Source organism: Mangrovicella endophytica (genome assembly GCF_002893625.1).
GTDB classification, from domain to species: domain Bacteria; phylum Pseudomonadota; class Alphaproteobacteria; order Rhizobiales; family Rhizobiaceae; genus Mangrovicella; species Mangrovicella endophytica.
Genome location: NZ_PKMZ01000009.1, coordinates 1 through 115,343 on the forward strand (window position 1 = coordinate 1; position 115,343 = coordinate 115,343).

Genomic DNA, 115,343 nt, shown 5'->3' on the forward strand with positions numbered 1-115,343 from the left:
CGACCTACTCGATCACCGTCAAGGCCAAGCCGGCTATCGTCTCGCCGGCGGCCGGGCGTCTGTCCGACGCCAAGGTGGGCGAGGCCTACAGCCAGAGCTTCAGCGTCGCCGACGGCACCATCGTCTCGACCAGCACGCTGCCCGATGGCCTCGTAATGGACTTCGCCACCGGCATGCTCTCCGGCACGCCGACCCAGGCCGGCATGACGGCCTTCGACCTCACCGTGCAGGACGCGAGCGGGCAGACCGTCGTCGTGAGCTACTCGCTCTACATCAAGCCTGCCGCGGTGGTCTTCTCGCCGGCCGCCGGCGAACTGCCGACGGCCAAGGTCGGCGAGCCCTACAGCCAGACCATCACCGTCACCGGCGGCACCATCGTCGGCACCAGCAACCTGCCCGACGGCCTGTCCATCGATCTCACGACCGGCATCATCTCGGGTACGCCGACGAAGGCCGGCAGCGGCGAATTCAAGGTCAGCGCCGTTGACAGTGAGAAGGAGCCTGCCTCGGCGACCTACTCGATCACCGTCAAGGCCAAGCCGGCAGCCACCTTCACCTTCAGCCCGGCGGCCGGTTCTCTCCCGAGCGCCATGGCTGGCGAGGCCTATAGCCAGTCGATCACCGTGACTGGCGGCAGCGGCGCCAAGCTCTTCCGCGTCACAGCGGGCAGCCTGCCGGCCGGTCTCGTCCTCAACGTCTCGACCGGCGCGCTCAACGGGCCGCTCGAGCCGAGCACGGAGGGCGACTACCACTTCACCGTCGAGGTGACCGATGGCGAGGGCAATACCGGCAGCGCCGCCTACGCGCTGACCGTCGAGAAGCAGACGATTGCCGTCCCCGACAAGACGGTGACCGCAGCGCCCGGCGAGGCTCCTGCCAATGTCTACCTCAATGCCGGGGCCACCGGTGGCCCCTTCACCGGTGCTGCCGTCGCCTTCGTCGAGCCGAGCCAGGCCGGCACGGCGCTGATCGTCGAAGGCGAGGTCGCCGCTCTCGGTGCCGTAACCCCGAAGGGCTTCTACCTGAAGTTCACACCGAACCCGCAGTTCTCTGGTACCGCTCGCGTCGGCTACACGCTGGTCAGCGCAGTCGGGACGTCGAACACCGGCACGGTCACCTACGTGATCGCGCTGGATGAGGCCGCAGTGGCCGAGACGGCGGACCGTGCCGTGCGCGACTTCGTCAGCGCCCGGCAGAGCCTGCTCGCCAACCATGTCGAGACTCCGGGTCTGGTGGAACGACGGGCGATGGCGACGGGCAATGCGCCGGGAACGCTGGACCTCAATCCGGACGAGAATGGCGGCCTCACGGCAGGCTTTGCCACCAGCACAGCGCAGATCGAGGCGGCCCGCCGGGCCGCCCTCGGCGAGACGTCCGACACCGTGCCGCTGCCGCGGTTCAACCTCTGGACCAAGGGTACATTCCTTCTCCACAAGGAGGGCAATGACGACGACGACCTGAACGACGACGGAAGCGAAGACGGCGACTGGGGCGAGTTCTCGCTCTTCTCGATCGGCGCCGACTACCTCGTCACCGACAGGCTGCTTCTCGGTGTCGCCCTGCATGCCGACCACACCACCGACCCGAGCGACGAGGCCGATGTCGACGGCACCGGCTTCCTGGTCGGCCCCTATGCCTCGCTGGCGCTGACGCCGAGCCTCTATCTCGACGCCAGCCTCTACTACGGGCGCAGCTGGAACACCGTCGATACGGGGACCTTCGAGGGCGACTTCGATACGACCCGCATCATGGCAACGGCCAAACTCGAAGGCGTTCTTGGCACGGGCGCGCTGACGCTGCGGCCAAACCTGAAGCTCAGCTACATCAACGAGGAGGTCGACGACTACTCGGTCGAGAACGGGGCAACCGGCGTCGACGTCTCCGGCTTCACCGAAGACGACCTGCGCTTCAGTGCCGGCGCCAAGCTCGGCTACACGATGCTGCTGGACAATGGCTGGCGGTTCACGCCGACGATCGGCGGCAGCATCGGAATCTCGTCGGCCAATGACGACGGCTCGGTCGCCGACGGTCTCTTCGGCACGGTCGAGGCCGGCTTCGGACTGGCTGGCCGTGACGGCTGGTCGGTCGAGATGACCGGCACAGTGGACCTCGGGAGCGAGGACAACACCGCCGTCGGCGGCCGGATCGGAGTGACCATTCCGTTCTAATGCCGGGGCGCAATGCCCGCTGATCGACACCATGCCGAAGGCCGCCGCTCCCCGAGTGGCGGCCTTTCTCATTTGCTCACCGCGATGCCCTTCCTGCGCGCCGCCGATCCGGTCGCGGGAACAGGTCGGCTCGGTTCGCGTTCTCTCAGCAAGGTCGCTCCGCGGCCAAGACAAGGAGAATGACAATGGTTGACAAGAACGAGATCAAGGGCGGCGCCAAGGAACTCGGCGGTCACATCAAGGAAGCCGCCGGTCGTGCGGTCGGCAACGAGCGCCTCGAAGCCGAAGGCGTCGTCGACCAGGCCGAGGGCAAGACCCAGAAGAACTACGGCAAGGTCAAGGACGCGGTAAAGGATCAGCTCAGCTGATCAAACGCTCCATGAGCTGAAACGGCAAAGGGCCACCCGTCGGGTGGCCCTTTCGTTAGGAGCGCCGCAACCGCGGCGGTGGATGGAGGGGTTGGTCCGACACGGCTTTGATCGGGACGGCTCAGCTGTCGACGAGCCAGAGAAGTGATCCGAAAAGAACGGCACCGAGGACGATCAGACCGATCATTCGCGACGTACCATTGGTCATGTTGGCGTCGAAGATGAAGTCGAGCAGATGAGGCCACGGCCTGTTGAAGCGATTCGGATCGGACATGGGCTTTTCTTCCGTTCTGTGAGGACAGCGCTGCCGTGCTTACAGGCCGCCGGTGCGATCTGAAAGCCAGACTCCAACGCCTTGGCCTTGCGCTCGGCTCCACCGGCAACGAGGTTTCGCCGGCCTCCCGGACATGACATGCAACCCTCGACCCGCCAACGCTGCCGAATATAGCCGTCCAGACCGGTCGCGATCGCGCGAACGGTGTGTCGCCTTAATCGTCGGCAACTTCCTCAGTAGCCGCGACTTGTAATGCCCCTCCCGGTCCTAGATTGGAATTGATCCAACTCTAAGCAGGCCGCTTTTCGCAGTCTGCTGAGGCGCGAGGGCGAGCCATGGTCACTTTCACCTTGAACGGAGAGGAGCGCCGTTTCGACGGTGATCCCGAAACGCCGCTGCTCTGGGTCATTCGCGACTTCGAGAAGCTGACAGGGACGAAGTATGGCTGCGGCGTCGCCCAATGCGGCGCCTGCACCGTGCATCTCGACGGCATGACGCGGCGCTCCTGCGTGACGCCGATCTCGATGGTCGAAGGCTCCGAGGTCGTCACCATCGAAGGCATCCAGGGCGCCGAGGCGGAGGCCGTGCAGAAGGCCTGGGTCGCCATCGACGTGCCGCAATGCGGCTACTGCCAGTCCGGGCAGATCATGTCCGCCGTCGCGCTGCTTCAGACCACTCCGAAGCCGACGGACGCTGATATCGACGGAGCCATGGCCGGTAACATCTGCCGCTGTGCCACCTATCAACGCATCCGGCAGGCGATCCACGACGCCGCCGATACGATGGAGGGCTGAGCCATGACGATCCACCAGTTCGCGCCCAGCCGCCGTGCCTTCCTGGCCGGCGCCGGCCTCGTCATCGGTGTCGCGCTGGCGCCGCGCGTGTTTGCCGCGACCAGTTCGCTCAATGGCGTTCCCGCCGACGCGCAGGGACAGCAATATCCGTTCCAGGCATTCGTTCGCATCGCCCCCGACGATACGGTGACGGTGCTCGCCAAGCACATCGAGATGGGCCAGGGTCCCTATACCGGACTCGCAACCATCGTGGCCGAAGAGCTCGACGCCGACTGGAGCCAGATGCGTGCCGCCGCAGCGCCGGCGGACGACGACGTCTACAAGAACCTCGCCTTCGGCATCCAGGGCACCGGCGGATCGACCTCCATCGCCAATTCCTACGAGCAGCTGCGTAAGGCGGGTGCTACCGCAAGGGCCATGCTGGTTGCGGCGGCTGCCGAGGAGTGGGGCGTTCCCGCCGCGGAGATCACGGTGTCGGCGGGCCGCATCAGCCACGCTGCGTCCGGCAAGACGAGCGGCTTCGGCGCCCTGGCCGCCAAGGCCGCGACGATGACGCCGCCGGCGGAGCCGGTGCTGAAGGACCCGAGAGACTTCGTGCTGATCGGCAAGGACCGGCCGAAGCTCGACACGGTGGCGAAGTCCACCGGCAAGGCGATCTTCACGCTCGACATCCATGCGGATGACATGCTGATCGCGACCGTCGCCCACCCGGACCGCTTCGGCGCGACCGTCGCCTCGGTGGACGACACCGCAGCCAAGGCCGTCCCTGGCGTCGTCGACGTGAAGGTCGTGCCGCAGGGCGTCGCAGTCTATGCCGACAACACCTTCGCCGCCCTGAAGGGCCGCGCGGCGCTGAAGATTGACTGGGATCTCTCCAAGGCCGAGCAACGCTCCAGCGAGAAGATCGCCGAGGATTATCGCAGCCTGTTTGCCAAGGACGGCTTCAAGGCCGCCGACAAGGGTGATGTGGAAGCCGCCTTCAAGGGCGACGGCGTCACCCGGATCGAGGCGGACATGCTCTTCCCGTTCCTGGCGCATGCGCCGATGGAGCCGCTCGACGCAGTGCTGGTGCGGCGCGAGGACGGGTCGATCGACTCCTACAACGGCGCGCAGTTCCCTGGGCAGGACAAGCAGGCGATCTCCGAGGTGCTCGGCGTCGACCAGAGCCAGATCCGGATCAACATGCAGCTCGCCGGCGGCAGCTTCGGGCGCCGGGCCCAGTTCGGCTCGCCCTACATGCGGGAGGCCGCCGAGGTCTTCAAGGCATCCGGCATGGCGCGGCCCGTGAAGCATATGTGGACGCGCGAGGACGACATCCGCGGCGGCTTCTACCGTCCGCTCTACGTTCACCGCATCCGCGGCGCCATCGACAAGGCCGGTGAGATCGTCGCCTGGGACCACGTGATCGCCGGCCAGTCGATCATGAAGAAGCTAGAGCTCGACGAGTCGTCCGTGGAGGGCGCCTCCGACATGCCCTACGCCATCCCGAACCTCAGGGTATTCGGCTACAATACCGAGGTCGGCGTGCCCGCCCTCTGGTGGCGCTCGGTCGGCCATACCCATACCGGCTTTGCGGTCGAGACCTTCCTCGACGAGCTCTTGCAGAAGGCCGGCAAGGATGCGGTCGAGGGCCGCATCGCGCTGCTCAAGGACCAGAACCGTCACCTCGGCGTCTTGAAGAAGGTGGCGGAGATGGCCGACTGGGGCGGCCCGGTGCCGGAGGGGCGCCAGCGCGGCGTCGCCGTGCACAAGAGCTTCAACACCTATGTCGCCGAAATCGCCGAGGTGTCGGTCGACGAACTCGGCGCTCCGAAGGTGCACAAGGTGTGGTGCGCGGTGGATTGCGGCGTCGCGCTCAACCCGAACGTCATCAAGGCGCAGCTGGAGGGCGGCGTTGGATATGGTCTCGGGGCCATCCTGTTCGACCAGGTCGAGCTCGGCGAAGGCGGCAAGATCATCCAGTCGAACTTCCACGACTACCGGTCGCTGCGCATCAACGAGATGCCGCATGTCGAGGTCGCCATCATCCCGTCCACGGAGGCGCCGACCGGCGTCGGCGAGCCGGGCGTTCCGCCCATCGGCCCCGCCGTCGCCAATGCCTGGCGCCAGCTGACCGGCGCGCCGGTCCGGCGCCTGCCGCTCGTCAACATCGCGGTGTCCTGAGGAGCCGACGTCTTGAACAAGTCCAACGTTCTGTTCGCCGTGCCGGCAGCGCTGCTGCTGGCCGGCAGCCTCCTTCTTGCACCCTCCCTGTCGGGCGCAGCCGACACTTCGCCGACGGGACCGCAGGAGGCGGCGAAGGAGGGCGGCCCCGTCGAGGGCCTGAAACCGGTGTCAGCCTTCGATTCCATTGCGGACGAAAAGCAGCGTTCGATCGCCATCTTCGAGGAAACCGGCAAGGTCCTGCAGCACCCACGCTGCGTCAACTGCCATCCGGCCGGCGACAGGCCGCTGCAGACCATGGCGATGACGCTGCACCAGCCGCCGGTGTTCCGCGGCCCGGCCGATTTCGGCCTGACCGGCATGACCTGCAACACCTGCCATGGCCCCGCCAATGCCGAGGTGGTGGCACAGGCCGAGGGTCTCCAGTCGATTCCCGGTGATCCCAACTGGCACCTCGCACCGATCGAGATGGCCTGGCAGGGCAAGACGCTCGGCGAGATCTGCGTGCAGATCAAGGACGTCAATCGCAACGGCGGCAAGACGCTGGAGGAGATCGTCCACCACATGGGCCAGGATCATCTGGTCGGCTGGGGCTGGAACCCCGGCAAGGGCCGCGAGAAGGTGCCGGGTACGCAGGAGGAGTTCGGTAAGCTCTACGAGGCCTGGGCCGCCACGGGCGCACACTGCCCGGGCGAGTGACGGCGCACCGAGCAATCCCTGCGGGAAGCGTCTCGGGGCACTGACTGACTGACGACGTCCGCGGCGCTGTCGCCAAAGGACCTGGCCTCATTTCATTCGATTTTATGGTGGGCCATGCTCTTCCGGGGCGTGGCCCCACGCATTATGGCATTCGGCAGCAAACCTAAAATGCCGAGCCATGGGATACGAGTGATGACCACACGCACCGAAACCGACACCTTCGGACCGATCGAAGTCGCGTCGGACCGCTACTGGGGCGCGCAGGCGCAGCGCTCGCTCGGCAACTTCAAGATCGGCTGGGAGAAGCAGCCGGCCCCGGTCGTGCGGGCGCTCGGCATCGTCAAGCGCGCGGCCGCCGAGACCAACATGGCGCTCGGCAAGCTCGATCCCAAACTCGGCGACGCCATCGTCGCGGCCGCCAACGAGGTGATCGAAGGCAAGCTGAACGACCATTTCCCGCTGGTCGTCTGGCAGACCGGCTCGGGCACGCAGTCCAACATGAACGCCAACGAGGTGATCGCGAACCGCGCGATTGAGATGCTGGGCGGCACGATGGGCTCCAAGAAGCCCGTCCACCCGAACGACCACGTCAATATGAGCCAGTCGTCCAACGACACCTATCCGACGGCGATGCATGTCGCCTGCGCGGAGGAGATCGTGCACCGGCTGCTGCCGGCGCTGCAGACGCTGCGCAACGCGCTGAACGACAAGGCGCAGAGCTGGTCGGACATCATCAAGATCGGCCGTACGCACACGCAGGACGCGACGCCCCTGACGCTCGGCCAGGAGTTTTCCGGCTATACGCAACAGGTCGAGAACGGCATCGCCCGTATCGAGAGCACCCTGCCCGCGCTGATGCAGCTCGCGCAGGGCGGCACGGCGGTCGGCACCGGCCTCAACGCGCCGATCGGCTTTGCCGAAGGCGTCGCCGACAAGATCGCCCAAATCACTGGACTTTCCTTCACCTCGGCGCCCAACAAGTTCGAGGCGCTCGCCGCCCACGATGCCATGGTGTTCAGCCACGGCGCGATCAACACGGTGGCGGCAAGCCTGTTCAAGATCGCCAACGACATCCGCTTCCTCGGCTCGGGCCCCCGCTCGGGCCTCGGCGAGCTGGCGCTGCCGGAGAACGAGCCGGGCTCCTCGATCATGCCGGGCAAGGTGAACCCGACACAGTGCGAGGCGCTGACGCAGGTCTGCGTGCAAATCTTCGGCAACCACGCGGCGCTGACCTTCGCCGGCAGCCAGGGCCATTTCGAGCTCAACGTCTTCAACCCGGTGATGGCCTACAACTTCCTCCAGTCGGTGCGGCTGATGGCGGATGCGGCCGTGTCGTTCACCGAGAACTGCGTCGTCGGCATCGAGCCGCGACGTGACAACATCGAGCGCGGCCTCAACAACTCGCTGATGCTGGTTACGGCGCTGAACGGCAAGCTCGGCTACGACGCCTGCGCCAAGATCGCCAAGACCGCCCACAAGAACGGAACGACGCTGCGCGAAGAGGCCGTCGGCGGCGGCTACCTGACGGACGCCGAGTTCGACGAGGCGGTTCGTCCGGAAAAGATGATCGGCCCCAGCTGAGGTCGCAGCCGTGGAGGCCGCCTTTGAACAGGCGATCTCCACGCGCGAATTGTATCTCTGCCCGTGAACAATCGGTCGTTTGTTCGCCGCCTATCGTTGGGTTCGGCGGCAGCTATCCTAGTGCTCCTTCATCCCTGAACGGAGCACCACCTTGAACGCCAACCTCTTGCCGATCGGCCGCATCCTCCTGTCGATCATCTTCATCGTCTCCGGCTTCGGCAAGCTCGCAGGCGCCGCCGGCTTCTCCGGCTATCTCGCCAGCCTTGGCTTTCCGGCGCCGCTGGTCATGGCCTATCTCGTCGGCCTGTTCGAACTGCTCGGCGGCGTCGCCCTCGTCGTCGGCTTCCAGACCCGCATCGTGGCCATCGCCTTCGCGCTGTTCTGCGTGGCGACAGGCCTTCTCGCCCATATGGGCGATGCCACGGCGCTGATGAAGAACATCGCCATGGCCGGCGGCTTCCTGGTTCTTGCCGCGTCCGGGCCGGGCGCCTTCGCGGTCGACAAGCCGGCGCGCGAAAGCCGCTACGCCTGAGGCGCATTCGGCATCTGGCTGGCCTCAGTGCTGGCCAGATGCTCCCTCTGCTGGTCGCAAGATTTCAGCTCAGCCCGCGCGAAACCGCCCCGCGACCTCCGCCGCCACCGCGGCATCGGCCGCGTTCCGGTCGGCCTTCGCCATCAAGAGGCAAGCCTCTGACGACAGGATCACCCCGTCGCGCAGGATCTTCAGCCGGTTGGCGGCCAGCGTCGAGCCGGTCGAGGTTATGTCGACGATGATCTCCGCCGAGCCCGTCGCCGGGGCGCCCTCCGTCGCCCCGAGGCTCTCCACGATCCGGTAGGTCTGGATGCCGTGCAGACGGGTGAAGAAGCCCTGCGTCAGCCGCCAGTATTTGGTGGCGATGCGCAGACGCCTTTGATGCTTCTGGCGGAAGCTTGCGGCGACGTCGTTGAGGTCCTCCATCGTATCGACATCGACCCAGGCGTCAGGAACCGCGACCACCACATCGGCCCGGCCGAAGCCGAGCCGCGCGATGAAGTCGACGCTCTCCTCCGGCTCGGCGATGGATTCGCGGATGAGGTCCTCGCCGGTGATGCCGAAGTCCACCGCGCCCTCGCGCAGCTGCCGTGCGATCTCGGAGGCGGAAAGCAGTAGGACGTCGAGCCCCTCAATGCCGGACACAGTGGTGCGATAGGAGCGCGCATCCGCCGCCGGCTCGACATGGATGCCGGCACGGGCAAGCGCGGCGATACAGTCGTCTTTCATGCGGCCCTTGGAGGGGATGGCGAGCGTCAGCGTCATTGGCGCGCTCCCGCCGCCTCGATGCGGTCTAGCCAGAAGGACACCCCGACGGCCGGCACCGGCTCGGTGGCGCCGAGATAGGCGAGCAGCCGGTCGTAACGCCCGCCACCGGCCAGCGGCTCGTCGCCCCCGCGCAACCGCGCCTCGAAGACGAGGCCGGTATAGTAGTCGATCGCCCGCCCGAAGGCGGCGCGGTAGCGGATGCCGGCGAGATCCACGCCCGCCTCCCGCAGCGCCTCCGCCCGGCGCTCGAAGAAGACCAGGGCACGGCCAAGGTCGATATCGTCGCCGCAGACGGCGGCGAGCGTCTGCGGGGCCTGATCGAGCGAGCAGTCGACGGACAGGAAATCGCGCAGCCGCAACAGCGAGGCCTCGGACAATGCGGTCGCGGCAAAGGCGACCTTTTCCACCAGCCGCGCCGCGATCTCCGCTGCCGTGCGGCCGGAATGGGGCGGCAGGCCGCCCTCCTCCTTCAGCGACTCGATCGCCGCCTCCAGGGCCGGAAGGTCCCGGCGCATCGCCAGGCGCCGCAGCTCCGGATCGAGCCCCTTCAGCGATCGGCCGTCGTGGCGCGCGAGATCGTCGAGCGCGCTCGTCAGCGCCGCCTCGTCGCCGAAGGTGCGGATCAGCCGGCGCTGCCAGCTGCCGGGCAGACCGAGCCCTTCGAGAAAGGCTTCGAACAGGCCCTGGTCCCCGAGAACGACCTCGATCTTGTCCGTGGTGAGGCCACAGGCGCTAAGGCATTCCAGCGCCTGCGCCAGGACGCGCGCATCGGCTGCCGCCTTGTCGGCGTCGCCGAGATCCTCCAGTCCCGCCTGACGCGTTTCCGGCGCGCCGGTGCCGCTCTGGCGGAAGATGGGGCCGATATAGGAGTAGCGGCGCGGCAGCGGATTGGTCGCCGCGATATGGGCGAGGCACACGGGAATGGTGAAGTCCGGCCTTAGGCACAGCACCTCGCCCGCCTCTCCGCGCGTCAGGAAGATGCGCCGCCGCAGCGCTTCGCCGGTGGAATCGAGATAGGGCTCGGCCGGCTGCAGCAGCGGCACGTCGACATCATAGGCCCCGAAGCCGGCAAAGAATCCGGACAGGCACGTTTCGATGGCGGACGGCGCGGATCGGGCGTTCAACGGTCGGCTCAGCTCTGCTGCCCGCCGCGCGCCGCGGCATGGCGATCGAGAATGGCGCGGACGGTCTGGACGAGATGCGTCTCGTCGACGAGTTCCTGGCCCGCACGGGCCTCGCGCCACTCGGCATTGTCCCCGATCGTTTCGGCGATGCGCTTGCCCTCGATGAGGTCCTTCACTTGCACCTTGGCCGCCGCCTTCTCGTCGGCGCCCTGGATCACCACAACCGGCGCGTTGCGGCGATCGGCATATTGAAGCTGCTTGCCGAACTGCTTCGGGTTGCCCTGGAACACCTCCACCGGGACGATCGGCTGGCCCGGCGCGTTCAAGGCGTTGCGCAGGGTCGTTGCCATGCGCTGATAGTCCGCCATGCGGTCGCGGTCCATCACGGTAACGACCACCGGACCGGGGCGCTCGGCAGTATCGAGGCGGCCGAGATTCTTCAGCGCCGTCTGCAGGCGCGAGACGCCGATGGAGAAGCCCGTCGCCGGCACCGGCTGGCTCATGAAGCGGGAAACGAGGCCGTCATAGCGCCCCCCGCCGCCGACGGAGCCGAAGCGCACGACCTCGCCCTTTTCGTTGGTGACGTCGAAGAGAAGCTCGGCCTCGAAGACCGGGCCGGTGTAGTATTCGAGGCCACGGACGACGGACGGATCGATCTTCACCCGGTCGGCATCGTAGCCGGCGGTGCGGCAGGATTCTTCGATGGAGGTGAGTTCAGCCAGCCCGGCATCGACGCCGGCCTGCCCGGCGAAGGCACCGCCCACACCCTTAAGACCATCGGCATCGAAGATCGCCAGGACGCGCTCAATGACGTCGGGCGCCAGTTCCGCACCCTTGGTGAAGTCACCCTTGCCGCCGCTCTCGTCGAGCCGGCCCTTGCCGAGGAGCAGGCTGACGCCTTCCGTGCCGAACTTGTCGAACTTGTCGAGTGCCCGCAGCACCGTCAGGCGGCGCGGCTGATCGCCCTCCAGGCCAATCGCGTCGAGGATGCCGTCCAGCACCTTGCGGTTGTTGACGCGGATCACGTACTGGCCGCGCGGGATGCCGAGCGCCTCCATCGTGTCGGCCATCATCATCGCCATCTCGGCATCGGCCGAAACGTTCGGCGCGCCCACGATGTCGGCGTCGAACTGCATGAACTGGCGGAAGCGGCCCGGCCCCGGCTTCTCGTTGCGGAAGACATAGCCTGCCCGGTAGGAGCGATAGGGCTTGGGCAGCGCCTCGTAATTCTCCGCGACATAGCGGGCGAGCGGCGCCGTCAGGTCGTAGCGCAGGCTCATCCACTGCTCGTCATCGTCGACAAGCGAGAAGACGCCCTCGTTCGGCCGGTCCGAGTCGGGCAGGAATTTGCCCAGCGCATCCGTATATTCGAACATCGGCGTTTCCACCGGCTCGAAGCCATAGCGCTCGTAGACGTTGCGGATGACATCGAGCATCTGCTGCTGCGCGCGCAGGTCGGCAGCGTCGCGATCGACGAAGCCGCGCGGAAGGCGCGGCGAGACGCGCGAGGGCTTCTTCTGAGCCATGGTGGAATGCCTGCCAACGGGGATGAAGGGCGCCGGGCGAGCCGGCCGATCTCGCGCGCGTGGTACCCGATCGTGGCGACAGCGACAAGTTCGGCACCGGAGAGGTGGAGCCGCTTCCGCCCAGCGCGGCGCCATGGCAGAAGCGGGAAAGCCAGCGGCCTCCCGCCGGCGTGCCTTCGGCTGGAGCTTGCGCGTGGTCCGGACCTATCTTCTCCTCGCCATCGCCATCGTCGCCGAGGTGATCGCGACCACTGCCCTTGCCCGCTCAGATGGACTGACCCGGCTCTGGCCGACGCTCGGGGCGATCGGTGGCTATGCCTTCGCCTTCTGGTTCCTGTCCTTCACGCTGAAGGTGATGCCGACCGGCGTCGTCTACGCGCTCTGGTCCGGACTCGGCATCGTCCTCATCACCGCTGTGGCCTGGATCTGGTTCAAGCAGGCGCTCGATCTGCCGGCCGTGATCGGCCTCGCGCTGATCCTCGCCGGCGTCATGGTCATCAATCTGTTCTCCCGCAGCGTCACGCACTGAGGCTGCGGCCGGCCGGTCTATGAGGGCGGCCGCACGAAGGCGCGGCGCGACGTCTCACACGAATCGCGGCAAGCGCAGCCGTCGAAGTGGTCGTTGACGAAGCCCATGGCCTGCATGAAGGCGTAGATCGTGGTCGGACCGACGAAGCTGAAGCCGCGCTTCTTCAGCGCCTTCGAGAGTGCGGCGGAGGCCTGGCTGGTGGTGTTCGCCCGCGCCCATTCGAGCGTCACGCTCTCCGGCCTCTCGTCCGCCTTCGGCTCGAATCGCCAGAGGAAGGCCGCCAGCGAACCATGCTCGGCCTGCACCTCCAAGGCCCGCTTGGCATTGTTGATGGCCGAGGCGATCTTGCCGCGGTGGCGGATGATACGCGGGTCCAGCACCAGCCGCTCGATATCGGCCTCGCCCATGGCGGCGACCTCGGCGATGGAAAAGCCGTGGAAGAGTTCGCGAAAGGCCTCGCGCTTCCGCAGGATGGTGATCCAGGAGAGGCCCGACTGGAAGCCTTCGAGGCAGAGCTTCTCGAACAGGCGATCGTCATCGGCGCTCGGCCGGCCCCACTCCTCGTCGTGATAGCGGCGATAGAGCGGGTCATCGCCCGCCCAGGCGCACCGCCACGTTCCGTCGGCACCGAGGGCCAGACCGGCCCGTTCGCGATTCTCGTCCATCCCAGATGTTGGGTCGATGGCCGGCCTCCTGGCAAGGCCATCGTCCAGTCCGCGTGACGCCCACAACGCTTCACGCCCGGCGGTCACCCCATGACCAGCTCGCAAGCGGAAAGGACGCATTAACCCTGACAAACGGTTTCATCGGGATGCCACCCGGCGACGGCGCCGCCGTTCACCATTCGCTTGCGATTGCGGCCCATCCTTCGACGCACGGTCGCTGCCTCACCGGCTGACCGCCCCATCGCCATCGGAATGGATCAACCTCCATGCGCAAGCTTTCCATCGCTGCGGCCAGCCTCGTGCTCGCCGCTTTCGGCGGCATGAGCGACGCTGTCGGACGCGATCGCGGCCAGCCGGCCGTGCAGGTTTCGCCCGATCTCGCCCAGGAGTGGCTCCTGCAGCTGTCGCCCGGCAGCGGCATCGTGCGCGGCTACACGCGTCCGCACCTCGCCGAACCCGCAGCGGCCTCAGCCCGCAGTGGCGTCGTCCTGTCGGTAGCTCCAGCCGAGGTCACCTATGCCGCGGCCGTGCCGGGACGCGCCCGTATCGTGACGCGCTCGCAGGCCGGCGTGAAGCCGCGCCAGGCCCGCGCCGTACCGGCCGCCCGCAGCATCGATCCCGCCTATCTGCCGCAAGACGTCGACTACATCACCAAAGAGGCGCCGGGCACGCTGGTGATCGATACCCGCTCGAAGTTCCTCTACCAGGTCGGCGAGAATGGCCGTGCCCGCCGCTACGGCGTCGGCGTCGGCAAGCCGGGCTTTGCCTGGGCCGGTACGCACAAGGTGACCGCCAAGCGCGAATGGCCGGACTGGCGCCCGCCCGCGCAGATGATCGCGCGCGAGAAGAAGAAGGGTAAGATCCTGCCCGTGGTGATGAAGGGCGGCGAGGAGAACCCGCTCGGCGCCCGCGCGATGTATCTCGGATCCACGCTCTACCGCATCCACGGCACCAACCAGCCCTGGTCGATCGGCAAGGCCGTCTCGTCGGGTTGCATCCGCATGCGCAACCAGGATGTCGAAGAGCTCTACGAGACCGTCGGCGTCGGCACGCGCGTGGTTGTGATGTAGCTGCAACAGACAGGGCCGGAACGCACCTAAGGGAAAGCCTTGCGGCGGATCATACCGCCGCTTGTCCCGTTCCGGCCTTGTCAGGCTGACTTATTTTGCCGACCCTCCGGAACCACCGGAGATTGGAGAGGGGAATTCGCGATGAAACCATCGATGCGCACCGGCATCGCCGCGATGGCCGTCCTGGCCGGACTTGCCGTGGCTGCACCGGCCTCGGCCGATGAAAAGCGCTACAACCATGCCACCGGCCGCTGGGAGAAGGTGACAACGGCCCAGCAGCAGCGGATGCGCTACCAGATGAAGTCGCTGCCGGCGCAGTTCCAGCGCCAGGAAGTGCGGATCTCGACGCGCGAGAAGCCGGGCACGATCATCGTCGATACCAACCGCAAGCACCTCTACTTTGTCGAGGGGAATGGGCTCGCAACGCGCTACGGCGTTGGCGTCGGCCGCGAGGGCTTCGGCTGGTCCGGCAACATGTCGATCGGCCGCAAGGCGGAGTGGCCGGGCTGGACGCCGCCGGCCGAGATGATCGTGCGCGAGCGCAAGGCTGGCCGCATCCTGCCGGCCTATATGGAAGGCGGCCCGGAGAACCCGCTCGGCGCTCGTGCGATGTATCTCTATCGCGGCGGCCGCGACTCGATCTACCGCATCCACGGCACCAACCAGCCCTGGACGATCGGCCTCAACATGTCGTCCGGCTGCATCCGGATGATGAACGAGGACGTGACTCATCTCTACGAGCGGGCGGACCGCGGCACCAAGGTCATCGTGATCGGGCCGGATGGCAAGGGCCGCGACGCGATCTATGCCGATGCCGGACCGGTGCGTAAGGATCTCCTGAGCGTGCTGTTCGGCGGCTGAGGCCGATTTCAGCATCGGAGCGACCATCGGGGCTGCCGGCAACGGCGGCCCTTTTCTATTCCGCGGCGACGGCTCGCGGTCGCCGCGACATCGCGGCCAGCCGGGCAGGCGCCTCGCCGCCATAGGCCCAGTCCAGAAGCTCCACCGTATGGAGCACCGGCAGTGGCGTCGCCGAGCCAATCTGGGTGATGCAGCCGATATTGCCGGTGGCGACGACATCCGGCCAGACCCGCTCGATATTGGCGACCTTGCGGTCGCGCAGGCGCGCGGCGATCTCCGGCTGCAGGATGTTGTAGGTGCCGGCCGAGCCGCAGCACAGATGCCCCTCAGGCACGTCGCGGACGATGGCGCCGGCTTTCCCCAGCAGCTGCTTGGGCGCCGCGGTGATCTTCTGACCATGCTGCATCGAGCACGCCGAGTGATAGGCGACGGTGAGATCGAGCGGGCGCTCCGGCGCCGGAAGATCGAGCGCCGCGATGAACTCCGTCACGTCCTTGGCGAGCGCCGAAACGCGCGCCGCCTTCTCGGCATAGGCGGGGTCCAGCCGCAGCATGTGGCCGTAGTCCTTGATCGTGGTGCCGCAGCCGGACGCCGTGACGATGATGGCGTCGAGCAGCCCGCGATCCGCCTCGGCGACCCAGGCATCGATGGTGCCTCGGGCCAGCCGGAGCGCCTGATCCTCGCGGCCCATGTGATGGACGAGAGCGCCGCAGCAGCCCTCCCCCTTAGCCACCACGACCTCGATACCGAGGCGGGTGAGAAGCCGGATCGTCGCGGCGTTGATGGCGGGATCGAGCACCGGCTGCGCGCAGCCTGACAGAAGCGCCACCCGGCCCTTCCGCTTGCCGATCGCCGGATGAACCGCCGCCTCGTCCGTCGGCAACCGTGCCGGCAGCGAGGCCGGCGCCAGCCGCAGCATGGCGGCGAGCGGACGCAAGGGAGCGATGCCGTCGAGCGTCGCCGCCAACGGTTTGGCGAGGCGCGCCAGAGCAAGGCTTGCGCGGAACCGCCGGCGATAGGGCAGCACAGACGCGATGAGGGTGCGGATCAGGCGATCCGCCAGCGGCCGACGGTAGGTCTTCTCGACATGGACCCGCGCGTGGTCGACGAGGTGCATGTAGTTCACGCCCGAGGGGCAGGTCGTCATGCAGGACAGGCAGGACAGGCAGCGGTCGATATGGGTGACCGTCTCGGCATCGGCCGGACGGTCGTTCTCCAGCATCTCCTTGATGAGGTAGATGCGCCCCCGTGGCGAATCGAGCTCGTTGCCGAGCGTCACATAGGTCGGGCACGTCGCCGTGCAGAAGCCGCAATGGACGCATTTGCGGATGATGCCGGCGGCGTGGCCGGTCTCCGGGTCGTCGAGCTGGGCGGGCGAGAAGTGAGTCTGCATGGCGCCATCCGCTGGGAGGCTGAAATCGTTGCCCTCCTTAGCAGAGAAGTCGCCACGTCGTCGCTGCGGCGTGCTGGCTGCCAGTTCGCAGCATCCGGCCAGACGCCATCCACAGCCAAGGTGTCGGCACGGACGAGGCGCTCATTGACAGGAATGAGAGCTCAGTCGAACAGTTCGGGCAGCAATCTGGGGGGACAACAGTGAATATCACGACGATCCGGGTACTGCCGATTGTGGCAGTGCTCTTGAGCGGCTGCGTCACGCAGCCTGGGGGCGACACGGCATCGAGCGGCTCGGATGAGCCGCAAGTCGTCGCCTCGGATTGCGAAAAGAGTATCGCGAACGAGAGCGCGGATACCAAGGCCGAGATGGCTCGGATGATGCGCGTGTCGGTCGCCGCAGCCCCGGCGACACTCTGCAGCCGCCTCGAGAAGGCGAGTAGCGAGGGGCGGATCACCAATGCCGACTGGCTGGCGCTGTCGCAGGGCGAGTTCTCGCCCGGCATCGTGCGCATCATGCAGGGGCGGTAGAGCGACCTCCGGCTGATCGCTCTTCCGATGATGACTTCAGGCTTCTCAAAGGCGGGGATCGACTGCGACAGTCTCCCCGCCTTTGGGCGTCGCCGCATCTCGCACGGAGCGCCGATGCACGGGCTCTTACGCCTTCAGGTTTGATACGTCACAAGGCTTCCTGCGATCCAATCACGCCTTGACATGTACAACCTGCGATCAGAACGATGCTCCGATGAGCGGGGGCGTACAGGCGTATGAAGATCCGATTCGTGCTGGCTGGTGCTGCGTTGCTGCTGACCGGCTGCGTGACACAACCAGAGAACGAGGTGATCAGTAGCAGCGGACCAGAAGGGCAGCAGGCCCGGCTTGCCGCCTGCATCGTGCGCATGGAAAACGCACATTTCCGCTTCAAGGAAGAGATGGCGCGGATGATGCGTGTGTCCGTCGAGGCGGCGCCGGTGACGCTCTGTACGCGCGTGCGGCAGGCTGTCGAAAGCGGACGGATTTCGAATGCCGATCGGCTCGCACTGAGCCAGAACCAGCTCTCTCCGGGTCTCGTGCGTATTTTGCAGGGGCGCGAGGCGCCCGATCGGAGCATTGCTGCCCGGAATTCCGAGCCGAGGACGCCGAAGAAGGGCGAAACGCGGTGGGAGGCCATCTCTGCTGATTAGGTCAGCGAGGTCATCCGTCCCGGATTGAGGATACCCTTCGGATCGAACTGATCCTTCAGCCGCTTCGACAAAGCGGCCAACGCCGGCGGCTGCGGCTGGAAGACAGGCACCGTTCGGCGAAGGTCGTCCGATGCCCGCACCAGCATCGCATGACCGCCGCCGAAGTGCTGGACGGCGGCACGGACCAGCCCGGCCTCCGCCTCGCCGCTTTCCATGCGCAGCCAGACAAGGCCGCCCTGCCAGTCGTAAAAGGCATCGATCGCCGCGCGCATACGCAAAGCCATGACGATCTCGTGGCCGCGCGTCGGCGTTACCGAGAGCCGCCAGACCGGCTTATCGGTGCCATCGGCGAAGGGCACGACGTCGCGAATGTCGCGCCAGACGGTCTGTGACGCCTCGCGCTCGAGCGTCTCCAGTCGCCCCACGCGAGCCAATGCGGCACCCAGCATCGACGCGCGCGCCGCCACGGACGGGCCGAACCCTTCGAGCCGCAGCAGCGTCGCGGGATCACGGCCGAGCAGCCCGTCCGCGACGCGGGCGGCGACATAGGCCGGCAGATGCGCGACGCCAGACACTTCGGCCGACGAGCCCATCGCCGCCGCCATCGCGCCCGCCGCCGCGTCGTCGTCGAGGTCTCGCAGCACCAGCGTCACCTCGGTTTGCGAGGCGGGAAGCACCTTCACGGTGATCGAGGTCATGACGGCCAGCGTGCCCCAGGAGCCGGTCAGCCCCTTGGAGAGATCATAGCCGGTGACGTTCTTCACCACGCGACCGCCGGACTTGAAGATCTCGCCGCGACCGGAGACGGCGGTGACGCCGAGAATATGGTCGCGTGCCGCCCCGGCCTTGATGCGTCGGGGACCCGCCAAGTTGCAGGCGATGACGCCGCCGATCGTCCCCTGTCCACGCTCCATCCCCAGAAGCCTGCCATAGTCGATCGGCTCGAACTCCAGACGCTGGCCGCGTTCCCCGATCAGCTTCTCGATTTCCGCGACCGGCGTGCCAGCGCCGGCCGAGAGCACCAGCTCATCCGGCTCGTAGAGAGTGATACCGGACAGACCGGAGACGGACAGCATGCACGCGCCGTCCGCAACGGGGCCGCCGAGCCGACGCTTGGAGCCGGTGCCTTCGACGTCCAGCGCTGTGCCTGTCGCGGCGGCATCGGCGATGATCTCGCGCAGCTCTTCGGCCGAGGTCGGACGCAACTGTTCCGGTCCTTGGGTCTCCAGCGCTTCGGTCGCTCCTGCGGTAAGCGTCACGTGACCGGCGTGCCGCGGTAAAGGTCGCCGAGGCGGCAGGTCAGCCCGAGTTCGAGCAGCTCGATGCGATCCTCGGCGGAGCGGAACACCCGGCCCTGCCAGCCGGCGGCGCGCGACCAGACCTCGCAGGCGATCTCGGCCTGCGAGAGGATCAGCACATGGAGGCAGTCCGGCGCCTCGGCATAGAGTTCGCGCTTGCGGCCGATGTGCTCGGCCGTGTTGGACGGCGAGACGATCTCAGCTGCCAGGAAGAAGCGGGTGGCGAAGCGAGCGTCCGTCGCCTCGGCATCGATCACGGCCACATCCGCAGTCGGACGGTAGTCGTCACGACCCGCAACCGCCAAGCCGACCTCGACCAATGCAAATAGGTCCGGCCGCACCTCATCAAGCGCGCTGTTCAGCTCCTGTGCGAGGTTGAAGGCAATGCGTTGATGGATGAGCGTCGGCGGCGTCATCATGGCGATCGGCACTCCATCGATCAGCTGCCAACGTTCGTCTGCGGGACGTCCCTCCAAGAATGCCAGGAAGCGGCGTTCGTCAGGGATGCGGCCGAGTTGCTTTTCGCGCAGAGCGCTCATCACACCCTCCTAGAAGCGCGGCAGGTCGGGGAATGCGGTCTGACCGCGATGAACATGCATGCGCCCAAGCTCGGCGCAGCGATGCAGCACGGGAAATACCTTGCCCGGGTTGAGCAGGTGCTTGTCGTCGAAGGCGCACTTCACCCGCTGCTGGTGCCGTAGATCGTCCTCGCCAAACATCTCCGGCATCAGGTCGCGCTTCTCGACGCCGACGCCGTGCTCGCCGGTCAAGACTCCGCCAACTTCGACGCACAGGCGCAGGATGTCGTTGCCAAAGGCCTCCGCGCGTTCGAGTTCGTCGCCGACGCTGGCATCGTAAAGGATCAGCGGGTGGAGGTTGCCGTCGCCGGCGTGGAAGACGTTGGCGACCTCCAGCCCATGCTTCTGCGATAGTGCCTTCATGCCGGCGAGCACACGCGGCAGTTCTTTCCTCGGGATGGTGCCGTCCATGCAGAGATAGTCCGGCGAGATCCTTCCGACGGCTGGAAATGCCGCCTTGCGACCCGCCCAGAAGGCGGCGCGCTCTGCATCCGACTGCGATACCCTGGCGGTGGTCGCGCCGTTGTCGCCCGCGATACGCTCCACCTCGCCAAGAAGATGGTCGACCTCCGCCGCCGGCCCGTCCAGTTCGACGATCAGCAGCGCCTCGACGTCCAGCGGATAGCCGGCATGGACGAAATCCTCGGCAGCGCGGATGGCCGGGCGGTCCATCATCTCCATGCCGCCGGCGATGATCCCCGCAGCAATGATCGCGGCGACGCAGGCGCCGGCCGATTCGCTCGTCGGAAAGCCGATAAGCACCGCGCGCGCGGTCTCAGGCGCCTGCAGGATGCGCACGGTCACCTCCGTGACGACGCCGAGCAGCCCCTCCGAACCCGTCATGAGGCCGAGCAGATCGTAGCCCTCGGCATCGAGATGCTTGCCGCCGAGCCTGACGATCTCGCCCTCCATCGTGACGAACTCAATGCCAAGCACGTTGTTCGCCGTCAGCCCATATTTCAGGCAGTGAACGCCGCCGGAATTCTCCGCGACATTGCCGCCGATCGAGCAGGCGATCTGCGAGGACGGGTCGGGCGCATAATAGAAGCCTTGATGCTCCACAGCCCTGGTGATGCCGAGATTGGTCACGCCCGGCTGCACCACCGCACACCGATTGTCGAAGTCGATCTCGAGAATGCGGTTGAAGCGGGAGAGTACGAGGAGCACGCCATCCGCCAGCGGCAGCGCACCGCCCGAAAGCGAGGTGCCCGAGCCGCGTGGCACGACGGGAATATCCTCGGCGTGGCAGTAGCGGAGGATGGCGGCCACTTGCTCCACCGTTTCGGGCAGCACCACGACCAGCGGCAGCTGGCGGTACGCGCTCAGACCGTCCGTCTCGAAGACGCGCATGCCGCGCTCGACGTCGACCACCCCCTCGCCCGGCACGATGGCGCGCAGCGCCGCAACGATCGCCGCGCGGCGGCCGAGGATCGCCGGGTCCGGCTTTGGCATCGCAATCGGCATTCACCCCTCCCGCTTCTGCCCTCGAAAGGTGAAGTATGGCGGGCCCGATTATGGCGTGCCGCGGCACAAACAACCAGACGACACGGTCAGTGCGGCCCATGATCGTCGACGTGACGCCGCCGGACGCCGCGCACGATGCGCCAGACCGCCAGCACCGCCACCGGGACGAAAGCGGCGATCAGCACCGGCGATCCAATCGGCAGCCCCTCATGTTCGAGGCCCTTGGCAACATAGCCGAACAGCCCGACGACATAATAGGCGATCGCCGCCACCGACAGGCCCTCCACCGTCTGCTGCAGGCGTAGCTGCAGCTGCGCACGCCGGTTCATCGAAGCCAGAAGGTCGCGGTTCTGGTGCTCCAGTTCGACGTCGATGCGGGTGCGCAGGAGGTCGGCGGCACGCGCCAGCTTCTGCGACAGATTGGTCTGCCGCTCCTCCAGCGAGCGGCAGGTGCGCATGGCGGGCGCCATACGACGGGTCAGGAAGGCTCCCCAGCTCTCCTGCCCGGCGATCGGATGCTCGGCTACCGCAATCAGCCGCTCCCGGACGATCTCGTCATAGGCGCGGCTGGCGCCGAATCGATAGAGGACATAGGCGGCGGACGCCTCGACTTCGGCGGCCGCGAGTGTGATCTCCTTCAAGAGCGAACGGCTGTCCTCGCTTTCGCTCTTCATCTCCTCGGTGATGCGCGCCAACGTCGACTCGAGGACGCGCACCTGAGGACTGAGCGACTGCGCCAGGGGCAGGTTGAGAAGCGCCAGCGTGCGATAGATCTCGATCTCGATCAGCCGCATCGCGAGCGATCCCGCTCGCGCAGGCTGCAGCCCATCGTCGAGGACGAGGATGCGCGTCAGCCCATCGCCGTCCTGCCGGAAGTCCGTCGCGGCGCTGGCAAGCCCACCCTCCATGACGGAGTGGCAGAAGCTGGCGCGATCGAAGCTCGCCAACGCGGCCTGCCCTGCGGCGTCGTTAGCCCTGATCTCCAGACGCACGCCGGCCATCAGCGATCCGGGTGCGGCGAAGTCCGCGCCGAAGGGGTGGCCATCGACGGGGTCGCCGAACCGCTCCGGCGACGGTCCTTCCCAGCTATAGGTCGAGAATTCGGTATGGCGCTCCCAACGCACCATCCCTTGTCCGAAGGCGAAGGCGTGGGTGCGTGCATCGTCAGCTGGCGCCGGCACACCGCGGCGGATCGACATGTCCGACAGAAGGGCGCGGTCGCGTGCACCGCCATCCTCGGTCATGAAGGCGAGCACGATCATCACGCGCGGCGTGTCGATCAGCGGGAACGGCCGCGCATGGATCTCGCCGAGCACGATCGCGCGCCGCGGATCGGCCTCGATCGGCTCGACCGTACGCTGCCGGAACGTCGCATTCTCCATTCGCAGCTCTGCCCCATGTGCTGCGTGCCCGCACCGTTGCTAGCCCGAAAGGAGCGGAGGCGAAAGACGGGGCGACCGCCGGCCGCCTGGACGCAGGGTACCGGGACAATGGACCGCAGCGCCGATGCCTGCTGCATTACGCCCGCAAACGACTTTAGCTTGAGGGACCGATGAGGAAGGAGGCGACCGCATGAGCCTCGCCAAGGACAAGCCGTATTACAAGACACCCTCCGACTACGAGGACGACGTCTATGCCTGGTCGATGGAGCAGGCGCAGCTTCTGCGCCTCGGCCGCTCTCGCGAGGCGGACTTGCCGAACATCATCGAGGAGATCGAGAGCTTGGGTCACGAGCAGCGCCGGGCTTTAGGCTCTAGCTACCGTGTCCTGATCGCTCACCTTCTGAAATGGCAGCACCAGCCGCAGCGCCGAGCCCGCTCGTGGCTGCTGACGATCGGGCGCGAGCGCGACAACTCGAGTCCCGGGAAGAGGACAACCTCTCTTTGCGAACTGCGGCCAGTTCGCTTGTCGAGGACATCTATCCGAAGGCGGTGCGACAGGCAGCGCGCGAGACCGGCCTGCCGCGTGAAACCTTCCCGGCAGCATCTCCCTACTCGATCGACTTCTTGCGGGACCATGAGGCGATGCCCGACTGATATCCAGGTGGGCCAGCCAAGCCGCCGGCGATCCAGTCTCCAGACACACGCCTTGGAACGAGCGCGTCCTGTTACCGTTTTGCGCCCGACACATGGAGGACTTCCAATGAGTAATCTCGAGACGAACGCCACGACCAGCGCCCTCGACAAGGACGAGACCCGCCAGTCGACGGAGGCGCCGCCGATGCAGGAGAAGCGGGAGGAACAGCGCATTCCGGGCGACCAGGAGAGGCCGCTGTCAAAGGACGAAGTTGTGGATGTCGGGCTCGAGGACACGTTCCCGGCCTCGGACCCGGTTACGCCCAAGCACATCGACGGTCCGAACAACTGATCGCAGCGGCGACGCGGCGACATGGATGACAAAAAAGCCCGCGCCACATCGGCGCGGGCTTTTTTGTCGAAGCTTCAGTTCTGAACCGCCTGCACCGATCCGCCGTCGACACGGACATTGGCGCCGTTGACGAAGGAGGCCCGCTCCGAGACGAGCAGCGCGATCACCGCCGCGACCTCTTCCGGCTTGCCGCGGCGCTTCTGGACAATGCCCGGTCGCTCCTCGTTCAGGAAGGTCTCGATTGCGTTCTCGAAGGACGTGCCCTTCTCCTCGGCGCGCTGCTTCATCATTCCGTCGGTCATCGGGGTCTCGATAAAGGCTGGGGCCACCGTGTTGCACAGGATGCCGTGCGCCGCCTCCTGGTAGGAGAGGTTCTTCACGAAAGCCGCCAGTGCAGCCTTGGCCGTGTTGTAGGTCGCCTCCTCCCAGTAGGGTTGAACCGCATTCTCGGACGTGATGCAGACGAAGCGGCCCCAGCCTTTTTCGCGCATCGCCGGAAATGTCGCACGAGCCACGCGAACGGCGGAGAAGAAGTCGATCTGCCAGGCTTCCTCGTAATCCTCGTCGCTCATCTCCAGCGGATGCCCTTTGGCACCGGTCACGCCGGCCGTGTGGACGACGATGTCGATTGCTCCGAACTTCCTGCGCCCTGCTTCGACGAGCGCATCGACATCGCGCTGCTTCGTCACGTCGGCCTTCTGGCAGATGGCATCGACCCCGAGCGCCGGGACCTCTTTCTCCAAATCGCCGATGTCCAGATCGCTCAGCACCAGCCGCACGCCTTCAGCAGCAAGTGCCTGCGCCGTTGCAAAGCCGATACCGCCGCAGGCGCCGGTGATCAGCGCCACGCGCCCTGCAAGTCCGAGATCCATCCTCTATCCTTCGCCATTCGTTAGCTGGGCAGACAACGGCAGGCGTGGCCTTAGGTTTCGCGCCGCACGTCGACGTGAGAGCCTGCCCGCAAGCACCGACAAATCGAGAGTACCGATGCCCAGCCATGACTTCCGCAGCCCCCGGCTCTTCCTGGACACGCCGCTGGCCGAGGGCGCGGCGATCGACGCTTCGCCGGAGCAGGCGAACTACCTGCTGAACGTCATGCGCCTCGACGAGACCAGCCCACTCCTTGTCTTCAACGGACGCGACGGCGAATGGCGTGCGCGCCTCGAGCGCACGGGCAAGAAGAAGGCGGCCATCGTGCCTCTCACTGAAGCGCGTCCGCAGCCACCGGCGCCGGATCTCGTCTATCTCTTTGCGCCGCTGAAGCAGGCGCGGCTCGACTACATGGTGCAGAAGGCCGTCGAGATGGGCGCCGGTGTGCTTCAGCCGGTCATGACGCAGCACACGCAAGTCTCGCGCTTCAACACCGAGCGCATGCGCGCCAACGCCATCGAGGCCGCCGAGCAATGCGGCATCCTGTCGATCCCGGACTGCCGGGAGCCGCTGAAGCTGACGCAACTCCTGGAGGATTGGGACCGCTCCCGGCGGCTGATCTTCTGCGACGAGCGCGAGGATGCCGCCGATGCCATCGACGTTCTGCGGCGCGAAGCGGGACGCTCGCTGGCTCTGCTGATCGGCCCGGAGGGCGGGTTTTCCGAGGCCGAGCGGGTGATGCTGCACGCACTCGACTTCGTGACCGTGCTGTCGCTCGGGCCGCGTATCCTGCGGGCCGACACCGCGGCCGTCGCGGCGCTGGCGGTGATCCAGGCCGCGGTCGGCGACTGGCGCGCGTCCTGAGGATCGGTCAGACGCCCGGCGCACAGCCGGGCTTGGCCGCATCGTCAACGCGAAATGAGTTGCGGCCGGACGTGAAAGTCTCAACAAGACGCTGGAATCGAAGAACGATGGACCCGACGGGCGAATCGAAGCTGGCGGAGGGCGCTCATGGCGCGCGACACGACGGATATGACCCCGATCGCTTCGGTGGACGATCTCGTCAGCTACATGCGCTCCGGCGAGAAGCCGGCAGCGGATTTCCGGATCGGAACCGAGCACGAGAAGTTCGGCTACTACACCAGCGATCTTTCGCCGGTTCCCTATGAAGGCGAGCGCGGCATCCGCCGCCTGCTCGAGACGATGCAGAGGCTGACCGGCTGGGAGCCGATCACCGACGATGGCCGCATCATCGGTCTTGCCGGCGGTCCCGGCGAGGGCGCGATCTCGCTGGAGCCCGGCGGACAGTTCGAGCTGTCCGGCGCACCGCTTGCATCGATCCACGAGACCTGCCGCGAGTCCAACGCGCATCTGACACAGGTGCGCAAGGCCGCCGGTGAGCTCGGCATCGCCTTCCTCGGCATCGGCTCCAGCCCGCTCTGGAGCCTCGCCGATACGCCGATCATGCCCAAATCGCGCTACGAGATCATGCGCAACTACATGCCGAAGGTCGGCACGCGCGGCCTCGACATGATGTTCCGGACCTCGACGATCCAGGTCAATCTCGATTTCTCCAGCGCTTCCGACATGGCGGCGAAGATGCGGGTCGGCATGCGGCTGCAGGCGGTCGCCTCCGCCCTCTTCGCCAATTCGCCCTTCACCGAAGGCGCCCCCAACGGACTCGTCTCCTGGCGCTCCGACGTCTGGTCCGACGTCGACAACCAGCGATCGGGCCTGCTGCCCTTCGTCTTCGAGCCCGGTTTCAGCTATCGCGACTACGTCGAATGGGCGCTCGACGTGCCGATGTATTTTGTCATGCGCGACGGGCAGTATCATCAGGCGACCGACGTCACCTTCCGGCAGTTCATGGACGGCGCGCTCACCGGCCGCATCCCCAATCCGGAGCCGACCATCGGCGACTGGACGAACCACCTCTCGACGCTTTTCCCGGACGTGCGGCTGAAGCGATTCATCGAGATGCGCGGCGCCGATGGCGGCCCCTGGCGCGGCATCTGCGCACTGCCGGCCTACTGGGTCGGGCTTCTCTATGACGAGGGAGCGCTTGCGGAGGTCGAGGCGCTGACTCGAGACTTCAGCTTCGCCGAGGTCGCAGCGCTTCGCGCCGCCGTGCCGCGCACCGGGCTGAAGACGCCGTTCAGGGACGGCACCGTTCTCGATGTGGCGCGAAAGACGGTCGAGATTGCCCGGCGCGGCCTCGTCTCGCGCAATCGCCTCAACGAGGACGGCTACGACGAGAGCATCTTCCTCGGGCCCCTGGAGGAGATCGTCGCGCGCGGCACCACGGCGGCCGAAGAGCTGGTGCGGCTCTACGAGACGCAGTGGGACCGCTCGATGCGCCGCGTATTCGAGCAGCTCACCTACTGATCCGGACGCAGTTACACCGCGCGAACGGCCGGATTTGCTGCGAGAGCGTTCGGCCGTGACGCGGTGGGCGCGATGGCCGCGTTCTTACCGGCCGAACAATATTCCCGCGACGAAACGACTTGGCAGATGCGGCCGGGCGCCCCATTGTAGCGGACAGTGCTTTTCGCGGGGATGCCGGTACGGCGCACGATGACCGACTATTTCGACTGGCTGGCGGCGAGCGAGTCCGGCGCGGCGATAGAGCGGCTCGGCGAGCAGTTTCGGCTGAGCCATGAGGAGCTGCGGCGCGCCACCGATGCACTGGTTCCGGCCTTCGTGCTCGCCATGCAGCGTGCCTTCAGCGATCCGAATGGCTGGGCTGAGATGGCCGGCCAGTTTCCCACATTCATCCCGATGCGCGCGGGCGCGACACCGGACAGCTCGACCGAGCCGGCGCGTCAGTTTCTCCGCCATGTCTTCGGTTCCGCCGCACTGATCAACGCAGTGGCTCGGCAGGCCTCTGTCGCCAGCGGCATAGCACCCGACACGATCGAGAAGCTGATGACGCCGCTCGGCGCGATGACCCTCGACGTCATGACGCGCATGGTCCTGGCGGGCATGACGCGCCAGCAGTCTCCGCTCGCGGCTGGCGACTACAACAGCGCCGTTGCAGAACTGATGCGCCGCGGCGCCAATGCCGTCGAGGCGATGGGACGGCCCTCCGGCGGACCGGAGGTAACGGGGCGCAAGCAGCAGGCCGGCGCGGCCACCTATCTGGAACAGGTCTTCGCCGATGCGTTGAAGGGCGAGTCGCCCTGGCTCCCGTTTCTGTCGGCAGGGGCCGCCGATGCCACGCGCCGCGCCGCATCCGATCAGCGGCCTCAGGATTTCTTCACCGCCTTTACCGGCCTCTTCGACACGTTCATGCGCGCACCGGCAGCGCCGCCCGCGTCGACGTCCACCGGCGCGTCATCGGGCGCGTCACGTGCCGATGATGCCGGCAGAACCTCTCCTGCCGGCACCGGCGAGCCCGCAGTCCCGCCATTTCCGCAGGGGCTCGCCAACGACTATGCCCGGGACATGATGGCGTTGTTCGAGCGCTATTATGCCGCCGGCAAGGAATCATCGGATAAGGCCGGAGCGTGATGCGGCCGTGACCCCACCCCCCGAGCGCCGGATGCGAGTCATCGTCCGGTGCCAGAACGTCCTGCCAGCGCCGCCATGCGCTCGCCGGTGCCTCGCCGCATAGGCGGGTCCAGGATGACCCGCCACTCCTTCGCCCTCCGGACGAAATCATGCTTCTGACCAATTTTCTGATCGTCATCTTTCTGATCCTGCTCAATGGCTTTTTCGCCATGTCCGAGCTGGCCGTCGTGTCCGCCAAGCGCGTGCGCCTCCAGCAGATGGAGAAGGCCGGCAGCCGCGGCGCGACCCGCGCGCTGAAGCTGATCGAGGATCCGACCAGCTTCCTGTCCACCGTTCAGGTCGGCATCACGCTCGTCGGCATCTTCGCCGGTGCCTATGGCGGCTCGGTCTTCGCAGAGCCGCTGGCCGCGGTGCTGCAGCCCTACCTCGGCAACAACGCCGACACCGTTGCCTTCGCGATCGTCGTCATCATCATCACCTATCTGTCGCTGATCCTCGGCGAACTCGTGCCGAAGCGCTTCGCCCTCAGGCACGCCGAATCGATCGCCGTCGCCGTGGCGCCGATCATGAGCACCATCGCCACCGTCGGACTGCCGATCGTATGGCTGCTGCGGGTATCGACGGAAGCGGTGTCACGCCTGTTCGGCTCCTCGCCCGGCGATGGCGACGCCGTGACCGAGGAGGACGTCAAGGCGATGATCGCCGAGGGCACGCAGCTCGGCGTCTTCGAGCCGAAGGAGCGGGAGATGCTGGAGAACGTCATCCGCATCGCCGATCGCGCCGTCCGCTCCATCATGGTGCCGCGGCCGGACGTCGTCTGGCTTGATCTCGCCGATGCGCCGGACGTCATACTGGACGAGATCCGCGCCACCGGCCATTCACGCTTTCCCGTCAGCGACCGCGAAAGCGACGATATCGTCGGCATCGTCCAGACGAAGGACCTGCTCGAGCAGATCAGCAAGAACGGCACGATCGATCTCCCCGCTGCGATGCGCGAGCCGATCTATGTTCATGAGACGATGCCGATCCTGAAGCTTCTCGAACGCTTCCGCTCATCCAACCTGCACATGGCGATCGTGCTCGACGAATACGGCTCCTTCGAAGGTGTCGTGACGCCGACCGATATTCTGGTCGGGATTGCCGGCGCTCTGCCTGAAGGCGCCGAGGAGGACATGACGGCGATCCAGCGCGAGGATGGATCCTGGCTGGTTGACGCCGCCATGCCCATTGATGCGGTGGAAGACAGGCTGCAGACCGTCCGCTTCCCTGCCACGCGCGATTACGAGACGCTGGCCGGCTTCGTGCTCGATCGCCTCGGTCACATCCCCGAGGTCGGCGAGGTGATGGAATGGGAGGGCTGGCGGTTCGAAGTCATCGATCTCGACGGCCGGCGCATCGACAAGCTGATGATGATGCCGCCCAAGCCCGCCGCCGACATGGGCGATCCCGAGGCTTGATGCGGCACCCGCCGGGCTGGAACGCCTGCGGTCGCGGACCGGCGCGATCTGCGTCTGAAGATTTTGGCGGCTCCGAATGAAAAAGGGCTGCGCTTCTCCAGCGCAGCCCTTTTCACTCGGCGTAAGGGACGGCAGGCGTTCAGCCCCACACACGAGGCTCAAGCCTGCAGTGCAGCTCAGCCCTCGCTGAGGCAGCGGCGACGACGTTCCGCGGCGATCGCGAGCTGGTAGGTCGGGTCGGAACGCCACCCCTGTGCCAGGGCGTCATGGACGTCGTCCCGCTTCAGCCCGAGGTCGCTGAGGAGATAGTCCGGCATATCGGCGATCTGTCCGACACGGCGTCGATTCACCATCGTCCTCACCATGGCTGCGGCGGCGCTGGCGGCAGCGGCAAAGGACGGGATGAGTGGGGTGGCGGACGTGTTGCGCCCAGCGTTCCGTGCGATGATCGACATGGCCGTTTCTCCTTCCTGGAGCCATTCGGGTGTCAGGCAAAGACGATCCTGTCCGCGCAGGCGATGCGCGGCTGACAAGACGTTCCGTGGTGACGCAAGGAGAGATAGACCGGCCCCATTGATCAAGCCAACGAATGTTCGTTATGGTCATCATCAGAATGGATGATGGAGATGATGATGAGTTCCCCCCTCGATCTCGATCAACTCAGAACCTTTGTGGCAATCGTCGACACCGGCAGCTTCACACGGGCAGCCGACGAGGTGTTCAAGACGCAGTCCGCCGTGTCGATGCAGATGCGCCGGCTGGAGGAGCGCCTCGAGACCAGCCTCTTCGAACGCAACGGGCGCGCGGTGCGGCTGACGGAAGACGGCGCACGGCTTCTCACCTATGCCCGGCGGATGCTGACGCTGAGCCAGGAGACGCTGTCGGCCTTCGACCAGGAGGCGATGGCCGGCCATGTGCGGATCGGCCTGCCCGACGACTATGCCGAACGCTTCCTGCCCGAAATCCTGGCGCGCTTTGCCCGTTCGAACCCGCTGGTCGAGCTGCAGATCGCCTGCGAGCCCTCATCGAACCTGGCCGAGCATATCGACAAGGGACGGCTGGACGTTGCGCTGGTTTCGGCCTGCGCCCGCGACATCCATCTCAGCGACGTCGTGCGCCGCGAGCCGCTGCACTTCGTCACCTCGGCCGCTCACGACATTCACAATCGCAGCGTCCTGCCTTTGGCGCTTGGGCGACCCGATTGCATGTGGCGCATCGAAGGCTGCGAGGCGCTCGACCGCATCGGTCGAAGCTATCAGGTGCTCTTCACCTCCTGGTCGGCGCAGATCGTCACCTCCGCCGTTCTGGCCGGCCTTGCCGTCGGCGTGCTGCCGGAATGCGCCCTGCGTCCGGGCATGCGCGTGCTTGGCGAGTATGAAGGCTTCCCGCGCCTGCGCGACACCGAGATCGGGATCATGAAGGCGCGCAACGCCGAGGGGCCGGTGGTCGCCGCGCTCGTCGAGCATATGCGCGAGAGCCTGCAGAACCTGATGCCGGCGGAGACGCAGGCCAAGCCATCGCAGATTCCGGAGACCCGGGCAGCGATCCGCCCGCAGCGCCCACGCACGCCGCTCGCCGTCGCGGCGGGCTGGTAGGAGGAGGCAGGCCGGAGAGCGGCGACGCTTGACCTCGGCAGGGCAGCGTCGCCACATGATACCCATGAGCCTCCTCGATGATTCGCCTACCGCTGTGACGAATGTCGCGGAATACACGGTGTCGGAGATCTCCGGCGCGCTGAAGCGGACGGTGGAGGAACGCTTCGAGCATGTGCGCGTGCGCGGCGAGATTTCCGGCTATCGCGGTCCGCACTCCTCGGGCCATGCCTATTTCTGCCTGAAGGACGACCGCGCCCGGCTGGAAGCCGTCGTGTGGCGCACCGCCTTTTCCAAGCTCGCCTTCAAGCCCCAGGAGGGGCTGGAGATCGTCGCGACCGGCAAGCTCACAACCTATCCCGGTTCGTCAAAATACCAGATCGTCATCGAGCAGATGGAGCCGGCCGGCGCCGGCGCGCTGATGGCGCTCCTCGACGAGCGGCGGCGCAAGCTTGAAGCCGAGGGGCTGTTCGCGGCCGAGCGCAAGCAGGTGCTGCCGTTCCTGCCGCGCGTCATCGGTGTGGTGACGTCGCCAACCGGTGCCGTCATCCGCGACATCCATCACCGGATTGCCGACCGTTTCCCGCTGCATCTCCTGGTCTGGCCGGTGCGGGTGCAGGGCGACACCTGCGGCGAGGAGGTGGCGGCGGCCATCGCCGGGTTCGACGCCATCGAAGCTGGCGGAACGGTGCCGCGGCCCGATCTCATCATCGTCGCCCGAGGCGGCGGCAGCCTCGAAGATCTCTGGGGCTTCAACGACGAGGCGGTGGTGCGAGCCGCCAGCGCCTGCAGCATCCCGCTGATCTCAGCCGTCGGCCACGAGACCGACTGGACGCTGCTCGACCATGTCGCCGACCGGCGCGCGCCGACCCCGACGGGTGCTGCCGAGATGGCGGTTCCGGTGAAGGCCGATCTGGCGGCGGCCCTTGCCGCACTTCACGCCCGCAACGCCGGCGCCGTGTCGCGGCGGCTCGAGGCCGAGCGACGGACCGTCGCCGCCACCGCCCGCGCCCTTCCCTCTGCCGACATGCTGCTCGCCCTGCCCCGCCGACGGCTCGATGAAGCGGGCGGCACGATCGGCCGCGCCCTCCAGGTCGCGATTGCGCGCAAGAAGGGAGACTTCGCAGCCGTTGCCGGGCAGCTGTCCCCGGTCCGGCTGGAGGCCTTCGTCAGCCAGCGGCGGGCCGATCTCCGCCATGCCGAAAGCCATGCGCGCCATGCGCTGACCACCGGACTGCAGGCCCGGCGGCAGCGCTTCGAGCGACTTGCCGCGACGTTGCAGCCGCATATGGTTCGAGCCCGCAGCCAGGAAGGGCGGCACCGCCTCGACGCGCTTGCCGCAGGTCTCGATCGCACTTTCACGCAGTCGCTCGAACGCCACCGCCAGGCGCTGGCGACGGCGACCCGCATGGCCGCGAGCCTTGATCCCACACAGGTTCTGCAGCGTGGCTACGCGATCATCCGCGGAGCCGACGATGTACCGATCACCCGCGCCGGCGATCTGACACCCGGCCTGCGCTTCGAGGTCGAGTTCGCCGACCGGGAACGGCGGCAGGCCGTCAGTCTTGGTGAGGCCGCCGACAGCGAGACGGCGGTGCCGGCGCAGAAGCCGGTGCGAGCGACACGGCGTCCTGTCCGCGCCGTCTCGAATGACCAGGGCAGCCTGTTCTGACCGCTAGATCATCTGCAACTGTGAGCAGGGAAGACCGTCCCTTCGAAGCGGTCGGAACGTTCGAGGACGACGCGTCGCACCGCCGACGTGCTAACGCCAAGCGGAACGCGGGCTAAGCTCAACATCATCTATACTACGGATGATTTCGTAGGCCGGCTATAGTCTTCCCTAGTTTTCGCAGCTTCGCGAGAACTACTCCTTTAGATTTCGAAGTGTCTAATGAGCGCGATCGGAGCGCTCGGATGTCGTCAGTGCCTGCCTTTCCCATCCCGGAGAACGAGATCGCGCGCCTTGAAGCGCTGGAGTCCTTTTCCAGTGATCTTCTGCCGGCCGAGCCCTTCGATCTGATCGTCAGACTGGCCGCCTCCATCTTCGGAGCACCGAAGGCTCTGGTCACGCTGATCGGCGCGCACCATCAGCTGTTCAAGGCGCGCATCGGCATCGACGATTGCCAAACCTCTCGCGACGTCTCCTTCTGCACGCATGCCATCATGAGCGACGAGGTGTTCGTCGTTCTTGATGCGAAAACCGACGGCCGGTTTGCCTCCCATCCGGCCGTCATCGGCACCCCGTTCGTCCGCTTCTACGCCGGTGCTCCGCTGGTCGATCCTGACGGCTACCGTCTCGGTTCGGTTTGCGTTTTCGATGCGGTGCCGCGGGCCGCGTTTTCCGGCGCCGAGAGCGCCATCCTGAAAGACCTGGCGGCGCTGACGATGGAGCGCATGGTTGCCCACCGGGCCGGCATGGCGCACAGCATCAGCCAGGCCCGCCTGCAGAACATCATGGTGAGTTCGCCCGATGCGATCATCACGGCCGATGCGGAGAACACGATCCGGTCGTGGAACGAGGCCTCGCAGCGCATGTTCGGCTATTCGGCGGCCGAAGCGATCGGCCAGCCACTCGATATCATCGTGCCGCCGGCGCTGCGCTCGACGCATCGACGCGGGCTCGTGCGCGCGGCCGGCGACGGCAGCCACCGCATCGTCGCGACCCCTCTCAGCCTGACGGCCTGCCGCCGCGACGGCCAGGAATTCCCGATCGAGATCTCGCTGTCGCAGTGGCAGGAAGCCGGCGAGCCGCGCTTCGGCGCCATCATCCGCGACATCACCCAGCGCAAGGAAGCCGAGGACCGGCTGCGGCACGCCGCCGACTTCGATTACCTGACGGAGCTGGCCAACCGGGCGACATTGCTGCGGCAGATGGAGGAGATCTGCGGCACCGCACGATCGATAAGCATCCTTCTGCTCGATCTCGACGGCTTCAAGGAGGTGAACGACAATCTCGGCCATTCCGTGGGCGATCACGTCCTGAAGGTCGTCTCCATCCGCCTCAAGCGGCATGTCGAGACGTCCAACCTCGTAGCGCGGCTTGGCGGCGACGAGTTCGTCGTGCTGCTCCCCGATACGGAAGATCCGCTCGCCGCCGAACAGCTCGCCCAGCAACTGATCGGGCTCATCGAGGAGCCGATCGAGTATGGGGAGGAGGTCATCCATATCGGTGCCAGCGTCGGCATCGTCGCGCGCAGCACCATCGGCTGCGACGCCGACGCGCTCCTGGGTGATGCCGACCTTGCGCTCTACCAGGCCAAAGCCGACGGCCGGCATCTCGTCCGTCTGTTCACGCCGGAGCTGCGGCATGTGGCGGCGACCCGCAGCAGCACCGGATCAGGGCTGCGTCGCGCCTGGGAAGAAGGCGAGTTCGAGCTTTATTACCAGCCGCAGGTGCGACTCTCGGATGGCGGCCTGACGGGTGCGGAGGCGCTGTTGCGCTGGAACCGGCCCGGCCTGGGGATCGTCTCGCCGGTGGCCTTCCTCCCGGTGCTGGAAACCGGTCTCCTGGCCGTTCCGGTCGGGGCGTGGATCCTCGAAGAAGCGTGTCGCCAGGCAGCGGCGTGGCGACGCAACCACGGTGGCGAGCTGCGCATGGGTGTCAATCTCTTCGCGGCCCAGTTCAAGACCGGCGACCTCGCCGCCACCGTCGAGAGCGTGCTGGCGCGGAGCGGGCTGCCGCCGGAAGCGCTGGAGCTGGAAATCACCGAAAACATCATCCTGCGCAACGAGCAGACGATCCTGAGCCCGCTGGAGCAGTTGCGCTCATTCGGCGTCGGCATCGCCTTCGACGATTTCGGCACCGGCTATGCCTCACTCAGCATGCTGAAGAACTACCCGGTGACGCGGCTGAAGATCGACCGCTCCTTCGTCGCTGACCTCGAATTCAGCCGGCGGGATCGCACGATCATCGAGTCGGTCATCAACATGGGCTCGGCCTTCGGCGTCGAGCTGATCGCCGAGGGAGTCGAGACGCAAGGCCAGGCGGATGCGCTGCGCGGCGAAGGCTGCCAGGAGGGCCAAGGCTATCTGTTCGGGCGACCGATGCCGGCGGCAGCGTTTGAGTGCCAGTTCCTGAGTAGATCAAGGAACGTCGACGGAGCGGCCGTCTACGCTGCATCCTGATCTTTGCAGATTAAGAGGATGGTACGGTTGGGTGGGTTCGAACCACCGACCTTCGGAGCCACAATCCGACGCTCTAACCAGCTGAGCTACAACCGCATGACGGCACGACCGGCCGTGCCGCCGCAATAAAATCTTTCACCGCCGGGCGCAAGCCCGAACCGCATATCGGCACGCGGACGCCAACCATTGCCATATTGGCCGGAGCGGCGCCCGCCGAGGCTTCATCTCTTCTGCGACCGGAGTGGCGCAGGCCGCATCAGCTGCGGCGGACGGTATCGGCAGCCTTCTGGAAGGCTTCGCGGCCGGGCTTCAGCATGTCCTGCGCCAGTGACTGCGAGAGCGTCTGCAGCTCCTTGGCCTGGTCCGTCGCCGTCTCGATCTGCTTGCGGACATAGCTCGTCTGCAGCTCGATGAGTTCGGCGAAGGATTTCACGCCCATCATGCGGTCGAGGTGCTCGAAGCCCATCTCGGCATTGTTGCGCATCGCCTCAATGGCCTTGCGCGACAGGGAGAGCGACCCCTGGTGAGCATTCTCCATCGTCGATTCCAGCGTCTTCGTCGCATCCTCAGCCGCCGACTTCATGCGGGCATAGGCCTGGCGGGACTGCTCCATCGACTTCTCGGTCATCGCACGGAAGGTTTCCGAGAATTTTGCGGGATCGAGGCCGAGCGTTCCCTGCAGGCCCGGAATGCCGCCGCCGAGACCGAAGGGATCGTTGATGGCATTGTCGTTCATGTCAGCCATTGCTGTTCTCCATACTTTAGCACTACGTGCACGAAACCATCATCAACTGCCTAAAATTTTAGCTTTTATTTTTGTGCGTTGCAACATGGAAAGTCATACCGCGCGTGCCGGCCAGTTAACCCTTTCGGCAGAGACGCGGGGGCAACCGGCACCGAATTCTGGATTTGTTCGCGTCCGGCCATTATTAATAGCTCGTTAAGGAAACTGCCTGCGCCACGCCTCGTTGGCGTCATGCACGAACTGAGCCATGGATCGCGCCTGCATGACTGCTGCCCCCGCTCCCTCGCTGCTCGACATCCTGTCCGCCCCGGCAGTGTGGCCGGCCGCGGCGGGAGCATCGGTCGTTGTGCTGACGCCGGCGCTCGACCGCGTGCTGTGGAGCAATGGCGGCGGCCGAGCCTTGCTGGGGGCAATGTCGCAGGACAGCAGTTTCAGCCTGGCGGCGCTCTCCTCGCCATCGGCGCGACAGGTGGCCGCGGCGCGACGCTCCGTCGAGACGCAGTCCTCCGCCCGGGTGATGCTGCGGCCGGTGGGGCAAGCCTTCGGCAAACCGGTGGTGGCTGACCTCGTCCGCACGGTGCTGGGGGCGAGCGCGACACCTGTGGTGGTGCTGACGGCAGACACCGGCCGGCGGGCCGATATGTCCGAGTCGTTGCAGGCGCAGCGCATCCTGGCTGACTGCGGCATCGCCACCGAGGATGCCGGCGATGCCGCGGTCTTCGGCCCTTCGGGGCTGGTCGCCGGCACGATCGGCAGCATTTCGCCCGAGGCGGCGGCGACAGCGGCACGCCAGTTCCTCGACGGCAGCGAAGCCGTCACAGAGACCGCCATCGGCGATCACGTGATGACCTTCGGCCGAGTGGGCGAGCGGCTGGCGCTGGCCCTGCTGCGTCCGCAGCCGGCGGCCGTCGAGGTCGATCCGGAGACGGCTGAGCGCCCCGCCGCGACGGACACGGCAGATGAGGATGACGCCCGGTCAAGCGGCACAGAAACCGTGACGCCATCGGTCGGCGCCTTCTCGGTGCGGCGGCAGAAGCTGCCGGCCGGCCGCCGTCGCATGGACATCAGCACCTTGATCCAGAGCTGGCATCGGCGCGACACGACGCCGGCTGGCCTTACTCCTCCGGGCGACGACGAAGCCTCCATCGATCCGGCGGCCGGCGCAGTCTCGTCAGCCGATGCCTTCCCGACGGAGGAAGGTATCGCAGCCGCCAGTCACGATGACGACGGCCGCGCGATCCCGTCTTCGGAGACAGAAGGCGAGCCGGTTAGCGATGGCGAGAACCTGGACGCAAGGCAGCCGGAGCCCGACGGCTCGGAGGAAGCCGTCGCTTCAAGCGAGGCCGAGGTCAGTGCGGCCACCGAGTTTGTCGCCAGCGCCGACCGCGTCGTGGCCGCCGAAGACGCGAGTGAGCCGGATGAGGTCACCGTTTCCGACAGCAGCCCCGCACATAGTGGTGGCTCGGAACTCCTGCCTCATGGTGCAACGGCAACCGAGAGTGCAGAGACCCTCTTCCCGACCGCCGACGATGACGGCCGCGAGCCGGAGGCGTCGCCGGCTCCGGAAGCCGGCGGCGAGGACGCAGCTGATCTGACCAGCACGGACACGACGGGTCGCGACGCCGCAGAAATCGCGCCGGTCGATTTCACGGCCTCGGAGGATGCGCCGCTGACGGCAGCGGACGGCGATGCAGCCACGGCGGAAGCAGAGGCAGGTTCCGACGCGGCTGGCGCTGCGGTCGAACCCTTCGTCGAACAGCTGACATCGGAACCGGACGGGCGGACGGATGGCAGCGGTGCCGACGCGTCTCTGGCAGCCACCGATGCACAGGCCGATCAGGTTGTGGCGCCGGGCGACGCATCAGAGCCGTTGGAGCCGGTCGGCACCGTGCCGGCCGATGTGGTGCCGCAGGACGACCATCCGAGTGATCCAATGGCGGATGTTGATCCGATCGCTGCAGCTGGCGACGAGCAAAGCGCCATCTTCGATGGCGACCCTGTCGACGACGGGGGCGAAGTTGCTCGTGCCGGCGCCGATGCTCCGGTTGAGGGCTCGTCCGACGCAGCTGAATCCGGCTATCCCGAAGCGGACATCACTTTGTCTGACGACATGCCGGTGACTGCGGAGGCCGAAACGGCCGGTCGCCCCGAGGCTGAGGCCGATCCCGCTGAAGCCACTATGGTCGGCGCGGCGCCGGCCGAGACCGTCGAGGACGGCCAGTCGACGGCGGATGAGTTGATCGATGGCGAGTCGCTGCCTTCGTCGGAGACGACCGAGGCCGAGGCTGCCGAAGCACTGCGCGCGGAAACTGTCGACCGACAGCCTGAGCCGGACGATGCGACGACCGAGCTTGAGCCTACGCAGGACGATGCTTCCGACGACGCAGACGCTGCGCTTCTCAGTGCCGCCGATGCCCATGCGGGGTCACAGCACCTCTCAGAGGGTGACGGCGCGCCCGTTGGTGAGGATGCCGGCGAGCCCGAGTTGGCCTCGGACGAGGGCCATATCCGCACAGCCGCCAGCACGGATCCTGCCGACGGAGAAGACCGATTCGCGGCGATGCAGGACGACGCAGCGACGGCCGGCGAAACAGCTGCGATGATTGATCCGGCGGCGGCAGTCGAATCCGAGCCCGACGACATCGCTCCGGAAGAGGCCGCAGCCCCTGCGCCTGCAGGGGATGGCGCAGCCGCCGAGGCCACTCCGGACGAGGCGGCGGACGCTACGCCGCAGCAGGCTGAGAGCGGCATTTTCGTTCCCCGCTTCGATACGCCGCCCGTGCGCTTCGTCTGGCAGATCGATCGCGACGGCCGCTTCCGCAGCCTGTCGCCGGAATTCGCCGCGGCCGTCGGGCCGCGGTCTGCCGATGTCATTGGCCGCAGCTTCCGCGAGGTGGCGCAGGTCTTCGGCTTCGACGCCGAAGGCGAGATCACGCGCCTGCTGGACCGGCGCGACACCTGGTCGGGCCGCTCCATCCTGTGGCCGGTGGAGGACAGCGCGCGCAAGGTGCCGGTCGATCTTGCCGCCCTCCCTGTCTATGCACGCGATCGCAGCTTCGACGGCTTCCGCGGCTTCGGAATTCTGCGGATGAGCGAGGCGGTGGAGGATCCGGAGCGGATCGGCGAAATCCTGTCCGGACGGCTCGCGGCTCCCGACAGGTCGGCACAACCCTCCGAGATCGACGGTTCCGAGGCCGTCGGTTCGCCGGAGCAGCTCCATGCGCCGTCCGGGGCCGGCCCCGAAGGCACCTCGGCTGACGATGCGTCGACGTCGTCAGAGCTGGTGATCAGCAAGCCGGTTTTCAGAACCATCTCCACCGAAACGCCGCCGCCCTTCGGCCGCCGCATGGAGCCGCCGGCGGAGCAACCATCCGATGACTCCGCGCCCTCGAAGATCATCCGCTTCGAGGATCGCCGCCGGCCGCGCGAGGGCATGCTGTCCTCGGCGGAGGAAGCTGCCTTCCGTTTCATTGGCGAGACGCTCGGCGGCCGTGCCGAGCCGGACGAAGCCGGGCCCGCGGCATCGACGGGTTCGTCCGAAATCGGCCGCGACGATATGGCTGGCAGTGACCGGTCTGCAGTGATGATCGCGGCATCGGACGACGCGCTCCGTCCAGACGCCCTCCGGTCCGGCCCTGACATCGCGGCACGCGATGACGGCGAGAGGCCATCAAACGATGCTCTCGACCCGGCTGTCTCCGCCAACGATGCCGATGACGCGGATTTCGGCGACGACGAGTCCCGTGGCGGGCGAGCCGAGCTGCTGCCGGATCTGCAGGCAATCTACGGCTCTCTGCCGCTGCCGGTGCTGGTGCAGGCATCAGGCGAACTGATCTACGGCAACCGGGCCTTCTTCGAGGCGACGGGCTACGCCGATGTGGAGACGCTCAGCGAGGCCGGCGGTCTAGACACGCTGTTTGCCGAGCGCGACAGCAGTCTCGCCGAGGGCGAAGTTGCGCTGCGCCACGCCGATGGCCGGCTTGGCGATGCACGTGTCCATCTTCAGCGCATCACGCTCGAGGGCGGATCGTGCCTCGTCATGTCCTTCGCCGCGCCGCAGATGGCGGAGGCCGAGCCTGGGTCGCAGGCAGCTTCCACCGAAGCCGTCGCAGCTTCGGGACAGGCCGATCTCGTGGCCCGGCTGCGCAGCGAGGTGGATGAGCTGCGCGCCGTGCTCGACACGGCGACCGACGGGGTCGTGCTCCTCGACAGCGAGGGCCTGATCCGCAGCATGAACGGGGCGGCGCATGCGCTCTTCGGCATTGCCGAGAACGACTATGCCGGCCGTCCCTTCGTCACGCTGTTCGCCCATGAGAGCCAGAAGGCGACGCTCGACTACCTCGAGACGATGAAGGACGAGGGCTTCGCTGGCATCCTCAACGACGGACGCGAGGTGATCGGCCGCGTCGCGCAGGGCGGCTTCATCCCGCTCTTCATCACGCTAGGCCGGCTGGGGCAAGGCCGCGGCTGGTGCGCGGTGATCCGCGACATCGCCCACTGGAAGCGCATCGAGACGGACCTCACCAATGCGCGGCGCCAGGCCGAGGCGGCGAGCCTCCACAAGAGCCAGTTCCTGGCCAATATCAGCCATGAGCTGCGCACGCCGCTGAACGCCATCATCGGCTTTGCCGACGTCATGATGGCCGAGTGCTTCGGGCCGATCGGCAACGAGCGCTATCTTGAATATCTCGGCGACATCAAGCGGTCGGGCCACCACGTTCTCGACCTCGTCAACGATCTCCTCGACATCTCCAAGATCGAGGCCGGCAAGCTCGACCTCTCCTTCGAGGCGGTGTCGCTGAACGAGATCATCGCCGAGGTCGTGTCGCTGATGCAGCCGCAGGCGAACCGCGAGCGCGTCATCGTTCGCTCCAACCTGCCCTCCTCCGTGCCGCCGGTGGTCGCCGATCGCCGCTCCATGCGCCAGATCGCCCTGAACCTTTTGTCGAACGCGGTCCGGTTCACGCCGTCGGGCGGTCAGATCATCGTTTCCACCACCTATTCGCTGGAGGGCGACGTCGTGCTGCGCTTCCGCGACAGCGGCATCGGTATGACGGAGCGCGAGATCGACATCGCGCTGCGGCCCTTCCAGCAGGTGCATGCCTCGCGCAGCCGCGGCGAAGGCACCGGCCTGGGGCTGCCGCTGACGAAGGCAATGGTGGAGGCGAACCGCGCCCAGTTCGCAATCATGTCGACGCCCGGCGAAGGCACGCTGGTGGAGATCGTCTTTCCGTCGCAGCGGGTTCTCGCCGACTGATCGGAGGCGCCTGGGCCGGCGTTGGCTGAGCGGTCGAAGCCGCCGGAGCGGAGCCGTCGGAGCAACGCTGCCGGGAGTGTCCGCTCCGTCAACGGCCGCAATGCCGGTGGCTTTTGCGCACCTGCAGCAAAGCCGTTAAACAGCGGGCGCGAATCGCGGGAGACGATGTGACCGAACGACGGATCCCTGAACGGCCGGAAGGGCGCTCCACGGTCCGCGGAACGCTGGCCTATCTCCGCCGCCGCCCGTTCGCAGCGACGGGCCTCCTACTGCTGTTGCTCGGCGCCGTGGCCGGCGTCATCGCCTATGCGTCGCTGTCGCTTCGGCAGGACGACGCGCGGATCCTGCTCGTCGATCGTCTCGAACGTCTCACCGCGCAGCCCGTCTCGATCGACGGCCCCGTCACGGTCGAGCTCTTTCCCTCCAGTCGCCTGACCGCCTCGGGCATTCGCATTGGCAGCGACCGCAGCAAGCCGGTCCTGACGATCGACGGCATCGTCGCCGAGCTCGATCTAGTGGATGCCGTGTTCGGAACGGCCGAGATCGACGCCCTGACCTTACGCCGTCCGCAGCTGAAGGTCCTGCCCTCTCCGGACGGAAGCACCCAGGCCGGCACCACCGAAACCGGTGTGGATCGCCTTGAGGCCGTCACGGCGTCCCTGCGGGATCTCCTGCCGCGGCTCGGCGAACTGACGGATCTCACCATCGTCGATGGCGTCTTGCGCACGCCGCGGCCTGATGCGGCACCGCTCATCACCCAGGCCGACCTCAGCCTGAAGCGCCTAACCGAAGGCGGTGCAGCCCGGATCGAAGGCAGCTACATCTGGCGAGGGGATCAGACGCGGCTCAGCGTCGACGTCGGCGCGCCATCCGCCTTCTTCGAAGGCGGCCGCAGCTCGGTCGATGTCTCCCTCGCCGCACCGCACCTAACCCTCAGCTTCGAAGGCACTGGCTCCTTCCAGACCTCGCTCGCACTAACAGGCTCGTTCAGCCTCTCGACGCCGTCCCTGAAGAACGCCGTCGCATGGCTCGGCGACGAGCGGACCGCCGTTCCGGATTTCGGAGCCGTCAGCCTCGGCGGCATGCTGGATGCCTCGCGCACGGGCTTCAACCTCTCCGATGCGACCGTGACCCTCGCCGACAGCACGGGCCGTGGCGCCATCGAGCTGCTCTCTGGCAGCGCGCGCACCATCATCAACGGGACACTCGACTTCGACACGCTGGACCTGACGCCGCTCGGCCATGCGGTGGCGCCGCTGCCGCGCGATCTTCTCGACCTGCAGCGCCCGATCGCCACCGCCTTTATCAGGGACTACGACGTCGACCTGCGCTTGTCGGCCACCACAGCGACGATCGGTGATGTTGCGATGAACGACGTTGCCGCAACCGCCATGTTCAATGATGGGGTCGCGACGCTCGATCTCGGCGATGCCTCCCTGTATGGCGGCGAAGCGCGTATTCACCTCACCGTCGACGCCCGGGACGGCCGGCCGCGGGCGCAGGCCTCGATACGCCTGTCCGGCATCGACATGGGGCAATTGCTGCCAGCGGTCGGCGTCGAGGCGATCGGCGTCAGCGGGCAGTCCGACCTGACGACGACCTTCGACAGCACGGTTACGAGCTGGGCCGATATCCTGCGGCGTGGCCGCAGCAACACTACCCTGTCCATTCGCAGCGGCCGCGTCGACGGTGTCGATTCCCGCCTGTTCGCGGCACCCCGCAACCAGACGCCGTTCCAGCTGGTCGCGGCCGGCAACAGGACGCCCTTCAGCCGGATCGATGCCCAGATCGATACGTTTGGCACGAGGCTGCAGCTGGGGTCGCTGACCATCGATAGCGCCGACGCTTTGTTGTCGGCGCGTGGGGACTTCGCAGCCGATCGCGGGACGATCGACATGGCTGGCGAACTGCGGGCCACCGCGCAGGCGGGTTCGCCGTTTGCCACCGGCGCACCGGACAAGCAGTTCCGTATCCACGGCACATGGCCGGATCCGACCGTCACAGAGACAGGCGACGACAAGCCGATCTGACGGCGGCCGTCAGTTGATCTCCGAACTGGACGTCAGTCGGCGGCGGCCGACTCTGGCCGCAGCGCACCCGTGCGAGCCCCCACCCGTTGCAGCGCTGGCTCGATCGCGAAGCTTCGCCTACCCGCCCGTGGCGGCGAGCCGCTCGTCGCGGATGCGCTGCGCCTCGCGACGCTTCACCCCGATCGAGGCGATGATGACGCCCACCGAGACGATCGCGATCAGGATGGTGCAGACCGCGTTGATCTCCGGCGTCACACCGAGCCGCACCTGGCTGTAGATCTTGATTGGCAGCGTCGTCGCGCCGACGCCGGTGGTGAAGTTCGCAAGCACCAGATCATCGAGCGACAGGGTGAAAGCCAGCATCCATCCGGCGACGACCGCCGGCATGATCAGCGGCAGCGTCACCTGGAAGAAGGTCTTCAGCGGGGTCGCGCCGAGATCCATCGCTGCCTCCTCCAAGCTGCGGTCGAGAGTGATCAACCGCGACTGCACGACCACGGCGACGTAGCACATGGTGAAGGTCGTATGGGCGATGGTGATCGTCCAGAAGCCGCGGGCAACGTCCATTGCGACAAAAAGCAGAAGCAGCGACAAGCCGGTGATGACGTCCGGCATCACCAGCGGCGCGAACACCATGCCGGAGAAGAGCGTGCGGCCGGGGAAGCGGACGTAGCGCACCAGCGTCACCGCCGCGAGCGTGCCGAGAACGGTCGCGATCGTCGCGGACAGGACGCCCACCCGCAGCGTCACCCAGGCCGCATCCAGCATCTGCTGATTGTTGAGGAGCGAACCGTACCACTGCGTCGAGAAGCCGGCCCAGACCGTGACCAGGCGGGAACGGTTGAACGAGAAGACGACCAGGATGAGGATCGGCAGATAGAGGAAGACGAAGCCGAAGGTCAGCGACGTCACGTTGAACCAGGACAGCCCCTTCCTCACTGTGCCGTCCTCCGCCCGTAGTTCTGGAAGATCATGATCGGCACGACGAGGATGAGGAGCAGGACCACGGCGACCGCCGAGGATGTCGGCCAGTCGCGATTGGCGTTGAACTCGTTCCAGAGCTGACGCCCGATCATCAGCGTGTCGGAGCCGCCGAGAAGGTCCGGAATGACGAACTCGCCGACGATCGGGATGAAGCACAGGAAGCTGCCGGCGATCACCCCCGGCATGGAGAGCGGGACGGTGATGACCCAGAAGCTCTTGAACGGGCGCGCGCCGAGATCGGCTGCCGCCTCCAGCAAGGTGTCGTCCAGCTTCTCCAGCGTCGCATAGAGCGGCAGGATCATGAAGGGCAGATACGAGTAGACGATGCCGATGAAGACAGCCCAGTCAGTGTTGAGGAGATGCACCTGCTGGTCCGGGCCGAAGATGCCGATCCATTGCAGGAAGACGGTCAGCAGCCCCTCCGGCTTCAGGATGCCGATCCAGGCATAGACGCGGATCAGGAAGCTCGTCCAGAAAGGCAGGATCACCAGCATCAGCAGCGTAGTGCGCATGTTCGACGGTGCGCGGGCCATGCCATAGGCGATGGGAAAGCCGATCAAGAGCAGCAGCACCGTCGAGATCGCCGCGATCCTGAGGCTCGAGAGGTAGGAGCGCAGGTAGATCGGGTCCTCGGTGAGGTAGCGGTAGCTGTCCAGCGTGAACTGCTGCGCCCGCTCCCAGACGGTCGAAAGCTGGTCGAAGACCGGTTCATAGGGCGGCTGCGCGATCGCATAGGTGGAGAAGGAGATCTTCAGGACGATCAGGAACGGCACGAGGAAGAAGACCACGAGCCACAGATACGGGATCGCCACGACCAGCCAGCGCAGCTTCGAGGCGCCGGGCGCCGGTGCTGCCGTGCCGCTCGTGTCCGTCATCGCCGCTTGTCCCTTCGCCGCATCCGCATCGGCATCAGTCCGTCAGCACCAGGCCGGCGTCACGCGACCAGCTCAGCCACACCTTGTCGTCCCAGCTGATCGGCCGTGACACCAGCCGCGTGGTGTTGGCGACTGTGGCCTTCATCACCGCGCCATTGGCGAGCTTGACGCGGTAGATCGAGACGTCCCCGAGATAGCCGATGTCCCAGACCTCACCGGCGATCATGTTGACCCCGTCCAGGGCGCCGGCAGGCCGATCGAGGGAGATGCGTACCTTCTCCGGCCGGATGGCGAAGGAGGCGACGCCCGCGGACCCACCAGCAATCGCCTGATCGGTCTCGACGACGAGACCGGCGGCCGGTGCCTCAAGCCGCGTTCCGCCGCCCGGCAGTGCCGCAACCGTGCCCTCGATCAGATTGATGTTGCCGATGAAGTCGGCGACATAGCGCGAATTCGGCTGCTCGTAGATCTCGGCCGGTGTGGCGATCTGGACCAGCTTGCCGTGGTTCATCACGCCGATGCGGTCCGACATCGTCATCGCCTCCTCCTGATCGTGGGTCACGATCAGGAAGGTGAGGCCGAGGTCCATCTGCAGGTCCATCAGCTCGAACTGCGTCTCCTCACGCAGCTTCTTGTCGAGCGCTCCGAGCGGCTCGTCGAGCAGCAGTACCTTCGGGCGCTTGGCAAGCGAGCGAGCCAGCGCGACACGCTGGCGCTGACCGCCGGAAAGCTGGTTCGGCTTGCGCTTGGCGAAGGGCTCGAGCTTGACCAGCCGGAGCATTTCCTTCACCCGCGCCTCGATCTCCGCCTTGCCCATGCCGTCCTGCCTGAGGCCGAAGGCGATGTTCTTCTCCACGCTCATATGCGGAAACAGCGCATAGGACTGGAACATCATGTTCACCGGCCGCCGATAGGGCGGCACACCGGCAAGCGGCTTGCCGTCGAGCAGGATCTCGCCCGAGGTCGGCTCCTCGAAGCCGGCGAGCATGCGCATCAGCGTGGTCTTGCCGCAGCCGGACGGGCCGAGCAGCGAGAAGAACTCGCGCTCGTAGATCGACAGCGAGACGCCGCCGACGGCGACGAAATCGCCAAAGCTCTTGGTAACGTTCCGGAACTCAATCGCCGGCTTGGCAGCGGAGTCCGTCCAGGGCGCAAATGCGCGCTTCACCGGCCCGAGGGTCTTCGACATCGTCCCGCCTCTCGTCACGTCGCGGCCGGTGGGAAAGGCCGGCAGCCGGCCTTTCCCATTTCCTTGCGCCTACTGGCCGGTCTTCACGCTGGTCCAGAGCCGGGTCAGCGTCCGCTGCGTGCGGGCATCGTTCGGCGTCGTCGTGTAGAGATGAGACAGCGTCTCGTCGTCGGGATAGATCGACTTGTCCGCGAGAATCTCGGGCTTGATCAGCTTCTGGGAGTCGAGGTTGCCGTTCGGGTAGTTCACGAAGTCGGTCGCCTTGGCGATGATCTCCGGGCGCTGGATGAAGTTGATGAACTCATGCGCCTCGGCGACGTGCGGCGCATCGGCCGGGATCGCCATGGAGTCCGTCCAGAGCAGCGCGCCTTCCTTCGGGATGGAATAGGCGATGGTGACGCCGTTATTGGCCTCGGCGGCACGGTCGCGCGCCTGCAGGATGTCGCCGGAATAGCCGAAGGCGATGCAGGCATCGCCGTTGGCCAGCGCCTCGATGAACTCCGAGGAGTGGAACTTGCGGATATAGGGGCGCACCGACTTCACAAGGTCGGCCGCCTTCTGGAGGTCGGCCTCCTCCTTGGAGTCCGGCTTCAGACCGAGATAGGCGAGCGCTGCCGGCATGATGTCGTCCGGGCTGTCGAGAAGATAGACGCCGCAATCGGCGAACTTCGACACCACCTCCGGCTTGAACAGCATGTCCATCGAATTGACCGGCGCATTCGGCAGCCGCTTCTCGATCATCTGCGTGTTGTAGCCGATGCCCGTCGTGCCCCACATGTAGTTCACGGCGAACTTGTTCTCGGGGTCATAGGTGGCGACACGGTCGGTGATCGCCGGCCACATATGCGACAGGTTCGGGATCTTGGACTTGTCCAGCGGCTGCAGAACGCCCGCCTGGATCATCCGCTGCAGGTTGCGGTCGGTGGGAACGACGATGTCGTAGCCGGAGCCCCCCGCCAGCAGCTTGGTCTCCAGCACCTCCATGGAATCGTAGACGTCGTAGACGACCTTGATCCCAGTTTCCTTGGTGAACTGCTCGAGGATCGCCGGATCGATGTAGTCCGACCAGTTGTAGACGTTGACGACGCGCTCCTGCGCGGGCGCCGAAAGGCTCGAGGCGAGAAGGATGGCAGTGCCGACGAGGGTTGCCAGGCGCAAGGTCATCCGGGGAAACTCCCTTCCAGGGTGCAGGTTTAAGAGCAGACGTCCGTCGCCGATACGCCATTCGTTACGGCGGAGTAAAGAACATCGGCGGAGCGATTCCTAGTCCCGGTTTCGCACCGCAGCGAGAGGTTTATCCGGGGATCGCCGACGGGTTCGGCCTCAGCATATAGCGCGCGTCTTCGCCATAGGCGGCGAGGCGTTCAGCCGGCAGCACGCCGTCGGTGAGCTCGAAGCCGAAGCGGTGCCAGAACGGGGCCGTTCCGTAGACCGAGATCAGCGCCGCGATGGGGAAGGCTTGCGCCTCGTCGAGCAGCCGGCGAACGCCTGCTTCAGCATGGCCTTTCCCCCGCGCTTCCGGCGCGACCACGACGTCGTGGAGGTAGTAGCTGTCGGCATTGTCCGGCAGGCTGCGCAGCAGCTTTCCCAGTGACGGCGGCTCGTGCCGGCGGATGGGATGCGACACCGCATAGCCGAGGATAACGTCGTCCGCGCTCGCGAGAACGAGGCAGCCGCGCGGCCACAGCGCCAGCCGCTCGGCAAACACCGCTTGGTCTTCCGGCAGGCCCGGGTGGACACGGTCCGCCAGCGCGGTCACCGCCGCGACCTCGTCGCCGTGCATCGGGCGCCAGAGCGCACTGTCTAGGTTGTGCCCTGGGCCGCCGGATGCGGCGGCCGCTGCTGCCGACATCGCCTTCAGCGGTGCTTGCGCCCTTCGCCGTAGAACATCTTCTCCCACGCCTTATGAGCCTTGTAGCCCTCGCGGATGAATGGGGTGAAGACGGCGAGATTCAGGATGGCCTTGTTGGTGATGTTCGCCGGGAAGCTCGTCGGCTTCTCGAAATCGACGAAGAGCACCACGCGCACCTTGTCGGAATGGTTCCAGGCCTCGTGCTCATAGGCGTCGTCGAAGATCAGCGCCTTGCCCTCTTCCCAGTGGCAGAGTTCCTTGTCGACGCGGATGCCGATCTTGTCGGGCTCGTTCGGCACGATCAGGCCGAGGTGGAAGCGCAGCACACCGTTATAGGGGCCGCGATGCGGCGGCAGATGCTTGCCGGGCTCGAAGATGGAGAACATCGCCGACTTCAGGCCGGGAATCTTCTGCAAGATGCGCCAGGTCTGCGGACACTGCCGGATCGCCTCCTCCGACTTGATGCCGTAGCCGCAGAGGAAGAACGTCTTCCAGTTCTGGTCCGAGGAGATGGAGCGCACCTCCGAGGAGATCTCATGGAAAGCCGGGAGATCGCCCTTGCGCACCAGGATCTTATCGAGTTCCGCACGGATCAGGTGCCATTCGGCCTCGACCTCACGCGCCCAGGGAAACGCATCGGTCGGGAAAACCGGCGGGTTGCCGACGGCCGAATATTTCAGGTTCAGCTTCTCGGCGCCGTCCACCAGCTTCTGCACCGTGCGGGCAACGGCGCCCGCGCCGCTCATCGTGTCTTCGAGGCCGGCCGTCTTGGCCTTCTGCTGGCTGTTGATCTGATCCATGGGACATCACCTCGGTCTCTGCCGGCCACATGCGACGGTTGTCGGCGCGCAGCTGCTGTCTGCCTGAATAGCGGCGCTTCGCGGGCGGCTCCAGCCATTTGGAGCGCCGTCATTGAAAATCGAACGGCGACAGACCGCCCACACGCTCGTCGAGACCGAGCGGGCGGGTCAGCGGCGCAAGACATGCACAGTATGGTTCGGGCGGTGCCGACGCACTTCGCAGTTCAAGGCGAACATTGCCTCTCTTACCTATTTTCTGTAGTTACTAGAATTCCATGGCGAAGAGCTTGGCTTTCGAGTGGGACGAGGCAAAAGCGGCGACGAACCTCGCTCGCCACGGCGTCGCCTTTACGGACGCCGCAACCTTTCGCTTCGACCTCGCGACGATCGTATTGGACGAAAGGCTCGTCTATGGCGAAGAGCGCTGGATCGCTACGGCACCGCTCGCTGGCCGCATCCACGTTCTCGTCTATACGACGCGCGGCACGGCGATCCGCGTCATCTCGCTCCGCAAAGCCAACGCAAGAGAGATCAAGCGCTATGCCGATTCGTTCGAAGCATGACCGCCGCACCGAGGCACTGGCGATTGCACGAGCCAACCTAGAAGCGATGACACCGAAGGAGGATCTGGCGATCACGGCAGCCGCCGAGGCGGACCCGGATTCGCGCCCGATGACGGATGAAGAGTTCGCTCAGGCGCGGCGAGGTCGCAGGCCAGCTGAGAATCCGAAGAGGCAGGTGACGCTACGCCTCGATCCCGACGTCATCGAAGCCCTGAAAGCAGAAGGCCCCGGCTGGCAGACCCGCGCGAATGCTCGTCTGCGCGAGGCGCTTGGTCTGGGCTCATAGAGCACATATCTGTCAGACTGCCACTTCCTCATTGAAAATCGAACGGTGACAGACCGCCCACCCGTTCGTCGAGACCGAGCGGGCGGGTCAGCGGCGGCGCTGCGCGGGCGATGCAAGCCTGCCGCTCGCAGAAGCGGCAGGCCGGGCCGATCGGCGTCGGCACCGCGCCGGACCCAAGCTGCCGGCCGTAGATGGTCGCATCCTTATGTGCGGCATCGCAGCCGATCAGGATCGCCGTGCGGCGTGGGCGCTCGCCAAAGCGAGCCGTCGGACCATCGACCGTCCGCGTGACGAGAAGAAAGGATGCTCCACCGGGCATCTCGGCCATTTCGGCGAGAACCGCATCCGGCTGCGCGAAGGCCATGTGGATCGGCAGCTTGGGGCAATCGCCACCGAAGCGCTGCGCGGGAAAGCCGCGCGCGCCGACCCGGCGAATGCGATTGCCGGCGTGATCCACCTCCATCAGGAAGAAGGGAATACCCGGCGCGCTCGCCCGCTGCAGCGTCGTCAGCCGCTGCGCGGCCTGCTCGAATGAGACGCCGAAGCGGCTCGCCAGCACGGTGACGTCATAGCCGCAGCGCTCGGCCGCGGTCTGGAACGGTGCATAGGGCATCATCAGCGCATGCGCGGCATAGCGCATCAGTTCCAGGCGGGCGAGGCGCAACGCCTCAGGCCCCGAGAAGCCGAAGCTGTCGGCTTCCGACGCGACGACATCCTCATAGGCGAGCGTGAAAACCTCGGCCGCGACCTCCCTCAACCGGTCCGCCGCCGATAGCCGCTCCGACAGGAACAGCCGCCGCGAGTGCCGGTCGAATCGCCGTCGCCAGATCGGCATGACATCGGCCGGCAGCACGCGAACGGCGATGTCGTGGCGGCTGCGCAGCCAGCCGCGCAGTACCGCGCCAGGATCGTCGCCCGGCTCGAAGCTCTGGTGCAGGCGCTCGGCAGCGGCCTCGATCGCGGCATAATGATTGGGCCGGTTCTCCAGGACGTCCCGCACCTCGTCGAGCGGCAGACGCGCGGCCGCGACCGGCGTGCCACGCCCCTCGCGCGCCAGGAGTTCGCTCAGATCGGACAACCGCTCATGCTGCTCGCGATAGGCGCGATAGAGCTTGGCGAGACCGGCCGCGACGTTCGGCGCGGTCGCGGCGAGCTCGCCGAGTTCCTGGTCCCCGGGAAGTTCGTCGGCCAACAGAGGGTCTGCGAAAATCGCCTTCAGCTCACCCTGCAGCTCGCGCGCCTTGCCACCCCGAAGCTCGCCGGGATCAACCCCGTAGACCTCCGACAGCCGCAGGATCAGCTGCACGGTCAGGGGCCGCTGGTTGCGCTCGATCAGGTTGAGATAGGAGGGCGAGATGCCGATGCCGGACGCCATGGCGGTCTGCGTCAGGCCGAGGCCGTTGCGGATCCGGCGTATATGCGGACCGGCGAAGATCTTAGTCTCGTGCACCGCTTTACCGTTCTTGACAGACGCTGACGTTCACACGGCTTTTACAAAATTACAGTCAAGCTTTGTCAAAGACAATACAGAGCAACCTCATTCACAGCCCGATTGAGAGCTGCTTCCTGGCATGTCCAGCCGATTTCGTCACATGCTCCTCACAGCCGACGCCACGGGAGGTCGTCGGCAGGCAGACTTGATGGGGAGCCGCCATGACAGACTTTTACAAGCTCGTTCCCGCCGCACCGGACGGCCGTTTCGACGGGATCAGCCGTACCCACAGCGCGGCCGACGTCGAGCGGCTGCGCGGCTCGCTGCCGATCCGCTATACGCTGGCCGAGAACGGCGCCAACCGGCTTTGGTCGCTCCTCAGGTCCGAGGATTTCGTCAACGCGCTCGGCGCAATGACCGGCAACCAGGCGATGCAGCAGGTGCGCGCCGGACTGAAGGCGATCTACCTGTCGGGGTGGCAGGTCGCCGCCGACGCCAACACCGCCTCGGCCATGTATCCCGACCAGTCGCTCTATCCCGCCAATGCGGCGCCCGAGCTCTGCCGCCGCATCAATCGCACGCTGCAGCGCGCCGACCAGATCGAACATGCCGAAGGCAGCCGCTCGGTGGAGACCTGGTTCGCGCCGATCGTCGCCGATGCGGAGGCCGGCTTCGGCGGACCGCTGAATGCCTTCGAGATCATGAAAGCCTTCATCGAGGCCGGTGCGGCGGGCGTCCACTATGAGGATCAGCTGGCGTCGGAAAAGAAGTGCGGCCATCTCGGCGGCAAGGTGCTGATCCCGACGAGCGCCCATATCCGCAACCTCTCCGCCGCGCGTCTCGCTGCCGACGTGATGGGCGTGCCGACGCTCGTCATCGCTCGCACCGACGCGGAGGCAGCCAAGCTGATCACCTCCGACATCGACGAGCGCGACAGGCTGTTCGTCGATTACGAGGCGGGCCGCACGGCCGAGGGCTTCTTCCACCTGCGCAACGGGCTGGAGCCGTGCATCGCGCGCGCCGTCGCCTATGCGCCCTATTGCGACCTCATCTGGTGCGAGACCTCCAAGCCGGATCTGGAACAAGCGCGGCGCTTTGCGGAAGGCGTGCGGCGCGAGCACCCGGGCAAGCTTCTCGCCTATAACTGCTCGCCCTCCTTCAACTGGAAGAAGCATCTCGATGACGCCACGATCGCCAAGTTCCAGCGCGAGCTCGGCGCCATGGGCTACAAGTTCCAGTTCATCACGCTCGCCGGCTTCCACCAGCTGAACCACGGCATGTTCGAGCTCGCCCGCGGCTACCGCAACCGGCAGATGGCTGCCTATGCCGAGCTGCAGGAGGCCGAGTTCGCCTCCGAAGCGAACGGCTACACGGCCACCAAGCACCAGCGCGAGGTCGGCACCAGCTATTTCGATGCCGTGTCGCTAGCGATCACCGGAGGCGCGTCCTCGACCACTGCCATGGGCGGATCGACTGAAAGTGCGCAGTTCCACGGCGAGGCGCTCGGCGTCGCCGCCGAATAGGCCGAGCCAGCCCACCATCGCCCCAGGAGGAGACAGAAGCGATGAGCAACGTCCTGATATCGGAGACGATGAACCAGAACCGGCCGCGCACAAGGGTGCGCGAGCGTGCCGAGGAGCAGTCCTCGTCCATGAGCGAGGCGCAGCAGGCGACGGTGCGCACGCTCGCCAACGACCTGCACCGGCTGAACCAGGCGGTGATGAAGGCCGTCGAGGCCGGCCTGTCGGTGGAGCTCGTCCGCTCCGCCCGCCATCACGGCGGCGATGGCAACTGGGGCGATCTGCTGATCCCGGTGATCGTCAAGACGTGATTTCTGGGATCGAGCTCCGCTTCGCCGTCTTGTGAAGATCGCGAAGCCGGCCTCAGCAGCAGAGGCGGCTGGATTCATCTCGCCGCTACCCGCCTCGCCGGCTGAGCTTCCCACCGGCGGGGCGGCTGGGTTATGATTTCGCCCAATCAGCCACGGCGAGAATCATGTCGCGCAGTCTCAGACCGGGAAGCCCCGCCAAGGCGTCCTCCAGCAAACGTGGAACGGAGCATCCCCTGCAGGGCTTGAGTGAGGCGCTGGCCGCCCCCCCAAGGCCAGCAGCCCAGCAGAGCGCCGACGGACCGCATTTTCGCCTGTCGAAGGACGACCAGCCGGCGTTCCTTCTGTCCAAGCGTGGCGTCCGGTCCATGTCGGAAGCCGCCGACTGGCTGGCCGCACGCGGCATCGACGACATCGAGTGCATCACGCCGGATCTCGCCGGTGTTGCCCGCGGCAAGATGATGCCGGCCAAGAAGTTCACCGGCAACACCTCGCTGGCTTTGCCGTCGGCACTTTTCATGCACACCATCTCCGGCGAATACCCGGAGGAGACTGGCGAGTTCCGCTATTCGCCCAATGACGGCGACCTGAAGCTGATGCCGGATCTCTCCACGCTCGCCGACGTGCCGTGGGAAAGCGATCCGACGGCCCAGATCATCTGCGACCTTGTCGACACGTCGGGCGCGGCGGTCCCCTACACGCCCCGCAACGTGCTGAAGCGCGTGCTCTCGCTCTACGAGAGCCGCGGCTGGCAACCGATCGTGGCGCCGGAAATCGAGTTCTATCTCGTCGCCAAGAATGTCGATCCGGATTACCCGCTGACCCCGCCGATCGGGCGCTCCGGCCGGATGATCCAGAGCGGACAGGCCTATTCGATCGGCGGCGTCAACGAATTCGATGAGCTGATCGACGACATCTACGACTTCTCGGAGTGTCAGGGGCTCGAGATCGACACGCTGATCCATGAAGACGGCGCCGCGCAGCTGGAAATCAACCTGCGGCACGGGCATCCGATCGAGCTTGCCGATCAGGTCTTCATGTTCAAGCGCACGATCCGCGAGGCGGCGCTCAAGCACGGGATCTACGCGACCTTCATGGCCAAGCCCATCCAGGGCCAGCCGGGTTCGGCCATGCACATCCACCAGTCGGTGGTGGACCGGGCGACCGGCCGCAACATCTTCTCGGATGCCGACGGCTCGCCCTCGGCGCTGTTCTACAACTTCATCGGCGGGATGCAGCGCTACGTGCCGGCCGCCCTGGTGATGATGGCGCCCTACGTGAATTCCTACCGCCGCCTCACCTACGGGATGAGCGCGCCGACCAACAATGCCTGGGGCTACGACAACCGCACGACCGCCTTCCGCGTGCCGACCTCGGATGCGGCCGGGCGGCGCGTCGAGAACCGCCTCCCCTCTTCCGACGCCAATCCCTATCTGGCGCTGGCGGCCTCGCTCGCCTGCGGCTGGCTGGGCATGAAGAACGCGATCGAGCCGGGCGCGCCGACCGATCTCACGGCCAATGAGGACGGTGGCATCTCGCTGCCGCGCGGCCTCCTGGAGGCCGTTGCCGCCTTCGAATGCGAGCCGGAGTTCCACGAGGTCTTCAGCCGCGAGTTCGTCGGCACCTATGCCGGGGTGAAGCGCGGCGAGTTCGAGACCTTCATGCAGGTGATCAGCCCGTGGGAGCGCGAGTTCCTGCTGCTGCAGGTCTAGGGCGCAGCGGTTGCAGCTGTACCAATCGCCGATCTCGCCGGGTCGCTCCTGGTACGAGGACGGCATCGAGCGCCCTGCCTTCGGCGCATTGACGGAGCGGATCGATACCGACGTCGTCGTGGTCGGCGGCGGCTTCACCGGCTTGTCGGCGGCTCTTCATCTCGCCCGCGCTGGCGTCGGCGTCGTGCTCCTGGAGGCGCATCGCCTCGGCGACGGCGCTTCGGGGCGCAATGGCGGGCAGATGGGCACCGGCCAGCGCCTATGGCCCGCGGAGCTCGAAGCGCTCTACGGCTTTGCGCGCTCGAAGGCGCTGTTCGACCTCGCCGAGGCGGCCAAGCGCCACCTCCTCAGCTTCATGGCTGAGAACGGGATCGACGCGGATTATCGCGCTGGCCAGCTCTCCGTCGCGCACAAGCGCCGCTACGTCGCCGACTATCGTGAGCAGGCGGAGGTGCTGGCGACGCGATACGGTTATGGCGACGCGCAGTTCATGGATGCTGAGGAGACGGCGGCTCGCGTGGGGTCGAAGCGCTACTTCGGGGGCATCCGCGACACCGGCACCGGTCACATCAATCCGATGAAGCTCGTGGTCGGCACCGCGCGGCTGGCGGGCGAGGCGGGCGCGCAGCTCTTCGAGGCGAGCGCCGTTACGGCGATCTCCCGCCAGGACGGCCGCATCATCGTCAGCACGGCTGGGGGCGAAGTACGGGCCGAACGCGCGCTGATCGCGACCAACGCCTCCGGGGCCGGATTGCATCCGGAGACGGCGCGCCACATCCTGCCGATCAGCTCGTTCATCGGCGCGACGGAGCCGCTCGCCGAGCCGGAGCGCGTGCTGCCGGGCGGCGAATCCTGCGACGACTCCCGCTTCGTCGTGCGCTACTTCCGCAAGAGCGCCGACAACCGGCTGCTGTTCGGCGGGCGGGAGGCCTACACCTCTGCGACGGGCGATATCGCCTCCCACATCCGGCGGCAGATCGCCGAAGTCTATCCGCATCTCGCCGGCGTACGGTTGACCCATGCCTGGGGCGGATCCGTCGGGATCACGCTGCAGCGCATGCCCTTCGTCAGGACCCTTGGACCTGGCATCACCGCGATCGGCGGCTTTTCCGGTCACGGGGTGATGCTGTCGAACTTTGCCGGCCGTCTTTATGCCGAGCGGATCATTGGTTTGACTGATCAACTTTCCGTGTTGGAGCAGCTCGATCTCGGCGCATTTCCGGGTGGGCGGTTACTTCGTACACCCTTGCTCTTCCTTGCAATGACTTGGTTCTCACTGCGGGACCGGCTGTAACCTTCGAAGTGTTCACGCCAGCGTCACGCTTCGGCCTAAATTGCCTTCACCACGCGGCAGGCGCCAGCGGGGCGACATTTCCGTGCGTGCGTGAAATATTCGGGCCTATCTGTCGGGACGTGAGGCCCGCATGTTGAGGACAGTCCCGTCATCGTCAGAATGATCATCGCGCCATACCCGCAGCGTCGGCCAGCAGGCATCGGCCCCGTCGCGGCAATCCACTGCGAGCGGGAGCGTTGCCGCGACGCCCGGACGACGCGCTTGGCCGTCAACATGGCGACGAACGGTCGCAAGGGCTGCGGGGACCCTGCAGGGTTCACGAAAGCCTCGGTGGACTATGTCCGCGCGGACAAACGCAGCTGCGGCAATCCGGTGGGAACGAAGGCAACGAAGCAGTGAGCCTGACGGACGATCCACAGAACTTTCGGGTCGATCTGTCCAATTGCGATCGCGAGCCGATCCACCTCCTGGGTCACATCCAGGATTTCGGATTTTTGCTTGCGGTCTCGATGGACTGGCTGATCCAGCACGCCTCGGTGAACGTCGGCACCTATCTCGGGCGCGAGGCGGATGCCATCGTCGGCGAGCCGCTGATGAACGTTCTGCCGGCAGAGACGGTGCATACTCTGCGCGGCCGCCTGCAGGTGATGTCCTCCAGCGATGCCTCCGAGCGTTTGTTCGGCTTCGACTTTCTCGGCGACGGCACCTGCTACGACGTCGCCATCCACATTTCCGGCCAGTCGATCATCATCGAGGCGGAGCGCTCGCCCGAAGAGGGGATACACGCGGGCGTTCAGGTCAAGAGCATGATGGCACGCGTCCAGCGCACGGATACGCTGGAGGCGCTCTTCCGCGAATCCGTGCGTCAGCTGCGCGGCGTCGCGGGGTTCGACCGCGTGATGCTCTACCGCTTCGCTCCCACTGGTGCGGGCGAGATCGTCGCCGAGAGTGTGCGGAGCGGCTTCGGCAGCTTCCTCGGACTGAACTATCCCGCCTCCGATATCCCGTCACAGGCGCGCGCCCTCTATGTGCGCAACCAGATTCGCCTGATCGCTGACGTCAACGGCGTGCCGGTGCCCATCGTGCCCGAGTTCGATCCGGAGCGCCGGCCTATCGACCTGTCGATGTCGATGCTCCGCAGCGTGTCGCCGATCCATATCGAGTACCTGAAGAACATGGGCGTCGGCGCGTCCATGTCGGTCTCGATCATCATCGACGGTGCGCTGTGGGGCTTGTTCGCGCTGCACCACTACACGCCGCGTTATCTCTCGATGGAGCTGCGCAGCACCATCGAGCTCTTCGGTCAGATGGTGTCCTTCATGATCGAAGGGCGCCTCTACAAGGAAAGGCGTGCGGCCGAGGAGGAGGCCCGTCGGCTGCACGACCACTTTGTTGCGCGCATCGTCGCGGCGACGCCGTCGACCGATTCCATCGCCAACTTTGCCGACGAGTTGCGTGACATCATCCCGTGCGACGGATTCATCGTCTGGTCGAAGGGTGAGGCCCGCATCTTCGGCCGAACGCCGACGCGCGACGAGCTGCCGGCGCTCGCCCGCTTCCTCAATCGCGCAGCATCGAGCCGTGTCTACTCCACGGACGAGATCAGCGCCGTCTATCCCGCCGGGGCCGACTTCATGGACCGGGCGGCCGGCCTTCTGGCGATCCCGATATCGCGCTCGCCGCGCGACTACCTGATGTTCTTCCGCAAGGAGCTTGTCCAGACGGTGACCTGGGCCGGCAATCCGCAGGAGAAGACGGCGACCTTCGGACCAAACGGACCGCGCCTGTCGCCACGCCGGAGCTTCGAGGCCTGGAAGGACACGGTGTACGGCAAGAGCCGTTCCTGGACGGCGACGGAGTTGAAGTCGGCCGAAGCCCTGCGGGTCAGCATCCTGGAAGTGCTGCTGCGCTTCAACGAGGAGACCGAACGGCAGCAGGGCCTCGCCACACAGCGCCAGGAACTGCTGATCGCCGAGCTGAACCACCGCGTCCGCAACATCCTCAGCCTGATCCGCGCGGTGGTCGTGCAGAGCCGCCCGGGCGCGGACAGCATCGACTCGTTTGCCCAGATCATCGGCGGCCGCATCCAGGCGCTGGCCCGGGCGCATGACCAGATCACGCAAGCGGAATTCTCCGCGCAGTCGCTGCAGGCGATCATCGAGACGGAGGTCTCCGCCTATATCGGTCAGAAGGCCGACCGCTTTCACATCGATGGTCCGCCGGTGCTTGTCGAGGCGGGCGCCTTCTCGACCATGGCGCTGGTCTTCCACGAGATGGTGACAAACTCGGCCAAATACGGCGCGCTGTCGGATTCACGCGGCACGGTTGAGGTCACCTGGCGGATCGACGAGGCGGACGCTTGCGTCATCGATTGGCGCGAAAGCGGCGGCCCTCCGGTGGCGCCGCCGAAGCGCCGTGGATTCGGCTCGACCATCATCGAGCGATCGATCCCGCACGACCTCGGCGGTGAGGTCGAGGTGAACTATCGCCTGGCCGGCATGACGGCCCGCTTCACCCTGCCGCGCTCGATCTACCGGATCGGTGACGCTGACGCGGCAGGCCTGCCGGCAAGCGCGAAGCCGCCGAGCCGCATTTCGGCTGCAGCGGACAAGTCTGCGCTGGCCGGGCGGATCGGCCTGATCGTCGAGGACAACATGATCATTGCGCTGGACGCCGAGCAGATGCTCCTCGAGGCAGGCATGACCAAGGTCTTCACCGCCGCCAATCTCGGCGAGGCGAGGCGCCTCGTCGAGGCGGAGAAGCCCGATGTCGCGCTGCTCGATGTCAATCTCGGACGCGAAACGAGCTTCCCGTTGATCGCCGACCTCAGCAGGGCCGGCATACCCTTCATCTTTGCGACCGGTTATGGCGACCAGATCACCGTTCCCGAACAGGCAGAGGGTGCGCTCACCATCCGCAAGCCGTTCGCGGCGGAGGACCTCATTTCGGCGCTGACATCCGTCATCGCATCGCGCGACTGATCAGTGATGTCGTGGCCAGCTCGGCTGATGCGCATCCAGCCGCACGAAAGCTTTGTCTCTGGTCTCTTTTAAACGATTAGACTAGAGCGGGTTCAAACAGCCCGTTCCGTCGGGAGAAGGATCGCATGTCCAGCCAGATCATTCCGGTCGAGCCGTTCGATTACGTCGTCTTCGGCGGCAACGGGGATCTCGCCGAGCGCAAGCTCTTGCCTGCCCTGTATCATCGCGACCGTGACGGTCAGCTCCCCGCCGATGCGCGCATCATCGGGGCGTCGCGCACCTTCTTCTCCGACGAGACCTATCGCAGCTTCGCCCGCGGCGCGATCAAGGCGCATGTGCGTCAGGAGGACATCGAGCCGCAGGCGCTCGACCGCTTCTTGGCGCGCCTGCACTACCGCGAGATCGACGCCCGCAGCGAGCAGGGCTGGGACGAGCTGAAGACATTCCTGGACGAGGCGCCGGACCGCATTCGCGCCTTCTATCTCGCCGTCGGCCCCGGCCTATTCGGCGATCTTGCCTGCCGCATCAGCGAGCATGGCCTGTCCAACCCGAAGACACGTCTCGTCGTCGAGAAGCCGGTCGGGCGCGATCTCGCTTCCGCCCGCGAGCTGAACGACACGATCGGGCGCCACTTCAGCGAGGATCAGGTCTTCCGCATCGACCACTATCTCGGCAAGGAGACGGTGCAGAACCTGATGGCGCTGCGCTTTGCCAACGCGCTGTACGAGCCGGTCTGGAACTCGACCCATATCGACCACGTGCAGATCACCGTGGCGGAGTCCGTCGGTCTGGAAGGGCGTGCCGGCTACTACGACCAGGCCGGTGCGCTGCGTGACATGGTGCAGAACCACATCGTCCAGCTGATGTGCCTCGTGGCGCTGGAGCCGCCCTCGGCGATGAACGCCGACGCGCTGCGCGACGAGAAGCTCAAAGTGCTGCGGGCCCTGCGCCCGATCGACGAGAGCAATGTCGAGCAGCTCACGGTGCGCGGCCAGTACAAGGCGGGCGCTTCCGCCGGCGGCGCGGTGAAGGGCTATCTCGACGATCTCGGTGAGGCCGACAGCGATACCGAGACCTTCGTCGCCATCAAGGCCGAGATCGGCAACTGGCGCTGGGCGGGGGTGCCCTTCTACCTGCGGACCGGCAAGCGCCTGTCGGAGCGCATGTCGGAGATCGTCGTCACCTTCCGCCCCATCCCCCATTCTATCTTCGACCGCACCGCCGGCAACGTCGTGCAGAACCAGCTGGTCCTGCGCCTGCAGCCGAACGAGGGCGTCCGGCAATGGCTGATGATCAAGGATCCAGGCCCCGGCGGCATGCGTCTGCGGCACGTCCCGCTCGACATGAGTTTCGCGGAGTCGTTCCGCGTTCGTAATCCCGACGCCTATGAGCGGCTGCTGATGGACGTCATCCGCGGCAACCAGACGCTGTTCATGCGGCGCGACGAGGTCGAGGCTGCCTGGGAGTGGGTCGACCCGATCCTGAAGGCCTGGGAAGCAAAGGGCGTGAAGCCGCAGGGCTACACGGCCGGCACCTGGGGACCCTCCTCCGGCGTCGCCCTGATCGAGCGCGACGGCCGCACCTGGCACGAGCCGGATTGATGGCCGCCTCGATGCATCGCTATCCAAACCGCGACGCGCTGGCGGAAGCACTCGCCGCCGGTGTTGCGGCCGTGCTGGCCGGTGGCATCGCGACCCGCGGCGTGGCGACGCTTGCGGTCTCCGGCGGTTCGACGCCGAAGCGCTTCTTCGAAGTGCTGTCGCAGGCGGAGATCGACTGGGCGGACGTGACGGTGCTGCTCGTCGACGAGCGCTGGGTGCCCGAGACGAACGAGCGTTCCAACGCCGCCCTGGTGCGGCGCCACCTTCTGCAGGGGCCGGCGGCGGCGGCGCATTTCGAGCCCTTCTACATGGAGGCTGGCCATCCGCACGCCGTAGAGGGCGATCTCTGCAGTCGCTTCGCACAGTTGGTGCGACCGCTCGACGTCGTCATCCTGGGCATGGGCGGCGACGGCCACACGGCTTCCTTCTTTCCGGGCGCCGACCGGCTCGGCGAGGCTATTGATCCCGCCGGCAAGGCGGCGGTCGTCGCGATCGAGGCACCGGGTGCCGGCGAGCCTCGGGTGACGCTCTGTCTACCGGTTCTGGTGGACGCACGATTCCTCGCTCTCCATATCGAGGGTGAGGAGAAGCTGCGCGTCCTTGAGACAGCACAGCAGCCTGGGCGGATCGAGGATCTGCCCGTCCGCTCCATCCTGCGCGCCCCCCGCGAGAAGGCGCTCGAGATCTTCTGGGCGCCCTGAAGACAGCCCAGCGCGCCGGCAACGGCATCCGAAGAGGCACCCATGACCGTAGATCGCCGCATCGCAGACATCACCGACCGTATCCGCGAGCGCTCCGCTCCGACGCGCGAACCCTATCTGGCACGTATCCGCGCCAAGGGCGCAGCAGGGCCGGTGCGCCGGCATCTCTCCTGCGGCAACCTTGCCCACGGCTTTGCCGCCTGCGGCCCGACGGACAAGGCCCGTCTCTCCGGCGACCACACGCCCAATCTCGGCATCATCACCGCCTATAACGACATGCTCTCGGCCCACCAGCCGTTCGAGCGGTTTCCGGAGCTGATCCGCGAGGCTGCGCGCGAGGTCGGGGGCACGGCGCAGGTCGCATCGGGCGTTCCGGCCATGTGTGACGGCGTCACGCAGGGGCAGATCGGCATGGAGATGTCGCTATTCTCCCGCGACGTCATCGCCATGGCGGCGGCCGTCGGCCTCAGCCACGACATGTTCGATGCCACCGTCTATCTCGGCGTCTGCGACAAGATCGTGCCGGGCCTTGCCATCGCGGCCCTGACCTTCGGACACCTGCCCGCGATCTTCGTGCCGGCCGGGCCGATGACCTCCGGCCTGCCGAACGACGAGAAGGCGAAGATTCGCCAGCTCTATGCCGAGGGCAAGGTCGGGCGCGATGCGCTGCTGGAGTCGGAATCGAAGTCCTATCACGGCCCCGGCACCTGCACCTTCTACGGCACGGCGAACTCCAACCAGATGCTGATGGAGATCATGGGTCTCCACACGCCGGGCTCATCCTTCATCAACCCGAACACGCCGCTGCGCGACGCGCTGACGCGCGAGGCGACCAAGCGCGCCCTGTCCATCACTGCCATCGGCAACGAGTTCACGCCGGCCGGCGAGATCGTCGACGAGCGCGCCGTGGTGAACGGCGTCGTCGGACTGCATGCGACGGGCGGCTCGACCAATCACACGCTGCACCTCGTGGCGATCGCCCGGGCCGCCGGCATCCAGCTGACCTGGCAGGACATTTCGGATCTGTCCGACGTTACGCCGCTCCTGGCGCGCGTCTACCCCAACGGTCTGGCGGACGTGAACCACTTCCACGCCGCCGGCGGCATGGGCTTCCTGATCCGCGAACTGCTCGATCACGGCTTCCTGCACGAAGACGTGCGCACCGTCTGGGGTACGGGCCTCAGGGCCTATGCCATCGAGGCCAAGCTCTCCGAGGATGGCCAGAGCGTTTTCCGCGCGGCCGCTCCCGTCGAGAGCGGCGACCCGAAGGTGTTGACGACGGGCGACAAGCCGTTCTCCAACAATGGCGGCCTGCGGATCCTGACCGGCAACGTCGGCAGTGCGGTCATCAAGGTCTCGGCCGTGAAGCCGGAGCGCCGCATCGTCGAGGCGCCGGCGAAGATCTTCAACGATCAGGACGAGCTGCTGGCCGCCTTCAACGCCGGCAGCCTCACCGGCGATTTCGTTGCCGTTGTCCGCTTCCAGGGGCCGCGGTCCAACGGCATGCCGGAACTGCACAAGCTGACCCCTGCCCTCGGCGTCCTGCTCGACCGCGGCCAGAAGGTGGCGCTCGTCACCGATGGACGCATGTCCGGCGCGTCCGGAAAGGTGCCGGCGGCGATCCATGTCACGCCGGAAGCCAAGGATGGCGGCGTTATCGGGCGCATCCGCGAGGGCGACATGATCCGCCTGGACGGCGAAGCCGGAACCCTGGAAGTGCTGGTGGAGGCAGCCGAACTCGGCGGCCGCGAGCCGGCGCAGATCGATCTCTCCGCCAACGAGTTCGGTCTTGGCCGTGAACTCTTCGGCGTCTTCCGCAACAGCGTCGGTGCCGCCAGCGAGGGCGCCAGCGTCTTCTGACCAGCGAGAAGTTGCCAGCGCGACGATCTTTCGCGCTGGCCACACCGATGCTACGTTCGGCGACTAAAGGACCAGGACGATCCGTCTGAAGGCCGAAAGGCAGCGATGAATTTTCCGCGTCATCTGTCGCTGAAGCTGCCCCGTGGCTCGCTCCGCTCGCTCGGCATCGTCCACGATGTCCTGATCGCGGCCTGCTCGATCACCGTGGCGATGGGTCTTGCCTGGGGTTGGGCGCCGCTCCTGACCTATTGGCAGATCTGGGCGCTGATCCTCGCCTATACGGGGTTGAGCGCGATCATCTTCCCGCTGTTTTCGCTGAACCGCGGCGCCTGGCGCTACGCCTCTCTGCTCGACGTTCTGTCGATCGTGAAGGCGGTAACGACGATCAACATCGTCTTCATGCTCGGGAACTTCATCCTGTTCCGCGGCGCCTATCTGCCGCGCTCCGCGGTGGCGATCTCCTGGTTCGTGATGATCGTCGGCCTCGGCGGCCCACGTCTCGCCTATCGGCTGATGAAGGAACGCGGCCTGACCGAGCGCACCGGCAACAGCCACAATAGCAGCTTTCCGCGCCAGAACGTCCTCCTGTGCGGGTTCAATGACAATGCGGATCTCTTCATCCGCAATGCCCGCCGCGTCTATCAGGACGCCCATATCGTCGGCATCATCGACGAGCAGCGCAAGAACCAGAAGCGTCAGCTCCACGGTATCCGGGTCCTTGGCAGCCTTTCGGAACTTCAGACCATCCTGAAGAAGGCCGAAATGGGCGCAACGCCGGTGACCGAGCTGATCATCACGCGCACGGACGCCCCCCCCTACGAACTCGCGGCGATCGTGTCAGCCGCCTCGCCCTTCAAGATCGCGATCAAGAAGCTGCCGGACATCTCCCATGCCGGCGCCATCAAGAACGGCTCGGAGATCGCGCCGACACCGGTGCTGCTCGAGGACCTGCTCGGACGCAAAGTGGTCGATCTCGACGTGCGCACCGTGGCCAAGCTGATCAATCAGCGCTGCGTCGTCGTCACCGGCGCGGGCGGCTCGATCGGCGCCGAGCTCGTGCGCCAGATCGCCATGTTCGAGCCGGCCGGGCTGATCCTGATCGACAACAGCGAGTTCAATCTCTGGGCGATCAGCCGCCAGATGATCGACGACTTCCCGAGCGTGTCCTTCGTCAGCCGCGTTGCCGATGTGCGGCAGGGCGAGCGATTGCAGGCGCTGTTTTCGGAGTTCAAGCCGGACGTCATCTTCCATGCCGCGGCGCTGAAGCATGTCCCGATCGTGGAGGACAATCCGCTCGAGGGCATCGAGACCAATCTGATCGGCACGCGCAACGTCGCCGATGCCGCGCTCGCCTGCGGGGCGAAGGCCTTCGTGATGGTCTCGACCGATAAGGCGGTAAACCCGACCAGCATCATGGGCGCAACCAAGCGTGCCGCCGAAGCCTACTGCCAGGCGCTGGATCTCTCGCAGAGCGACACCCGCTTCATGACTGTGCGCTTCGGCAACGTGCTCGGATCCAACGGCTCGGTGATACCGCTGTTCCAGTCCCAGCTTCAGCGGGGCGGACCGCTGACGGTGACGCATCCCAACATCACCCGCTACTTCATGACCATTCATGAGGCGTCGCGCCTGATCCTCCATGCGGCCGGCATCGGCATGGAGGACCGCGCCGCGCAAGGGCAGATCTTCGTGCTCGACATGGGCGAGCCAATCCGGATCGCCGAGCTCGCCGAGCGGTTGATCCAGCTCGCCGGTCTCAGGCCCCATCGCGACATCGAGATCAAGTTCGTCGGCCTGCGCCGTGGCGAGAAACTGTATGAGGAGCTGTTCGGCGCCGGCGAAACCGTGGAGATGTCCGGGCGCAGCGGTTTCATGATCGCGAGGTCGCGAGTGAGCGACATCCACCTCCTGCGCCGCAACATCGAGGCGATCGAGGGTGCCATTCATGGCGGTGACGGCAGCCGTGCCGTCGAACTGCTGGCTCATGTCGTGCCGGAGTTCACCCGGCGTGCCGACGGACTCGCCAGTGTGCGCGTCGACCCTCAGCAGGCTCGGCTGCCGGAAGCCTTCGACGGCTGAGGCCGTGCCACCGGCTGAAGGCGACACCGCGGCTGGTGACGCTAAATCCGGCGAAGGCCGGCGAGCGACGAACAAAGCTGCATCGGGTCCGAAGCCCGATGCTTTTGCACCGGCACCGAAGTAGTGCGGATCTCGTCAGTCGCCTGGCGCAACCCGTCTGTGGAGCTGCCAGACCATGAGGCTCAGTGCGCGGCTTCACCGACACGGCGACGGCGGATTGCGGCGATGGCCTCCTTCACCGTCTCGATCTCACGCTGGAGCACCATAACCTCGGCCTCCTCGGTCGGCGACAGTTCCCGCGGCTCGGCGGCCTGGCGAGCCGCGATGGCGCGGATCTGTTCGCGCAATGCAGCGGACTCGTCCGCGGACCAGCCCCCGGCCATCGATGCGGCCTCTGCCGAGCGCCGACCGAAGGCGGCAGCCGCATCGGTCTCGGGGACGTCGTCCCGAAGCCGATCGCCGGTATCCACCGTGTCGAAGGTCTCCTCAACTCCAGACTTCGCAGCCGACGGGCTGAGCGATGCCGCCGCAGGCATCGGATCGGAGAAGGCCGCCGCCGCGGCGGGCGTTGCTGCCGCCGGGCCATAGGCCGGCTCTACCGGGTAGGTGACGACTGTCGCAGGCGTTGCGTGCACCACTGGCTCACCGTCATCGAAGGATCCGACGGGCTCATCCTTCAGGCCCCGGCGGATCATCCCGACCAGCGCGAACAGGATCGCCAGCGACAGCCCGGCGACGAAGCCGATGATCGTTCCCGCAATGATGACGGTCTTGCGTGACACGCTGGACGGATCGAGCGGCGTCGTCGCCTCCGAGATCACGCGCACATTGGCCGTGTTCAGGCTCTCCTGCTCGCCGGTTTCGCGCGCCCGCAGCAGGAAGGCCTCATAGACGGCGCGAGAGGCATCGACCTCACGCTCCAGCTCGCGCAGCTTGACGAAGGCTTCGCTGGTGGTGACCTGCTTGTCCTTCAGCTCGTTCAGCTGCGCCGTCAGGTCGCGCTCGGTGGTCTGCGCGCGATCGAGCTCGGTGCGCGCGGCAGACACGATACGCGCCAGCTCGTTCTGGATGGCGCCCCGCACGGAGGCGAGCGCCTCTTCGGAGGCGATGCGCTGCGGATGGCGAGGACCGAGCTTCGTCGCCACCACGGCGGCCTGCTGGGCGAGATCGGAATAGCTTGCGCGCAGGCGCGTCAGCGTATCCGACTTCAACTCCTCCGGCAGCGTTCCCTTGACGACGTCCTCGACGCGCGCCTTCGCCATCGAATCCGAGCGCACCTTCAGCGTCGTGATATCCGCCCGGGCATTGGCGAGCTGGTCGTTGATCTTGATGATGTACTGGTCGTCAACGAGCCGGCCGCCGACGCCGATCAGAGCGTTCTTGGCCTTATAGGCTTCAACCTCCCGCTCGGCATCGACGACCCGCTCGCGCAGCTCGGTCAGGCGAGAGGTCAGGGAGCTCGAGGCGCGGCGCGCGACGTCGGACTGCACGCGCCCCATCTCGTCGATGAAGATTCCGGCGATTAGTTGCGCGAGTTGCGCCGCCTTTTCCGGCACCTCGCTGCTGATCGACAGGTTGATGACGAAGCTCTTCGTCTCGCGCGACGCCGTCATGTGCTCGCGCAGGGTTGCCAGCGTCTTCAGCTCCTGCGTCTGCGCCGATGCCTTAGCGTCCTCCTCGCTGATCGCGCCGCCGAAGAGGCGGCCCAGCGAGAAGGCGGACGGGCGGAGCGCGGCGTTGAACTCCGGATCCTCGACGAGCTTCGCCTCGGCGACCGCGCGGGAGAGGACGTTGTTGGAGTAGATGACGGCGATCTGGCTTTCGATCAGCGCCAGCGTCGCCTCGCTCGGCAAGCCGTTCGGCGTCACCTCGTTCTGCACGACCTTGATATCGCGGGGGTCGACGAGGATCTGCGTGGTTGCGACATAGGTCTTGGGCGAGGAGAATGCATAAAGGCCGCCGAATATGCCGCCGAGGACCATGCAGGCGATGATCAGCGCCTTGGCGTTCCAGACCGATACGAAGAGCTGCACCGGGTCGAACAGGCTGCCGCCGCCCGGACGTCCACGATCGGTGCGCGCCGAATGCACCGGAATCGCGCGTTTCTCTGCCGCTACGGAAGTGGCCTGGTCTGAAGAGAACATGGATCGCCGCCGCTCGAACGCGAGAGATGGGGCATTTCACCCCGTTCTGCCGCAGATTGCGCAATCATGACGAACAAACGGTTAATGGTGCACAGTGAACATCAGACTGCGGTAAGTATTTCGACCCTGCTCCATTCTGATCGGCATGATCAGGCAGCGGCGAGCCTCCGACGCAACATCTCGTACCAGCCCTTCGGCATGTAGTTCCGATCGAGTGGCAGCGGGCGGTCCGGATTGCCGTCGGTGCGGGGCATCACATCGGGGACCCAGCTGTAGCGGTCAGTGATACCCCAGGTGATCACCGCCTTCGGCCGGTTCGTCGGCAACACGGCGTCGAGAAGATCGCTGACGCTGCGCATCGCCGCTGCATCCTGCTCCTCGGCACCGCCCTTGATATGGCGGTCGATGATGTCGAGCTCGCTGATGATCAGCCCGACGCCGAGGCTTTTCAGCTCCTCGGCAAAGCGCCCAACGCCCTCCACGTCGATCTTGAGCTCGGCATAAAGGTGTCCCTGCATACCGACGGCACCGATGTCGATGTTGTTGTCCTGCAGCTGGCGGACGAGTTGCAGGGCAACCTTGCGGCGTGCGTCACAACGGTCGCCGACATATTCCAGATCGTAGTCGTTGAGGACCAGCATCGCTTCGGGATGGGCTTCCGCCGTCGCCTTGAAGGCGAGCGGGATGTGCCGCGGCCCCATCGTGCGCATGAAATGCGTGTCGCGCAGTGGGCCTTCGGTGAGCGGATCGTTGGCGATGACCTCGTTGACGACGTCCCAGCTCTGCAATTTTCCCCGATATCGGCTCGCGACCGTATGGATGTGACCGAGCAGCTCTGCCTCGACTTCGGCCGGGTCGTTGATCGCCTTCAGCCACTCCGGCGTCGCGCCCCACCAGACGAAGCAGTGGCCCCGCGACGTCTTGCCATGGCTGAGGGCATACTCGACGAGCCGGTCGGCCGGCTCGAAGGTGAACTCCTCGCGCGTCCAGCGCATCATCGAGAACTTCAGCTCGTTCTGCGGCATGATCAGATCGCAGTGATCGAGGAAGGCCGGGCCGTAAGCAGGATCCTTGTCGATGAATTCGATCTGGATGGCGCCGCCAAACGGAACGGCGGGGGTAGCGGCCGCTTGCGCCGGTCCTCCGGCCAGACCTCCGGGCAGAGCGGCCGCGGCGCCGAGGCTGGCACCGCCGGCCAGGAGAGAACGGCGCGTTAGGATTTGCCGTGTAGTCAGATCATGGCCCGGCGACTGCCACGCGGTCCGGCCGCGGCTCCGGCTCATGCGGCGCGGATCGATGACAGCCATGCGTGACCTCCAGGGATGTCGAGGAAATGCGACGGATCGAAGTGTGGCGCGGCAGGCTTAAAGCCAACGTAAACGTCGTCACCGACTATGCGACGCTGGTCAGCGGCTCGGTGGGTCGGCTGGTCCTGTCGCTTGCCTATTTCGTGTCCGTCGCCAACGGGCTGACGGTCTCCGACTTCGGCCTCTTCGCAACCGCCTCGGCCACCGGCGTGGTGCTGTCGCGCATTGCCGCCTTCGGCTTCATCTCGCCGCTGTACCGCGTCGCGACGGTGCGACAACGGCTCGTCGGCACCTATACGGCCGGCTTCCTCATCGCGCTGGTGCTGTCGCTGCCCGTCGTGGCGCTCGCCGCTGCCGGATTCTATGCGGCCTTCTTTGCGGGCGAGATGAGCATCGCCGCATTCGCCGCGATCGTCGCCGCCGAGATCCTCTGCTGGCGCATGCTGGAAGTGGCGGTGATCGTCAATAACGGCCTCGGCCGGTTCGGTCGCGGAGCCATGATGGTGATCGTCGGCTCGGCGATCCGCGCCGTCGCCGCCGTCGTCTTCGTCTATGCCGGACCGCATAGCCTGCTCGGCTGGGGGCTCTACTATCTCGCGGCCAATGCGCTCGCCGCCGCCTTCGCGATCATCGTCTATTATCCGCGCCAGAGGCTGCGCATCCGTCCTGACCTTTATCTCGGCCGCTGGCGCGACAGCCTGTCGGTCGCAGGTGCAGAGATCATCTTCTATCTTCAGTCGGAGCTCGACAAGCTGCTGGTCCTCTCGATCGGCGGTCCGGCGACGGCCGGCATCTACGCCATATTGATGCGCCTGGTCGACCTGACGGCGCTGCCGGTGCGTTCCTTCAACATGATGGTCGTGCAGAAGCTGATGCGTACCCCGCAATGGCTGGCGTCATGGCGCATCCGCTGGGGGCTGGAGATCGGCGTCGCGCTCGTGTCGGTGGCTGGCATGGCCTTCCTCGGCGGCTTCCTGCACCTCTTCCCCACCGCGCTCGGCCGCAACGTCGCCAATGCAGCGCCGCTGGTGCTGATCGCCTTGCTCGTGCCGGCCTTCCGCAACCTCGTCGAGTATGAAGGCGAGCTTCTGTACGCGCAGGGCAAGACGACGCTGCGCGCCCTGATCCTCGCGCTCGTCGGCACCGTCAAGGCCGGTCTCCTGATCACGCTGCTCGGCCAGGGCTATCCACCGGAGCGCTGGATCATGGGTTTGAACGGCCTCTTCCTGGTGCTCTGGCTGGTGTCGGCCTCCGCCGTCTACACCGCCTTCGACTGGCCGGCCGGCCGCCGGCTGGTGCGCCGTCCAGCTATCCTCACGCCAGCCCGGCAGCTCGGCGAATGAGCGCCGGATCGGTGCGGGTGAAGGACTGGATGCCAGCCGCCACCTGCCCCGGCTCCAGCGCGTCGACGAAGCGGTCCAGCGCCGCGGCATCCAGCGCCTCGCCGGCCCAGTAGATGCGGCACAGCCGGTCGGGCGATGCCAGGTGGCGGTCGGGCCTGCCCTCCACCTCGTCGACGAAGCGACCATAGATCGTGCACTCGGACAGGGTGCGCGTGGCGGCCAGCGCCGCGAGGTAGGAGCGGCCGGTCACCGCCTCGATCCGGCGCGCCATGTCGCGTGCCGTGTCGGTGCGCCAGGCGATCACCGTCGCGATATAGCCGACGCTGGTTTCTCGGGGGGCGGTGATGCCGAGGAGCTCTCCGGCCTTTCGCGACCAGGCGGCATGCTCGTCCCGCAAGTGCGGGAGTATCTCGTGATGCTCCGCCGGCACCCGGTAGAAGCGCACGCGGCCCTCGTCAACGAGATCGGCGACGGCGAAAGGCCGGAAGAAGACGACGTCGGAATCGACATTGACCATCACCGTCTCGTCGATGCTGGCGGCGACGGCGAAGCGGCGCAGCTGCTGGACGTGCCAGCCGCGCAGGGGCGGGCCCTTCGGCTGCAGCCAGATGCGGCGGCGGCCGAAATTCGTCGGGTCCGGGAATGCCCGCAGCCACCAGGGCAGGACATCGCGCTCGTCGACGATTTCGCGCCGCGGCCCGGCGAGCTGCCGGAACAAAGGAACGTCCGCTCCCTCCACCAAGATCAGATGCCGCGTATGGCCGCTGACGCGCGTGTCGATGCTCTCGCACAGGAGACGGCAGCGTTCGAAGTCGCCCCGGTAGCTCGCCGTGACGATCGCGGTCGGCAGAGCGCCGGCACGCTTCGAGCCCGGCATCCCCGATGGAGTGCTCACCGTGGACATCCCTCATTCCAGTTGCAGACGGGCAGCAGCGGCGGGCTGACGAACATTGGGCGCATCGCGGCATGATCCTCTGGGGTTCGCAGCGAGCCGCTGAGCCTTCGCGCCGTGCGAACCGGGAGACTAGGCTCGGTACGGTTTCGATCCCGCTAATGGGGCTTCTCGCACAAGCCGCTCTGCCGTTTTGAACGCTTGTTCATCTTTTGCTGCTTTGATCACGCGACCCGAGCCGAGGACGGCCCCTTTAGCATGAGCCGCACCAGCGATCCTGTGACCATCGAAGTCGTCTCGCCCGGTCTTGACCGTGCGCGGATCCGCTATGCCGTGACGCTGCCGACGTTCCGCCGGCCCGACCACCTCCTCCTGACCCTGGACTCGCTCGCCCGCCAGAGGTTTGCCGATCCCTTCGCCGTCATCGTGATGGAGAACGATGCCGAGGGTCGCGCCGGGCTGGAGGCAGCCCGGCCGCTGTTCGCCTCCGGGCAGATGACCGGCCTCGTTATCATCGCGCATGAGCGCGGCAACTGCTCGGCCTATAATGCGGGCTGGACGACGGCACTTGCCGAGTTCCCGGCGCTCGAAGCCATCGCGGTGATCGATGATGACGAGCTCGCCGTGCCGGAATGGCTGGAGCGTATCGTCGCCACGGCCGACCGGTACGCGGCCGAACTCGTCGGCGCGCCGCAGGTGCCGATTTTCGAAGGCGGCGGGCGGGACGTGTACCGCAACCATCCCGTTTTCGTGCCTCACTACGCCGAGACCGGACCGGTGCCGGTGCTCTTCTCGTCCGGCAACGTGCTGATCCGGCGCCGCGTCCTCGAAGTGATGCCCCGGCCCTTCCTCGATCCCGGCTTCAACTTCATCGGCGGCGGCGACAGCGACTTCTATTCGCGCTGCCGGGCAGCCGGCTTCCGCTTCGCCTGGTGCGCCGAGGCGCCCGTGCACGAGACGACGCCGGCGCGGCGGACCGAATTCACCTGGCTGCAGGCGCGCGGCCTTCGCAACGGCGCGCTCTCGTCCATCATCGAGCGCCGCCGCGACGCCAGCCCGAAGGGGCGGCTGAAGACGATCGCCAAGAGCGGCGCGCTTCTGGCCGCCTCGCCGCTGCGCTCCCTCGCGCTCGGGTGGCGCACCCGCTCCGCGGTGATCGGCCTCTACCACATCCATGTCGCGGTCGGGCGCTTCCTCGGCGAGTTCGGGCTGGTCAATGAACAGTATCGCCGTCCCGAGCAGAACTGACGCCGTCAGCGATGCGAGCGCGGTCCGCCTGACGCGCACCGCGCTCGGCACGATGCTGCTGACGCTGCTCGTCGTCTCCTTCACGCCATTCCAGCTGGAGAACGGGCCGTCCACATCCGGCAACCTCGTCAACCAGCTCGGCTACACCTCGCTCTCCGTCGTCGCACTTGCCGCACATTTCCTATTCACGGAGAAACGTGTGGCGCTCTCGCTGCTGCGGCCGAGCTGGCTGCTGATGGCGCTCTATCTCGCCTTCTCGATCACCCAGTCGCCGCTCCCGGACGCGGCAACCCGCACGGTGCTCTTCACCCTCTGCTCGATGGTCGCGGTGACGGCCGCCGTGACCCTGCCACCGGACGCCGCGGCGTTCCGCACGGCACTGAAGACGGCGGCGTTGACCGTGCTGATCCTGTCCTATGTCGGCCTCGTCCTCCTGCCGCATGCCGCGATCCACGATGGCAGCGGTGTGGAGGAGCAGGCGGGGCTCTGGCGCGGCATCTACAGCCACAAGAACGTCGCGGGACCGATGATGGCGGCGCTGTTCTTCGCCGGCCTCTATCTCATCCGCAGCGGCGACCGCGCGGTCGGCTGGCTCATCGCGATCCTTTCGGCCATCTTCGTCTTGCGGACGGGGTCGAAAACCAGTGCCTCGCTCGTTCCAGCCGTCGCCGCGCTGATCATCGGCGCGCGCCTCCTCGGCGGGCGCATGCTGCCGGCCGCGACGGTGGTCGTCATGCTGGCCCTGATGGGACTTGCGACGATCGGCAGCGTGCTGTCGCCGACACTGGACTCGATCGTGCAGTGGATCCTGCCCGGGACCACCTTCACCGGCCGCACCGATATCTGGCGCTTCTCCCTCGACCTGCTGCGGCCGCATCAATGGACCGGCTTCGGGCTCGAGACCTTCTGGGGATCGGATCTGACGGAGCGGGCGGAGAAGCCGTTCGAACTCGCCTGGGATCCGCGCGGCATCGTCAACGGCCATAGCGGCTATATCGACCTGGCGCTGTCGCTGGGTTGGCCCGGCATGGCGGTCGGCGTCTTCGTCCTCGTGCTGCAGCCCCTCGCCGACTATGTGCGGTGCCGGCCGACGATCGAGAACGAGAGGCTCGCCGACTTCTTCCTGATGGTGCTCGTTTTCATGCTGCTGAACTCCTTCATGGAGAGCTTCTTCTTCAGCCGCGGCAGTCCGATCTGGATGGCGACGTGGCTGTCGATCGTCGGTCTCCATCTCCTGGCGCGGTTCAAGCTGAGCTGAGGCATTCGATGGTGGCGTGGTGGCGGCCGGCACGACCACTGTTCGGCCTTGCGGTGCAGCACGAAAAAACTAGCTTCCGCCGCACGATCAAGCAGGACCGGAGCCCGATGGAGAAGCTGCGCCTCATCGCAGTCGATGCCGACGACCTCACAATTCTGTCGGCGCATTGCCAGGACGCCCTCACCAAGCTTTCGGAATGCCGCTACTTCGCCCGCGAGCAGCGTTTCATCATGGCTATGAACCGCTTCGTATGGGAGGAAGCGCAGATGGGTGAACGCAAGGGGCTGGCACGGCTGCTGCCGCTGCGGCGGCGCGAATACGAGCGGCGGCGCGCAGTGCTGCATTTCGAGCGGGTCCGCCACGTCGCCATGAGCGGACTCGATCCCGCCGCCATGGCCGAGACGGTCCTGTCGCTCTTGTCCATCCGCTTCAACGAAGCCGAGGCCCCGTCCGGCTCGATCGAGCTTGTATTCGCCGGCGGCTCCGCGATAAGGCTCGACGTCGAATGCGTCGAGGCGCGGCTGACGGATACGGGCGGCGCCTGGAGCACGACGGCTCGTCCTGACCATGATCGTCCGGATCCCGCCGACTGATCGTCCGGCCTCGCGGCCAGGCGGGACGGCCGGTGCCGACGGCGAAGACGACGAGCCGCGCAATGAAAGGAATGCAGCATTGCCGGTGAGGCTCAACATCGCCGACGCCGACTTCGAGGCCCAATTCCAGGCTCTGCTCGGCGCCAAGCGCGAGGTTTCCGAGGATGTCGACGACGCCGTGCGTGCGATCATCGCCCGCGTGCGGCGCGAGGGCGACACGGCGCTGATCGCATTGACGCGCCAGTTCGACCAGTTGGAGCTGACGCCCGAGACGCTGCGGGTGGACGAGGCCGCCATCGACGAGGCCTTTCGTACCACCGCGCCGGAGACGCTGGAGGCGCTGCAGCTCGCGCATCGCCGCATCACCAGTCATCACGAGCGCCAGAAGCCGACGGACGACCGCTACACCGACGCGCTCGGCGTCGAACTCGGCAGCCGCTGGACGGCGATCGAGTCGGTCGGCCTCTACGTGCCGGGCGGGTTGGCGAGCTACCCCTCCTCCGTGCTGATGAACGCAGTGCCGGCCAAGGTGGCCGGCGTCGAGCGCATCGCCATGGCGGTGCCAGCGAAGGCTGGCGAGTTGAACCCGCTGGTGCTGGCGGCCGCGAAGATCGCCGGCGTCAGCGAGATCTATCGCGTCGGCGGCGCTCAGGCCGTCGCCGCCTTTGCCTACGGCACGGCCACGATCGCGCCGGTCGCCAAGATCGTCGGGCCGGGCAATGCCTATGTCGCGGCCGCCAAACGGCAGGTCTTCGGCACGGTGGGCATCGACATGGTGGCCGGTCCCTCGGAGATTCTGGTGATCGCCGACGGCAACAACGACCCGGACTGGCTCGCCGCCGACCTCCTGTCGCAGGCCGAGCATGACGAAGCCGCCCAGTCGATCCTGATCACCGACGATGCGAGCTTCGGCGACCGAGTGGCGGATGCGGTGGAGAGGCAGCTGGCTCGCCTGTCGCGCCGCGAGACGGCGGCGGCGAGCTGGCGCGACTTCGGCGCGATTATCGTGGTGGGAGACCTCTCCGAAGCGGTGCCGCTCTCCGACCGCATCGCGCCGGAGCATCTGGAGATCGCGACGGACGAGCCCGAGCAGCTATTCGACAAGCTGCGCAATGCCGGCGCGGCCTTCCTCGGGCGCCACACGCCGGAGGTGATCGGCGATTATGTCGGCGGCTCCAACCATGTGCTGCCGACGGCGCGCTCGGCGCGCTTCTCCTCGGGGCTGTCGGTGCTCGACTTCGTCAAGCGCACCTCGATCCTGAAGCTCGATGCCGATGCCTTGCGTGCTCTCGGGCCCGCCGCGATGGAGCTTGCCCGCGTCGAAGGGCTCGATGCGCATGGCCGCTCCATCGGCATCCGGCTGAACGTCTGAGACCGCGGATGGACGGGAACAGGCGCAGCACGGGCAAGCTGATCGACGTCGAGCTGGACGAGACGATCGGCCGCGCGACCCCCGATGTGGAGCACGAGCGGGCCGTCGCGATCTTCGACCTCATCGAGGAGAACGTCTTCAACCCGGCGGGAACGGAGGCCAGCGGCGAGTTCAAGCTGAAACTCTCGCTCGTCGATAAGCGGCTTGTCCTCGACATCCGCGATGCCAAGGGCACGCCGCTCGTCACGCACATCCTGTCGCTGACGCCCTTCCGGCGGGTGATCAAGGACTACTTCCTGATCTGCGACAGCTATTACGAGGCGATCCGCAGCGCCACGCCCTCGCAGATCGAGGCGATCGACATGGGCCGGCGCGGCATTCACAATGACGGTTCGCAGACGCTGATGGAGCGGCTGGCCGGCAAGGTCGAGGTCGACCTCGACACGGCGCGCCGCCTGTTTACGCTGATCTGCGTCCTGCATCGGCGCGGCTGAGCCCATGCGCGTCTACGGTACCCCATCCGACGCTGGCGCGGTGGCGAAAGGCCTCATCGCCGACGAGCGGCCGTTCCATGCCGCGGTGGCCCTCGCATCGGTCGAGGGCGGCTGGTGAAGGCGCCGTTCGAACCGCCCCAGCCGAGCCGCGTCTCGGCCGTGCTGTTCGTCTGCGGCATGAACTCGATCCGCTCGCCCATGGCCGAAGCCCTGGCCAAGGACATGCTGCCCAGCTCGATCTATGTCGCCTCCGCCGGCGTGCGGGAGGGCGAGCGCGATCCCTTCGTCGACATCGTGCTGGGGGAAAAGGGCCTCAGCCTCGGCGAGCGGCCGCCGCAGCGCTTCGACGAGCTGGAGGACAGCTTCTTCGATCTGATCGTCACCATGGCGCCGGAAGCCCATCACGTGCTTCTGGACGCCACCGGCACGCAATCCGTTGCCGTGGAGTTCTGGCCAATGCCGGACCCTTCCGTGACGACGGGGAGCCGCGAGCAGATCCTCGATGCCTATCGCGAGTTGCGCGACCGCATCGAGACGATGATCCGGGAAAGGTTCGCGTCGGGGCGCCCCGCCGATCCAGAGGAGAGCGTCAAGGACGCATGAGGCGGGCGATCTCCGCCTGCAGATCCTCCAGCCCGCGCCCCTTCTCGGACGAGGTGGCGATCAGCTCGGGATAGGCGGCCGGGCGCTTGACGATCGCCTTGGCGGTCGCCTCCAGGAGCTTGGGCACGCCGGGCTCCTTGATCTTGTCGATCTTGGTCAGGACGATCTGGTAGGATACCGCCGCCTTGTCGAGGAGGCCGAGCACTTCGAGGTCGTTCGCCTTCAGCCCATGGCGCGAGTCGATCAGCACGAAGACGCGCTTCAGCGTCGAGCGGCCCCGGAGATAATCGAAGACGAGGCGCGTCCAGGCATCCACCTGCTCCTTCGGCGCCTGCGCGTAGCCATAGCCCGGCATGTCGACGAGGGCGATCGGCGGCAGGTCGGCGCCCTCGCCGGAAAAGCCGCCGGGCACGAAGTAGTTCAGCTCCTGCGTCCGGCCGGGCGTGTTGGAGGTGCGCGCCAATCCCTTCTGGCTGAGCAGTGCGTTGATCAGCGAGGACTTGCCGACATTGGAGCGCCCGGCAAAGGCGATCTCCGGCGGCCCTTCGGGCGGCAGGAACTTCATCGCCGGCACGCCGCGGATGAACACCCAGGGCCGGGCGAAGAAGCGGCGGCGATCCTCGCCTTCGAGGATGCCCGAAGGCTCGCCCGTGTCCGTCATTCTGCTCTCTCCAGCGCGTCGATGTCGGCGCCGCGAATGGCACCAAGGTTGCGGGTGATCTTCTCCACCGGCCAGTCCCACCAAGCAAGGGCGAGCAGACGGCCGACGCTCGCCTCGTCGAAGCGCATGCGCACCACGCCGGCCGGATTGCCGGCGACGATCGCATAGGGCGGCACGTCTTTCGACACGACGGCCCGCGTTCCGACAATGGCGCCGGAGCCGATCGAGATGCCGGGCAGGATAATCGCCTCGCCGCCGATCCAGACATCGTCACCAACCCGCGTATCGCCGCGCCAGCCGGCCGCCACGCTGGCGACGTCGAACCCCTCCTCCCAGCCATGGCCGAAGATGTTGAACGGGTAGGTCGAAAGGCCCGTCATTGCATGGTTGGCGCCGTTCATGACGAAGGTCACGCCGGTAGCGATGGCGCAGAAGCGGCCGATGATCAGCCGATCGCCGATGAAGGGGTAGTGATGCTTGACGCAGCGGGCGACGAAATGCTCCGGCCCGTCCGGATCGTCATAGTAGGTGAAGGCGCCGATCTCGATCAGCGGATCGTCGACGATCGGCTGCAGGAAACCGATGCGCCGGTGCGCCGGAACAGGATGCACATCATGGGGGTCTGGCCCGTGCATGCTGCATTCCCCGTTCCTGCGGCCGCGGCAGATCTCTCCCTTGGCCTCGTCGTCTGGCCGAGGCCGCCAAAGCGGCCAGCAACCGGCTCTCAGTCGGCAGGCAGCGTCAGCTGCCGGCTTCGCTCTTCTTCTTGCGCCTGAACGTGTCCCGCAGATTGTCCCAGAGCTCGATCTTGGCGCCGGCGCGCTTCATGATCACCGACTGCTGGATGATCGAGAGCGTGTTGTTCCAGGTCCAGTAGATGACGAGGCCCGCCGGGAATGAGGCCAGCATGAAGGTGAAGATCACCGGCATCCAGGTGAAGATCGCCTGCTGGGCCGGATCCGGCGGCGTCGGGTTCAGCCGCATCTGCAGGAACATCGTGATGCCCATCAGGATCGGCCAGACGCCGACCATCAGGAGATGCGGCAGGGTGATCGGGATCAGCCCGAAGAGATTGAAGATGCTCGTCGGATCCGGTGCCGCCAGATCCTGGATCCAGCCGAAGAACGGCGCATGCCGCATTTCGATGGTGACGTAGAGCACCTTATAGAGGGCGAAGAAGACCGGAATCTGGATCAGCACGGGCCAGCAGCCCGCCGCCGGATTGATCTTCTCCTCCTTGTAGATGCGCATCATCTCCTGCTGCTGCTTCATCTTATCGTCGGGGAAGCGGTCGCGCAGCTCGGCGAGCTTGGGCTGCAGGACCTTCATCTTCGCCATCGACCGGTAGGACTTCGAAGCGAGCGGGAAGAACAGGATCTTCAGGACGATTGTGACGACCAGGATCGCGATGCCGAAGTTTCCAGCGAAACGGTAGATCCAGTCGATCGCGTGGAACATCGGGCGGGTGATGAAATAGAACCAGCCCCAGTCAATGAGCTGGCCGAACTGGTGGATGTTCAGGCCCTTCTCATAGGCGTCGATGCGATCGACCACCTTGGCGCCGGCAAAGGTGCGGGCGGTGACCGTCTCGCTGGCGCCCGGTGCGACGGTAACGGGATCGCTAAGATAGTCCGACTGGTAGAAGGGCCGGCCTTCCGCGGCATAGCGGAAGTTGCCCTGGAAGGTGCGGCCGCTCTGCGGGATCAGCGCCGTCGCCCAATACTTGTCGGTGATGCCGAGCCAGCCGCCATTGGCCTTTTCCGGCTGCACGCGCTTGTCGTCCTCGATGGCGGCGTATTTCACCTCGGTCAGGCCGGCATCGCCGAAGACACCGAGCAGACCCTCGAACAGGACGTAGGTCGAGGCCACGGCCGGCTTGGAGAAGCGCACGACGCGGCCATAGGGGGACAGCGTCACCGGCGCGGAGCCGGTGTTCTCAATCCTGTCCTCGACGGTGAACATGTAGTCCGCATCGACAGAAATGGTGCGGGTGAAGGTGACGCCGGCGCCGTTGGTGGCGGTAAGCGTCACGGGCGCCTGCGGCGTCAGCGTCTGGTTGCCCGTCGCCTGCCAGACCGTCGACGGCCCCGGCAGCGTGCCGGCATCCGAACCGGAATAGCCGAACTCGGCGAAATAGGCTTCCTGTGCCGCTTCGGGCGACAAGAGCACGATGGTGGGCGAGCTATCGTCGACCGTCTCGTGATAGTTCTTCAGGCGCAGATCATCGAGCCGCGCACCGGTCAGGTTGATCGAGCCGGTCAGCGACGGCGTGTCGATGGCGATGCGGCCGCCGCCGGTCCCGATGGCCTCGTCGCGGGTGGCAACGCCCGGCGCCGGGGTGCGAGCCGAATCCGGCGCGGGCACGACACTCTCGCGCCCGGCAGGCGCAGGGACCGACTGCTGCGGCGTTCCGGCCGGGGTCTGCGGCGTCTGCAGCGAGCCCTTCTCGGCCGCCGTCGTCGCCTCGAGCTGGCGCTGCGCCTCCATGCGAGGCGCGACGACGAAGTACTGCCAGCCGATCAGGACGGCGATCGACAAGGCGATGGCGATCAGGAAGTTGCGGTTGTTCTGCATCATCAGGTTCCAGATCGGCCTTGCTGGGTCCGGCCGTCCGGCCGTTGCGGGTCGCGCTTCGTCCTGCCGCGCTGAATCCGCTGGGACAATTCGGCGGCCAGTGTCTCGAAGGGGACGCCGATGAGCTCTCGCCGGGCAACCACGACATAGTCATGGCCAGGCTGCATGTCAGCCCCGGCCCCGAGCCGGACCGCCTCACGCAGCCGGCGGCGGATGCGGTTCCGCACGACGGCGTTGCCGACCTTCTTGGTGATGGTCAGCCCATAGCGAGGCGCGCCGTCGTCACGACGATCCAGCGCCTCGATGAAGAACAGCGGGCCATTCAGACGCCGACCCTTGCGCGCAGCCAGGAACTCGGCGCGCGCCTTCATGCGCTCGGGAGCCACGAGCGACCGCCCGAGGCCGATCGCAGCCTTAGGCCGAGAGACGCTTGCGGCCGCGGGCGCGGCGAGCGGCGATGACCTTGCGGCCGCCCTTGGTCTCCATGCGGGCGCGGAAGCCGTGGCGGCGTTTGCGCACGAGACGCGACGGCTGGTAGGTACGCTTCATTGCTTCACATCCCGCGGGCCGTCCGCGGACCTCTCGATCGTTCCAGAATTTGGATTCCATCGAACGGCGAAGGACGCGCGAGAGACCTCGCGCGGAACACTGCCCGCTCGTCCGGGCGCTTATAGGAAGAGCGGGGCGCAAAAGTCAATCGGCGCACCTGATGGAGAGCCGGCCGCGGCCTTTCCTCAATCCCGCGTGAGGGCGGCCCCTCAACTCGCTACGCCGTTTCCCATCGCGGCGCAGGGGCGTAAGGAAGAGGCGCCATGTGCCTGCGCGGCGCTCCCACGGACACGCGACCGATGCCCAGCCGGACCGATACAGAATCGTTGCGCGTCGATCGAGACGCGACGACTCGGCCGGCGCGGCACGGCACCGCCCTGGTGCGTTTCGCACCCCTCGCTATCCTGATCCTCGGTCTCGTCGCGGCCTATCTCACAGGCCTCCTCGATCTTCTGTCGCTGCAGGCCCTCTCGGAGCGCCAGGCCATGCTGCGCTCGACCGTCGCCGAAAACGTCATGCTGGCCGCACTGGGCGCCACGCTCCTCTATGCCGTCGCCATCGCCTTCATCTTCCCCGCGCCTGTCGTCCTGACGCTGGCCGCCGGCCTCCTCTTCCATTGGCCGGTCGCGTTCGTCATCGTGGTGGTCGGTGCGACCCTCGGCAGCGCAGCCCTCTTCCTCGCAGCGCGAACCGCTCTCGCCGGAACGCTGAAGCGCCGCGCCGGGGGGATGATCGACCGCTTTGCCCAAGGCTTCATGAGCGACGCCTTCCTTTACATACTGATGCTGCGGCTGACGCCGGTCATTCCGGTCGCTGCAGTCACGATCGGCGCCGCGGCGCTCGGCACCCGCCTCAGGACCTTCGTGTTTGCTACGGCGCTCGGATTTATCCCGGGTGTTGCGGCCTACACCTATCTGGGGGCGGGACTTGCCGGCATCCTCGACAGCGCGGCCCATCCGGGCGATCTGACCCTCGCCGATCTCGGATCGACGCGGCTCACAGTCGCCCTTGCGGGCTTGGCCACACTGTCGCTGCTCGGGGTCGTGCTGAAGAAACTGTGGCTCGATCCACGCTTGCGCCGGCGCGCACATACCTCGGCTCCTTGAGCTACCGAGCCGCATGAACGAAGGTCGGTCGCCATGACGAGAGTGCTGACGCCCGACATCTGCGTGATCGGCGCCGGCGCCGCCGGCCTGACGGTCGCCGCGGCCGCGGCCTCTTTCGGGGTCGATGTCGTGCTGATCGAGCGCGGCACCATGGGTGGCGAATGCCTCAACTCCGGATGCGTGCCGTCCAAGGCGCTGATCGCAGCCGCTCGTCAGGCACAGGCCATCCGCGATGCCGGGCGCTTCGGCATCACAGCTGGCGAACCGTCGATCGATTTTGCCGCCGTGCGTGCGCATGTCAGCAGCGCCATTGCCGCGATTGCTCCAATGGATTCGGCCGAGCGCTTCCGGTCGCTCGGGGTCACCGTGCTGAAGGCATCAGCGCGTTTCGTCGATGCCGACACGGTCGAAGCCGATGGCATCCGCATTCGGGCGCGGCGCTTCGTCATCGCCACGGGTTCCAGGCCGCATGTGCCAGATATCCCAGGTCTGTCGGCCCTCCCCTACCTCACCAACGAAACGCTGTTCGACCTCGAAGAGCGGCCGGACCACCTCTTGATCCTCGGCGGCGGGCCGATCGGGATCGAGATGGCGCAAGCGTTTCGCCGGCTCGGCTCGAAGGTCACCGTCATAGAACCCCGCCGGGCACTGGGACGCGACGATGCGGAGCTGTCAGCCGTCGCGCTGGCGCGGCTTCGCGCCGAGGGCGTCGTCGTTCTCGAGCAGACCCGCGTGACGGCGGCGGAGCAACCGGCCGAGGGCGGCATCCGGCTATCGGTCGACGGCGACGGCGACGGCTGCATCACCGGTACGCACCTTCTCGTCGCGACGGGGCGCGATCCGGTGACGGAGGATCTCCATCTCGCCGTGGCCGGCATCCAGGCGGGGCCGTCGGGCATCGTGACGGGCCCGGACCTTCGCACGGGCAATCGCCGCGTCTATGCGATCGGCGACTGCACCGACGGACCTCGCTTCACCCATGCCGCCGGACAGCAGGCCGGCCTCGTCGTCCGCACGCTCCTGTTCAGGCTGCCCGTGCGCTACCATCCGAGTCGGCTGCCGCGCGTCACCTATACGGAGCCCGAGCTCGGCTATGTCGGTCTGACGGAGGCGGAGGCCGCGGCGCAGGGGCTGACGTTCAGCGTCGAGCGCTCGCCCTTTACCCATAACGACCGCGCACAGGCCGAAGGGCAGACAGACGGTCTCGTGAAGCTCATCCTGGGACGGCGCGGGCAGCTCCTCGGCGCCGGCGTCGTCGGGGTGGGTGCCGGCGAGATGATCAACCTCTTCTCGCTCGCTCTGTCACAGCGGCTCGGCGCCTCTGCCTTGGCAGGCTTCGTCTCGCCGTACCCTTCACTCGCCGATGCCGGCAAACGCGCTGCAACAGCCCACTTCCAGCCTTATGCGCACCGCCCCGCGGTCAGGCGAATCGTTTCGCTGCTCGCTCGGCTCGGCTGACATCGGCCCGGCGCCAATTCCGCAGCGGAGTACCTGGACGACCGCCACGGCGACTGTATGCCCGCCGCACGCGGCACATTTGCCGCCGCGACAGGAGATCAACCGCAGAATCAACGGCATCGCGGCCTGATCTGCTAGTGACCTGTTTCCAAGTTGATCTAGAATAGGCCGTTACGCTGGAGGCGGGCACCTTCGGCGCGCATCGCCATGATGTCCGATGCCAATGACGAGGCCGAGTTGGGCGAAACGACGGATAGCGGCAACCAGCACGTCGGCGACCAGCAGCCGAAACGACCCGTCGTTGCCCATCGTCTATCCGTCCGTATTCTCTGGATCACCGTGCTCGCCGTGATGGCGGCGGAAGTGCTGATCTTCGTGCCGTCCATTGCGCATTTCCGCCATAGCTGGCTGCATGGAAAGATCGAGACCGTCGCCGTCGTCGGCCTTGCCCTGAAGGCGCGCGTTCGCACGCCGGGACAGATCGCTCTCGACCCGGCGCAGGAGGCAGACCTCCTGCGCGCCGTCGATGCCGGTCTCATCGCGCTGACCGGGAATGGCGCCTCGCGCCTGCTGGCCACGTCCGGCGATCTCGCAGCCGTGGATATGCAGATCGACCTGCGCTTCGAGACCGTTGCCGAAATGATCACGGGCGCTTTCGACACGATGCTGTTCGGCGGCAGCCGGATGATGCGTGTTCTCGGCCCTGTCGGAGACGGAACGCTGACCGCCGAAGCCGTGATGTCGGATCACTCGCTGCGCATGGCGATGCTGCGCTATGCCCGCAACATCTTTCTCCTGTCCCTGTGCATCGCCGCTGTGGCGGCATTCCTCGTCTATCTCGCCATCATGATGATGCTGGTGAGGCCGATCGGCCTGATGACGGCTGCGATGATCCACTACTCGGAGAAGCCGGACGATCCGAGCCGGATCATCGCGGCTCCGCGCCGTCTCGACGAAATCGGGCTGGCGACGGTGGAGCTCGCCTCCATGCAGACGCGGCTCAGCACGATGCTGCGCGAACAGCGCCACCTCGCCGATCTCGGCCTCGCCGTCTCGAAGATCAACCACGACCTGCGCAACATCCTGGCATCGGCGCAGCTCATTTCGGACCGTCTGTCGGACCTGCCGGATCCGCGTGTGCAACGCCTGGCGCCGATGCTGCTGCGAAGCCTCGACAGGGCGCTGAGCTATACGCAATCGGTGCTGGCCTACGGCAAGGCGGTGGAAGCGGCGCCGATCAAGCGGCGCGTGCGCCTGCGCCAGCTCGTGGACGACGTCTACCAGACGCTGGTGGTTGCTCCCGATGCAGCGGTGGAACTTGTCAACGCGGTGCCCGAAACATTCGAGGTCGATGTCGATCCCGACCAGTTCTACCGCATGCTGTCCAATCTCTGCCGCAACTCCGTTCAGGCGCTGGAGGCCGACACAAGCCCCGCCGTGGTGCGGCGGATATCGATCGCCGCCAGCAACGAAGCGGCGATGCAGCTCATCGCCGTGGAGGACAGCGGCCCCGGCCTCTCGCCGCGCGCCCGGGAGAACCTCTTCAAGGCCTTCCGCGGTTCGACGCGCGCGGGCGGCACGGGACTGGGCCTTGCCATCGCGGCCGAAATCGTGCGCGTGCATGGCGGCAGCATCACCCTCTCCGACCGGCCCGACACGGGCGCGCGATTCGAGATCCGCCTGCCGCGGCGGATCGCCCGTTCCGAGCCGGCGGTCGCGGCCTGATCGCTGCGGCTCCGCATCCGCTGCGGCGATGCCAGGCGGGCCCCGCTACGGCTGGCCCTGGCGTCATCGGCGGGCGAACCGGTGCCGGCACGGCCTGCATGGAGGCCGCCCTGTGCGGAGCCCCGTCTCGGATCGAACTTTCTTGCCTTCAAGTGCTTGCATTCGGCCAAGCGAGCCGCTAGTTAGCCGGCACGTTCGGTGCAGGTCTCTCTCCCGAACGTCGGCGCCCGTAGCTCAGCTGGATAGAGCACCAGACTACGAATCTGGGGGTCAGAGGTTCGAATCCTTTCGGGCGCGCCATTATTTGCAAAAAGCTGGAAATGCCGATCTGGCAGCGGCGAATCTGCCGCCGCGTCTGCCTGCCTGAGCGACGCTTGGATTGCGCGCGGCAGTGTCGCCAGTTCGGCGCCGCATGCTGTCGGCCTCAGTTCCTGAAGTCAGCTTATCGGCTGGACCACGCCGAGCCAACTTCTCGACGGTGGTACCCTGGAGCCGCCGGCGAAGCTGCGCTCGCCCTCAGCGAAGCTGGCGATGCGCTGCCGTTGGATCGGCTGCGACCCGTGATCATAATTTTTCCGGCGCGGCGCTCCATGTCGGCTCCGACACCACCTGCCGACGGCCAGATCGACGCTCTGCAAATGCTTCGGCGATCGCCAGAACCGCGGCGTGGATCGGCCCCGTGGTCAGGCTCGGCATCACCGAGGCGTCCACAACAAAGAGGTTGTCGATGGCCTTCAGTCGCAGATCCGCGTCGACCACGGCCTGCCCATCCGATCCCATCCGGCAGGTGCCGCAGGGGTGATGATGGGTGATGGCGGCCTCGGCGATGAAGCCGTCGATTGCCGCCGTGTCTGTGAAATCGCCCGGCAGGAGTTCGCGCTCACGCCAGCCGGCGAGCTCGTCCCGATGACCGAGGGCGCGGGCGGCCGCAAGGGCTTGGCGGAACAGCCGCCGGTCCTCGCCGGTCTGCAGATAGGCCGGGTCGATGATCAGCCGGTCGTCCGGTGCCGGCCCGCTGATCCGGATGCTGCCGCGGCTCGTCGGATGCGTGACACCGAATAGCAGCGAATAGGCCGATCCCGCCGCCGGCGCCTTGAACCGCTCGGAGACGATGGGCGCGACACCGCAGCCGACGACGATCTCCGGCTGGCCCGTGCCGGCAAAATCGCCTGCCGGCATGTAGGCCATCGATTCGGAATGCTGGAGACGTGAGGGCGGGACGGGCCGGCGCGCCGCATACAGGTTGCCGGCGCCCAGCAGGTGGTCCTGCAGGTTGCGACCGACGTCCGGCATGTCGACGCGGCAGCGCACGTTCGCCGCCGCCAGCACGGCCTCTGGTCCGAGGCCGGAGCGCATCAGCAGCGCCGGGCTTTCCAGTGCGCCGGCGCACAGGATTACCTCGTCCGCGGCGATCGTCCGCGCGCCGGCCGGGCCGACGACCTCGAGGCCGCGCACGCGCCCGCCGTCCAGCGCCAGCCGGACGACCTGCGTCTCGGTCAGGATGCGCAGGCTGCCGCGGCGGCGCACGGCTGCTGTCAGCCAGGCATCCGCCGCCGTGACCCGGCGCCCATTCCGAATGTTGAGGGCGTTCGGCGTGACGCCGATCATCGTCCCGCCATTGTGGTCCGGGATGCGCGGCAGGCCGAGGGCTGCGCCGGCCTCGATGAAGGCACGCGCCACGGGGCTGACCTCGTCCGCCGGCAGATAGACCGGCATCGGTCCGCCGGCGCCGTGGATGCCGTCGCCGCCGAGCGGATGATCCTCGTTGGCCCGGAAGGCGGGCAGCAGCCCCTCCCAGCTCCAGCGCTCGTCCCCGGTCGCCTCGGCCCAGGCCGCGAAGTCGGCCGGATGGCCGCGCATGTAGCCCATGGCATGCAGGCAGCTCGACCCGCCGACGAGCTTCCCGCGCGCCCAGCGGTGGACCCGCCCGCCGGTACCGGCTTGCGGCTCGGTGCGGTAGTCGCAATCATAGCTGCGGCCCTGCAGCGCCGGCCAGGCCGCCGGGTTCCAGATGTCCGGGTCGGCCGGCTCGCGCCCGGCTTCGATCAGGAGGACGTTGCGAGAGGGATCCTCACTGAGGCGCGCCGCCAGCAGGGCACCTGCCGATCCACCGCCGACGATAACGGTATCAGCTGCCAAGCTGCGTTCAGCCGTCATGTCCACCCCTCTCGTTCATCCTCGTTCGGAAAGCCTGGCTGATCGGTCGTCGCCCTAGCGCGGCGACACCATCCCCTATCCGGGAGTGGCCCGTCGCGCTGGACCGCATCACGAGTCGCGCCAAACGCCGCTGCCGCCGATCAGGCCATCCCGTCCATGAACTTCTTTGCCGCCGCCCTCGCCTTCAGCACGTGCTTGCGCGATGCCTTGCGGGCCGCCTTCTCGTCACCCGCCGCGATCGCATCGTAGATCGCCTGCATCTCGAGGAAGCTGCCATGCGCACGCCCCTGCAGTGCCATGGAGCGGCCGCGGAAGAAGCTGATCCGGGCAAGCAGGCCGCGATGGACTTCCTCTAGAACCGGGTTGCCGCAATTGGCGAGGATGATCGAGTAGAAGTCGGCCGCCGTCGTCACCTGCGCCATGCTGTCCTGGCGCGAGGCCGCCTCCTCGAAGGCGGCCAGCGCCTTACGGAGCTCGTGCAGCTGCGCCGGCGGAATGGTCGCGGCGCAGCGTCCCGCCGCCTCGACCTCCAGCAGTTCCCGCACCTCGTAGATTGCCTTGGCTTCCTCCCAGGAGAGGGCCGGAACGGACGGACCGCGGTTCGGCACCATTTCGATCAGACGCTCGGCCTGCAGGCTGCGCAGCGCTTCCCGAAGGGAGGGCCGGCTGACGCCGAGCTGCGCGCAAAGCTGGCTCTCCACCAGCCGGCTGCCAGGCTGGAAGAGACCCGAGAAGATGGCCATCCGCAGCTTGTCGACGGTGGCCTGCTGCACCGTCCGGGGCGACACGCGCAAATTCAGATCCAGTGACATGGCTTGTGTCTCATCAGCACTCGGTCGCGTCGCGATCATCTTACGGCAGCTGCCTCGATTCGGACAGCGTCGCCCAATAATTCGTCATATCAGAAGATTGAAAGAATGTCAGACAATCCTGTTGACGACCACCGAGGAAGTGTGATCACTTTTTGCCACGGCGGGGATACGGGAGAGACCGGTGAACACAGACAGCGCAGCAGATTGCTCTCACCTCCGCCACATCGACACGGGCCGCATCAGCCTGCATGTGCGTGATCGCGGCGAGGGTCCGCTGATGCTGTTCTTTCACGGGATCACGTCGAACTCGGCCGTGTTCGAGCCGATGATGGCGAAACTCTCAAAGCGCTTCAGGACCATTGCGGTGGACCAGCGTGGACACGGCCTCAGCGACAAGCCAGAGAGCGGCTATGCGGCCGACGACTACGCCGGCGACATCGCCGGGCTGATCCGCGCCCTTGATGCCGGACCGGCCATTCTGGTCGGGCACTCCTTGGGCTCGCGCAACTCGGTCACGGCCGCTGCGAAATATCCGGACCTCGTCCGCTCGGTCGTCGCGATCGACTTCACGCCGTTCATCGAGACCGAGGTCTTTGACACACTGGAAGCCCGCGTGAATGCTGGCGACCAGCTTTTCGAGGATCTCGGCGCCGTCGAAGCCTATCTCGCAGCCCGCTATCCGAACATTCCCGCCGACGCCATCCGGATAAGGGCAAGGAGCGGCTACGGGCAGACCGACGGCGGACTGCGCCCGCTCGCCTCGCCATCCGCCATGGCCCAGACCGTGACGGGCCTGCGCGCCGACCTCACCCCGGCCTACAGTGACGTGAAACGGCCGGTTCTCATTATCCGCGGACAAGACAGCAAGCTCGTTTCGGCCGCGGCGCTGGCCGCGACCAGCCGGCTACGGCCCGACCTGCCAGTGGTCGTGGTGCCCGGCGCCGACCACTACGTCAACGAAGTGTCTCCCGACATCACGCTGAAAGCCATCACGAACTTCATCGACGCATGACCTCCGTGCGCGACGTCGATCCATACGCAGCAGGATACCGACCATGGCCAACTTGAACACAGCTCCCGTCAGGACGCGCCGCGCCGAAGTCGCCGGCGGCGGCTTTGCGGGCCTGACGGCGGCCATCGCGCTCAAGCAGAGCGGATGGGATGTGACGCTGCACGAGAAGGGTCCGGAACTCAGGGCATTCGGTGCCGGCATCTATCTCTGGTACAATGGATTGCGCGTTCTCGAAGGGCTGGGTGCCCTGGAGGAGGTTCTCAAAGGGTCGCACACGCCGCCGACCTACGAGACCTGGATGCACAACAAGTCGGTCTCCAAGGAAACCTTCAACGGCCTTCCCTGGCGCATCATGACGCGCAGCCACCTGCACGACGCGCTCGCCAATCGCGCCCGCGCCCTCGGCATCGACATCCGCGTCAATTCCGAGGCGGTCGCTGCCGACCCGGAAGGACGCCTGACCCTCAATACTGGCGAGGTCGTCGAGGCGGACCTGATCGTCGGCGCGGACGGCGTCGGCTCCAAGGTCCGCGATTCCATAGGCTTCAAGCAGGATCGGTGGGATTCCACCGATGGCATCATCAGGCTCATCGTCCCGCGGATGAAGAAGGAACTCGGGCATGGCGAATGGGACAACACCATCGACATGTGGAACTTCTGGCCGCGCGTTCAGCGGATCCTCTACTCGCCCTGCAACGAGAACGAGCTCTATCTCGGCCTGATGGCGCCGGCGGCCGATCCGCGCGGCTCGCGGGTGCCGATCGACCTTGAGGTCTGGGTCGAGATGTTCCCGTTCCTGGAGCCCTGCCTCGTCGAAGCGGCCAAGCTGCAGAGCGCCCGCTACGACAGATACGCGACAACGCGGCTCGACAGCTGGACCCGCGGCAAGGTCGCCCTCGTCGGCGATGCCGCCCATGCCATGTGCCCGGCCCTCGCCCAGGGCGCGGGCTGCGCCATGGTGAACGCCTTCAGCCTGTCGCAGGATCTGGCCCTCGCCGCCTCGGTCGAGGACGCGCTGACCGCCTGGGAAACGCGCATCCGGCCGATCACCGATCGCTGCCAGGCGCTGTCCGGCGACTATGCGGCGAACCGCTCGCTGTCGAAGGGAAACATGTTCACGCCGGCGGCCCTCGAAGCCGCTTGCTACGATCCGCTGCGCCGCACCTCCTCATGGCCGCAATAGTGCTCGGATCGGATCGGTCGACAACTTCGGCGCGCGCGAGCCGCGGCCCTCGGGAGACGGGAATGGACTATTCGGACGAAGTCGAGCGGCTCTATGAGGTCAGGGGATGGTACTCGGCCGTCCACGAGATCCGGCACGACGGCGGTGAGCCCGGCGAGACGCTGGTGAAGGCCGCCGCTGCGGTGATCATCCGCAATCCGTTTGCTGGCCGGTTCGCCGCCGAGCTCAAGGATTTGACGGATCCGAGCCCGGCCATCGGGCACGCGCTTGGCGAGCGGGCCGCTGCCCTTCTCGCCGACCGGCCGGTGGAGAGCTACGGCAAGGGCGGGATCGCCGGCACGGCCGGCGAGCAGGAGCATGTGGTCGCCTGCATCACCACGGTCTTCGGCAACCCGCTGCGCGAGCAGGTGGGTGGCGGCGAGGCCTGGATCTCCTCCGTCAGCAAGGTTGCGGCGGCGGGCACCTCCATCGACATCCCGCTCGCCCACAAGGACGAGCTCTACATCCGCTCCCACTACGACGCCGTCACCTTCTCCGTGCCGGACGGTCCGCGGCCGGACGAGCTGCTGATCTGCGTCGCCGTGGCCTCGGGGCCGCGCGTGCATCAGCGCGTCGGCGGCAAGTCCGTCGCCGACCTGAAGAAGTCCGCGTGACCGGCCCGACCCTCTGAAAGGACAATCCATGCCTCTTAACATCAAGGATCTGAAGATCGCCTCGTCGGACTTTGAGCCGCTCGGCCGGCTGCGCGACGAGCATGCCGGCGACAAAGGCAACGTCCTGCCGAAGCTGACGATCAGCGGCGTTCCCGCGGGCGCCAAAGAGCTCGCGGTCATCTGCCACGATCCCGATGCGCCGCTGCCGAACGGCTTCACGCACTGGACCGTCTACGGCATCGACCCCGCGACCACGGATCTGTCGGACGCCCAGGAGAAGTTCCGCGTCGGACCGAACGGCGCCGGCGACAAGCAGTATTACGGCCCGCAGCCGCCGGCCGGGCATGGCGACCACCACTACTACTTCTGGGTCTATGCGCTCGACACCGAGGTCGAGGGAACGCCGACCCGCGAGGAGTTCCTGGAGACCTACGCCGGCAACATCATCGAGCAGAACCGCATCGTCGGCATCTACCAGAACGCTTGAGCCGATCTCTGGGCGGGGCTCGCCTCCGCCCTGCGCCGGCTGTGACGGAAGGGAATGGAAGAGTGCAATCATGAGCGAAGTCAGCGACGCCCGCCGGACGGTGTTCGAGGAGCTGGTGACCGGAACGAAGATCCTCATCAACGAGGGGATCATGGACGTGTTCGGCCATATCAGCGCACGTGACCCGGAAGACCCCAACTACTTCTTCCTGGCGCAGAAGCTGGCTCCGGCCGTGATCACGGTCGACGACATGCAGCGCTTCAACCTCGAGGGCGAGACGACCGACAACCGGCCATCCTACCTCGAACGCTACATTCACAGCGAGATCTACAAGGCGCGCCCGGATGTGCAGTGCGTGTTGCACACCCACTCGCCAGCGGTGCTGCCCTATTGCTTCGTCGACGAGCCGCTCCGGCCGGTCACGCATATGGGCGCCTTTCTCGGCGAGAGGGTGCCGGTCTACGAGATCCGCGACAAGCAGGGCGACGAGACGGACCTCTTCGGCAACAGCCCGGCCGTATGTGCAGAGATCGCCGAAAGCCTAGGCGACCAGCCCGTCGTGCTGATGGCGCGGCACGGCGTCGTCAACGTCGGCAGCTCCGTCCGGCAGGTGGTGTTCCGCGCCTTCTATCTGGAGCAGGAGGCCGCCGCCCACACCGCCGGCCTGCGGATCGGTACGATCAAGTACCTGTCGGCGGGCGAGCTCAAGGCGGCGGGGAACCTTGTCGGCGCGCAGATCAACCGTGGCTGGGACCACTGGTCGGAGCGCCTCCGGCAGAAAGGCCTCCTCTGATCCGGACGCCTGCGGACCGCGTCACGGCCGCCGGTGCCGCGCAAGGATCACTTACCGGCGATTTCAATGATCCCACGGCGCTCCGGCGTCACGGGAGAACGCAACGAAACGAGCCATGTCGCACGCCGAAGATTACGACTACATCATCGTCGGGGCCGGATCGGCCGGTTGCGTGCTCGCCCATCGGCTGAGCGCGGATCCGAACTGTACGGTGCTGCTGGTCGAGGCGGGTGGCTGGGACCGCGATCCGATGATCCATATCCCGCTCGGCTGGGGGAAGATCCTCACCGAGCGGCGCCACGACTGGATGTATTTCTGCGAGCCCGAGGAGAATGTCGGCGGACGGCGCGTCGAGTGCGCCCGCGGCAAGGTCATCGGCGGCTCCTCCTCCACCAATGCCATGGCCTATGTGCGGGGGAACCGCGGCGACTACGACCGCTGGGCGGCCAGTGGCCTCTCCGACTGGTCGTACGAGAAGGTGCTCCCCTACTTCCGCAAGCAGGAAAGCTGGGAGGGCGGCGAGAGCCGTTTCCGCGGCGGCGCCGGGCCCGTGCGGACGCAGTTCTGCCGCTACAGGGACCCGCTGATCGACGCCTTCGCCAAGGCCAGCGTCGAGGCCGGTTATCCGCAGACCGACGACTATAACGGCGAGCGGCAGGAAGGCTTCGGCCGCCTGCAGATGACGATCGCCAACGGCCGGCGCTGCTCGACCGCCTCCGCCTATCTGCGGCCGGCGCTGAAGCGGCCGAACCTCACCGTCCTTACCGGCGCGATGACCACCAGGATCGTGATGGAAGGCGCGCGAGCGACCGGCATCACCATTAACCACCGCGGCGGCGAGCGGACGGTTGGCGCGCGCCGCGAGGTACTGCTTTCCGGCGGCGTGATCAACACGCCGCAGCTGATGATGCTGTCCGGCATCGGCGCGGGGGACGAACTCGCCGCCCACGGCATCGAGACGCGCATTCACCTGCCGGCGGTCGGCAAGAACCTCCAGGACCACGTCTCCGTCATCCTCATGTATCGGCGCCGCGGCGAGGGCCCGTTCCTGCGCAAGATGCGCGCCGACCGGATCGGCCTCGACTTCGCCCGGACCTACCTAACGGGGCGCGGCTTCTCCGGCGACGTGCCGGGCGGCGTGGTGGCCTTCCTGAAGAGTGATCCGTCACGGCCGCTGCCGGACGTGCAGCTGCTGTTCACGGCGGCTCCGCTCGCGGCCTGGCCCTACTTCAAGCCGTTCAAGGCGCCCTTCGCGGACGGCTTTGCGACGCGCATCGTGGCGACGCAGCCGGAGAGCCGCGGCGCGGTGAAGCTCGCCTCCGCCGATCCCCTCGCGGCGCCGCTGATCCACCAGAACTTCCTCGCCTCGCCGCGGGACTGGGAGTCGCTGCGCGCCGGCTTCCGGGCGGCGCGCCGGCTGGCGGCCCAGCCGTCCATGCAGCCCTTCGTCGAGGCGGAGTTCTTTCCCGGGCCGGCCTGCGAGAGCGACGCCGAGATCGACGAGCACATCCGCCGCACTTCCATCACCGTCCACCACCCGGCCGGCACCTGCCGGATGGGCGCGGACGAGGCCTCCGTGGTCGATCCGCAGCTGCGCGTGCGCGGCGTCGCGGGCCTCAGGGTCGTCGACGCGTCCGTGATGCCGGACCTCGTCTGCGGCAACATCAACGCCGCGGTGATCATGATCGCGGAAAAGGCGGCCGACCTGATTGCCGCGTCCCACTCGCAGACACGCGCTGCGCCCAGCATGAGGGAGGCGGCCTGATGATCCGTCGCATCGCCATTCTCGGTCTCGGGACCATGGGGCCCGGCATGGCCGCCCGGCTGGCCAGGGGCGGCCTGGACGTCACGGCCTACGACATCGCGCCGGCGGCGGTCGAGCGCGCCCGCTCCGCTCTCGGCACGATCGAGGGCGTCCTGGACGCGCTGGAGATCGCCGCGCCTGCCGGCGGCGCTGGCACGATCCGCTTCACCGGCGACATCGCCGACGCGGTGGCCGGTGCCGACCTCGTGATCGAGAACGTGCCCGAAAACATCGGGGTGAAGGCGGAGATCTACCGCGCCATCGAGGGGCTGATCGCGGCCGACGTCATCGTGGCGTCCGACACGTCCGGCATCCCGATCACGCAGCTGCAGGCCCACATCTCCCACCCCGAGCGGATGGTCGGCATGCACTGGTCGAACCCGCCGCACATCATCCCGATGATCGAGGTGATCGGCGGCGAGAAGACCGACCCGCAGACCGTGGCGACGATCCGGGACCTGATCCGCTCGATTGGGCTGCTGCCGGTGGTGGTGAAGAAGGACGTTCCGGGCTTCGTGGAGAACCGGGTCCTCTACGCGCTGCTGCGGGAGGCCGTCGACCTCGTCGAGCGCGGCGTGATCGAGCCGCAGGACATCGACACCTGCGTCTCCTGGGGCATCGGCTACAAGATCGCGGTGGTCGGACCGATGGCGCTGCTCGACATGGCCGGGCTCGACATCTACCGCTCGGTCTCCTCATTCCTCAACGCCGACCTGGCACGGCGCGAGGACGTCGCGCCGATGGTCGAGAAAAAGATCGCCGCCGCCACGCTCGGGCTGAAGTCCGGCAAGGGCATCTACAACTACGCCGAGGGCACGATCCCACAGTTGCAGGCCGACCGCGCCGCCAAGCTGATCGCGGTGCGCCGCATCCTCGAAGGGCGGGGCTAGAGACATGGCTCTGGCTGCCGCCCGCGCGCGAAACGACGTTCCAACGCTGCAGGCCGTCGCAAGCGTCGCGGCGGCTTCCGACCTGATCAGCGCCCGCGGCGTCTCCGTAACGATGGGGTCCGGTCGCCACCGCCAGGTCATCCTCGACAACATCGACCTCTCGGTCCCCGAGGGATCGTTCGTGTCGCTGATCGGCCCATCAGGCTGCGGCAAGAGCACGCTCCTGAAGGTGCTGGCCGGGCTCGTGGAGCCGAGTACCGGTCGCGTGTCGGTCGCCGGCCATGCGCCGGCCGACGCGGCACGCCGGCGCATGATCGGGCTCGTCTTTCAGGACGCCAACCTGCTCCCGTGGAAGAACGCCGTCGACAACGCCTCCATGCTGCTCAGCATCGCCGATCCGACGCTGTCGAAGGCGGCCTTGCGCGAACGCGGCCAAGCCATGCTGGACCTCGTCGGACTCGGCGACGCCGCCCACAAGATGCCGAACGAACTCTCCGGCGGCATGCGCCAGCGCGTCTCCATCGCCCGGTCGCTGGCGCTCGACCCGGCCGTACTCCTGATGGACGAGCCCTTCGGTGCCCTCGACGCCATCACCCGCGACACGATGGGGCAATCGCTGCTGGAGATCTGGGAGCGGACGGGCAAGACGATCGTGCTCGTCACCCACTCGATCGACGAGGCGGTGCACCTGTCGAAGCAGGTGCACGTGCTCGGGATCAAGCCGGGGCGGATCATCGAGACGCTCGACGTCCCGCTGCCCTACCCGCGCGAGGTATCGATCGTCGAGCACCCCGACTTCATCAGGCTCCACAACGGCTTGCGCGCGCTGCTGCGCGACAGCCACCGTCCGGGGCAGCCGTCATGAGCGTCCAGTCCTCTTCCGTCACCCCACGCGAGATGCCGGCCTGGCGATTCGTCACCGACCGCTGGTTGCCGCCGGTCATCCTGTCCGTCATCACCCTCCTCGCCTGGGAGGCGGTGGTGCGGATCTTCGCGATCTCGCCCTTCATCGTGCCGGCGCCCTCGGCCGTCGCGGAGGCACTGGCCGCCAACTGGGGGACGCTCCTGCAGGCGAGCATCGTGACGGCGGAGGAGATCCTGCTCGGCTTCGTCGTGTCCGTTGTGGCGGGCGTCGCGCTAGCCCTCCTCATCGTCCGCTTCGACTGGCTCGGCCGCGCCCTCTATCCGCTGGTTGTTCTGTTCCAGAACGTGCCGAAGGTGGCGCTGGCGCCGATCTTCATCCTGTGGTTCGGCTACGGCCTCGCGCCCAAGATCATCCTGATCCTGGTGATCGCCTTCTTCCCCGTGACCCTGTCCATGCTGGCCGGCATGGAGTCCGTGGACCGCTCGCTGGTCTCGCTGATGAACTCCGTCGGGGCGAGCCGCAGCCAAATCCTCCTGCGCATCCGCGTGCCGCACTCGCTGCCGAACCTCATGGCCGGCATGAAGATCGCCGCGACCTTGAGCGTCATCGGCGCCATCGTCGGCGAGTTCGCCGGCGCCTCGGACGGGCTCGGCTACGCCATCCAATTCGCCTCCACGCAGCTCGACACGCCGCTGGTCTTCGCCGCGCTGCTGCTCGTCTCGGTCCTCGGCATCGTCTTCTACTACGCCGCCGAGCTGCTGGAACGGCTGGTGGTGCCCTGGGCACCGAAGTTCAGCGGCCGCTAGCCGACCCATGGGTTTCAGGTTCAACGAAAAGGGGAACAGGACATGCTGAGGCGCTCATTGATCAAGGCGGCGGGGATCGCCGCGGTGGCCGGCTCTCTCTGCCTCGGCACGCTGCCGGCGCTGGCCGCCGACCAGGTCGCCGTGCAGCTCGATTGGGTGGTGCGCGGCAACCACGCCATGTTCTTCGTCGGCAAGGAGAAGGGCTTCTTCGCCGACAACGGCATCGAGGTCACCGAGATCCGCAAGGGATCCGGCTCGCCCGATACGATGCGGCTGGTCGGCAACGGCAATGCCGAGTTCGGCTTCGGCGACCTGCCGACGCTGGCCGTCGCCCGCTCGCAAGGAGTGCCCGCCGTGGCGCTGGCGGCGGTGAACCAGAAGTCCCCGCTGGCGATGCTCTCGCTCGCCAAGACGGTGAAGCTGGAGAAGCCCGACGACCTGAAGGGCCTCACCATCGGCATCCACCCGGCCGGCTCGACCTACATCTTCTTCCGCAGCTTCCTTGCCGCCAACGGCCTGACCGAAAAGGACATGACGCTCAACAGCGTGTCGCCGCCGTACGAAAGCTACCTGCTGCTCGGCCGCGTCCAGGCCGTTCCGGGCTATCTCGACGCGGAGGTCCCCGAACTGGAGGCGAAGGCCGGCGGCCCCGGCTCGCTCAGCGTCATGCAGGGCGCCGACTTCGGCTGGAAGGCCTTCGGCTCCGGCCTCCTCACCTCGGACGCGATGATCAAGGAAAAGCCCGATCTCGTGGGCCGCTTCGTCAAGGCCTACATCAAGGCCTTCGACTACGTCGCCGCCCATCCCGAAGAAGCAGCCGAGATCACCGCCAAGGCCGTCCCCGGCTACGCCGACAAGAAGGACGTCCTGCTCGCGCAGATCCAGGCCGACATCCACAGCACCTTTACCAGCCCGGAGACCGAGGCACATGGCCTCGGCTGGATGAGCAAGGCGCAGTGGGAGGAGACGCTAAAGACGCTCTCCGAGCAGGGCGTGCTGAAGACCACGCCAGCGGTCGACAGCGTCTACACCGACACCTTCCTGCCGAAGAGCTGAGGCGGGACGAACCGATGGCGCTCCGGACCGGCATTTGCACAGACGCAGGCCGTCCGGGGCGCGGCTACCGGCAGCGGAGCCGGCCGGCCTCCTCGCCGCAGGTCACGGCCCGCGAACTGGAAGGCCCTGCCGAACGGTCGAGGACGATCTGGGAGCGGGTCCCGTATGCATCCCGCGCAAAGCCGCACCAGAGCGTCTCGACCGCCATGTTCTCCCGCTTGTCGTTGAGAAGCGAATACGCCGCCGTCGACGGATCGCGCCAGAGCTCGATGCTGGCGGTGGCTCCAGGCGCGACCGGGGTCGGGGCGGCCGAATACCAGTGGGCGAGATCGATGTGGCACGCCAGCGGAGCGCCGGCCGCATTGGTGATCGTCACAGGGACGCGGTCGAGCCCATCGGTGCCGCGGCGCACCTCGATGTGGTGCAGCTCGACTGCGCCGGCAGGCAGTGCAGAAACGAGGAAGACAGCAGCGTAGTAAGCGTTCAATCTCATGTCATTCTCGGGAAATCGAGGGTGAAACGGGAGAGACACTAAACAGTTCAACCAAAAACAACAGTTCAAAATGGAGGCTCGCATGAGAAATACATTTGTTACTGCTGCAAGTGCTGTTGTACTTTCCCTTGCGCTACATGCGTCCGCGCTTGGCGCCGAGATCTCGTCGATCGCGATCCTGACGCCGGAGGAGGGCACGGATTACGGCTGGAACCAGCAGGGCATCGACGCCTGCAAGGCCGCCGCCGAGGCGGCCGGGATCACCTGCGAGGTGGCCCAGGGCCTCGGCTACGGCGACGTCCGCCCGGCGCTGCGAGAGCTCTCGGAAGACGGTGCCGGCCTGATGATCGCGCATGCCAGCGGCTACAACACCGCCGCACCCGAGATCGCAAGCGAGACCAAGACACCGGTCGCTATCGTCGACACGCCGCAGGGCCTCCAGAAGGGTCTCGTCGCGGACTACACGCTGAGCGGCCACGAGGGCGCCTATCTCGCCGGTCGTCTCGCCGCCAAGATGAGCCGGTCCAAGCATGTCGGCATCGTCGTATCGGGCGAGCCGCCGTCGTGGAACGCCCAGTCCGCCGGCTTCGCGCAAGGGGTGAAGGCCGAGAACGGCGACGTAAAGATCACCTACGCCGTGATTGGACCCGCCGCCTACAGCGACGCCGCCGGCGGCCGGCGGGTGACCGAAAGCGTGATCGCGGCCGGCGCCGACATCATCTTCGGCCAGGGCAACGGCTCCAGCTTCGGCATGCTGCAGGCGGTGGAAACCACCAAGGCCGCGGATGGCGGCAAGGTCTATTTCATCGACGTGATCGGCGACAAGACGCCGGTGAGCAAGGGCTTCCTCCTCAGCTCCGTGGTCTGGAACATCACCCCGATCTACGCGGCGATGATCAAGGACATCAAGGACGACACCTTCGGCACGAAGCACTACGCGATCGGGCTCACCGATGATTCCGTGAAGCTGCTGAAGACTGATCAGATCCCCGACGACGTCTGGGGCGCGGTCCAGAAGATCCGTGACCAGATGATCTCCGGCGAGATCAAGATCGAGCCGGTCTTCGAGGCGACCGCCGTGCGTGGCCTGATGACCGACGTGTCCGCAGCTGCGCAGTAGGCGTACCCGGCCGGAGGGGCTCACCCTCCGGCCACTGGATTTCAGCTGGAAGCCGATGACGGAACGCACCATGGACCGGGCAGGAACCAGACCCGCGATCGTGACGCTCGAGGGCGTCACCAAGCGCTTTCCCGGCATCGTCGCCAACGACCGGATCGACCTCGCCATCCACGCCGGGGAAGTGCACGTGCTGCTGGGCGAGAACGGCGCCGGCAAGTCGACGCTGATCGGCATGCTGTCGGGTCTCCAGCAGCCCGATGCAGGACGCATCCTCGTCGACGGCGCCGAAATGGCGATCCGCTCGCCGAGCCATGCGCTGTCGCTCGGCATCGGGACCGTGTTCCAGCACAACATGCTCGTACCGTCGCTGACCGTCGCGGAGAACCTCGCGCTGGGCGGCCGCTGGTGGCAGCGTCCGGCCATCGCCGAGCTGACGCAGCGCGTCGCCGCTATTGCAGCCCCCCTCGGCATCGAGATCAATCTCGGCGCGCGAGTCTCCGAGCTCTCGCTTGGCGAGCAGCAGCAGGTGGAGATCGTGCGGGCGCTGCTGCGCGACAGCCGACTCCTGATCCTCGATGAGGCGACCTCCATGCTGACGCCGCAGGGCATCGCCGAGCTGGGCGCGCTGATGCGCCGGCTGGTGGAGCGCGGGCTTGCCGTCGTCTTCATCACCCACAAGCTCGCCGAGGCCGCCGAGTTCGGCGATCGCGTGTCGGTGCTCAAGCTCGGCCGCAAGGTCGGCGAGATCCCGCCGGAACGCCTGCGCTCGCTCGATCAGGCCGCGCTGGTGGAGGAGATCGTCGCCATGATGTTCGGCCGCCAGGCCGGCAGTGCGGCGGTCATGATCCCGCCGCGCGCGGCCAACGACGACGCCCTCCTGGAAGTGCGAGACCTCGCCGTCGCACGCACCGCGGACGCGCCCGGCCTCGACGCAATCTCCTTCACGGTCGGGCACGGCGAGATCCTCGGCATCGCCGGCATCGACGGCAACGGCCAGAAGCAGCTTGCCGAGGCACTGGCCGGCCAGCGCGCCACGGCCGGCGGCAGCGTGCTGCTGGCGGGCGAGGCGCTGGACGGGCTCGATGTGGGCGGCCGCCGCCGCCGCGGTCTGCGCTACCTCACCGACGACCGCCTGGCGGAGGGAACGGTCGGCACCTTCCCGGTGTCGATCAACTACGTGCTCAAGCAGATCGGCGAGCCGCCCTTCTGGCGTTCCGGCGTCGAACGGACGGGCGAGATCGACGCCCGCGCTGCCGAGCTGACCCGCCTCTATGACGTCCGCACGCCGAGCATCGCGACGCCGGTCGGCCGTCTGTCTGGCGGCAACATTCAGAAGGTGCTGATCGCCCGCGAACTCGCAACAGGCGTCCGGGCCGTGATCTTCAACAAGCCGACCTACGGGCTCGATCTTTCCAACACGCTGGCAACGCGCGAGCGCATCCGCGAGATCGCCAGCCAGGGCATGGCCGTGCTGCTGATATCGACGGACCTCGAGGAGCTCCTCAGCATGTGCCACCGCATCGCCGTGATCTCGCAGGGCCGCCTGGCGGGAACGGTTCGCAACGAGGACAGCGCCGGCGAGCGGGTCGGCCGCCTCATGATCGGACTTGCGGCATGAGCCAGGACGCCCTCCCCGCCGTCGGGCTCGATGCTTCCGCTGGCCGCAGCAGCCGCCGCGACCTCGCACGAAGGCTCGCGATCACCGTGGTTCCGATCCTCGTCTCGCTGGTCATCGCGGGCTGCGTGCTGCTCGCGGTCGGCGTCGACCCCTTCGCCTATTACGGCTTTGTCGTGCAGCGCGGGCTCCTGTCGGGGCTCGGCCTCCAGCAGACGCTGACGCGCATGGCGCCGCTCCTGTTCATCGCGGCCGGCCTGATCGTCGCCTTCCGGGCCGGCATCTGGAATCTCGGCGGCGACGGGCAGTTTCTGCTCGGCGCGGTGACCGCCGCGGCGAGCGCGCCGCTGCTGGTGCAGGTCCTGCCGGCATGGCTGGCGCTGCCGATTGCCTTCGTCATCGCAGCGACGGTGGCGATGCTCTGGTCGCTCCTGCCGGCGCTGCTGCGCGCCTATCAGGGCGTCAACGAGATCATCACCACGCTGATGATGAGCTTTCTCGGCGTCTCGCTCGCCAACGTGCTGGTGAAGCTCGTCTTCCTGGATCCGTCGACGACCGTGCCGCAGACCCGCACGCTTCCGGTTCCCGACCGGCTGCCGCGCTTGTTCGAGACGACCGTCACCAGCGGCCTCGTCTTCGGAGTCGTCGCGATCGTCGGCGTCCATCTGATGATGACGCGGACGGCCTTCGGACTGAAGCTGCGGACGGTCGGTGCCAATGCGCGCGCTGCGGTGCATGCCGGCCTCGACGTGCCCGTTCTCGTCAGCGCCGTCTTTGCCCTCTCGGCCGGGCTGATCGGCCTCGGCGGCGCCATCGACGTCGTCGGCACGCAGGGCAACGTCAGGGCCGACTGGAACCCGGCCTACGGCCTTGCGGTGATCCCGGTCGTGTTCCTCGCCCGCATGAACGGCTACGCCGCCATCGGCTTCGTCTTCCTCCTGTCGGTGCTGTCGATCGGCGGCGAAAGCGCAGCACGGCGGCTCGGCGTGCCGCAGACCTTCACGCTGGTGCTGGTGTCGATCGTCCTGATCACGCTCGCCATCGCCGAATATCTCGACCACCGGTTCGACCGGGCGCGGAGGGTCTGAGCCATGGATGGCCTTCTCAGCACCTCCTTCCTGGCCGCGCTCCTGTTCGGCGCGGTGACGGCGGCGATCCCGCTGCTGCTCGCGGGGCTCGGCGAGCAGATGTCGGAAAAGGCCGGCGTCCTCAATATCGGCATCGAGGGCATGATGATCGCCGGCGCCTATCTCGGCTTCGTCGGCGCCTACTATTCGGAATCCTTCTGGCTCGGCTTCCTCGCCGGTGCCGCCGGCGGCGTGGCCGTGGCCGCGCTGATGGCGCTCCTGTGCGTACGCATCGGGCTCAACCAGATCGTCATCGGCATCGCCCTGACGCTCGGGCTGGAGGGGCTGACGGCGCTGCTGCACCACTTCCAGTTCTCCCGCAGTTATCCCCGCCTGCCGGCGGCCGCCGTGACGCCGATCCCGCTCCTGTCCGATATTCCGGTGCTGGGCCCGGCGCTGTTCCGCCATCACCTGATCGTCTACCTCGCCGTCGCGGCGGTCTGGGTGATGATCTGGGTCTACCGGCGCACGCAGCTCGGCCTGAACCTGCAGGCAGCCGGCGACAAGCCGGCGGCGCTCGACGTCGCGGGCATCGACGTCGTGCGCACGCGCACGGCAGCCGTCCTCTTCACCGGTGCCATGGCGGGCCTCGGTGGCGCCTATCTCGCCAATGTCGGAGCAGGCCTGTTCATCCCCTTCATCACCAACGGGGCCGGCTTCCTCGGCATCGTGCTGGCGATGCTCGCCCGGGGCCGGCCCCTGTGGGTGCTGGCCGGCGCGCTGATCTTCGGCGGCTGCCTGTCCGTGACGACGGCCGCGCAGGTGGCCGGCGTCAACATCCCGACCGACCTCATCCAGATGCTGCCGTTCCTGGCGGTTATGGCGATGCTCGTCCTGTTCGGACGGCGCGCCAGCCTGCCGGCGGCGCTTGGCATTCCCTACGAGCGCGGTGCGCGCTGACCCAACTCAAGTGAGGCGAAGATGAGTGACACCAAGGTATATCTTCTCGACGGCGGCTCGCTGGTGCTCGACGGCTACCACGTCTTCTGGAACCGCGGGCCGGGCGGCGAGGTCCGCTTTCCCGTGTACTCGATCCTGATCGAGCACACCGAGGGCCGCTTCCTGATCGACACAGGCTTCGACTACGATCACGTCATGAAGGTGCTGCCCTTCGAGAAGCCGATCCAGAGCCGGGATCAGACCATTCCCGGCGCGCTCGCCCTGATCGGCCTCGAGCCGAAGGATGTCGGCGTCGTCTTCAACTCCCACTTTCACTTCGATCATTGCGGCGGCAACAAGTACTTCCCGCATGCCAAGAAGATCTGCCACAGGAGCGAGGTGCCGCAGGCCTGCGCGCCGCAGCCCTTCGAGCATCTGGGCTATTCCGACCTTTCCTTCTCGGCCGAGGCCGCCGAGGCCCGCGGCGCCACCGACCAGCTGCTGCCCGGCACGACGCGGCAGAATTCGACCTTCGAAGGCATCGAGGGCGACATCGAGCTGGCCAAGGGGGTGCACCTGATCGCCACGCCCGGCCACTCGATCGGCCATTACAGCCTGCTGGTAGAGTTCCAGACCCGTAAGCCGATCCTGTTCACCATCGACGCGGCCTACACGCAGAAGAGCCTGGAGACGCTCTGCCAGGCGGCCTTCCACATCGACCCGGTGGCCGGCGTCGCTTCGATGCGCCGGGTGCAGAAGCTGGCCGAAGACAAAGGCGCGGACCTCATGTTCTCCCACGACATGGAGAACTTCCTGACCTACCGCACCGGTACGCAGTTCTACGGCTGAGGACTCGGCCATGCGCTACGCCGACACGAAAGAGCCCGTCATCACGCTGACCTCCGGGCCGGTAAACGCCTATTCGGAGGTGTTGCGGGCGCTCAGCCGGACGGTCCTCTACGACTACGATCCCGCTTTCCAGGCCTTCTACGAGGCCGTGGTCGATAAGGCGCAGCGAGCGATGCGGCTGTCGACGCGGCCGGTGATCCTGCATGGCGAGCCGGTGCTCGGCCTCGAAGCCGCCGCCGCGTCGCTGATCGCCGAGAGCGACACGGTGCTGAATTTGGCCTCCGGCGTCTACGGCAAGGGGTTCGGCTACTGGGCGAAGCGCTACACGCCAAACCTCCTGGAGATCGAAACGCCCTATGACGAGGCGATCGACCCGCAGGCGGTGAAGGACATGCTGGCGACCCATCCCGAGATCACCGTGGTCTCGGTCTGCCATCATGATACGCCCTCCGGCACGATCAACCCGATCGACGAGATCGGTGCCCTCGTCGCGGCGCATGGGGCCTATCTGATCGTTGACGCCGTCTCGTCCTTCGGCGGCATGCGCACCCATCCCGAGGACTGCCAGGCCGACCTCTACATCACCGGGCCGAACAAGTGCCTCGGCGCGCCCCCCGGCCTGACGCTCGCCGGCGTCAGCCCACGCGCCTGGGACAAGATGAAGAGCAACCCTTTGGCGCCGCGCGCCTCCATGCTGTCGATCCTTGACTGGGAAACGGCGTGGTCGCGGGACAAGCCGTTTCCCTTCACGCCGTCCGTCGCGGAGGTCAACGGGCTGGACGCGGCGCTCGACCTCTACCTTAACGAGGGACCAGAGGCGGTCTGGGAGCGCCATGCGCTGACCGCCCGTGCCACGCGCGCGGGTGCGCTCGCCACGGGTCTGGCGCTCTGGCCCAAGCACGAGGCGATCGCCTCCCCGACGACCACCGCGATCCGCACGCCGGACGGCGTCGACGAGGCGGCGCTGCGGCGCGAAGCGCGTGCCCGCTATGGCGTGGTGTTCTCGTCCGGGCGCGGCGAAACGCTCGGCCGACTGACGCGCATCGGCCACATGGGGCCGACCGCCCAGCCCATCTACGCCATCGCCGCGATCGCGGCGCTCGGCGGAGCGCTGCGCGCGCTCGGCCACGCGGCCGACACCGGCGCGGGCCTTGAGGCCGCCATGGCCGTCATCGACGCCGCGGCGTGAACCACGGACAAGCAAGAAGAGGGAACGACAGGATGGCAGGGAAACTGGACGGTCGGGTGGCGCTGGTCACGGGCGCGGCGCAGGGCATCGGCAAGGCGATCGCCACGAGGCTCGCCGCCGACGGCGCCCGCGTGATCATCAGCGACATCAACGAGGCGGGCGGTGCGGCAGCCGCGCAGGCGATCGGCGGCACGGCGATCGCCGCCGACGTGTCCGACCCCGCCGCCGTCGCGGCGCTGTTCAAGCGCATCGAGACAGAAACCGGCGGCGTCGACATCCTTGTCAACAACGCCTCGATCGTGCCCTTCATCGCCTGGGACGACGTCGATCTCGATCATTGGAACAAGATCATCGCGGTCAACCTGACCAGCGCCTTCCTCGTCACGCGCGCGGCGACCGACCAGATGCGCGCCGCCAACAAGGGCGGCCGCGTCATCTCGATCTCCTCCAACACCTTCTTCGCCGGCACGCCCAATATGGCTGCCTATGTCGCAGCCAAGGGCGGCGTGATCGGGTTGACCCGTGCCCTGGCGACGGAGCTCGGCACCTACGGCATCACCGTCAACGCCGTAACGCCAGGGCTGATCGAGAGCGACGGCGTGAAGGCGAGCCCGCACAACCAAGCCTTCGAGTTCGTCGAGATGCTGCAGGCGGTGAAGGGCAAGGGCCAGCCCGAGCACGTCGCCGACGTCGTGGCGTTCCTCGCCAGCGATGACGCCCGCTGGATCACCGGCCAGACGCTGAACGTCGACGCCGGCATGGTCCGGCACTAGGATTCCCAAGGAGCCGCGCGGTTCCGCCTCTCGCATCGATCATCCCGCCGCTCGGGGCGGGATGATCGGCACATCCTTTCCTCCAGCGGACGCGACGATCTGCAGGGTCCTCCGTACGCGGCCGAAGTCATCCGGATCGCGAGTCCTGACGCTGTCGGGCTCAATACCCTCTGGTTGCCCGGCGCGACGAGACGGTCCAGGCGATATTCGGATCAGGGATACGCCGATGCGGCAAGCGCCGAGCGGCTGCGGGGCACGTAGCGTCCCTCTCCCTTCGCGCCGATAAGCTCACCCTCCCGCACCATCACTTTGCCGCCGACGATCACGGTCTCAGGCCAGCCGGTGATCTCGGTGCCCTCATAGGGGCTGTAGTCGGCACCGTCGTGAAGGTCGGCATGGCGGATGGTCCGCTTCGCCTCCGGGTTCCAAATGGCGATGTCGGCATCCATGCCGATCGCGATCGAACCTTTGCGTTCCAAGCCATAGGTGCGCGCATGGTTGGTCGCGGTCAGTGCAACGAAGCGGGACAGGTCGATCCGCCCCTTCGCCACGCCCTCCGAGAACAGGATCGGCAGGCGCGTCTCGACGCCGGGAATGCCGTTTGGGATATGCCGGAAGCTCGTCCGGCCCCTGGGGTTCAGCTTACCGGCCGGATCGTCGTAGCGGAAGGGGCAGTGATCGGAGGAGAAGAGGTCGAAGACGCCGGTCTCGATGCCGCGCCAGCAGGCCTCTTGCTCGGCTTCGTCGCGGGGCGGCGGCGAGCAGACGAATTTCGCGCCCTCCCAGTCCATGCCGTCGAGGTCCTTGGCTGTCAGCATCAGATATTGCGGACAGGTCTCGCCGACGACCTTCTGGCCCCGGGCTCTTGCCGACGCAATCTCCGCCATCGCCGCGCCGTTCGAGACATGGACGATGACGATCGGCACCTCGGTGATCTCCGCCAGCGACAGCGCACGGTGGGTCGCCTCGCGCTCCACCGCGACCGGGCGGGTGGTGGCGTGGGCTTTCGGGCGGACCTCTCCCTCGGCCTCTTGCCGGCCGATCAGGTAGCGGATCGCGTCCTCGTTCTCGCAGTGGACCATCACGAGCGCGCCGGTCCGGCGCGCCGTGTCCATGGTCGCGAGGATCTCAGCATCGTTCAACCGCAAGCCCTCATAGGTCATGAAGACCTTGAAGGACGTGTAGCCGTCCGCCACCAGCGCCGGCAGCTCCTGACCGAGCACGGCCTGAGTCGGATCGGACACGATCAGATGGAAGGAATGGTCGGTATAGCACTGGCCCTCGGCGAGGGCGTGATAGTCCTGCAAGGCCGCGCGCAGGCTCTGGCCCTTCGCTTGCAGGCAGAAGGGCAGAACCGTGGTGTTGCCGCCGAAAAGCGCCGATCGCGTGCCGGACTCGAAATCGTCGGCCATGACGATGCCGTCGCCGGAGGGCTGCGAGATGTGGACGTGGCTGTCGATCCCGCCGGGCAAGACCAGCCGGCCGGTCGCGTCGATGACCTCCGCCGCCTCGAGGCCGAGGCCGATCTGCGCGATCGTGCCATCCCTGATGCCGACATCGGCGCGATAAACGTCGGCGGCGGTCGCGACCGTCCCGCCGCGGATCACCAGATCGAGTGTCAAAGCGCCGGCTCCAACGCGGCGATCAGGCGATCCACCTCCTCGACGGTGTTGTAGTGGATCATGGATACGCGCACGACGCCGTCCTGCGGCAGGAGGCCGTGCTCCTCGACGAGGCGCCTTGCATAGAAGTCGCCATAGCGGATGCCGACCATCGCCTTGTCCGCGCCCTCCACGACCCGCTTGGAGCTGTCCTGCCCGACCGTGAAGGAGACGGTAGACACGCGGTCCTCCAGCGCCGTCGAGGTGCGCCCGATGACACGCACCGAGTTGCGCGAGGTGAGAAACTCCATCAGCCGCGCGGTGACGACGCGCTCCTGCTCGGCGATGCCGGCAAAGCCGGCTTCGATTGCCGACCGGCCGGCGGAGGCGCCGGAGCGCGTGCCCAGTTCCTCGACATACTCCACGGCGCCGATCGAGCCCCAGGCGCATTCGTAGTTGATGTTGCCGGGCTCCAGCTTGTGCGGCACTCGGCTCTTGTCGAAGAAGTAGTGGTAGATGTTGTCGAGCGATTCCAGCTTGTCGCGCCGACCGTACATCACAGCATGGTGCGGCCCGAACACCTTGTAGACGCTGAAGACGTAGTAGTCGGCGCCGAGCGCCCTCACGTCGATCGCCCGGTGCGGGGCATAGGCCACCGCATCGACAACCAGCTCGGCGCCGGCCGCATGCGCGATATCGGCGATCTCGGCGATCGGATTGATCGTCCCGAGGATGTTCGAGGCATGCGTGACGCAGACGAGCTTCGTGCGCTCGCTCATCAGAGCGCGAAGGTCGGCGAGATCAAGCTCGAACGTTTCGGGATTGCAGCGCCACCACTTGATCTTCACGCCACGCGCTTCGTGCTTCAGCCACGGCCCGATATTGGCCTCGTGGTCGACATTGGTCAGTACGATCTCGTCGCCCGGCTGCAGGCGTCCCGTCATCGCCTCCGACAGGAAGCGGATGAGGATCGTGGTGCTCGCACCTTCGACGATCTCGCCGGGATCGCAGTTCATGAAACGGGCAAAGGCACCGCGCGATGCGGACACGCGCTCGAGCGAACGCTGGCTCGGCGCGTAGCTCGCCCCGGTCTGCACGTTGGACGTCAGCAGATAGTCGGACACGCGGTCGGCCACGCGCGCCAGCACCTGGCTGCCGCCGGCATTGTCCATGTAGGCCCATTCGCCGCCAAGGGCGGGGAACTGGGAGCGGACGAAGTCGAGATCGAGAGACATGGGGGAACTTTCTTGCAGAAGCGGCGTCAGCGCGCGGCGCGACGGGCGTGACGCGTCTCATAGTGCGCGACGAGGCGCACCAGCGGCAGGAGGATGAGGAGATAGAGGATGGCCGCGCCGATCAGCGGCGTCGGATTGGCGGCGAGCGCCTGGGCCTGCGTCGCCTGTTTCAGGAGGTCCGGCAGGGCCACCACGGAGGCGAGCGCGGTATCCTTCATGACGTTGATCGAGTTGTTGGTGAGCGGCGGAATGACGACCCGGATCGCCTGAGGCAGGATCACGCGCCGCATGCGCTGGTAGGAATGCAGGCCGAGCGCATCGGCGGCCTCGAACTGGCCGCGCGGGATCGCTTCGATGCCGGCGCGAAAGATCTCTGCCGCATAGGCGGTCGAAACGGTGGACAGGGCGAATACGGCCGCCGCGAAGGGCGAGAAGCGGATGCCGAGAAACGGCAGCGCATAATAGACCACCACCAGCCAGACCAGCACCGGCAGCGCCCGGAATACATCGATATAGGCGATCGCAAGAGCCCGGAACGCGCTGGCCGCGTAGAGCCTCACCATCGCCAGAGCCAGGCCGCCGATCAGCCCCAGCACGATCGACAGGAGGCCGAGCAGGACCGTGCGGCCGAGGCCCTGCAGAAGCAGCGGGTAGTAGCGGACGAGGACGTCGACGTTGAAGAAGGTTTCAACGATACCCATGCTGATCCTTCAGCTTTGAGCGCCGCCGGCTGTACGCCGGCGGCAGTGCGGTGAGGCTCAGAGCTTCGGCATCTCGGCTTCGGTCGCCGTCGAGGTCGAGGCATCGGGCTTGGTGCCGAACCACTTCTCGTGAAGCTGCTGGACGAAGCCTTCCTTCTTCAGCGTGGAGATCGCCTTCGTCGTCTCGGTCGCCAGCGGCGAATCCTTGGCGAACATGACCGAATACTGCTCGCCGGTCTTGATGCGCTCCACCACGGCGAATTGCGGCTTGTCCTTGATGTAGTAGGCGACGGCCGGGATGTCGGAGATGTAGCCGTCGATGCCGCCATTGCCGAGATCGAGCATGGCCGGCGCCAAGCCTTCGAAGCGGCGGATTTCGCCGATGCCGTACTCCTTCTGGTGCTCGGTGGCCCACATGTCGCCGGTGGACCCGGTGTCGACGCCGACCGTCTTGCCGCCGAGGCCCTTCAGCCCATCGATGCCGGAGGATTTCAGCACCGACAGCGATTGGTCGCTGTCATAGTAGGGCTGCGCGAAGGACACCGACTCCAGCCGCTTCTTGGTGATGGTGATCGAGGACACCGCCGCGTCGATGCGGCCGGACTGAACGGCCGAGAACAGGCCGTTGAAGGGGATGTTCTCGAAGCTGACGTCGTCATAGCCCATGCGCTTGGCGACTTCCTGGACGAGCTCGACCTCGAAGCCGACGGTCTCGCCCGCCTCGTTCTGGAACTCCCAGGGAACGTTCCCGATGTTGGCTCCAACAGTCAGCGTCTTGGCGCTGGCGGGGCTGGCGATAGCGACGGCGGCCAGCGCAATGGCGGCAAATGTCCTGCGGATCATGGCAACTCCTTTTCCAGCGACGGTGAGAGAGCATCCGCTTAATTCATGTGCGCCGATGCTCAACAATTTGGCAGTAATTCTGCATGCACTTTCATGAGCAGACTGCACGGAGAATTGCGTGCTGCGCAAGCGGAAAGATTTATCCGCTTGACTGGGCATTCGCCTTGGAGCGCAGCCGGGGCTTCGGCGGCTGATGACCGGAGGCGGCATGGTCCACCTCGGCATAGGGCGCCAGCACCTCCATCAGATCGCCCCGCGCAGGGGCGACCTTCAGGAAGGCGCGATCCGCGACCTGGTCGAGATGGTGAGCCATCAGGGACGCCGCCGCATCTCCATCTCCCGCTGCCAGTGCCTCGATGACCGAGCGGTGCTCGGAGATGGCGCATTCGGAGGAATGCGGCCGGCCGAAGGTGGCGAGCGACAGGCTGGAGCGATAGGCGATTTCGCGGACATAGCGGGTCAGCGTCGGCTTGCCCGTCATCTCCGCCAGCTTCACATGAAACTCGGTCGCAAGCCGGATGGAGTTCGCTGCCGGCCCACCATGCGCCTTCTCCTCGTCTGCGAGATGCGCCCTTAGCTCCTGGAGCTGCGCGACCGTCAGCCTGCCGCAAAGCGCCCGCACCACGAGGCGCTCCAGCTCGCGGCGGATGTCGAACTCGTCGCGCGCCTCGTCGAAGGACGGTGTTGCAACCACTGCGATCCGGTTGCGGCGAAGCTCGACAAGCCCTTCCGACGCGAGTTGCCCAAGCGCATGCCGGGCGATCGTACGACTGACGCCGAACCGTTCCCCCAACGTGTCTTCCGGCAGCTTATCGCCCGGTGCGAGAGCCTGTTCGAGGATCGCCCGGCGGATGGCACGGCAAATGACTGCCGCACGGTTGGATGCCTCCATGCTCAATGGCTGCCCTCGAAACAAATGTCAGTGTCTGCCGGAATATAGCAGCTTCGCGACGGCGGCTTCAAAGCCTGTCGAGAGCCAAATTGCATGCAGTTGAGCTAGGTGATTGCATGCTAGGAGCGCTGCCGCGAAGCTCAGGGTTACGTCCGGCGCAGGGCGAAGGCGGCACGGGATTTGCTTGCGGCCGTGCATGAGCGCCTTCCAAATTCATCCTGGTTCAGCCGGAACGTCGAAGTCACGGCCGGCCACAGCCATGGTGACGAGCCCGCACCGGCTGGCAAGCGAAGCCGGGCTGCGCATCCTGATGCGCGGCGGCAATGCGATCGAGGCAGCCGTCGCGGCCAGCGCGGCGCTGTCGGTGGTCTATCCGCATTTCTGCGGCCTCGGCGGCGACGGAGTCTGGATGCTGGCGGACCGGGCCGGGCGTTCGACCTGCCTCCTCGGCATCGGGCAAGCCGCCGCAAGGCTTCCGGGTGACGATCCCATTCCGGTTCGAGGCCCACTGTCGGCGTTGACGAGCGCCGGCCTGGTCGCTTCCTGGGATGCGGCCTTGAAGCACTCACGCCGCCTCTGGGGCGGGTGCGAAGACCTGGGGATCCTCCTCGAAGATGCCATCGAACTCGCCGGCGCAGGCTTCCCGGCGTCGCCCTCGCAGCGGTTCTGGCTCGGCTTCCGCAGCGCCGATCACGAGAGCTGGCCAGGTTTTCAGGCGCACTTCGCAGGCGGCGGAGAGCAGTTCCGCCAGCCGCGGCTGGCCGAGAGCCTGCGCGCCATCGCGGAGGGCGGAGCGCGCACGTTCTACGAAGGCGAACTCGCCGCCCGCATTGCGCGGGGACTGGCGGATGCCGGCTCGACGCTGACGCTCACCGATCTCGCGGCGACGCAAACGCGCGAGGCTGCGCCGATCCGCATGCCTTATCGCGGAATGACGCTTCTCGCGCCGCCGCCGCCGACGCAGGGGGCGACGACCCTCGCCATCATGGGCATTCTCGAACACCTGCATCTGACGGGGCTCGACGGCCGCGGCGCGGACGTCCTGCACCTCTGTGTCGAGGCGGTGAAGCAGGCCTTTCTCGATCGCCACCTCATCGCCGATCCGGATTTCGCCGCCGTCCCACTGGATTGGATGCTGGACGCCGACCACCTCGCCGCGAAGGCGGCCGCGATCGATCCAGGCGCGGCGCTGCCCTGGCCGCACGTGATGCGGACGGGCGACACCGCCTTCATCGGAGTGGTGGATCGCGAGGGACGCTCAGTCGCGCTGCTGCAGAGCCTTTATTACGACTGGGGCAGCGGTGTCGTCGCGGGCGACACCGGTATTCTCTGGCAGAACCGCGGCGCCGCGTTCGACCGCAGCGTCGACGGGCCGAACAGGCTGCAGCCGGGCAAACGGCCCTTCTACACCCTCAATCCCGGCATTGCGCTGCGTGGCGGCATGCCCGCCCTCGTCTACGGCACGCAAGGGGCAGACGGCCAGCCGCAGACGCTGGCCCTTCTGCTCGCCCGGCTGATCGATCTCGGCCTTTCGCCTGCCGACGCGCTCGCCGCGCCGCGCTTCCTGCTCGGGCGCACCTTTTCCGACGCGCGCGACACGCTGAAGCTCGAAGCCTCCGCCGGCGAGGCCACCTTTGCCGAACTCGCTCGCCGCGGGCACGAGGTTTCCGCCATACCCGCACTCAGCCCGCTGGCGGGACAGGCGGGCGTGATTGCGATCGACGCCGAGGGAGGCGTCACCGGCGCGCACGATCCGCGCAGCGACGGCTGCGCGCTCGGGCTGGGAGATCGGACTTGAGCCCCGCGGTGGATTTCGTGCTGCGCAACGCGCGTGTCGCAGGGCGCGGATGCCCTGTCGACATCGGCGTTGCCGAAGGCCGCGTCGTGGCGCTGGAGCCGAACCTTGGCGTTGATGCACCAGCGCGGGATGCGGCGGGCCGCTTCGTCTTCTCAGGCTTCGTCGACTGCCACATCCATCTCGACAAAGCCTGTATTCTCGACCGCTGCACCATTTGCGAAGGCACGCTCCAAGAGGCCGTCCGCCAGACCGCACAGGCCAAGGGCGCTTTCACCGAGGACGACGTCTACAGGCGCGCTGCCCGCGTGGTGGAGCGGGCGATCCTCAACGGCACGACGGCGCTGCGCACGTTTGTCGAGGTCGATCCGCGCGCCGGCCTCCGGTCGCTCGTCGCGATCCGGCAGTTGAAGGCGGACTATGCCTTTGCGATCGACATCGAGATCTGCGCCTTCGCGCAGGAGGGGCTGACGCAGGAGCCGGAGACCGAAATCATGCTGGCCAAAGCTCTGGCGAGCGGCGCCGATCTCGTCGGCGGCTGTCCGTATACCGATCCGCGGCCGGCGGAACACGTGGCACGGATCTTCGACCTCGCCGAGCGCTTCGGTACAGGCGTCGACTTCCACGCCGACTTCGATCTCGATCCGAACGGGTCGGCCCTGCCATTCATCGTCGCTGAGACCCAGCGCCGCGGCTTCGGCGGGAAAGTCTCCATCGGCCATGCGACCAAGCTTTCCGCCATGGAACCGGCGGCAGTGGATATGGTCGGGCACCAGCTCGCCAATGCTGGCATTGCGGTGACGGTGCTGCCGGCGACGGATCTCTTCCTGACCGGCCGCGACCGCAAGCGCCTCGTGCCGCGCGGGGTGGCGCCTGTCCATCGCCTGAAGCAGCTGGGTGTCTGCGCGACGATCGCCACGAACAACGTCCTCAACCCCTTCACGCCCTTCGGCGACGCTTCGCTGCTTCGGATGGCCAATCTCTATGCGAATGTCGCTCAGCTCGCGCGCGACGACGAGATGGAGGCCGTTTTCGCGATGGTCTCGACGGACGCTGCGAATCTGATGGGGTGCGATCCGGGTCTTGCCGTCGGTTCGCCGGCTGACCTGGTACTGCTCGACGCCGCCACTCCCGCCGCCGCCGTGCGCGAGATCGCCCAGCCGCTTGCCGCATGGAAGCGCGGCAGGCAGGTCATGGAAAGACCGGCCGGTCGAATCCTCCGGCCCGCCCCTCACCCGGATTGAAAATCCTGAGCTTAACGCAGACCTTCGACGCAGACCGCTCGGTCACGCGACGGCGGGAGCTGATTGGGGTTGGAGTTGTTCGGGGGGTGAACAACAAGACGCGCGGTGAGCTGCCGAAGCTTGGCGCTTTAAGTGCTAATATTCGGACGGACGCCTCGTTTCTCTGACCTCGAATTCAAGGACGCACGTGCTATTCTGACCGCCGCGCCATTTACCATCTGCTGCAGTGTAGGACCGCGGACGATGAGCGCCGATGGCTTGTAGCCGCATTGATCTGCTAATCTTTTTGGACGCCGATTGCCTCTCTGTCGGAGCTAGTTCAGACATCCCAGTAACCCGATCTGGATCGCTCTGCCGGAGCCGCTGGCTCCGGGGCCGTCAGCCCCTGTCCTCGTCGAGAATGGGATGATTTTGCCAGCCTTCGCTGGAGGCGGACGCGATCTTTTGCCCTTCACGCCGTAAATGGTTTCGTGAAAGATCGGATTGGTGCAGCTGCGAACTGGGCTGAACCGTTACAGGCGGAAGGCTCCATCGATGGTGCAGGTTCGGATCAACCCCTTTCTTGCCCGCACCAGCGCACCGCCTATCCCCGAATCGCGGGCTTGGGCGGACAGCTACGACGGATTGCGGGGCTCGCTTCTGAACCTTGCGCAGGCGGTGCCGGGCGACCCGCCGCCGCAGGCGCTGCTCGATCGGATCGGCGCTGAGGCCGGCCGCGCCGAAACCACCACCTATGGACCGATCGAGGGTGACGCAGTGCTGCGTACGGCGCTCGCCGCGGACATCTGCGCCGTCTACGGCTCGGACGTCACAATGGCCGACGTCGCCATTACCGCCGGCTGCAACCAGGCCTTCTTCGTTGCCATGATGGCGCTGGCGGCGCCGGGCGATGCGGTGATGCTGCCGACGCCCTGGTACTTCAATCACAAGATGACGCTCGACATGCTCGGCATCCAAGCCTGCGCGCTGCCGTGCCGGGCCGAGGCAGGTTTCGTGCCGGACGTCGAGGACGCTCGGCGTCTCATCGGGTCGCAGACGCGCGCGATCGTGCTCGTGACACCCAATAATCCGACCGGCGCGACCTATCCGGATGCGACGATCCACGCCTTCCACGATCTTTGCCGGGAGACGGGCCTAACGCTCGTTCTCGACGAGACGTATCGTGACTTCCTGCCCGAGGGGATGGCGAAGCCGCACTCGCTGCTGCGTGAGCCCAGCTGGCGGGACCGGGTGCTGCATCTGCATTCCTTCTCGAAAAGCTATGCCGTGCCCGGGCACCGGCTCGGGGCGCTCGTTGCTGCGCCCACCTTCATCGAGGAGGTGGCCAAGGTCATGGACTGCCAGCAGATCTGCCCGCCGCGCGCGGCGCAGGGGGCGATTGCATGGGCTATTGATGGAATCGCCGACTGGCGCGCGGCAACGCGGCGGCGGATCAACGAGCGCGCAGCGGTCTTCCGGCAAGCGATCGCCGCGATTCCAGGCTGGCAGGTCTCGGCCATCGGCGCCTACTTCGCCTATGTGCGGCCGCCGTCGGACGAGCCGATGCGAAGCCTCGCCGCACGACTGGCGCGAGAACGAGGCGTTCTCGTGCTGCCGGGCGACTACTTCACGCCGTCAGACGCGCCCGATGGTCATCTCCGCTTCGCCTTCGCCAATGTCGGTGCCGAGCGGATCGCCGAACTTCCCGCCCGGCTCCAGGGTTTTGCCTAGCGTCTGCGAGTTGCGCCGCTGAGCGGCGCCAAGCCTTCGATCACCGCATCGGATGATGCGATCGCACCGAAGATGCCGTTCTCGACGGTGACCATGTGAAGCGCGGCGGCATGCGCGTAGGCATCGCCGCTGGCGCAGGCATCAGCCACTGTCAGGCATTGGAAGTTGCGATCGCATGCTTCCCGCAGCGTCGAGTGGACGCAGACGTCGGTCGTGCACCCCGCGAACATCAGGAACTCGATCCCCTGTGCTCGCAGGACATGCTCGAAATCCGTGTAGGTGAAGGCACTATTGCAGGTCTTGTCGACGACAACGTCCTCGGGCCGCACGTCGATCTCCGGCACGATCTCGAAACCCGGGCTGCCGCGCAAAAGGGCGCCCGTTTCTCCAAGACCCGCGCGGTT

General features: G+C 66.7%; 99 protein-coding genes, 2 tRNA genes and 2 pseudogenes (1 of these 103 running past the window's edge). 65 read left to right on the forward strand and 38 right to left on the reverse strand.

Annotation, left to right across the window (positions count from 1 at the left end; genetic code table 11):
* Both C0R46_RS16300 and C0R46_RS16305 read left to right on the forward strand, forming a co-directional pair.
* The coding region (locus C0R46_RS16300; RefSeq protein WP_114348476.1) for a putative Ig domain-containing protein at positions 1-2,168 on the forward strand (2,168 nt) is incomplete at its 5' end.
* A 185-nt stretch (positions 2,169-2,353) separates the two neighbouring features.
* A complete protein-coding gene (locus tag C0R46_RS16305; protein WP_102960731.1) occupies positions 2,354-2,536 on the forward strand; it encodes a CsbD family protein in 183 nt (60 codons plus the stop codon).
* 121 nt (positions 2,537-2,657) lie between these two features.
* Here C0R46_RS16305 and C0R46_RS20830 read toward each other — a convergent pair whose 3' ends face one another.
* A complete protein-coding gene (locus tag C0R46_RS20830; RefSeq protein WP_157944670.1) occupies positions 2,658-2,810 on the reverse strand; it encodes a hypothetical protein in 153 nt (50 codons plus the stop codon).
* 335 nt (positions 2,811-3,145) lie between these two features.
* Between C0R46_RS20830 and C0R46_RS16310 the strand changes: the two genes are divergently transcribed.
* From C0R46_RS16310 to C0R46_RS16330, 5 genes are all read left to right on the forward strand, one after another.
* The gene (locus tag C0R46_RS16310) at positions 3,146-3,604 is read left to right on the forward strand and encodes a (2Fe-2S)-binding protein (protein ID WP_102960732.1); all 459 of its coding nucleotides are present in this window, start codon (positions 3,146-3,148) and stop codon (positions 3,602-3,604) included.
* Positions 3,605-3,607: 3 nt separating this feature from the next.
* Entirely contained in the window at positions 3,608-5,767 is a 2,160-nt protein-coding gene (locus C0R46_RS16315; protein WP_102960733.1) for a xanthine dehydrogenase family protein molybdopterin-binding subunit, read from the forward strand.
* 12 nt (positions 5,768-5,779) lie between these two features.
* Entirely contained in the window at positions 5,780-6,466 is a 687-nt protein-coding gene (locus C0R46_RS16320) for an Isoquinoline 1-oxidoreductase subunit (protein WP_245413626.1), read from the forward strand.
* 144 nt (positions 6,467-6,610) lie between these two features.
* Entirely contained in the window at positions 6,611-8,047 is a 1,437-nt protein-coding gene (fumC, locus tag C0R46_RS16325; protein ID WP_198598380.1) for a class II fumarate hydratase, read from the forward strand.
* A 151-nt stretch (positions 8,048-8,198) separates the two neighbouring features.
* Positions 8,199-8,579, forward strand: a complete 381-nt coding sequence (locus C0R46_RS16330) for a DoxX family protein (RefSeq protein ID WP_102960735.1) — start codon at positions 8,199-8,201, stop codon at positions 8,577-8,579.
* Positions 8,580-8,648: 69 nt separating this feature from the next.
* Here C0R46_RS16330 and hisG read toward each other — a convergent pair whose 3' ends face one another.
* The 3 genes from hisG to hisS are packed head-to-tail and all read right to left on the reverse strand — an operon-like array spanning position 8,649 to position 11,997.
* Positions 8,649-9,344 (reverse strand): ATP phosphoribosyltransferase, encoded by a 696-nt coding sequence (gene hisG / locus C0R46_RS16335; protein WP_102960736.1) that lies wholly within the window; start codon positions 9,342-9,344, stop codon positions 8,649-8,651.
* Entirely contained in the window at positions 9,341-10,471 is a 1,131-nt protein-coding gene (locus C0R46_RS16340; RefSeq protein WP_245413627.1) for an ATP phosphoribosyltransferase regulatory subunit, read from the reverse strand. Before C0R46_RS16340 ends, hisG begins: the two co-directional genes overlap by 4 nt.
* An 8-nt stretch (positions 10,472-10,479) precedes the next feature.
* Positions 10,480-11,997, reverse strand: coding sequence for a histidine--tRNA ligase (gene hisS / locus C0R46_RS16345; RefSeq protein ID WP_102960737.1), 1,518 nt, complete (start codon positions 11,995-11,997; stop codon positions 10,480-10,482).
* A gap of 193 nt (positions 11,998-12,190) precedes the next feature.
* Here hisS and C0R46_RS16350 point away from each other — a divergent pair, with 193 nt between their 5' ends.
* Entirely contained in the window at positions 12,191-12,526 is a 336-nt protein-coding gene (locus C0R46_RS16350; RefSeq protein ID WP_425349898.1) for an SMR family transporter, read from the forward strand.
* A 17-nt stretch (positions 12,527-12,543) separates the two neighbouring features.
* Here the strand turns inward: C0R46_RS16350 and C0R46_RS16355 are convergent, their stop codons facing one another.
* Positions 12,544-13,191, reverse strand: coding sequence for a DNA-3-methyladenine glycosylase I (locus C0R46_RS16355; RefSeq protein WP_102960739.1), 648 nt, complete (start codon positions 13,189-13,191; stop codon positions 12,544-12,546).
* Between the two features lie 266 nt (positions 13,192-13,457).
* Here C0R46_RS16355 and C0R46_RS16360 point away from each other — a divergent pair, with 266 nt between their 5' ends.
* The gene (locus C0R46_RS16360; RefSeq protein ID WP_102960740.1) at positions 13,458-14,261 is read left to right on the forward strand and encodes a L,D-transpeptidase; all 804 of its coding nucleotides are present in this window, start codon (positions 13,458-13,460) and stop codon (positions 14,259-14,261) included.
* A gap of 153 nt (positions 14,262-14,414) precedes the next feature.
* A complete protein-coding gene (locus tag C0R46_RS16365) occupies positions 14,415-15,122 on the forward strand; it encodes a L,D-transpeptidase (RefSeq protein WP_102960741.1) in 708 nt (235 codons plus the stop codon).
* Positions 15,123-15,177: 55 nt separating this feature from the next.
* On the opposite strand, the gene glcF is transcribed toward C0R46_RS16365, so the two are convergent.
* A complete protein-coding gene (gene glcF, locus C0R46_RS16370; RefSeq protein ID WP_102960742.1) occupies positions 15,178-16,515 on the reverse strand; it encodes a glycolate oxidase subunit GlcF in 1,338 nt (445 codons plus the stop codon).
* Between the two features lie 200 nt (positions 16,516-16,715).
* On the opposite strand from glcF, the gene C0R46_RS16375 reads away from it, so the two are divergent.
* Both C0R46_RS16375 and C0R46_RS16380 read left to right on the forward strand, forming a co-directional pair.
* Positions 16,716-17,045, forward strand: a complete 330-nt coding sequence (locus C0R46_RS16375; RefSeq protein WP_102960743.1) for a hypothetical protein — start codon at positions 16,716-16,718, stop codon at positions 17,043-17,045.
* A gap of 236 nt (positions 17,046-17,281) precedes the next feature.
* Positions 17,282-17,698, forward strand: coding sequence for a hypothetical protein (locus C0R46_RS16380; RefSeq protein WP_102960744.1), 417 nt, complete (start codon positions 17,282-17,284; stop codon positions 17,696-17,698).
* On the opposite strand, the gene C0R46_RS16385 is transcribed toward C0R46_RS16380, so the two are convergent.
* The 4 genes from C0R46_RS16385 to C0R46_RS16400 form a co-directional block, all read right to left on the reverse strand.
* A complete protein-coding gene (locus C0R46_RS16385; protein ID WP_245413628.1) occupies positions 17,695-18,957 on the reverse strand; it encodes an FAD-binding protein in 1,263 nt (420 codons plus the stop codon). The genes C0R46_RS16380 and C0R46_RS16385 overlap by 4 nt on opposite strands.
* The gene (locus C0R46_RS16390) at positions 18,954-19,535 is read right to left on the reverse strand and encodes a Uma2 family endonuclease (protein ID WP_102960745.1); all 582 of its coding nucleotides are present in this window, start codon (positions 19,533-19,535) and stop codon (positions 18,954-18,956) included. The genes C0R46_RS16385 and C0R46_RS16390 overlap by 4 nt, the downstream gene beginning before the upstream one ends.
* 9 nt (positions 19,536-19,544) lie before the next feature.
* On the reverse strand, positions 19,545-21,038 hold the full coding sequence (locus C0R46_RS16395) for an FAD-linked oxidase C-terminal domain-containing protein (protein ID WP_102960746.1): 1,494 nt from the start codon (positions 21,036-21,038) through the stop codon (positions 19,545-19,547).
* 86 nt (positions 21,039-21,124) lie between these two features.
* Positions 21,125-22,420, reverse strand: coding sequence for a DUF3422 family protein (locus C0R46_RS16400; RefSeq protein ID WP_102960747.1), 1,296 nt, complete (start codon positions 22,418-22,420; stop codon positions 21,125-21,127).
* 262 nt (positions 22,421-22,682) lie between these two features.
* On the opposite strand from C0R46_RS16400, the pseudogene C0R46_RS20985 reads away from it, so the two are divergent.
* Together C0R46_RS20985 and C0R46_RS20990 are read left to right on the forward strand one after the other, a co-directional pair.
* Positions 22,683-23,074, forward strand: a pseudogene (locus C0R46_RS20985) (DUF29 domain-containing protein).
* 106 nt (positions 23,075-23,180) lie between these two features.
* Entirely contained in the window at positions 23,181-23,405 is a 225-nt protein-coding gene (locus C0R46_RS20990; RefSeq protein ID WP_198598381.1) for a hypothetical protein, read from the forward strand.
* 74 nt (positions 23,406-23,479) lie between these two features.
* Here the strand turns inward: C0R46_RS20990 and C0R46_RS16410 are convergent, their stop codons facing one another.
* Positions 23,480-24,277 (reverse strand): SDR family NAD(P)-dependent oxidoreductase, encoded by a 798-nt coding sequence (locus C0R46_RS16410; RefSeq protein WP_102960749.1) that lies wholly within the window; start codon positions 24,275-24,277, stop codon positions 23,480-23,482.
* A 115-nt stretch (positions 24,278-24,392) separates the two neighbouring features.
* Here C0R46_RS16410 and C0R46_RS16415 point away from each other — a divergent pair, with 115 nt between their 5' ends.
* The 4 genes from C0R46_RS16415 to C0R46_RS16430 all read left to right on the forward strand — a co-directional run bounded on the left by C0R46_RS16415 (position 24,393) and on the right by C0R46_RS16430 (position 29,242).
* Positions 24,393-25,139, forward strand: a complete 747-nt coding sequence (locus C0R46_RS16415) for a 16S rRNA (uracil(1498)-N(3))-methyltransferase (RefSeq protein WP_102960750.1) — start codon at positions 24,393-24,395, stop codon at positions 25,137-25,139.
* Positions 25,140-25,286: 147 nt separating this feature from the next.
* Entirely contained in the window at positions 25,287-26,660 is a 1,374-nt protein-coding gene (locus tag C0R46_RS16420) for a glutamate--cysteine ligase (protein WP_102960751.1), read from the forward strand.
* A gap of 189 nt (positions 26,661-26,849) precedes the next feature.
* Positions 26,850-27,785 (forward strand): DUF937 domain-containing protein, encoded by a 936-nt coding sequence (locus C0R46_RS16425; protein WP_157944671.1) that lies wholly within the window; start codon positions 26,850-26,852, stop codon positions 27,783-27,785.
* A gap of 149 nt (positions 27,786-27,934) precedes the next feature.
* Positions 27,935-29,242 carry a hemolysin family protein gene (locus tag C0R46_RS16430; protein WP_102960753.1) on the forward strand — a complete coding sequence of 436 codons (1,308 nt, stop codon included), beginning with the start codon at positions 27,935-27,937 and terminating at the stop codon, positions 29,240-29,242.
* A gap of 176 nt (positions 29,243-29,418) precedes the next feature.
* Here the strand turns inward: C0R46_RS16430 and C0R46_RS16435 are convergent, their stop codons facing one another.
* Entirely contained in the window at positions 29,419-29,697 is a 279-nt protein-coding gene (locus C0R46_RS16435) for a YjiS-like domain-containing protein (protein ID WP_102960754.1), read from the reverse strand.
* A 177-nt stretch (positions 29,698-29,874) separates the two neighbouring features.
* Between C0R46_RS16435 and C0R46_RS16440 the strand changes: the two genes are divergently transcribed.
* From C0R46_RS16440 to C0R46_RS16450, 3 genes are all read left to right on the forward strand, one after another.
* Complete coding sequence (locus tag C0R46_RS16440; RefSeq protein WP_102960843.1) at positions 29,875-30,837, forward strand: LysR family transcriptional regulator; 963 nt, start codon at positions 29,875-29,877, stop codon at positions 30,835-30,837.
* A gap of 64 nt (positions 30,838-30,901) precedes the next feature.
* Positions 30,902-32,506, forward strand: a complete 1,605-nt coding sequence (gene xseA, locus C0R46_RS16445) for an exodeoxyribonuclease VII large subunit (RefSeq protein WP_102960755.1) — start codon at positions 30,902-30,904, stop codon at positions 32,504-32,506.
* Positions 32,507-32,748: 242 nt separating this feature from the next.
* Positions 32,749-34,959, forward strand: coding sequence for a sensor domain-containing phosphodiesterase (locus C0R46_RS16450; protein WP_198598382.1), 2,211 nt, complete (start codon positions 32,749-32,751; stop codon positions 34,957-34,959).
* A 19-nt stretch (positions 34,960-34,978) separates the two neighbouring features.
* Here the strand turns inward: C0R46_RS16450 and C0R46_RS16455 are convergent.
* A tRNA-His gene (locus C0R46_RS16455) sits at positions 34,979-35,055 on the reverse strand.
* A 160-nt stretch (positions 35,056-35,215) separates the two neighbouring features.
* Complete coding sequence (locus C0R46_RS16460) at positions 35,216-35,704, reverse strand: phasin (RefSeq protein WP_102960756.1); 489 nt, start codon at positions 35,702-35,704, stop codon at positions 35,216-35,218.
* Positions 35,705-39,605: 3,901 nt separating this feature from the next.
* Here C0R46_RS16460 and C0R46_RS21360 point away from each other — a divergent pair.
* Both C0R46_RS21360 and C0R46_RS16480 read left to right on the forward strand, forming a co-directional pair.
* Positions 39,606-40,961 (forward strand): annotated as a pseudogene (locus C0R46_RS21360) (PAS domain-containing sensor histidine kinase); the annotation flags it as partial.
* A 167-nt stretch (positions 40,962-41,128) separates the two neighbouring features.
* A complete protein-coding gene (locus C0R46_RS16480) occupies positions 41,129-42,991 on the forward strand; it encodes an AsmA family protein (RefSeq protein ID WP_102960760.1) in 1,863 nt (620 codons plus the stop codon).
* A 117-nt stretch (positions 42,992-43,108) separates the two neighbouring features.
* Here the strand turns inward: C0R46_RS16480 and C0R46_RS16485 are convergent, their stop codons facing one another.
* The 6 genes from C0R46_RS16485 to C0R46_RS16510 all read right to left on the reverse strand — a co-directional run bounded on the left by C0R46_RS16485 (position 43,109) and on the right by C0R46_RS16510 (position 48,691).
* Positions 43,109-43,930 (reverse strand): ABC transporter permease, encoded by an 822-nt coding sequence (locus C0R46_RS16485; RefSeq protein ID WP_102960761.1) that lies wholly within the window; start codon positions 43,928-43,930, stop codon positions 43,109-43,111.
* Positions 43,927-44,850 (reverse strand): ABC transporter permease subunit, encoded by a 924-nt coding sequence (locus tag C0R46_RS16490; RefSeq protein ID WP_102960762.1) that lies wholly within the window; start codon positions 44,848-44,850, stop codon positions 43,927-43,929. Before C0R46_RS16490 ends, C0R46_RS16485 begins: the two co-directional genes overlap by 4 nt.
* Before the next feature lie 34 nt (positions 44,851-44,884).
* Positions 44,885-46,039, reverse strand: coding sequence for an ABC transporter ATP-binding protein (locus tag C0R46_RS16495; RefSeq protein ID WP_102960763.1), 1,155 nt, complete (start codon positions 46,037-46,039; stop codon positions 44,885-44,887).
* A 69-nt stretch (positions 46,040-46,108) separates the two neighbouring features.
* Positions 46,109-47,203 (reverse strand): polyamine ABC transporter substrate-binding protein, encoded by a 1,095-nt coding sequence (locus tag C0R46_RS16500; RefSeq protein ID WP_102960764.1) that lies wholly within the window; start codon positions 47,201-47,203, stop codon positions 46,109-46,111.
* Positions 47,204-47,333: 130 nt separating this feature from the next.
* Positions 47,334-47,822, reverse strand: coding sequence for a GNAT family N-acetyltransferase (locus tag C0R46_RS16505; RefSeq protein WP_245413629.1), 489 nt, complete (start codon positions 47,820-47,822; stop codon positions 47,334-47,336).
* Positions 47,823-47,896: 74 nt separating this feature from the next.
* A complete protein-coding gene (locus tag C0R46_RS16510; protein WP_102960766.1) occupies positions 47,897-48,691 on the reverse strand; it encodes an aspartyl/asparaginyl beta-hydroxylase domain-containing protein in 795 nt (264 codons plus the stop codon).
* A 275-nt stretch (positions 48,692-48,966) separates the two neighbouring features.
* On the opposite strand from C0R46_RS16510, the gene C0R46_RS16515 reads away from it, so the two are divergent.
* Entirely contained in the window at positions 48,967-49,254 is a 288-nt protein-coding gene (locus tag C0R46_RS16515; protein WP_102960767.1) for a BrnT family toxin, read from the forward strand.
* Entirely contained in the window at positions 49,232-49,540 is a 309-nt protein-coding gene (locus C0R46_RS16520; RefSeq protein WP_245413630.1) for a BrnA antitoxin family protein, read from the forward strand. Before C0R46_RS16515 ends, C0R46_RS16520 begins: the two co-directional genes overlap by 23 nt.
* A 28-nt stretch (positions 49,541-49,568) precedes the next feature.
* On the opposite strand, the gene C0R46_RS16525 is transcribed toward C0R46_RS16520, so the two are convergent.
* Positions 49,569-50,990, reverse strand: coding sequence for a helix-turn-helix domain-containing protein (locus tag C0R46_RS16525; RefSeq protein ID WP_102960769.1), 1,422 nt, complete (start codon positions 50,988-50,990; stop codon positions 49,569-49,571).
* Positions 50,991-51,193: 203 nt separating this feature from the next.
* On the opposite strand from C0R46_RS16525, the gene aceA reads away from it, so the two are divergent.
* The 9 genes from aceA (at position 51,194) to C0R46_RS16570 (ending at position 65,028) form a co-directional block, all read left to right on the forward strand.
* Complete coding sequence (gene aceA, locus C0R46_RS16530; RefSeq protein ID WP_102960770.1) at positions 51,194-52,495, forward strand: isocitrate lyase; 1,302 nt, start codon at positions 51,194-51,196, stop codon at positions 52,493-52,495.
* A gap of 68 nt (positions 52,496-52,563) precedes the next feature.
* Positions 52,564-52,803 carry an SMc00767 family acetate metabolism repressor gene (locus C0R46_RS16535; RefSeq protein WP_102960845.1) on the forward strand — a complete coding sequence of 80 codons (240 nt, stop codon included), beginning with the start codon at positions 52,564-52,566 and terminating at the stop codon, positions 52,801-52,803.
* A 365-nt stretch (positions 52,804-53,168) separates the two neighbouring features.
* Entirely contained in the window at positions 53,169-54,512 is a 1,344-nt protein-coding gene (locus C0R46_RS16540; RefSeq protein ID WP_102960846.1) for a glutamine synthetase family protein, read from the forward strand.
* 10 nt (positions 54,513-54,522) lie between these two features.
* Positions 54,523-55,806 (forward strand): NAD(P)/FAD-dependent oxidoreductase, encoded by a 1,284-nt coding sequence (locus C0R46_RS16545; protein ID WP_102960771.1) that lies wholly within the window; start codon positions 54,523-54,525, stop codon positions 55,804-55,806.
* 395 nt (positions 55,807-56,201) lie between these two features.
* Entirely contained in the window at positions 56,202-58,787 is a 2,586-nt protein-coding gene (locus C0R46_RS16550) for an HWE histidine kinase domain-containing protein (RefSeq protein ID WP_245413631.1), read from the forward strand.
* A gap of 125 nt (positions 58,788-58,912) precedes the next feature.
* Positions 58,913-60,388, forward strand: coding sequence for a glucose-6-phosphate dehydrogenase (gene zwf / locus C0R46_RS16555; protein ID WP_102960772.1), 1,476 nt, complete (start codon positions 58,913-58,915; stop codon positions 60,386-60,388).
* A complete protein-coding gene (gene pgl, locus C0R46_RS16560; RefSeq protein ID WP_102960773.1) occupies positions 60,388-61,089 on the forward strand; it encodes a 6-phosphogluconolactonase in 702 nt (233 codons plus the stop codon). Before zwf ends, pgl begins: the two co-directional genes overlap by 1 nt.
* A gap of 42 nt (positions 61,090-61,131) precedes the next feature.
* A complete protein-coding gene (edd, locus tag C0R46_RS16565; protein ID WP_102960774.1) occupies positions 61,132-62,949 on the forward strand; it encodes a phosphogluconate dehydratase in 1,818 nt (605 codons plus the stop codon).
* Positions 62,950-63,054: 105 nt separating this feature from the next.
* Positions 63,055-65,028 carry a polysaccharide biosynthesis protein gene (locus tag C0R46_RS16570; protein WP_102960775.1) on the forward strand — a complete coding sequence of 658 codons (1,974 nt, stop codon included), beginning with the start codon at positions 63,055-63,057 and terminating at the stop codon, positions 65,026-65,028.
* A gap of 182 nt (positions 65,029-65,210) precedes the next feature.
* On the opposite strand, the gene C0R46_RS16575 is transcribed toward C0R46_RS16570, so the two are convergent.
* Together C0R46_RS16575 and C0R46_RS16580 are read right to left on the reverse strand one after the other, a co-directional pair.
* Positions 65,211-67,118 carry a GumC family protein gene (locus tag C0R46_RS16575; protein WP_210200138.1) on the reverse strand — a complete coding sequence of 636 codons (1,908 nt, stop codon included), beginning with the start codon at positions 67,116-67,118 and terminating at the stop codon, positions 65,211-65,213.
* A 203-nt stretch (positions 67,119-67,321) separates the two neighbouring features.
* Entirely contained in the window at positions 67,322-68,479 is a 1,158-nt protein-coding gene (locus C0R46_RS16580) for an endo-1,4-beta-xylanase (protein WP_245413632.1), read from the reverse strand.
* A gap of 26 nt (positions 68,480-68,505) precedes the next feature.
* On the opposite strand from C0R46_RS16580, the gene C0R46_RS16585 reads away from it, so the two are divergent.
* On the forward strand, positions 68,506-69,822 hold the full coding sequence (locus C0R46_RS16585; RefSeq protein ID WP_102960777.1) for a lipopolysaccharide biosynthesis protein: 1,317 nt from the start codon (positions 68,506-68,508) through the stop codon (positions 69,820-69,822).
* Here the strand turns inward: C0R46_RS16585 and C0R46_RS16590 are convergent.
* Positions 69,794-70,726 carry a DUF6492 family protein gene (locus C0R46_RS16590; protein ID WP_425349899.1) on the reverse strand — a complete coding sequence of 311 codons (933 nt, stop codon included), beginning with the start codon at positions 70,724-70,726 and terminating at the stop codon, positions 69,794-69,796. The genes C0R46_RS16585 and C0R46_RS16590 overlap by 29 nt on opposite strands.
* 246 nt (positions 70,727-70,972) lie before the next feature.
* Here C0R46_RS16590 and C0R46_RS16595 point away from each other — a divergent pair, with 246 nt between their 5' ends.
* From C0R46_RS16595 to C0R46_RS16620, 6 genes are all read left to right on the forward strand, one after another.
* Positions 70,973-71,962, forward strand: coding sequence for a glycosyltransferase family 2 protein (locus tag C0R46_RS16595; RefSeq protein WP_102960849.1), 990 nt, complete (start codon positions 70,973-70,975; stop codon positions 71,960-71,962).
* Complete coding sequence (locus C0R46_RS16600; RefSeq protein ID WP_157944673.1) at positions 71,931-73,220, forward strand: O-antigen ligase family protein; 1,290 nt, start codon at positions 71,931-71,933, stop codon at positions 73,218-73,220. The genes C0R46_RS16595 and C0R46_RS16600 overlap by 32 nt, the downstream gene beginning before the upstream one ends.
* Positions 73,221-73,327: 107 nt before the next feature.
* Complete coding sequence (locus tag C0R46_RS16605; protein WP_102960780.1) at positions 73,328-73,813, forward strand: DUF2948 family protein; 486 nt, start codon at positions 73,328-73,330, stop codon at positions 73,811-73,813.
* 79 nt (positions 73,814-73,892) lie between these two features.
* Positions 73,893-75,185: a histidinol dehydrogenase gene (gene hisD / locus C0R46_RS16610; RefSeq protein ID WP_245413634.1), complete on the forward strand. Its 1,293-nt coding sequence runs from the start codon at positions 73,893-73,895 to the stop codon at positions 75,183-75,185.
* Between the two features lie 8 nt (positions 75,186-75,193).
* Positions 75,194-75,679 (forward strand): UPF0262 family protein, encoded by a 486-nt coding sequence (locus tag C0R46_RS16615; RefSeq protein WP_102960782.1) that lies wholly within the window; start codon positions 75,194-75,196, stop codon positions 75,677-75,679.
* A gap of 114 nt (positions 75,680-75,793) precedes the next feature.
* The gene (locus tag C0R46_RS16620; RefSeq protein WP_280953026.1) at positions 75,794-76,282 is read left to right on the forward strand and encodes an arsenate-mycothiol transferase ArsC; all 489 of its coding nucleotides are present in this window, start codon (positions 75,794-75,796) and stop codon (positions 76,280-76,282) included.
* On the opposite strand, the gene yihA is transcribed toward C0R46_RS16620, so the two are convergent.
* From yihA to rpmH, 5 genes are all read right to left on the reverse strand, one after another.
* A complete protein-coding gene (gene yihA, locus C0R46_RS16625; protein WP_102960783.1) occupies positions 76,269-76,943 on the reverse strand; it encodes a ribosome biogenesis GTP-binding protein YihA/YsxC in 675 nt (224 codons plus the stop codon). The two genes, C0R46_RS16620 and yihA, sit on opposite strands and share 14 nt — an antisense overlap.
* Positions 76,940-77,578: a CatB-related O-acetyltransferase gene (locus C0R46_RS16630; protein ID WP_102960784.1), complete on the reverse strand. Its 639-nt coding sequence runs from the start codon at positions 77,576-77,578 to the stop codon at positions 76,940-76,942. The genes yihA and C0R46_RS16630 overlap by 4 nt, the downstream gene beginning before the upstream one ends.
* A gap of 106 nt (positions 77,579-77,684) precedes the next feature.
* Positions 77,685-79,517, reverse strand: a complete 1,833-nt coding sequence (yidC, locus tag C0R46_RS16635) for a membrane protein insertase YidC (protein ID WP_102960785.1) — start codon at positions 79,515-79,517, stop codon at positions 77,685-77,687.
* 2 nt (positions 79,518-79,519) lie between these two features.
* Entirely contained in the window at positions 79,520-79,888 is a 369-nt protein-coding gene (gene rnpA, locus C0R46_RS16640) for a ribonuclease P protein component (protein WP_102960786.1), read from the reverse strand.
* A 43-nt stretch (positions 79,889-79,931) separates the two neighbouring features.
* Positions 79,932-80,066 carry a 50S ribosomal protein L34 gene (gene rpmH, locus C0R46_RS16645; protein ID WP_102960787.1) on the reverse strand — a complete coding sequence of 45 codons (135 nt, stop codon included), beginning with the start codon at positions 80,064-80,066 and terminating at the stop codon, positions 79,932-79,934.
* Between the two features lie 326 nt (positions 80,067-80,392).
* Here rpmH and C0R46_RS16650 point away from each other — a divergent pair, with 326 nt between their 5' ends.
* From C0R46_RS16650 to C0R46_RS16665, 4 genes are all read left to right on the forward strand, one after another.
* Positions 80,393-81,172: a TVP38/TMEM64 family protein gene (locus C0R46_RS16650; protein WP_157944674.1), complete on the forward strand. Its 780-nt coding sequence runs from the start codon at positions 80,393-80,395 to the stop codon at positions 81,170-81,172.
* 33 nt (positions 81,173-81,205) lie between these two features.
* Positions 81,206-82,630 carry a dihydrolipoyl dehydrogenase family protein gene (locus C0R46_RS16655; RefSeq protein WP_102960789.1) on the forward strand — a complete coding sequence of 475 codons (1,425 nt, stop codon included), beginning with the start codon at positions 81,206-81,208 and terminating at the stop codon, positions 82,628-82,630.
* Between the two features lie 207 nt (positions 82,631-82,837).
* The gene (locus tag C0R46_RS16660) at positions 82,838-84,355 is read left to right on the forward strand and encodes a sensor histidine kinase (protein WP_245413635.1); all 1,518 of its coding nucleotides are present in this window, start codon (positions 82,838-82,840) and stop codon (positions 84,353-84,355) included.
* A 223-nt stretch (positions 84,356-84,578) separates the two neighbouring features.
* Positions 84,579-84,655, forward strand: a tRNA-Arg gene (locus C0R46_RS16665).
* A 264-nt stretch (positions 84,656-84,919) separates the two neighbouring features.
* On the opposite strand, the gene C0R46_RS16670 is transcribed toward C0R46_RS16665, so the two are convergent.
* The gene (locus C0R46_RS16670) at positions 84,920-86,512 is read right to left on the reverse strand and encodes a GMC family oxidoreductase (protein ID WP_102960790.1); all 1,593 of its coding nucleotides are present in this window, start codon (positions 86,510-86,512) and stop codon (positions 84,920-84,922) included.
* Positions 86,513-86,652: 140 nt separating this feature from the next.
* A complete protein-coding gene (locus tag C0R46_RS16675) occupies positions 86,653-87,324 on the reverse strand; it encodes a GntR family transcriptional regulator (protein WP_102960791.1) in 672 nt (223 codons plus the stop codon).
* A 181-nt stretch (positions 87,325-87,505) separates the two neighbouring features.
* Between C0R46_RS16675 and C0R46_RS16680 the strand changes: the two genes are divergently transcribed.
* The 10 genes from C0R46_RS16680 to C0R46_RS16725 all read left to right on the forward strand — a co-directional run bounded on the left by C0R46_RS16680 (position 87,506) and on the right by C0R46_RS16725 (position 96,873).
* The gene (locus C0R46_RS16680) at positions 87,506-88,336 is read left to right on the forward strand and encodes an alpha/beta fold hydrolase (RefSeq protein ID WP_245413636.1); all 831 of its coding nucleotides are present in this window, start codon (positions 87,506-87,508) and stop codon (positions 88,334-88,336) included.
* A 43-nt stretch (positions 88,337-88,379) separates the two neighbouring features.
* Positions 88,380-89,519 carry an FAD-dependent oxidoreductase gene (locus tag C0R46_RS16685; RefSeq protein WP_102960792.1) on the forward strand — a complete coding sequence of 380 codons (1,140 nt, stop codon included), beginning with the start codon at positions 88,380-88,382 and terminating at the stop codon, positions 89,517-89,519.
* Positions 89,520-89,581: 62 nt separating this feature from the next.
* On the forward strand, positions 89,582-90,172 hold the full coding sequence (locus C0R46_RS16690) for an amino acid synthesis family protein (protein ID WP_102960793.1): 591 nt from the start codon (positions 89,582-89,584) through the stop codon (positions 90,170-90,172).
* A 28-nt stretch (positions 90,173-90,200) separates the two neighbouring features.
* Complete coding sequence (locus tag C0R46_RS16695) at positions 90,201-90,659, forward strand: YbhB/YbcL family Raf kinase inhibitor-like protein (protein ID WP_102960794.1); 459 nt, start codon at positions 90,201-90,203, stop codon at positions 90,657-90,659.
* Positions 90,660-90,729: 70 nt separating this feature from the next.
* The gene (locus C0R46_RS16700) at positions 90,730-91,452 is read left to right on the forward strand and encodes a class II aldolase/adducin family protein (RefSeq protein ID WP_102960795.1); all 723 of its coding nucleotides are present in this window, start codon (positions 90,730-90,732) and stop codon (positions 91,450-91,452) included.
* 115 nt (positions 91,453-91,567) lie between these two features.
* Positions 91,568-93,217, forward strand: coding sequence for a GMC family oxidoreductase (locus C0R46_RS16705; RefSeq protein ID WP_102960796.1), 1,650 nt, complete (start codon positions 91,568-91,570; stop codon positions 93,215-93,217).
* Complete coding sequence (fhmpcd1, locus tag C0R46_RS16710) at positions 93,217-94,146, forward strand: 5-formyl-3-hydroxy-2-methylpyridine 4-carboxylate 5-dehydrogenase (protein ID WP_102960797.1); 930 nt, start codon at positions 93,217-93,219, stop codon at positions 94,144-94,146. Before C0R46_RS16705 ends, fhmpcd1 begins: the two co-directional genes overlap by 1 nt.
* Positions 94,147-94,150: 4 nt before the next feature.
* The gene (locus C0R46_RS16715; RefSeq protein ID WP_102960798.1) at positions 94,151-95,011 is read left to right on the forward strand and encodes an ABC transporter ATP-binding protein; all 861 of its coding nucleotides are present in this window, start codon (positions 94,151-94,153) and stop codon (positions 95,009-95,011) included.
* Positions 95,008-95,817 (forward strand): ABC transporter permease, encoded by an 810-nt coding sequence (locus C0R46_RS16720; RefSeq protein ID WP_102960799.1) that lies wholly within the window; start codon positions 95,008-95,010, stop codon positions 95,815-95,817. Before C0R46_RS16715 ends, C0R46_RS16720 begins: the two co-directional genes overlap by 4 nt.
* A gap of 42 nt (positions 95,818-95,859) precedes the next feature.
* Positions 95,860-96,873 (forward strand): ABC transporter substrate-binding protein, encoded by a 1,014-nt coding sequence (locus C0R46_RS16725; RefSeq protein WP_102960800.1) that lies wholly within the window; start codon positions 95,860-95,862, stop codon positions 96,871-96,873.
* Positions 96,874-96,937: 64 nt separating this feature from the next.
* Here C0R46_RS16725 and C0R46_RS16730 read toward each other — a convergent pair whose 3' ends face one another.
* On the reverse strand, positions 96,938-97,366 hold the full coding sequence (locus C0R46_RS16730; protein ID WP_157944675.1) for a hypothetical protein: 429 nt from the start codon (positions 97,364-97,366) through the stop codon (positions 96,938-96,940).
* Positions 97,367-97,448: 82 nt separating this feature from the next.
* Between C0R46_RS16730 and C0R46_RS16735 the strand changes: the two genes are divergently transcribed.
* Genes C0R46_RS16735 through pldH form a run of 7 tightly spaced genes read left to right on the forward strand, consistent with a single transcriptional unit; the run spans position 97,449 to position 104,918 of the window.
* Entirely contained in the window at positions 97,449-98,486 is a 1,038-nt protein-coding gene (locus C0R46_RS16735) for a putative B6 ABC transporter substrate-binding protein (RefSeq protein WP_102960802.1), read from the forward strand.
* Between the two features lie 55 nt (positions 98,487-98,541).
* Entirely contained in the window at positions 98,542-100,104 is a 1,563-nt protein-coding gene (locus C0R46_RS16740) for a putative B6 ABC transporter ATP-binding protein (protein WP_245413637.1), read from the forward strand.
* Positions 100,101-101,189 carry a putative B6 ABC transporter permease subunit 2 gene (locus tag C0R46_RS16745; protein ID WP_102960803.1) on the forward strand — a complete coding sequence of 363 codons (1,089 nt, stop codon included), beginning with the start codon at positions 100,101-100,103 and terminating at the stop codon, positions 101,187-101,189. Before C0R46_RS16740 ends, C0R46_RS16745 begins: the two co-directional genes overlap by 4 nt.
* 3 nt (positions 101,190-101,192) lie before the next feature.
* Positions 101,193-102,128 (forward strand): putative B6 ABC transporter permease subunit 1, encoded by a 936-nt coding sequence (locus C0R46_RS16750; protein WP_102960804.1) that lies wholly within the window; start codon positions 101,193-101,195, stop codon positions 102,126-102,128.
* Between the two features lie 21 nt (positions 102,129-102,149).
* A complete protein-coding gene (gene pldA / locus C0R46_RS16755) occupies positions 102,150-102,956 on the forward strand; it encodes a 4-pyridoxolactonase (protein WP_102960805.1) in 807 nt (268 codons plus the stop codon).
* Between the two features lie 10 nt (positions 102,957-102,966).
* A complete protein-coding gene (gene ppaT, locus C0R46_RS16760) occupies positions 102,967-104,145 on the forward strand; it encodes a pyridoxamine--pyruvate transaminase (protein WP_102960806.1) in 1,179 nt (392 codons plus the stop codon).
* 32 nt (positions 104,146-104,177) lie between these two features.
* Positions 104,178-104,918, forward strand: coding sequence for a pyridoxal 4-dehydrogenase, SDR-type (gene pldH, locus C0R46_RS16765; protein WP_102960807.1), 741 nt, complete (start codon positions 104,178-104,180; stop codon positions 104,916-104,918).
* A gap of 212 nt (positions 104,919-105,130) precedes the next feature.
* Here pldH and hydA read toward each other — a convergent pair whose 3' ends face one another.
* The 5 genes from hydA to C0R46_RS16790 all read right to left on the reverse strand — a co-directional run bounded on the left by hydA (position 105,131) and on the right by C0R46_RS16790 (position 110,190).
* On the reverse strand, positions 105,131-106,540 hold the full coding sequence (gene hydA, locus C0R46_RS16770; RefSeq protein ID WP_102960808.1) for a dihydropyrimidinase: 1,410 nt from the start codon (positions 106,538-106,540) through the stop codon (positions 105,131-105,133).
* Positions 106,537-107,754, reverse strand: coding sequence for a cysteine desulfurase-like protein (locus C0R46_RS16775; protein ID WP_102960809.1), 1,218 nt, complete (start codon positions 107,752-107,754; stop codon positions 106,537-106,539). The genes hydA and C0R46_RS16775 overlap by 4 nt, the downstream gene beginning before the upstream one ends.
* 26 nt (positions 107,755-107,780) lie before the next feature.
* Positions 107,781-108,455 (reverse strand): amino acid ABC transporter permease, encoded by a 675-nt coding sequence (locus tag C0R46_RS16780; protein ID WP_102960810.1) that lies wholly within the window; start codon positions 108,453-108,455, stop codon positions 107,781-107,783.
* A gap of 57 nt (positions 108,456-108,512) precedes the next feature.
* Positions 108,513-109,298, reverse strand: coding sequence for a transporter substrate-binding domain-containing protein (locus tag C0R46_RS16785; protein ID WP_102960811.1), 786 nt, complete (start codon positions 109,296-109,298; stop codon positions 108,513-108,515).
* Between the two features lie 139 nt (positions 109,299-109,437).
* On the reverse strand, positions 109,438-110,190 hold the full coding sequence (locus tag C0R46_RS16790; RefSeq protein WP_102960812.1) for a GntR family transcriptional regulator: 753 nt from the start codon (positions 110,188-110,190) through the stop codon (positions 109,438-109,440).
* 259 nt (positions 110,191-110,449) lie between these two features.
* On the opposite strand from C0R46_RS16790, the gene C0R46_RS16795 reads away from it, so the two are divergent.
* The 3 genes from C0R46_RS16795 (at position 110,450) to C0R46_RS16805 (ending at position 114,939) form a co-directional block, all read left to right on the forward strand.
* Entirely contained in the window at positions 110,450-111,988 is a 1,539-nt protein-coding gene (locus C0R46_RS16795; RefSeq protein ID WP_102960813.1) for a gamma-glutamyltransferase family protein, read from the forward strand.
* A complete protein-coding gene (locus C0R46_RS16800; protein ID WP_102960814.1) occupies positions 111,985-113,229 on the forward strand; it encodes an amidohydrolase family protein in 1,245 nt (414 codons plus the stop codon). Before C0R46_RS16795 ends, C0R46_RS16800 begins: the two co-directional genes overlap by 4 nt.
* Positions 113,230-113,763: 534 nt before the next feature.
* Complete coding sequence (locus tag C0R46_RS16805) at positions 113,764-114,939, forward strand: aminotransferase (RefSeq protein ID WP_102960815.1); 1,176 nt, start codon at positions 113,764-113,766, stop codon at positions 114,937-114,939.
* Here C0R46_RS16805 and C0R46_RS16810 read toward each other — a convergent pair.
* Positions 114,936-115,343 carry the 3' portion of a cysteine hydrolase family protein gene (locus C0R46_RS16810; protein WP_102960816.1) on the reverse strand. The gene runs 273 nt beyond the window's last position, so only the last 408 of its 681 coding nucleotides appear in the window; its start codon lies beyond the right edge, outside the window; it ends in the stop codon at positions 114,936-114,938. The two genes, C0R46_RS16805 and C0R46_RS16810, sit on opposite strands and share 4 nt — an antisense overlap.

Excerpts from the sequence above, each read along its gene's own strand:
- ppaT (WP_102960806.1), top strand. The coding sequence starts at position 102,967 with ATGCGCTACGCCGACACGAAAGAGCCCGTCATCACGCTGACCTCCGGG.
- C0R46_RS16580 (WP_245413632.1), bottom strand. The coding sequence starts at position 68,479 with ATGGCTGTCATCGATCCGCGCCGCATGAGCCGGAGCCGCGGCCGGACC.
- C0R46_RS16365 (WP_102960741.1), top strand. The coding sequence starts at position 14,415 with ATGCGCACCGGCATCGCCGCGATGGCCGTCCTGGCCGGACTTGCCGTG.
- C0R46_RS16515 (WP_102960767.1), top strand. The coding sequence starts at position 48,967 with ATGGCGAAGAGCTTGGCTTTCGAGTGGGACGAGGCAAAAGCGGCGACG.
- C0R46_RS16390 (WP_102960745.1), bottom strand. The coding sequence starts at position 19,535 with ATGAGCGCTCTGCGCGAAAAGCAACTCGGCCGCATCCCTGACGAACGC.
- yihA (WP_102960783.1), bottom strand. The coding sequence starts at position 76,943 with ATGACGGACACGGGCGAGCCTTCGGGCATCCTCGAAGGCGAGGATCGC.
- C0R46_RS16410 (WP_102960749.1), bottom strand. The coding sequence starts at position 24,277 with ATGGATCTCGGACTTGCAGGGCGCGTGGCGCTGATCACCGGCGCCTGC.
- C0R46_RS16630 (WP_102960784.1), bottom strand. The coding sequence starts at position 77,578 with ATGCACGGGCCAGACCCCCATGATGTGCATCCTGTTCCGGCGCACCGG.
- C0R46_RS16500 (WP_102960764.1), bottom strand. The coding sequence starts at position 47,203 with ATGACCTTGCGCCTGGCAACCCTCGTCGGCACTGCCATCCTTCTCGCC.
- C0R46_RS16440 (WP_102960843.1), top strand. The coding sequence starts at position 29,875 with ATGAGTTCCCCCCTCGATCTCGATCAACTCAGAACCTTTGTGGCAATC.
- C0R46_RS16615 (WP_102960782.1), top strand. The coding sequence starts at position 75,194 with ATGGACGGGAACAGGCGCAGCACGGGCAAGCTGATCGACGTCGAGCTG.
- rpmH (WP_102960787.1), bottom strand. The coding sequence starts at position 80,066 with ATGAAGCGTACCTACCAGCCGTCGCGTCTCGTGCGCAAACGCCGCCAC.
- C0R46_RS16425 (WP_157944671.1), top strand. The coding sequence starts at position 26,850 with ATGACCGACTATTTCGACTGGCTGGCGGCGAGCGAGTCCGGCGCGGCG.
- C0R46_RS16355 (WP_102960739.1), bottom strand. The coding sequence starts at position 13,191 with ATGGACGAGAATCGCGAACGGGCCGGTCTGGCCCTCGGTGCCGACGGA.
- fhmpcd1 (WP_102960797.1), top strand. The coding sequence starts at position 93,217 with ATGATCCGTCGCATCGCCATTCTCGGTCTCGGGACCATGGGGCCCGGC.
- yidC (WP_102960785.1), bottom strand. The coding sequence starts at position 79,517 with ATGCAGAACAACCGCAACTTCCTGATCGCCATCGCCTTGTCGATCGCC.
- C0R46_RS16740 (WP_245413637.1), top strand. The coding sequence starts at position 98,542 with ATGACGGAACGCACCATGGACCGGGCAGGAACCAGACCCGCGATCGTG.
- C0R46_RS16790 (WP_102960812.1), bottom strand. The coding sequence starts at position 110,190 with ATGGAGGCATCCAACCGTGCGGCAGTCATTTGCCGTGCCATCCGCCGG.
- C0R46_RS16590 (WP_425349899.1), bottom strand. The coding sequence starts at position 70,726 with ATGTCCACGGTGAGCACTCCATCGGGGATGCCGGGCTCGAAGCGTGCC.
- C0R46_RS16775 (WP_102960809.1), bottom strand. The coding sequence starts at position 107,754 with ATGTCTCTCGATCTCGACTTCGTCCGCTCCCAGTTCCCCGCCCTTGGC.
- C0R46_RS16700 (WP_102960795.1), top strand. The coding sequence starts at position 90,730 with ATGAGCGAAGTCAGCGACGCCCGCCGGACGGTGTTCGAGGAGCTGGTG.
- pgl (WP_102960773.1), top strand. The coding sequence starts at position 60,388 with ATGGCCGCCTCGATGCATCGCTATCCAAACCGCGACGCGCTGGCGGAA.
- C0R46_RS16745 (WP_102960803.1), top strand. The coding sequence starts at position 100,101 with ATGAGCCAGGACGCCCTCCCCGCCGTCGGGCTCGATGCTTCCGCTGGC.
- C0R46_RS16675 (WP_102960791.1), bottom strand. The coding sequence starts at position 87,324 with ATGTCACTGGATCTGAATTTGCGCGTGTCGCCCCGGACGGTGCAGCAG.
- C0R46_RS16785 (WP_102960811.1), bottom strand. The coding sequence starts at position 109,298 with ATGATCCGCAGGACATTTGCCGCCATTGCGCTGGCCGCCGTCGCTATC.
- C0R46_RS16435 (WP_102960754.1), bottom strand. The coding sequence starts at position 29,697 with ATGTCGATCATCGCACGGAACGCTGGGCGCAACACGTCCGCCACCCCA.
- C0R46_RS16605 (WP_102960780.1), top strand. The coding sequence starts at position 73,328 with ATGGAGAAGCTGCGCCTCATCGCAGTCGATGCCGACGACCTCACAATT.
- C0R46_RS16520 (WP_245413630.1), top strand. The coding sequence starts at position 49,232 with ATGCCGATTCGTTCGAAGCATGACCGCCGCACCGAGGCACTGGCGATT.
- C0R46_RS16795 (WP_102960813.1), top strand. The coding sequence starts at position 110,450 with ATGGTGACGAGCCCGCACCGGCTGGCAAGCGAAGCCGGGCTGCGCATC.
- C0R46_RS16695 (WP_102960794.1), top strand. The coding sequence starts at position 90,201 with ATGCCTCTTAACATCAAGGATCTGAAGATCGCCTCGTCGGACTTTGAG.
- C0R46_RS16460 (WP_102960756.1), bottom strand. The coding sequence starts at position 35,704 with ATGGCTGACATGAACGACAATGCCATCAACGATCCCTTCGGTCTCGGC.
- C0R46_RS16315 (WP_102960733.1), top strand. The coding sequence starts at position 3,608 with ATGACGATCCACCAGTTCGCGCCCAGCCGCCGTGCCTTCCTGGCCGGC.
- C0R46_RS20830 (WP_157944670.1), bottom strand. The coding sequence starts at position 2,810 with ATGTCCGATCCGAATCGCTTCAACAGGCCGTGGCCTCATCTGCTCGAC.
- rnpA (WP_102960786.1), bottom strand. The coding sequence starts at position 79,888 with ATGAAGGCGCGCGCCGAGTTCCTGGCTGCGCGCAAGGGTCGGCGTCTG.
- edd (WP_102960774.1), top strand. The coding sequence starts at position 61,132 with ATGACCGTAGATCGCCGCATCGCAGACATCACCGACCGTATCCGCGAG.
- C0R46_RS16705 (WP_102960796.1), top strand. The coding sequence starts at position 91,568 with ATGTCGCACGCCGAAGATTACGACTACATCATCGTCGGGGCCGGATCG.
- aceA (WP_102960770.1), top strand. The coding sequence starts at position 51,194 with ATGACAGACTTTTACAAGCTCGTTCCCGCCGCACCGGACGGCCGTTTC.
- C0R46_RS16750 (WP_102960804.1), top strand. The coding sequence starts at position 101,193 with ATGGATGGCCTTCTCAGCACCTCCTTCCTGGCCGCGCTCCTGTTCGGC.
- C0R46_RS16540 (WP_102960846.1), top strand. The coding sequence starts at position 53,169 with ATGTCGGAAGCCGCCGACTGGCTGGCCGCACGCGGCATCGACGACATC.
- C0R46_RS16720 (WP_102960799.1), top strand. The coding sequence starts at position 95,008 with ATGAGCGTCCAGTCCTCTTCCGTCACCCCACGCGAGATGCCGGCCTGG.
- C0R46_RS16420 (WP_102960751.1), top strand. The coding sequence starts at position 25,287 with ATGGCGCGCGACACGACGGATATGACCCCGATCGCTTCGGTGGACGAT.
- C0R46_RS16595 (WP_102960849.1), top strand. The coding sequence starts at position 70,973 with ATGAGCCGCACCAGCGATCCTGTGACCATCGAAGTCGTCTCGCCCGGT.
- C0R46_RS16805 (WP_102960815.1), top strand. The coding sequence starts at position 113,764 with ATGGTGCAGGTTCGGATCAACCCCTTTCTTGCCCGCACCAGCGCACCG.
- zwf (WP_102960772.1), top strand. The coding sequence starts at position 58,913 with ATGTCCAGCCAGATCATTCCGGTCGAGCCGTTCGATTACGTCGTCTTC.
- pldH (WP_102960807.1), top strand. The coding sequence starts at position 104,178 with ATGGCAGGGAAACTGGACGGTCGGGTGGCGCTGGTCACGGGCGCGGCG.
- C0R46_RS16430 (WP_102960753.1), top strand. The coding sequence starts at position 27,935 with ATGCTTCTGACCAATTTTCTGATCGTCATCTTTCTGATCCTGCTCAAT.
- C0R46_RS16780 (WP_102960810.1), bottom strand. The coding sequence starts at position 108,455 with ATGGGTATCGTTGAAACCTTCTTCAACGTCGACGTCCTCGTCCGCTAC.
- C0R46_RS16360 (WP_102960740.1), top strand. The coding sequence starts at position 13,458 with ATGCGCAAGCTTTCCATCGCTGCGGCCAGCCTCGTGCTCGCCGCTTTC.
- C0R46_RS16660 (WP_245413635.1), top strand. The coding sequence starts at position 82,838 with ATGATGTCCGATGCCAATGACGAGGCCGAGTTGGGCGAAACGACGGAT.
- C0R46_RS16510 (WP_102960766.1), bottom strand. The coding sequence starts at position 48,691 with ATGGATCAGATCAACAGCCAGCAGAAGGCCAAGACGGCCGGCCTCGAA.
- fumC (WP_198598380.1), top strand. The coding sequence starts at position 6,611 with ATGGCATTCGGCAGCAAACCTAAAATGCCGAGCCATGGGATACGAGTG.
- pldA (WP_102960805.1), top strand. The coding sequence starts at position 102,150 with ATGAGTGACACCAAGGTATATCTTCTCGACGGCGGCTCGCTGGTGCTC.
- hisG (WP_102960736.1), bottom strand. The coding sequence starts at position 9,344 with ATGACGCTGACGCTCGCCATCCCCTCCAAGGGCCGCATGAAAGACGAC.
- C0R46_RS16690 (WP_102960793.1), top strand. The coding sequence starts at position 89,582 with ATGGACTATTCGGACGAAGTCGAGCGGCTCTATGAGGTCAGGGGATGG.
- C0R46_RS16600 (WP_157944673.1), top strand. The coding sequence starts at position 71,931 with ATGAACAGTATCGCCGTCCCGAGCAGAACTGACGCCGTCAGCGATGCG.
- C0R46_RS16655 (WP_102960789.1), top strand. The coding sequence starts at position 81,206 with ATGACGAGAGTGCTGACGCCCGACATCTGCGTGATCGGCGCCGGCGCC.
- C0R46_RS16490 (WP_102960762.1), bottom strand. The coding sequence starts at position 44,850 with ATGACGGACACGAGCGGCACGGCAGCACCGGCGCCCGGCGCCTCGAAG.
- C0R46_RS16535 (WP_102960845.1), top strand. The coding sequence starts at position 52,564 with ATGAACCAGAACCGGCCGCGCACAAGGGTGCGCGAGCGTGCCGAGGAG.
- C0R46_RS16305 (WP_102960731.1), top strand. The coding sequence starts at position 2,354 with ATGGTTGACAAGAACGAGATCAAGGGCGGCGCCAAGGAACTCGGCGGT.
- C0R46_RS16505 (WP_245413629.1), bottom strand. The coding sequence starts at position 47,822 with ATGCACGGCGACGAGGTCGCGGCGGTGACCGCGCTGGCGGACCGTGTC.
- C0R46_RS16400 (WP_102960747.1), bottom strand. The coding sequence starts at position 22,420 with ATGGAGAATGCGACGTTCCGGCAGCGTACGGTCGAGCCGATCGAGGCC.
- C0R46_RS16495 (WP_102960763.1), bottom strand. The coding sequence starts at position 46,039 with ATGTCGAAGACCCTCGGGCCGGTGAAGCGCGCATTTGCGCCCTGGACG.
- C0R46_RS16380 (WP_102960744.1), top strand. The coding sequence starts at position 17,282 with ATGAAGATCCGATTCGTGCTGGCTGGTGCTGCGTTGCTGCTGACCGGC.
- hisS (WP_102960737.1), bottom strand. The coding sequence starts at position 11,997 with ATGGCTCAGAAGAAGCCCTCGCGCGTCTCGCCGCGCCTTCCGCGCGGC.
- C0R46_RS16730 (WP_157944675.1), bottom strand. The coding sequence starts at position 97,366 with ATGAGATTGAACGCTTACTACGCTGCTGTCTTCCTCGTTTCTGCACTG.
- C0R46_RS16450 (WP_198598382.1), top strand. The coding sequence starts at position 32,749 with ATGTCGTCAGTGCCTGCCTTTCCCATCCCGGAGAACGAGATCGCGCGC.
- xseA (WP_102960755.1), top strand. The coding sequence starts at position 30,902 with ATGAGCCTCCTCGATGATTCGCCTACCGCTGTGACGAATGTCGCGGAA.
- glcF (WP_102960742.1), bottom strand. The coding sequence starts at position 16,515 with ATGCAGACTCACTTCTCGCCCGCCCAGCTCGACGACCCGGAGACCGGC.
- C0R46_RS16395 (WP_102960746.1), bottom strand. The coding sequence starts at position 21,038 with ATGCCGATTGCGATGCCAAAGCCGGACCCGGCGATCCTCGGCCGCCGC.
- C0R46_RS16310 (WP_102960732.1), top strand. The coding sequence starts at position 3,146 with ATGGTCACTTTCACCTTGAACGGAGAGGAGCGCCGTTTCGACGGTGAT.
- C0R46_RS16685 (WP_102960792.1), top strand. The coding sequence starts at position 88,380 with ATGGCCAACTTGAACACAGCTCCCGTCAGGACGCGCCGCGCCGAAGTC.
- C0R46_RS16725 (WP_102960800.1), top strand. The coding sequence starts at position 95,860 with ATGCTGAGGCGCTCATTGATCAAGGCGGCGGGGATCGCCGCGGTGGCC.
- C0R46_RS16570 (WP_102960775.1), top strand. The coding sequence starts at position 63,055 with ATGAATTTTCCGCGTCATCTGTCGCTGAAGCTGCCCCGTGGCTCGCTC.
- C0R46_RS16735 (WP_102960802.1), top strand. The coding sequence starts at position 97,449 with ATGAGAAATACATTTGTTACTGCTGCAAGTGCTGTTGTACTTTCCCTT.
- C0R46_RS20990 (WP_198598381.1), top strand. The coding sequence starts at position 23,181 with ATGAGTAATCTCGAGACGAACGCCACGACCAGCGCCCTCGACAAGGAC.
- C0R46_RS16670 (WP_102960790.1), bottom strand. The coding sequence starts at position 86,512 with ATGACGGCTGAACGCAGCTTGGCAGCTGATACCGTTATCGTCGGCGGT.
- C0R46_RS16585 (WP_102960777.1), top strand. The coding sequence starts at position 68,506 with ATGCGACGGATCGAAGTGTGGCGCGGCAGGCTTAAAGCCAACGTAAAC.
- C0R46_RS16415 (WP_102960750.1), top strand. The coding sequence starts at position 24,393 with ATGCCCAGCCATGACTTCCGCAGCCCCCGGCTCTTCCTGGACACGCCG.
- C0R46_RS16715 (WP_102960798.1), top strand. The coding sequence starts at position 94,151 with ATGGCTCTGGCTGCCGCCCGCGCGCGAAACGACGTTCCAACGCTGCAG.